Source organism: Tabrizicola sp., assembly GCF_036781545.1.
Lineage (GTDB): Bacteria > Pseudomonadota > Alphaproteobacteria > Rhodobacterales > Rhodobacteraceae > Tabrizicola.
Genome location: NZ_DAIQAT010000004.1, coordinates 1 through 82775, shown reverse-complemented (window position 1 = coordinate 82775; position 82775 = coordinate 1). Strand labels below are relative to the sequence as shown.

Here is an 82775-nt window from a genome sequence, read left to right as displayed (position 1 = left end):
CGACCCCGGCAATATCGGCGGCTTCGCGATCTGGGTCGCCATCGCCGATGTGGCGCATTACGTAACCCCCGGCTCGGCCCTGGACCGCGAGGCGCGCAAGCGCGGCAATTCCACCTATTTCCCCGACCGGGTGGTGCCGATGCTGCCCGACATCCTGTCGGGCGACCTGTGTTCCCTGCACGAGGGCGTGGACCGCGCCTGTCTGGCGGTGCGGATGGTGATCGACCGCGAGGGTCACAAGCGGAGCCACCGCTTTGTCCGGGGAATGATGCGGTCGGTGGGGTCGCTTCACTATGCGCAGGTGCAGGCGGCGGTGGACGGCAGCGCGGACGAGAAAACCGCGCCGCTGGTCGAGCCGGTCTTGAAGCCGCTTTACGCCGCTTATGCCGCCCTGAAGCGGGCGCGGGAGATGCGGCAACCCCTGGACCTGGACCTGCCGGAGCGGAAGATCGAGCTGGATGCCGAGGGCCACGTCACCTCGGTCGCGTTCAAGGAGCGGCTGGAGGCGCACAAGCTGATCGAGGAATTCATGATCCTCGCCAATGTCGCGGCCGCCGAGGAGCTGATCCGGCTGAAGCGGCCCCTGCTGTTCCGGGTGCATGAGGAGCCCTCACCCCTGAAGCTGGAAAGCCTGCGCGAGGTGGCGGAGGGCGCGGGGCTGACGCTGGCCAAGGGGCAGGTGTTGCAGACCAAGCACCTGAACCGGCTTCTGGCCCAGGCCGAGGGGACGGAGTTTGACGAGTTGATCAACCTCTCTACCCTGCGGTCGATGACCCAGGCCTATTACCACCCGGAGAATTTCGGGCATTTCGGGCTGGCCCTGCGGAACTATGCGCATTTCACCAGCCCGATCCGACGCTATTCCGACCTGATCGTCCACCGCGCGCTGATCGCGGGCCAAGGCTGGGGCAAGGATGGCCTGTCGGCCTGGGACGAGGAGAACCTGGAGGAGACGGGCAAGCTGATCTCGGAAGCCGAGCGGCGCAGCATGGCGGCGGAGCGGGACACGACGGACCGCTATCTTGCGGCCTATCTGGCGGATCGGGTGGGGGCGGAGTTCGCCGGGCGGATTTCCGGGGTGCAGCGCTTCGGGGTCTTCGTGCGGCTGGACGAAACCGGGGCGGACGGGCTGATCCCGGTGCGCGCCCTGGGGCGGGAGTATTTCAACTATGACGATGCCAGCCAGACACTGATGGGATCTGAGACCGGGCTCACCCTGGGGATCGGGCAGAAGGTCGTGGTCCGGCTGGCCGAGGCGGTGCCGGTGACGGGCGGGCTGATCCTGGAGCTTCTTTCGGTGGAAGGGGCGGTGCTGCGGCCGCCGCGGCGGAAGGGCGGGAAATACCAGCCCCGGAAACCCGCGCAGGCGGCGGCGAAGCGGCGGCTGGTGCGCAAGCGGCGATGAAATCCGGCAAGCTGCTTCAACGGATCCTTCTCGCGCCCGGCATGGGCGTGGCGCTGTGCATGGGGGTGGGTCAGGCCCAGACGATCCTGCCCGATCCGGTGGCGGGGGTGGAGGAGAAGATGGGGTCTCAGGCCGGATTGGATGCTTGGATCGCGGGCTTCCGGCCCCGGGCGCTGGAGGCGGGCATTCCGGCCCCGACCTTCGACGCGGCGATGCGCGGGGTGGCGTTCGACCCGAAGGTGGTGGAGCGCGACCGGAACCAGAACGAGTTTTCGAAGACGATCTGGGACTACCTCGACACCGCCGTGTCCGAGGATCGGGTAACGCTGGGGCTGAAGGCCATCGAGCGGAACCGGGCGCTTCTGGAGCGGATCGAGGCGGAATATGGCGTGGAGAAAGAGGTCGTCGCGGCGGTCTGGGGGCTGGAGAGCGCCTATGGCACCTACCGGGGCGACATGCCGGTGCTGGGATCGCTGGCGACGCTGGCCTATGAGGGGCGGCGCGTGGCCTTCTTCGAGGCGGAGCTGATCGCGGCCTTGAAGATCGTCGCGGGCGGGCATGTGGACCGGTTTGCGGGGAGCTGGGCGGGGGCGAGCGGGCATACCCAGTTCATGCCGTCGAGCTGGGAGAAGTTCGCGGTCGATTTCGACGGCGACGGGAAGAAGAACCTCTGGGGCGAGGATCCGGCGGATGCGCTGGCCTCGACCGCCAATTACCTGCGGTTCTGGGGCTGGACGAAGGGCCAGCCCTGGGGGGTGGAGGTGACGCTGCCGGAAGAGTTCGACTATGACCAGACCACCGAGCGGGTGGTGAAGCCGGTCGGCGACTGGCAGGCGATGGGGGTGCGAACGGTCAGCGGAGCGGACCTGCCGGACCATGGACCGGGGTCGATCCTTCTTCCCGGCGGGCACCGGGGGGCGGCGTTCCTGATCTGGCCGAACTTCCAGGTGATCGAGCACTACAACACGGCGGATGCCTATGTGGTGGCGATCGGGTCCTTGTCGGACCGGCTGGCCGGGAGACCAGCGATCCAGCACGGCTGGCCGCGCGACCTGCGGGCGCTGACGCTGGACGAGCGGCGGGAGCTGCAGGAGCTGTTGGGCCGGGCCGGGTTCGATCCGGGCGGGGTGGACGGGCGGATGGGGCCGAAGACGGTGGCCGCGGTGAAGGCCTTCCAGAAGGCGCGGGGGCAGGTCGCGGACGGCTATCCGAGCCTCGAGGTGCTGGGGTTGCTGCGGTAGCTGCCCGCGCGCGGGCAGGGTTTCCGGCCCAGCGATTTCAATGGGTTGGCTGCGGGCGTTGGGGAAGCGTTCATCTTTGGCCTGGCGCTTCGGAACATGGGCGCTGGCGCGCAAGCCTTTTGTCTCGCCTCTGCGCGCGAAGGGCGCGCAACCGGCTCGGGTCTTGGGGGTTTTCCACCCCCAAACCCCCGGAGGATACTTGGGCAAATGTGAAAGGGGTAATGCAGGCGCGCCGAACGGCTGTTGAGGATGCGGTGCAGACGGATCGGGGGCCGGGTCAGCCCGGCAGCCACAACCGGGCGAGGAAGAAGCCGTCCATGCCGCCCCTGTCCGCCCAGTAGTCCGGGCGCAGGCGGAGGGCGTTTTCCGGGGTCCACCAGGCAGGATCCACGCCGGGCAGGTCGGCGCGGTCAATGATGAGCGCCGGGTGGCGGGCAAGGGCGGCGGCGAGTTGGGATTCGCCTTCCTCGGGCAGGAGCGAGCAGGTGGAGAAGACGAGGCGCCCCCCCGGTTTCAGCCAGGTCAGCGCGCGGTCGATCAGGGCGGATTGCAGGGCGATGAGGGCGGGAAGGTCGGAGCCGTCCTTGACGAAGGGCAGGTCCGGGTGGCGGCGGATGGTGCCGGTGGCCGAACAGGGGGCGTCGAGGAGGATGGCGTCGAAAGGGGCCTCGGGCTGCCAGTGCAGCGCATCGGCGGTGACGAGGTCGGCGGTCAGCCCGGTGCGGGCGAGGTTCGCCTGAAGTCGGGCCATGCGGGGGGCCGAGATGTCCAGCGCGGTGACATTGGCGCCCACGGCGGCGAGTTGCAGGGTCTTGCCGCCGGGGGCGGCGCAGAGGTCGAGGATGCGTTCTCCCTTTTGCGGGACCAGCAGGTTCGCGGGAAGGGCGGCGGCGGCATCCTGCACCCACCAGCCGCCCTCGGCATAGCCGGGAAGGGCGGAAAGCTGGCCGGGGCTGCGCAGACGCAGGCTGCCGGTGGGGAGAAGCTCGCCCTCCGGCGCGGGGAAGCCATCGCGCAGGGTCAGGTCGAGCGGGGGTTCCTGCGCCTGGACGGCTTCGATGGCGGTGACGGCGTCGCGGCCGTAGCTGTGGACGAGGGGTTGGCGTAGCCAGCGCGGGAGTTTCTGCACCGGCAGGGCGATCGTCTCGGGCAGGGCACGCAGGACGGCGTTGACGAGGCCCGCCAGATGGGCGGTGCGCTTGCCGCCCTTGCGGGTGATCTCGACCGCCGCATTGACCACGCCATGTGCCGGGGCGCCTGCCGCGCGCTCCACCACGGCGAGGCGCAGGGTGTTGCGGACGGTCAGTGGCGGGGACTTCCGCAGGTGCTTGTCGAGGAGTTTGTCAGCAGGCTCGATATGGCGCAGGGTGGTTTCCGCCAGCCGCAGCGCGCGGGCACGGTCGGCGGGGGCGAGGCCATCGCCGGAGAAGTCGGAGAGCATCCGGCCCTCGCCGAGGACGCCGTCGAGGATTGCCACTGCAGTGGCGCGCGCCACGACGCCTTCGGCCATTGAGATTCCCTTCCTGGGCCGGGCCCTTGCCGGTTCGGGATGCGGGTTATATCAGGAAGGGGCGCCACACAAGGAAACCCCGGGATGGACGAGACCCTGCCGCCCGCTGCGAAACGTGCTTTGGGCGAGGCCGAGGCGCGCCGGAAGGTTGCCGAGGGGAAGGCCCCCCTGCCGCCGGAACTGGGCGGGCGGGACGGGCCGGAGCCAGTGCGCTATGGCGACTGGGAGAAGAAGGGACTCGCGGTGGATTTCTGAGCGGGGCCGGTGGGTGGTGCGTGCGAGCGCGGAAGGGGCCGGGACCGTCTGTCATCCCCGCGAAAGCGGGGAACCAGAGGCAAGGGTCAACCCATAGGCCCCGCTTTCGCGGGGGTGACAGGTGGAAAGCGGGATCCGGGCCGGGGCCGGAACCATGAGGGTGCGGTGCGCCCTTCGGATCACATCACCGGCACGTCCATCATGTCATCCTGTCCCGGCTCTGGCCCCGGCCCCAACCGGGTATGTAAATCGACGACCTGCCGCCGGCCGCGAAACCTGCGCTTGCCGAGGCCGAGGAGCGCCGGAGGGCTGCCGACGGACAAGCGCCTTTGCCGAAGGAACTGGGCGGGCGGGACGGGCCGGAGCCAGTGCGCTATGGCGACTGGGAGAAAAAGGGACTCGCGGTGGATTTCTGAGCGGGCCGGTGGGTGATGCGTGCGAGCGAGGAAGCGGCCGGGACTGTCTGTCATCCCCGCGGAAGCGGCGAACCAGAGGCAACAGTCAACCCATAGGCCCCCGCTTTCGCGGGGGTGACAGGTGGAAAGCTGGAGCCGGGCCGGGGCCGAACCATGAGGGTGCGGTGCGCCGTCCGGATCAGGTCCCCGGCACGTCCATCATGTCATCCTGTCCCGGCTTCTGGCCTTGTTCCAACCAAGTATGTAAATCGACGACCTGCCACCCGCCGCGAAACCTGCGCTTGCCGAGGCCGAGGAGCGCCGGAAGGCTGTCGAGGGCAAGGCCGCCCTGCCGAAGGAGCCGGGCGGGCGCGTGGGGCTGGAGCCGGTGCGCCATGGCGGCTGGGAGAAGACGGGACCGCGGTGGATTTCTGAACGGGACGCGCGCGTCGCTAGCGGCCTTCGCCGAATCGTGCCCCTAGCGGACCCGCACCTGTACCCGGTCGGACCGGCCCTTCGCGTCGATCACGCTCAGCGTCACGAAGCCCGCGCCCGGCATCGCAAGCATCGCCTCACGCGCGTCGGACGCCACCACCACCGGCACCCCGTCCGCGAGCCAGGTGAAGGGCGCGGTGCCGCCCGCGACCTTGACCTTCAGGCCGGATGCCAGCAACTCCACCTCTGCCCCGTTCGGCGGGAAGGCCACGGCGGGGGCATCCGCCGCCACCTCGAATGCCGCCGAGCGCGAGCGGAAGCGCTGCAACGGCTGCGGCAGGGCGGCATTCGCGACCAGCAGGGTCGCGGCGGGCGCCGGGGGCTGCGGGTCGAGCTTGCGCTTCAGCCGGTTGAAGGCCTGGAACAGCACCGGGGCGGCCACATCGGCGCCGAAGGCCCCCGGCACGGGCGTTCCGTCCGCCCGGCCCATCCAGACGCCGATCACATGCCTGCCATCGAAGCCGATGGCCCAGGCATCGCGGTGGCCATAGGACGTGCCGGTCTTGTAGGCCAGCCGATTGCTCGGCGCGCCCGGTGGCGGGGCGAGGCCCGCGAGGATGTCGCCCACCTCCCAGGCCGCAACCTCGGACACCACCCGCTGCCCCTCTGGCACCTCGGCGTCCTGCCGCCAGCTGAGGGGCCGCACGACGCCCCCCCGCGCGATGGCGGCGTAAAGCTGCACCATGTCGGTCAGCGTCACCCCTACCCCGCCCAAGGCGATCGCCAGCCCCGGCCTGTCACCGGGAAACACCGGCTTCATTCCGGCCTTCTCCATCGCCGAGACCAGCTTCGCGGGTCCCAGCGCCTCGGTCAGTGCCACCACGGGGATGTTGCGCGACAGCTGCAGGGCCTCGCGCATGCGGATCGTGCCCAGGTAGAGCTTGTCGAAATTCTGCGGCGCATAGGTGCCGAAGCTCATCGGCCGGTCGTCGATCATCGTCTCGGGGTGGCCCAGCCCCTCGTCGAAGGCGAGCGCATAGACCAGGGGCTTCAGCGTCGACCCGGGGGAGCGCAGTGCCCGCGTCATGTCGACGAACCCCTGCCGCAGGTCGGCCCGGTAGCCCGCCGAGCCCACGCTGGCAAGAATCTCGCCCGAGGCATGGTCGGCGACCAGGATCGCCACCTGCAACTGCTCGCCCTTCTCCGCCACCGCCTCCTGCGCCAGCGCCTCAAGCTTCTTCTGCAACGCCCCGTCGATGGTCAGCCGGTGGGACAGGGTCTGCGGCTGCTCCTCGCGCGCGCGGTCGGCGAGATGGGGCGCCAGGGCCGGGAAGGGCTTGCGCAGGCCCGGCACCGCCTCGCGCAGCGCCGCTTCGGCCTCGTCGGCGTCGATCACGCCCTCGGCCACCGCCCGCGCCAGCACCCGGTTGCGCGCCGCCTCGGCCCGGTCGGCGGCGCGGTCGGGGCGGCGGCTTTCCGGGGCCTGCGGGATCGCCACCAGAAGCGCCGCCTCGGCCGGCGTCAGCCGCAGGGGCTCCTTGCCGAAATAGCTGATCGAGGCCGCCCGCACCCCTTCCAGGTTCCCCCCGAAGGGCGCAAGGTGCAGATATAACTGCAAGATCTGGTCCTTCGACAGCCGCCGCTCCAGCGCCAAAGCGACGCGCATCTGCCGCAGCTTGCCGCCGACCTGGCCCGTCGTCCCCTCCTCCAAAAGCCGCGCGACCTGCATGGTCAGGGTCGAGCCGCCCGAGACGACGCGCCTGTTCCACAGCGCCTGCACCGCCGCCCGCAGCACCGACCGCGGATCCACGCCCGCATGGTCGCGGAACCGCTTGTCCTCATAGGCCAGCAGCATCTTGAGATAGAGCGGATCGACCTTGTCCGGCGGCAGCGCCAGCCGCCAGCGGCCATCGGCGACCGTATAGGCGCGCAGAAGGTCGCCCTTGCGGTCCAGAACCTCGACCGACATTTCCAGCGCCAGGGGCGGCAGCACGGTGGCGTCGATCCAGCGGTCGAACCGGTCGCGGCCCAGCGCGGCGAGCCAGAGGCCCACCGCCAGAACGATGATCCAGCGCGCGCGCATGATCAGAGACCCCGTCCCGGGCTTGCCCCGGGACCCCGTGCAATTCCCGGCGCAGCACCCGAATGAGAGTGAGGCCCCGGATCAGATCCGGGGCGATTCAGGCCGGATCCGGTCGCGCACCCTCCCCTCTCCACCGGGGGGAGGGGAGGCGCATATGCCCGCGCGTGGATCATGATCACTTCGTGATCGTCACCTCGCCCGTCTCGCTCCGCGCGCGGAAGTCGGGCCGGTACATGTCCTCGACCGAGGCCGCCGCATGGTGGAACGTGCCGGGCGACACCGCGCGGACCACATAGGCCAGCTTGAACGGCTGGTCAGACTGCCAGTCCACCGCGGTGATGAACCGGTCCTGCCGGAACTCGGAATGCGCCACCTCGTTCAGCGTATCCAGCCAGCCCAGTTCCGAGGTCGAGCCTGCCGACATCAGGTTCGGGTTGTCGATCTCGAACCCCGCCGGAAGCGGGTCCGAAACAATCAGCCGCGCCTCGCCATAGTCGAAGGGCTTGACCTCCAAGACCGTCACCAGCCGCGTTCCCGCCGCCACGCTGTCCAGCGCGACTTCCTCGCCGGACATCGTGTAGTAGGTCCGCGTGATGGCATAGCCGTTGCCGCCCGCCGGTTCCGGTTCCGACGGCACGCCATAGGTGGTGACGGTGACGGTCGTATCCGCCCCGTCGTTCTTCACCACCACCGGCGTCACGGCGCCTGCATCCAGCACCCGCACCAGCGGCCCCTCTGCGGGTTTGCCATCGATGGTCACGCCCTCGGCCCCCGGCCGGTCGATCAGCGCATTGGTGGCCAGCAAGGCCCAGGTCGCCTCCTGCGTCGACAGGTTGCGGCCCTGCACGGCGATCCGGTTGGTCAGCGCCTCGCGGTCCACGGCCTGGCTACCGGCCTCCACCGCCAGCGTCAGCAGGGCCGCCGCGTCGCGGTAGCGGGTGCCATAGTCCACCCGCCAGATCTGGCCCTGTTCCGGCTCCAGCGACTCCATCTTCGCCACGGCCTTGCGGAACATCGCATCCGCCCGCGCCTGGTCGCCATAGGACGCCAGGGCCGCGCCCAGCTGCGCCTGCGCGATGGGGGTGGAGAAATCGTCCCCCTTCACGTCGGCATAGTAGCGCAGGTCGCCGATCGCCGCCGCGCCCTCGCGGGCCAGCACCATCAGCGCATAGGCCAAGGCCTCGCCGCCGCCGTTGACCTGGTTCGAGAAGTCGGGCGCGTAGTTCACCTGGTTGCGCAGGTTGGCAAGCGCGTTCTTGAACGCCAGGTCCGGCACCTGATAGCCCTGCGCCTTCGCCCGGCTCAGGAAGTCGGTGACATAGGCGTCGAGCCAGAAGTCGCCCTCGCCCGGACCCCAGAGCCCGAAGCCGCCGGTCGCGGATTGGTTGGCCAGAATCTCGACCACCGCGTCGTCGATGCGCTTCTGGATGTCCTCGGCACCCTTCAGCTCCATCACCCGCGCCACCTGATCGAAGTAGAGGAGCGGCAGCGCGCGCGAGGTCATCTGCTCGGTGCAGCCATAGGGATAGCGGTCGAGCGCGGCGAGCAGCCCCGGCGCGTTCAACCGCGCCAAGGGACCAACCGCCATCGTCGCCTTGCCCGAGCCCGGCACCAGCCCGGCGAAGACATTCTCGTCGAAGGTAAAGCTCTGGCCCGTTTTCAGTTCCAGCCGCGAAACCCTTGCGACCTCGGGGTCGTTCACCTGCACCGGCACGGTCAGCGTCTTCTTCAACACCTTGCCGTCCGGCGTGGTCAGGCCGACCTCGATGGTCTGGATCCCGACCGCGCCCGCCGTCACCGGCACCTCGAAGACCGCCTTGGCCTTGTCGCCGAGGTCGAAGCCCGAGGGCACCTCGCCCAAAGTCAGGCCGTTCGCCGTCACGTCCAGCCCCATCCGGCCCGAAGGCCCGGTGGCATGGACGATCTCCAGCAGCAGCCGCGAGCTATCTCCCGGCGACAGGAAGCGCGGCACGCTGGCCGTCACCACCACCGGATCGCGCACCAGCACGTCGGCCTGCGCCTGCCCGACGCCGGTCTTGCTCCACGCCACGGCCATCACCTTCACCGTGCCGTTGAAGCTGGGCAGGTCGAAGGACGCCCGCGCATAGCCATCGGCCCCCACCGTCACCGGCCCGGTGAAATAGGCCACCAGCTCCTCTGTGGGAGGCGGCGCCTGCAGCCGAGCCTGCGCGCCCGCGTCGCCGCCGGAGCGGACCTCGCCGGTCGCCCCGTTCAGCCCGTCGATCAACCGGCCATAGATGTCGCGGATGCCCACGCCCAGCCGCCGCTGGCCGAAGTAATAGTCGCTGGGGTCCGGGGCCTTGAACCCGGTCAGGTTCAGGATGCCCACGTCAACGGCGGCGATGGTGACATAGGCGGTTTCACCCGCCGTCACGCCATCCACTTTCACCGCCACGTCCAGCGGACCGCGCGGCGCGGCTTCCGCCGCAACCTCGACCTTGGTCGCCAGGGCCCGCGCGCCCGGATCAATCGACACATGGGTCAATCCCAGGGCCCGCGCCGGATTGCGGCCCGCCGCCACGTCCATCGGCCGCAGGACCGAGGCCGTCACATAGACCCCCGCACCCCATTCGTCCGTGACCGGAAGCTGGATCAGATTCTCGCCTTCCTTAACCTCGACCGCCTGCATCGCGACCAGCCGGTTCGACAGCACCGTCACCAGCGCCGTCCCCGCCGCGCGCGGCACGATCCGCAAGGTCGCGGTGTCGCCCGGCTTGTAGGCGGGCTTGTCCAGCGACAGTTCCAGCGTGTCGGGCGTCGCCGAGGCATCGGCGGGCGCATACCAGCCCGCGTAGAACTGCGTCGACGTCGCGGCCTTGCCGCCGTCCGACCGTTCCACCAGCAGCTCATAGGTGCCCCAGTCCACGTCCGCGGCGATCTCCACCGGCGCGGTGCCGGTCGTCGCTTCGCCCTCGGCCACGATGGAGCGGCTCACCACCGGCTCCCAACTCCAGTTGCCGTAGCTCTGGTACCACTGATAATCGTAGTCCACGCGGGACACCGTCCACTTGACCGGCAGCGCGACAGCCGCATCCTGATCGACCGCGATGATCTGGAACCGCGCCTCGCCGCCCTCGGGGGCCACCCCGTCGAACAGCGGCTTCACCCCGATCATCGGATCGGCCGAGGAGACCGTCTTCGTCACCTGACGCTCGACCGGGCGACCCGAGCCTTCGGCGACCCGGATCGTCACCCGCGCTTCCAGCGGGCGATGCGGGTCCTCGATCATCGGCAGGTAGACCGGGAGGGTGGCGTTGCCCGCCTCGTCGGTCTCGGCCCCGTTCAGCGAGTCCATCTGGGCGCTGAAGGGCTGGTCATGGCGTCCGAAGACATAGCCGGGGAAAGCCTCAAGCCCCGCCGCCGCACGCAGCAGCACCTCGCCCTCGATGGCAAGCCCCGCGCCGGGGGCGCCGAACAGATAGCGCGCCGCCACCGTCAGATCGACCGCCGAGTCGCGCCCGACGAACAGCGGCTCGTCCGCCAGCGTCAGGTCGAAATCAATGCGTTCCGGCAGGAAATCCTCGACCAGGAAGGTCTTCGACGCCAGCGCCGGGGCTTCCAGATCGGCATACATCTCCAGCCGCCAGACCCCGCGCGGGGCCGATCCGGCGATGGGCAGGCTGAACACATGCCCGCCCGCGCCCTGATCCTCGACCAGTTGCCGCGAATATTCCACGCCATCGGGGCGCGACAGCACCGCCGTCAGCGGCAGGCCTTCCACCGCCGCCTGCTCGGCATCGCGGGCCAAAGCGGTGACATAGACCGTCTCGCCCGCGCGATAGGCGCCCCGGTCGGTCGTCACGAACACATCCACCGGCGGCGCGGCCTCGCGGCCTTCCACCCCCCGGTCGGACAGGTCGAACTCCGGGTCGGTCAGCGACAGGAAGGCGATGTCCGTCGTCCCGTCCTTGACCACCACCATCGCCGGGGCGCTGCCCCCGGTGCCGCGCGTCAGCCCCGCATCGAAGCGGGCATAGCCCTGCTCATCGGTCACAGCCGTCCCCAGCACCGTATTGGCGCGGTTCAGCAGTTCCACCGTCACGCCGGTCTTTGCCTCTGCCGTCCCCAGTGCGCGGACGAAGACATGCAGCCCGTCCACCCCCGACATCGTGGTGACGCCAAGGTCCGAGATCACGAACCACTGCCAGCCCGGCGGAATATTGTAGGGGTCCACCCCCGGCACTTCCGCCTTCAGCGCATAGATCCCCGCCGGAAGCCCGTCCAGCGCCTCGCCCAGAGGCAGGCGGGTGGTGACGTCCTTGTTCACCTCCTGCGCCACATTGGCATGGCCTTTCCACAGCGCCTCGCCCACCGTGTCGGCGAAATATTCCTCGGAATAGACGTTGATCGGCGCGCCGAAGTAATAGTCCTGGATCGAGCGCAGCAGGTTCCGGTCCGTCACGCGGTAGAGCGTCAGGTCCAGCTTCTCGGTGTTCACCGTCTCGACCGGCAGCGCCGGTTCGCCCGCCTTCGGCAGCACATAGCCACGCCCGGGGAACTTCACCCCCGGTGCGCGGTCGCGGATGTACTGCGTGACATCGACCGACTTGGCCATCACCTGCCCGTCCGCCGCGGGCAGCCCCTCGCGGAACGTCACGGTATAGCGCTTGCCGTGCTCCAGCCCGGTCACGCAAAGCTGCCGCCAGCCGCCGTTCTCCACCGCCATCCCGGCGTCGGGAAGCTTGACGAAGTCGGAATAATCCACGCCCGAGGCCGCCAGATCCTCGCTGAACGTCGCGCAGATGCGCGGACGCGCCAGGTCGGACTGGACCTGCGTCTCGCTGATCCGGAAGCCGTATTTCCCGATCGCATCGTCCAGCAACGCCGCCGTATCCGTCCGCGCCTGCAAGGACTGCGCCAGCCGCAGCGCGCTGACGGTATCCCGCCCGCGCCCGTTCCGCTCCAGCACGTCGCCCATCGTCAGCAGGATCGTGTGCCGCAGCGCCGGGCTTTCCGCCCGGAGGTAGGCGTTGATCGAGGACAGGAAGGCCTGGTTGAAGAAATAGCCCGACTGGTTCGAATCGGCGATCCCCGCCTGCAGCTGCCGCCGCGCGAATTCGCCCCAGGTCGCCGCGTCATCGGTCAGGTTCAGCGCTGCCCCGGTATAGGCCGCCGCCCCCGCCCAGTCGCCCCGCGACTCGGCCTCCGAGGCCGCCGCCAGATGCTCCTCCGCCGACCACGGCCCCGTGGTGTGCTGCCGCCCAAGGCCTTGCGCCTGGTCGAAGGCGGGCTGGATGTCCCAGTCCGGCAGGAAGGCAAGCTCTGCCCGCCGCGCTTTCGCCGCCTCGCGCAGCGCCTTGTCCGCCTCGATCACCTTGGCCGAGAAGGCGCCCGCGAAATATCCCCCCTCGCCGGGCGAGTTCTTCACGAAGCACGACCCGTTCCGGGTGTTGTAGACATAGGCCGTGCACCGCGCGTTGGTCGTGCAGGCGCGCTCGCAGGCCTCGATGGTGGTGTCGAAGATCGACGCGATGTCCCCGCCCGGCAGGTCCTGGTCCTGGGTCACGACGAATCGCCGCTCGGGGATCAGGTCCTGCGCCGAAGCCAGCCCCGCACCGCCCAGGAAAACCGCCGCAATCGCCGCCTTCAGAAACCACCGCATCTAAAATGCCTCCCGTTTGATTGGCGAAACTGTCGCATGCCCAGCCACAGAATGGCAAGCGCACCCCAATCCCTTCGACGTTAAGCCTTGGTTCATCTTGGCTTGCGAGGCTAGTCGCGAAAACCGGATGTTGCGGCCCGCCGCGCCCCGGACAACAGGCAGAATGTCGGCTGGGAAGCGATGGATCTTTCGGAACGTCTGTTCAGGGAACGGCGCGCGCGGCTGGCGGCCGAACGCCTTCTGGAACAGAAAAGCCGGGAGCTGTTCGCCGCCAACGAAAAGCTTGCCATCCACGCCCGGTCCCTCTCGGACCAGATCGTCGAACAGCGCCAGGTGGTGAAATCCGCGCTGTCACAGGCCGAGGTGCTAAAGGACCAGAATCTCCGCTTCGTCGAAGACCTCGACCGCGCCCATACCGCCGCCGTCATGGCCGAACGCCGGCTGTGGGACGCGCTGGAAACCATCAACGACGGATTCGCCGTCTTCGACAGCGCCAAGCGCCTCGTCAGCGCCAATGCAGCCTGGCTTGGCCCCTTCGGCCAAATCATCGCCCCCGGCTGCCCCTATGAAGACATCATCCGCCAGTCCGCCGAAACCATCATCGATCTCGGGGACGAATCCCCCGATGATTTCACCGCCCGGATGCTCGCCCGGATCGAGGGCGACCCGATCGAACCCGTCACCCTGAAACTGCGCAACGGCACCTGGGTCAAGGTCCAGGAACGCCGCGCCCGCGATGGCGATCTCGTCTGCCTCGCCATCGACATCACCGAACAGATGCGCATCTGGGCCGCCATCGACGTCCTGCCCGATGCCTTCGTTCTCTTTGACCGGGAGGAACGTCTTTTGGCCTGCAATCAACGGTATCGCGAAATGTTCCCTGACTCCGCCCCCATCATGCAGCCGGGCGTCACCTTCGAGGATCTCCTGCGCCACGGGTTGCAGAACGGCCATGTCCCCGATGCCGTCGGGCGCGAGGAGGACTGGTTGGCCGACCGGCTCGCCCATTTCCGCGCCGCCGACACCATCGCGGAAAACACGCTCGCCAATGGCAGGGTGGTGCTGGAATCGGACCATGTCACCCCGGATGGCGGCCGGGTCGGTCTGCGCACCGACATCACCACGATCCGCGAGCAGCAGGCCCAGCTGGAAGCCGCCCGCCAGGCCGCCGAGGCCGCGAACCGCGCCAAATCCGCTTTCCTTGCCAACATGAGCCACGAAATCCGCACCCCGATGAACGGCGTCGTCGGCATGGCCGAGCTTCTGTGCGACACCGCGCTTTCCGAAGAACAGCGCCTGTTTGCCGAAACCATCCGCTCCTCGGGCGAGGCGCTTCTGGTCATCATCAACGACATCCTCGACTATTCCAAGATCGAGGCGGAACGCCTGACGCTGCGCCCCGAGCCCTTCGATCTGGAACGCACGATCCATGAGGTGACGATGCTCCTGCAGCCCCGCGCGCGGGAAAAGGGCATCGACCTGATGATCGACTTCGACATGTTCCTGCCCACCCGCTTCATCGGCGATCCGGGACGCTTGCGGCAGGTGCTGACCAACCTGATCGGCAATGCGGTGAAGTTCACCGAAAAGGGCCATGTCCTGACCCGCGTGGTGGGGGTGGAGGAAGGCGAGGGCACCCAGACCCTGCATGTCACGGTGGAAGACACCGGCATCGGCATCGCGCCGGACTACCTCGACCACATCTTCGGCGAGTTCAACCAGGTCGAGGACAAGCGCAACCGCAAGTTCGAGGGCACCGGGCTGGGTCTCGCCATCACCCGCCGCCTGATCGAACATATGGGCGGCGCGGTCTGGGTCGACAGCGATGTCGGCACCGGCTCCAGCTTCGGCTTCCGCGTGACCCTGCCGGTGGCCGAGGATGCGGCCCCGGTGCAGGTGCCGGTCGCCGTGAAGCGCGTCATCGCCGTCGACGACCAGTTCATCAACCGCACCATTCTGGAACGCCAGCTCGCCCCCTGCGGGATCGAGGTCACGCTCTGCCGCTCGGGTGCCGAAGTGCTGGAGCGTCTGGCCGAAGACCCCGCCTATGACGTGGTGCTGACCGACCATGCCATGCCCGAGATGGACGGGGTCCAGCTTCTGGACCATATCCGCGTCGCGGGGCATAAGCTGCCGGTGATGCTGCTGTCGTCCAACCCCATGGGCCTTGGCAATCTCGCGCATGACTTCGCCGCGATCCTGCAAAAGCCGATCCTGCGCTCGGACCTCTATCGCCACCTCCAGGGCCTGACCGCACCGGCCCCGATCGAGCCTGCCGCCCTCCCGCCGCTCCTTTTGACCGAGCGGCGCCAGATGCGGGTGCTGGCGGCCGAGGACAACCGGACCAACCAGCTGGTGTTCCAGAAGATGGTCCGCGACATGGATCTCGACCTGCGCTTTGCCGACAACGGCCGCATCGCGGTTGAGATGTTCGGAAGCTTCCAGCCCGACCTGATCTTCATGGACATCTCGATGCCCGAGATGGATGGCAAGGAAGCCGCCCGCACCATCCGCTCGCTGGGCTCGCAGGTTCCCATCGTCGCGCTGACCGCCCATGCAATGGAAGGCGATGCCGAGGCGATCCTCGCCGCCGGGATCGACCGCTACCTGACGAAACCGCTGCGCAAGACCGCCATCGAAGGTGCGCTGGCCGAATACTGCCCGCCCGAGGCGCGCCCGCCAGTCGCGGTCGCCGAAAACGCCGCCTGAGCACGATCCTTCTGCGAAGGATCGTGCCCGAACGGGCTGCTGGCAATCCTTTCCAGATCGTTACCGCCCGCGCTCAAGTCATTGATTTCATTACATCGAAAAACCTGCCCGCGCGCGGGCAGCCCGGCCTCACCCCTCGCGCAGGACCGTCAGGAAGGCCTCCCCGAACCGCTCCACCTTGGCGTCCCCCATCCCCTGGATCGCCACCAGCTCCCCCAGGGTCGAGGGTCGCCGCTCGGCAACCGCCCGCAGGGTCGCGGGCGAGCAGGTCATATATTTCCCCGTCCCGTCCTCGCCCCGCGCCAGCGCAAGCTGAACCTCGGCCAGCCGGTCGAACAGCGCCCCCTCCGGCCGCCCGGCCAACCGCATCCGGGCCGGGTGCAGCCCCTCCGCCGCCCCGGTGATCACCTCCAGGAAGGCCGCGCCGTAGCTTTCCAGCTTCTTCGCCCCGACCCCGGTGATCCCGGCCATCTGGTCCAGCGTGGCGGGCTTTCTCTCCGCCATCTCGATCAGCGTCTTGTCGGGAAAGACCACATAGGCCGGCACATTCTGCGCCTCGGCCAGTGCCCGCCGCTTCGCCTTCAGAAGCGCGAGGAGGCCCATATCCTCCTCGGCCACCTGGGCGCGGACCACCGGCTCCCGCTCCCCCGCCGCCGCGACCGTATCGCGCCGCAGCGTCACGCTCGCCTCGCCCCGCAGCACGGGCCGCGCCGCTTCCGTCATCCGCAGCGCGCCGTGGCGGTCGGGATCGGGACGGACCAGATCGCGCCCCATCATCTGCCGGAAGACCGCGCCCCAGGCGGGTTTCGACAGCTCACGCCCCACAGCGAAGGTGGGAAGCTGGTCATGCCCCTTCTCCCGCACCTTCTGGGTCGCCGAGCCGGTCAGGATGTCGATCAGATGCCCGGCCCCGAACCACTCCCCCGTGCGCAGGATCGCCGACAGCGCCTTCCGCACAGCCTCGGTCGCGTCGAACAGCAGCGCCGGGCGGTCGCAGAGGTCGCAGTTGCCGCAGGGCTCCGCCGCCTCTCCGAAGTATCCGAGCAGCACCTGGCGGCGACAGCCCAAAGCCTCGGCCAGTCCCAGCAGCGCGTTCAGCCGGGCGTGATCGGCGGCCTTGCGGTCGGGCGGGGCGGCGCCCTCGTCGATCTGGCTCCGCCGCAGGCGGATGTCGTCGGGGCCGTAGAGGGTCATCGTCTCGGCGGGCGAGCCATCGCGGCCCGCGCGGCCGATTTCCTGGTAATAGCCCTCGATCGACTTCGGCAGGTCGGCGTGGGCCACCCAGCGGATGTCGGGCTTGTCGATACCCATGCCGAAGGCGATGGTCGCCACCACGATCAGCCCGTCCTCGCGCTGGAAGCGGGTCTCGACCCGGCGGCGTTCGTCGGCCTCCATCCCGCCATGATAAGCCACAGCCTCGTGCCGCGCCTCGCGCAGCGCCTGGGCCAGGGTTTCGGTCTTGGCCCGGGTCGCGCAATAGACGATGCCGGACTGGCCCCGACGGGCGGCGGCGAAGCGCAGGATCTGCTCGCGCGGCTTGTCCTTGACGGCGAAGGCCAGATGGATGTTCGGCCGGTCGAAGCCGCGCAGGAAGGTGACGGGAGGCTCACCGTCGAAAAGGCGGGTGACGATCTCGGCCCGCGTCTCTTCGTCCGCCGTGGCGGTGAAGGCGGCCAAGGGCACCCGCAGGCTGCGGCGCAGTTCGCCGATCCGCAGGTAGTCGGGGCGGAAGTCGTGGCCCCACTGGCTGACGCAATGCGCCTCGTCCACCGCGATGAGGCTGCACTTCGCCCGCCTGAGAAGCGCCAGCGCCCCAGCCGAGGCCAGCCGCTCCGGCGCCATGTAGAGGAGCTTGAGCCGCCCGTCGTCGATGGCGGCGAAGACCTCTTCCGTCTCTTCCCCGGTATTGCCCGAGGTCAGCGCCCCGGCCTCCACCCCCGCCGCCCGCAAGGCGCGGACCTGGTCGCGCATCAGCGCGATCAGCGGCGAGATGACGACTGTCACCCCATCCCGGCACAAGGCGGGCAGCTGGAAGCACAGCGACTTGCCGCCGCCGGTTGGCATGATGGCCAGGGTGTTGCGCCCCTCCAGCACCGATTGCACGATCTCGGCCTGGCCGGGGCGGAAGTCCGGGAAGCCGAAGACCGAATGCAGAAGCTGCGCTGCGCCGTCCACGCCGCGGCTCAGAGGAAGGCGGCGACGTTGTTCCGCAGGACGATCTGCAAGGCGTAGATCGCGATCAGCACCACCAGCGGCGCGAGGTCGAGGCCCCCCATCGGCGGCAGGATCCGGCGGACGGGGGTGTAGATCGGTTCCAGCAGCCGGTTCAAAGCATCCCAGATCTGGCGGACCAGCGGCTGGCGGATGTTCAGCACCTGGAAGTTGACCAGCCAGCTCATGATCACCTGCGCCAGGATCAGGAACTGCGCCACCTGCAGGATCAGCATCAGGATCTGGTAGAGCGAGGTCATCGGGCACTCCATCTGGATTTCGCCACAGGTAACGGCAGGACCGGCCAAGGGCAATGGCTTCCGCAGCGTTCCGCTTGACGAAGCGTCGATGCCGCGCCAGTCCGGGCGCGGAACCCGGAGGCCCAGATGTATCCTTTCCTGCGCATGTTCAAGGAACTGGCCCGCGCGAGGTCGATGCCGCCGCTCGGTCTTTTCGATACCCATGTCAGCCATCACTTGTGCTGGCCCTGGGACCTGGACCCCTGGGTCGAGTTGAATAACGGGCGCACGCTGACGATTTACGACCTGGGGCGCCTGCCGCTTGGTGCACGCACCGGCATCCACGGTATCCTGAAGGCGAAGGGCTGGGGGATGACGGTGGCGGGCTCTTCGATCCGCTACCGGAAGCGGGTGACGGTGTTCTCGAAGCTCACGACCTACAGCCGCTGCCTCGGCTGGGACGACCGCTTCCTCTACATGGAACAGTCGATGTGGAAGGGCCGAGACTGCACCTCGCAGGTGCTGATCCGGTCGGCCATCGTGTCGAAAGCCGGGATCGTGCCGCCGCCGGAACTGGCGAAGGCGGCAGGGGTTTCGACCGAAAGCCCGGACCTGCCGGGCTGGGTCAAGGCCTGGATCGCCGCGGATGCCACCCGGCCCTGGCCGCCCGAGCGCCAGGCCTGATCGGCGGTCGTCGCCACCCGGCATAGCCTTCGCTTGCGCCGCCCCGCGTTTCCGGGTTCACTTCGCTTAAAAAACAGGGGGCAGGCATGGCGAGCGCACGGCAGCGGATCTGGGGCTGGTATTTCTTCGACTGGGCCAGCCAGCCCTACAACACACTGCTTCTCACCTTCATCTTCGGCCCCTACTTCACCGAGATCGCCATCGGCTACTACCTGGGCGAGGGGCTTGACCCCGATGCCTCGGCCGCTGCGGCGCAAAGCTTCTGGGGCTGGGGCATCGCCGCGAGCTCCGTGGTGATCGCCATCCTTGCCCCGATCCTGGGGGCCATGGCCGACAGCACCGGGCGGCGGCTGATCTGGGTCTGGATCTTCTCGGCCTTCTACGTCGTGGGCGCCTGGGCGCTGTGGTGGGTCGCGCCCGGCGGTGAGCTCGACGTGCTGATCTGGGCCGTTGCGTTCTTCGGCATCGGCTTCATCGGGATGGAATTCGCGACCATCTTCACCAACGCGCTGATGCCCAGCCTGTCGGACCATGACGAGCTTGGCGCCATTTCCGGCTCGGGCTTCGCGTTCGGCTATCTCGGCGGGCTTGTCGCCCTTGTCGTCATGCTGGGCATCTTCGTGGCCAATCCAGAAACCGGGACAACCTATCTTGGCCTGCCCCCGCTGCTGGGCGAAGACGCGGAGACCCAGATCGGGACCCGGTTCGTCGGCCCGTTCACCGCGCTCTGGTACATCCTTTTCATGATCCCCTTCTTCCTTTGGGTGAAGGAACCCCGCACCGCCGCCGCGCATATCGGGCTTGGCCGCGCCATCGGACAGGTCAAGGAAATGCTGGTCTCGCTGCGCTACCGCGACAGCCTGAAGGCGTATCTTCTGTCCTCGCTTCTCTACCGCGATGCGCTGAACGCGCTTTATGCCTTTGGCGGCGTCTACGCGAAGGGCGTGCTGGGCTGGAGCATCGGGCAGATCGGAATCTTTGGCATCGTCGGGGCGGCGGCGGCGGTGATCGCCTCGTGGATCGGTGGCAAGATCGACCGGGCGCTGGGACCTAAACCTGTGATCGCCGCCTGCATCGTGGTGCTGATCCTCGTCTGCGCGGTGCTGGTCGGGATGACGCGCGAACAGGTCTGGGGCATTCCGCTTGACCCGGCGGGCAAGGCCTCGGACGACATCCTCTTCCTCTGCGGCGCGCTGATCGGCGCGGCGGGCGGCGCCTTGCAGGCGGCAAGCCGGACGATGATGGTGCGCCACACCACGCCGGATCGCGCGACCGAAGCGTTCGGTCTGTTCGCCCTGTCGGGCAAGGTCGCAAGCTTCATCGCGCCCGCGCTCATCGCGCTCGTCACCGGGATCAGCGGATCGCAGCGCATCGGCTTTTCGCCGCTGATCGTCCTGTTCCTCCTCGGACTGGTCCTGCTAGTCTGGGTCCGGCCGAAAGGAGAAATGCCCGCATGACCCTGACCCGCGTTTTCCTGCTGTCGCTGCTTCTTGCAGCGCCGGCTCAGGCCGAGAAGCTGGCCAACAAGCTGTTCGGGGCGATGCAGGCGCCCTCGGCCCAGGATGCCATGCCCATCGGCAGCTATGCCAAGGGCTGCGCCGCCGGGCTGGTGGAATTGCCCGAGACCGGGCCGACCTGGCAGGCAATGCGGCTGTCGCGACATCGCAACTTCGGCCAGCCGGTGATGGTCCAGTTCCTGATGGACCTTTCGGCCACGGCGCGCGAGATCGGCTTCGGCAAGGGGCTTTACATCGGCGATATCAGCCAGCCGCGCGGCGGGCCGATGACCTCGGGCCATGCCAGCCACCAGATCGGGCTGGACGCCGACATCTGGATGCTGCCGCCGCGCAGCCTGAGCCTGAGCGCGGCGGAACGCGAGGCGATCAGCTCGATCCCCGTCCGCTCGGCCGACCAGCGGTCGGTGACGGAGAACTGGACGAAGGTCCACCGCGAATTGCTGAAGCAGGCCGCGCTCGACCCGCGCGTCGACCGCATCTTCGTGGCGGCGGCGGTGAAGATCGAGATGTGCCGCACCGCCAAGGCCCGCGACAAGAAGTGGCTGCAGAAGATCCGGCCCATCGCCGGGCATGACACGCATTTCCATGTCCGCCTGAAATGCCCCAAGGGCGCGCGGCTGTGCGAGACGCAAAGCCCCACGGTGGCCGAGCTGTCGAAAGGCGGCGACGGCTGCGACGACACGCTGATGTGGTGGGTGACCGACTACCTGAACCCGCCGAAGGCCGATCCGAACAAGCCGAAGGACGAGGAAGCGCCCAAGAAGAAGGGGCCGCGCGAATTCACCATGGCCGACCTGCCGAAGCAGTGCAAAGCCGTGCTGGCCTCGGACTAGGTTGACTTGAGCTTTCCATCGGCATAGATCGCGCCCGCCCCCATTCCGGGGGCCAAGTCTCCGCGACCTTGTCAAAACGGAAAACCGAATGCGCATCCTTCTGCCCGGCGTCATCGCCATGGCGATCATCGTCGTCGCCTCGAACATCCTTGTGCAATATCCCCTGGGGGCCTTCCTCACCTGGGGCGCCTTCACCTACCCCTTCGCCTTCCTGGTGAACGAGATCGTGAACCGCTTCGAAGGCTCTGCCGCCGCCCGCAAGGTGGTGCTGGCGGGGTTTCTGACCGGGATCGTCTGTTCCTTCATCGGCACGCAGATCCAGGGCGAGTTCGGCCCGTTGGTCACCTTCCGCATCGCGCTTGGCTCGGGCACGGCTTTTCTTGCGGCCCAGCTTCTGGACATCACCATCTTCAACCGCTTCCGTCGGGGCCTGTGGTGGAAGGCGCCGCTGATCTCGCCGGTGATTTCCTCCACCCTCGACACCGCGATCTTCTTTACCATCGCCTTCTCGGCCACGCTGAGCCTTCTGGAACCCGGCGTCGATACCTCCTGGGCCACTCAGCCGGCACCGCTTCTGGGCTTTGGGTCCGAGGCACCGTTCTGGGTTTCGCTGGCGATGGGGGACTGGCTGGTCAAGCTTCTGCTTGCCGTGGTGGCATTGTTGCCTTTTCGATTGGCACTCGCGAAGCTTGCCACAAGGGTTGCGTGATTTGTTTTGACAAACACAAAATCTGTGTCACGCTCCCCCTATCGGCAACCATTTGAAAGGAGGTGATCCAGTGTCTAGAGTGATATTGGAGAGAGGTGTCGGGACAGTCGGAGGGCGTATTTTCTAAGGGCAGCCCCTGGAAAATAAACCACCGATTGGATTTGGATGCCTAACTGGCCCATCTCCTTGGATCTCGGAAAGGGTTGCCTGAGCAGGGCAACCCTTTCTCTATTTCTCCCGCCCCGATACACAATTCTTCTGCGAAGAATTGAGCCCGCCCTGTAACCCGATCTGACCCATGCTGCATGTCACCGAAACCCTTGCCATCGCCGAATGGGAACTCAGCGAAAGCTTCATGCGGGCCTCCGGCCCCGGCGGGCAGAACGTCAACAAGGTCTCGACCGCCGTCGAACTGCGCTTCGAGGCGGAAAGGTCGCCACATCTGGCGCCCGGCGTGAAGGCGCGGCTGAAGAAGCTGGCCGGACGGCGCTGGACCACCGAAGGCGCGATCGTGCTTCAGGTCGACGAAACCCGCAGCCAGGCCCGCAACCGCGACATCGCGCGGGAAAGGCTGGTCGAGATGATCCGCGCCGCGCTGGTCGCGCCGAAACGGCGGATCGCCACCAAACCGACGCTGGGCAGCCAGCGCCGCCGGATCGCGGCGAAGACCCAGCGGGGCGAGGTCAAGGCGCTGCGCGGCAAGGTGGGTGACGAAGAATGACTCCGCTCGAATCCGCCGCCCAGGCCTGGGGCGCCCGCGTCATCCGCACCCTGCGTGACCGCGAGAACCACGTCTGCGAATGCATCCTGCCCTCGGGAGACCGCGCCGCGCTGCGTCTGCATCGGGCGGGCTACCAGTCGTCCGCCGCGATCCGGTCCGAATTGTGGTGGTGCGCCGAACTGGCCCGCGCGGGCCTGCCAGTCCCCGCCGCCCTGCCCGCGCTGGACGGGCGGCTGCTGGTGCCGCTGGCCGATGGCCGCCACGCCTCGGTCATCGCCTGGATGGACGGCGAGGCTTTGGGCGAGGCGGCGAAGCCCTTCACCCACCCGCTGCCCGAGGTTCTGGACGCCTACCACTCCCTCGGCCAGCTTCTGGCCCGCGTTCACCGGACGACCGACCGGCTGGCCCTGCCCGACGGCTTCACCCGCCCGCGCTGGGATCTCGATGGCCTGGTCGGTGAGCAGCCGCACTGGGGCCGCTTCTGGGAGCATCCCACCGCCGCCCCAGACCAGCGCGCCGCCCTGATCCGCGCCCGCGATGCCCTGCGCGAACGCCTGTCCGGCGAACTCGGTCTGATCCACGCCGACGTCCTGCGCGAAAACGTGCTGGTGAACGGCCATTCGGTATCGCTGATCGACTTCGACGATTCAGGCTTCGGCTTCCGGCTTCATGACCTCGGCACCGCTCTGGTGCAGACGGTCTACCTCCCGGAGCAGCCGCAGCTTCGTGCCGCGCTGATGGCGGGCTATGGCACCACCGACGAAGCGATGGTCCAGGCCTTCACCCTGGCCCGCACGCTGGCCTCGGTCGGCTGGACCATGCCCAGGCTGCAAGCCGATGACCCGATTCACAAAAGCCACCTGGCCCGGGCCGTCATGGTCGCCAAACAGGTTCTCTGACCCGCGTGACACTCATGTAACAGATTGCGGAAACTTTTGTGAACGGCTAGTCGAAGCGCCGAACGCAAGTCCACGCCCGGAGAGTCGCCATGTTCAAGCTGATCAAGGCCATCATGCCGCGGTCGGACAATTTCTTCGACCTGTTCGAGGCGCAGGCCAGGAAGGCGCAGGAGGCGGCGCAGACCCTGCGGGCGATCCTCGACGGCGGTCCTGACACGGCAGACAAATGCGCGCGGCTGTCGACACAAGAGGAAGAGGCCGACCAGATCAGCTATGAGGTGATGCAGTCGATCCGCCGCAGCTTCATCACCCCCTTCGACCGGTCGGACATCAAGGCCCTGTCTTCGGCGATCGACGATGCCATCGACCAGATGAACAAGACCGGCAAGACCGTGGGTCTGTATGACGTAGCTAGCTTTCAGCCGAACATGCGGGCGATGGGCGACCGGATCATCATTCTGGCGAACATCGTCGCCGAGGCCCTGCCCCTGATGCGCGACATCGGCAAGAACTCCGGTCGCCTGCACCAGATGGTCGGCGAGATCGGCCGGATCGAGGAACAGTCGGACCAGATGTATGACACCGGGCTGAAGGACCTGTTCAAGTCGACGCCGAAGGACCAGGCGCTGGACTTCGTGATCGGGGCGGAACTGTTCGACCGGCTGGAAAAGGTCTGCGACCGTTTCGAGGACGTGGCCCATGTGATGGGCGACATCGTCATCGAGCATGTGTAGGGCATCGCGATGGATGCCGGAGCGATAACCTTCCTGCTGGTCTTCCTGATCGGCATCGCCTTCCTGTTCGACCTGCTGAACGGCATGCATGACGCCGCGAACTCCATCGCGACCATCGTGTCGACCCGGGTGCTGTCGCCCTTCGTCGCCGTGCTCTGGGCCGCCTTCTTCAACTTTTCCGCCTATTTCATCGGCCACCATTTCGGCTTTGAGGCAAAGGTGGCCTCGACCATCGGCACGGGCCTGATCGACCCCGACATGGTGACGAACGCGGTGATCTTCGGCGCGCTGATGGGGGCCATCGTCTGGAACGTGATCACCTGGCGGCTGGGCATCCCCTCGTCGTCCTCGCATGCGCTGGTCGGCGGGATCATCGGCGCGGGCGTGGCCAAGGCGGGCTTCCCGGCGATTGTCTGGGGCGGCTTGTCCAAGACGCTGGTTGCCATCGTCCTGTCGCCGGTCACCGGCTTTGTTCTTGGCATCCTTCTGGTCGTGCTGGTCAGCTGGCTGTTCCTGCGGGCGAACCCGGCCCGGACCGACGGGCTGTTTCGCAGGCTTCAGCTGATCAGCTCTGCGCTCTACTCGATCGGCCACGGGTCGAACGATGCGCAGAAGACCGCCGGGATCATCGCGGTCCTTCTGTACGCCAACGGCTATTACAAGGAATTCACCGTGCCCGCCTGGGTGGTGCTGTCCTGCTTCACCATCATGGGTATCGGCACCATGCTGGGCGGCTGGCGCATCGTGCATACGATGGGGTCGAAGATCACCCGCCTGACCCCGATGCAGGGCGCCTGCGCCGAAAGCGCCGGCGCGCTGACCCTGTTCGCGGCGACCTATCTGGGCGTTCCGGTCTCGACCACCCACACGATCACCTCCTCCATCGTCGGCGTCGGGTCCGCCCGCAGGGTGCATGCCGTGCGCTGGGGGCTGGCGAGCCGGATCGTCTGGGCCTGGGTCATCACCATCCCGGCGGCGGCGATCATGGGCGCGCTGTTCTACCGGATCGGCGAGCTGTTCATCGGCACCTGAGGGCAGTCAGACCAGAACCTCCTGCACCTCCTGCTGGCCTACCCCAAAGACCCGCTTGTAACGCTCGATCTCATCCTTCGGGCCCATCGCCTTGGCCGGGTTGTCGGACAGCTTCACCGTCGGCCGCCCGTTCGCCGACAACGCCTTGCAGACCAGGCTGAACGGCGCCAGCGCATCCCCGGCGACCAGCCCGCGGAAGTCGTTCGTCAGCATGGTGCCCCAGCCGAAAGACACCTTCACCCGCCCGTTGAACTGGGCATAGAGCTGTTCGATGGTGTCGACGTCGAGGCCGTCGGAGAAGATCACCAGTTTCTCGCGGGGGTCCTCGCCGCGGTCCTGCCACCAGCGGATCGCGATCTCCGCCCCCTTGGCCGGATCGCCCGAGTCGATGCGGATGCCGGTCCAGCCCGCCAGCCAGTCCGGCGCATTCTTCAGGAAGCCCTCGGTGCCGTAGGTGTCCGGCAGGATGATCCGCAGGTTGCCCTCGTGCTCCTCGTGCCAGTCGGCCAGCACGCGGTAGGGGGCCTGGCGCAGTTCCTCGTCCGAATTGGCCAGGGCACTGTAGACCATCGGCAATTCATGCGCATTGGTGCCGATGGCCTCGATGTCGCGGCGCATGGCGATGCGGCAGTTGGAGGTGCCGGTGAACTTGGCCCCCAGCCCCTCCTGCATCGCCTGGACGCACCAGTCCTGCCACAGGAAGCCGTGCCGACGGCGGGTGCCGAAATCGGCGATCTTCAGCCCGTCGATCCTGCGCAACCGCTCGATCTTCTCCCAGAGCCGGGTCATAGCGCGGGCGTAGAGGACCTGCAACTCGAACTTGCCCATGTCGTTCAGGACGGCGCGGGAGCGCAGCTCCATCAGCACCGCGAGCGCGGGGATTTCCCACAGCATGACCTCGGGCCAGGCGCCCTCGAAAGTCAGCTCGAACTGGCCGTCGCGCTTTTCCAGGTGATAGGCGGGCAGGCGCAGGCCCTCGAACCATTCCATGAAATCTGGGCGGAACATCTGCCGCTTGCCGTAGAAGGTGTTGCCGCGCAGCCAGGTGCTTTCCCCCCGCGTCAGCGAGACGGTGCGGACATGGTCCAGCTGCTCGCGCAGCTCGCCCTCGTCGATCAGGTCGGCGAGGCGGACCTTGGTGGAGCGGTTGATCAGCGAAAAGACAACATTGGTGTCCGGCTTGTTGCGGAAAATCGACTGGCACATCAAGAGCTTGTAGAAGTCCGTGTCGATCAGCGACCGCACGATGGGGTCGATCTTCCACTTGTGGTCCCAGACCCGCGTCGCGATATCCACCATTTACGCCTCCAGCGCGACGCCGGCCGCGCGCATCTTGTCCCGTGCCTCGGCGAGGGAGCCGTTCAGGTCGATGGCCCGCGCGGCGCCTTCCAGCACCGTGGCCTTGAAGCCCAGCCGCGCCGCATCCAGCGCGGAATAGGCGACGCAGTAGTCGGTGGCGAGACCGACCAGCGTCACCGCCGTTACCCCCCGGCTGCGGAGGTAGCCCTCCAGCCCGGTGGGGGTGCGGTGGTCGTTCTCGAAGAAGGCGGAATAGCTGTCGATCTGGGGGCGAAAGCCTTTGCGGACAATCAGTTGCGCGGGATCGGTGCGCAGGTCGGGGTGGAACTCCGCCCCCTTCGTGCCTTGGACGCAATGGGTCGGCCACAGGACCTGCGGGCCATAGGGCATCCGGGTCAGGCTGAACGGCTCGGCCCCCGGATGGTTCGCCGCGAAGGAGGCGTGGTTCGCCGGATGCCAGTCCTGCGTCAGGACGACGGTCGCGAAATCCCCCATCAACCCGTTGATCCGGCTGATGATTTCATCCCCCCCCGCCACGGCCAGAGCGCCGCCGGGGCAGAAGTCGTTCTGCACGTCGATCACGATCAGCGCATCGCTTGCAGGTCTCATAGCGGCCTCCCCCGGGGTCATCCCCCTTGGTTAGGTCCGGGGGCGGGGTGCGTCAAGCGAAGCGCTTGAAATTCCGCGATCTTGGGCGCAAAGGAGGCCATGCTGACCGTTGCCGCTTTGTATCACTTCACCCGCTTCCCCGACCCCGCCGCGCTGAAGCCGGGGCTTCTGGAGGTCTGCGTGGCGCTTGGCGTGAAGGGCTCGCTGCTGCTCGCGCCCGAGGGGATCAACGGCACCATCGCCGGGACGCGCGAAGGTGTGGATGCGGCGCTGGCAGCGGTGCGGGCCTTGCCGGGATGCGACGGGCTGGAGTGGAAGGAAAGCTTCGCGGATTCAATGCCTTTCGGGCGGATGAAGGTGAAGCTGAAGCGCGAGATCGTGACCATGGGGCAGCCGGATGTGGACCCCTTGGCGCGGGTGGGGAACTATGTTTCGGCTGCGGACTGGAATGCGCTGATCAGCGATCCCGAGACCGTGCTGATCGACACCCGCAACGATTACGAGGTCGCCATCGGCACCTTCCGCGGCGCGGTGGACCCCGGCACACGGGCCTTCGGCGAGTTTCCCGACTGGTGGCAGGCGAACCGCGAGCGCTTTGCGGGCAAGCGGGTGGCGATGTTCTGCACCGGCGGCATCCGCTGCGAGAAGTCGACGAATTATCTTCTGGGACAAGGGGTTGACCAGGTCTACCACCTGAAGGGCGGCGTCCTGAAATACCTGGAAGAGGTGCCGGAGGCGGAAAGCCTGTGGCAGGGGCAGTGCTTCGTCTTCGACGACCGGGTGTCGGTCGGACATGGGCTCAAGCCGGGGGGCCTCAAGGTCTGCGGAGCGTGCCGGAGGCCGGTGGTGGCGGAGGATCAGACCTCTCCGGTCTACGAGGAAGGGGTCTGTTGCCCGGCCTGTGCGGGGGAATATTCCGAAGCGGACCGGGCACGGTTTCGGGAGCGGCATCGCCAGATGTTGTTGGCTGCGAAGAGAGGCACGCTACATCTTGGGGCGTAGGATGGTCAATATTGCCCATCCTACGGGAGTTCGCGCACCATCGGGATGACCTTCTCGCCGTAAAGGCGGATGCAGTCCATCAGGTCGGAATGCGGCACCGGGCCGGTGGAGTATTTCATGTCAAACCGCTGGATCCCGAGGGTTTTCACCGTCTTCGCGATCTTCCGCGCCACCGTCTCGGGGCTGCCCACGTAAAGCGCGCCATGGTGGACTTCGGCGAGGTAGCGGTCCTTCGTCACCGGCGGCCAGCCACGCTCGGCCCCGATGCGGCCGAACATCTCGGCATAATGCGGCCAGAGCTTCTCCTGCGCCGCTTCGTCGGTTTCCGCCACGAAGCCGGGGGAATGGACGCCGATGGGCCGCACCGGTTTGCCCAACTGGGCGCAGGCGCGGTGGTAGAGGTCGACGTAAGGCGCGAAGCGGCTGGCGTCGCCGCCGATGATGGCGAGCATCAGTTGCAGGTCCTGCCGCACCACCCGCACCACGCTTTCGGGTGAGCCGCCGACGCCGACCCAGACCGTCATCGGCTGGCCGAGCGGCGGGAAAACCTGCTGGTTTTCCAATGCGCTGCGCGTCTGGCCGGACCAGGTGACACGCGGCTCGCGCAGGAGTTTGGCGAAGAGGTCCAGGCGTTCCTCGAAAAGCTGGTCGTAGTCGTGCAGATCCTGGCCGAAGAGCGGATAGCTTTCGGTAAACGACCCGCGCCCGAGGATCGGCTCGGCGCGGCCGTTCGACAGCGCGTTGAGCGTGGAGAAGCGCTGGAAGACGCGCACCGGATCATCGGTCGACAGCACCGTGACGGCGGTGCCGAGCTTGATGCGATGCGTGCGCCCGGCGATGGCCGCCAGCACGATCTCGGGCGCGGAGATTGCGAAATCGGGGCGGTGATGTTCGCCCAGGCCGATGAAATCAATGCCGATTTCGTCGGCGAGCGTGGCCTGGTCCAGCACCTCGCGCAGAACGCGGTCCATGCTTTGCGGCTGGCCGTCGGGGCCGACCGAGACATCGCCGAACGTATCGAGGCCAAGGGAAATGGGGGTCATGGGAAGCTCCTTTCCGGCCAAGGTAGGGAGAGAGCCGCGACAATTGAATGCGGATTTCGAGAGAGGGGCGGTTCGGCGGCGCACGGGGCGGGCCAAGTGCCTGCGGACGCGGGATTAATTGGCCGGAGCAGGGATAGTTCCGGCATCGGGAGCCGGTATGGAATGCATATGGCTTCCATACATACGCGCGCATGTCCCGGAACCGATTCACCATGGCGGCGAATCGGCAGGCCGGGGCAGGATGGCGGGGAAGGAGACCGACATGACATCACCCGAGAAACTGGCCCTGCAGATGGGCCTCGACATCCCCGACTTCGACCGCGACGGCTATTACGGCGCGGATTACGGCACGATGAAGCCCTTTCACCGGGTGGGGAGCCTTCTGTTCCTGTCGGGCCATGTGGCGCAGAGGGGCGTGGAGATCACCCACAAGGGCCGCCTCGGCCGGGATGTGACGGTGGACGAAGGCTATCAGGCGGCGCGGCGCACGGGGTTGAACGTGCTGGGCGGCATCCGGCAGGCGCTGGGGTCGCTGGACCGGGTGAAGGGGATCGTGCGCAGCCTGAACTTCGTGGTCTGCACACCGGAATTCGAGGAGGTGCATAAGGTGTCCTCGGGCCTGTCGGACCTGTTCGTCGAGGTCTTCGGGCGCGAGCGTGGACTGGGGGGCCGCGCGACGATCGGGGTGATGGCGCTGGCGAACGGCGTCTGCTTCGAGACCTGGGTCACGGTCGAGGTGGAATAGGCGCCTTCTCCCGGATGGGGGAACGACTTCGGCCTCTCCTCGCAGATGGCACCTGTGAGGAGTGACGACGTCGCGGGCGAACAATCAGGGGCAAGTGGCTTGCGGCTTGCCGTGAGGCGACGCGGGCTTGCGGAGCAGGGCCATGGCGCGGGCCAGGACTGCCTGCCACTTCGCGCGTCGCCCGGCGCGAAGGTCGTCCAGATGCGCGGCCCGATGATGCGCGTGGATGTCCCTGGACCGACCGTCGGGATGATGCGGGCCAAGGTGGAGAAGATCGAGGTTCACGCCGTGCATCGCTTTCGTCCCGTAGCAGAATGGCACTATGGTAATGCCACGAAAGCTGCGATGATCCGACTCAGGAATTTCCTTCGGACGAAAGGTGATCTTACGTGTCGCGCTGGCGTGATCTGCCCTCGCTTTCGGCCCTGCGGGCCTTCGACGCCACCGCGCGGCACGGCAGCTTTGCGGAAGCCGGCCGGGTGCTGAACGTCACCCATGCGGCGGTGACGCAGGCGGTGCGCGGGCTGGAGGGCGAGCTGGGCGTGGCGCTGGTGCGGCGGGCGGGGCGGACGGTCAGCCTGACGGAGGCGGGGGCGCAGCTGGCAAAGGCGCTTGACGAAGGGTTCGGCACCCTGTCGAACGGCATCGCGGCGTTGCGGCAGGCCGAGACGCGGCGCGTGTTGCGGGTCGCGACGACCACCTTCATCGCCGAGACCCGGGTGATGCCACACCTGCCGGAGTTCTGGGCGCGCCACCCCGAGGTGGAGGTGGCGATGTCGCCCAGCCCGACCTCGGTCGATCTTCTGCACGACGGCTATGACATGGCGATCCGGGTGCTGGACGACGACGGGACCGCGCCGCCCGGCCTGGAGGTCCGGCCTTTGATCAGCACGCCCATCCTCGCGGTCTGCGCGCCGGCGCTGGCGGGGATGGACCCGGCCGAGATTCCCTGGCTCGACGGGCCCGGCAGCGCCTGGGACAAGGAACAGCTGCGCCGGGCGGGGCTGGATCCTGACCGGCTGAAGCGGGTGCAGCTGGGCAGTCCGCACCTGGAGATGTCGGCGGCACGGCAGGGGCTGGGGGCGATGCTGGCGACCGAGATCGTCTGCGAGGCCGACCTGAAGGCCGGACGGCTGGCGGTGCTGCCCATCCACGGCCTGCCCTCTGTCACCTATGCCGTGGTCCTGCCGAAGGTCCCCCGCCGCCCGGCGGTGGACCAGTTCGCGGACTGGCTGGCGACGATCTTCTGACTAGGCCTTGTCGCGAACCATCAGGTGGTTGCCCTCGCCCTTCTGCACGTCGAAGCGTCCGGTGCGTTTCAGCAGGTCGGAAAGCTTTGCGCTGCCGTAGCTGCGGCTGTCAAAATCGGGGTAGAGCTGCACAAGGACATTGCCGAGCTGGCCGAGGGAATAGCTGTCCTCCTCGATGCCGATCTTCTTCATCGCCGCGAGGATCAGGGGAATGGCCTTCGAGGGCGCGTCTTTCTCGGCCCTGATGGGCTTTGCCGGGGTCGGCGCATCGGCTGCCGTTTCCGGGGCCGCGGTCAGATTTTCCAGGAAGATGAACCGGTTGCAGACGTTGCGCAGGCTTTCCGGCGTCTTCTTCTCGCCCACGCCGATGACCTGCAGCCCGTCCTCTCGGATGCGGCTGGCGAGGCGGGTGAAATCGCTGTCGGAGGAGACGAGCACGAAGCCATCGACCTTGCCCGCGTGCAATATGTCCATCGCGTCGATGACGAGGCCGATGTCGGAGGCGTTCTTGCCCTTGGTGTTGGCCGACTGCTGGTGCATGACCAGGCCCAGGCTGCGGGCCTTTTCCTTCCATTGCGCCAGCGCGGAGGAGGACCAGTCGCCATAGACGCGGCGGACCGAGGGTTCGCCCAGGCCTGCGATCTCGTCCAGCACCGCCTCGATATGGCGGGCGGGGATGTTGTCGGCGTCGATCAGGACGGCAAGGCGAGAAGAGCGGGGATCGGGCATCTTGGCCTCCGGTTTCCGCCCCTTTGTGGCCGAGGTGCAGCCGCAAGGAAAGCGCAATCGCTTGGTTGACTTGGGAAGAGCGGGGCGGACAACATTGCCGGGGCAGGCAGGGACGGTGCGGATGATCGGTGGGTTGCAGATGCTGCGCGGCGTGGCCGCGACCCTGGTCGTCCTGTTCCATCTGCAGGCTGCATCGGTCGCCGAGGGGCACGATCCCGGCCTTCTGCGCTGGTTCCAAGGCGGCGAGGTCGGAGTGGACGTGTTCTTCGTCCTGAGCGGCTTCGTGATCTTCCATGCGGTGGAGGGACGCCGCCACCTGGGGCCGGGCTGGTTTCTGCGCCAGAGGTTCTGGCGGATCGTGCCGCCCTATTGGGCGGTGCTGGCGCTGACGCTGCTGGCGCTGGCCGGACATGGCCTGATGCAGGGCGACTGGTCGGAATGGCCGGGTTCCTGGCGGATCCTGCTGTCGGTCTTGCTCCTTCCGCTGCCGGACCAGGTGATGGCGGTGGCCTGGACGCTGACGGTCGAGGGGCTGTTCTATCTGCTTTTCGCCGCGACCTATTTCCGCTTCGGGGCGCGCGGGGCGGTTGTCGCGCTGGCGCTGTGGTCGCTGGTCACGTTCGGCCTGACGCACCTGCAGCTGAGGTTGCATCCGGCCTTGGGCGTGGTGCTGTATTCCGGCGTGATCGAGTTCCTGTTCGGTGGGCTGATCGCGCTGGCCATCTCGGCAGGCTGGCGGGCGGGGGCGGTCCCCGCGCTGGCGCTGGGGACGCTGGGCTTGGCGGCGGTCGTGTCAGGCGTCAGCCTCGACTGGGGTCGCGCCTGGGTGGCGGGGCTTCCGGCGGCGGCTCTGGTCTATGGGCTGGCGGCGGGGCGCTGGCGCGTGCCGGACTGGGCGATGATCTGGGGTGAGGCGTCTTATCTGCTGTACCTCTTGCACCTGCTGGTCTTTTCCATCGCCGGAACGCTGTTGCGGAAGGCCGGGGTGGAGCCCTATGGCTCGCTTGCCGCGACGCTGGGGCTGGGTGTGCTGTCGATTGCGGTCTCGGTCGCCGCGACGCTGTGGCTGGAACGCCCCTACCGGCGCTGGACGAAGGGGCGCTGAGGGTCAGCGGCGGGCGCGCCGGAGGCCGTCGCCCGCAGCAGAGAGGCTTCCGTTTTCGTCATCAAAGACATCTGTGAGCGGGGCCGGTCAGGAGAATGACAAGCCCCGCCCGGCGCCTCAGTACACCACCACGGCGCGGATCGACTTGCCCTCGTGCATCAGGTCGAAGCCCTTATTGATGTCCTCGAGCTTCAGGATGTGGGTGATCATGCTGTCGATCTCGATCTTGCCGTCCATGTACCAGTCGACGATCTTCGGCACGTCGGTCCGGCCGCGGGCGCCGCCGAAGGCGGTGCCTTTCCAGACCCGGCCCGTGACCAGCTGGAAAGGCCGCGTCTCGATCGTGGCCCCGGCGGGCGCAACGCCGATCACGATCGACTGGCCCCAGCCGCGGTGGGTGCATTCCAGCGCGGCCCGCATCACCTTGACGTTGCCGGTGCAGTCGAAGGAATAGTCCACCCCGCCGATCTTGTCGAAAGGCGTCCTGGTCATCCCGACGATATGGGCCACCACGTCGCCGCCCTCGATCTTGGTCGGGTTGACGAAATGGGTCATGCCGAATTTGCGGCCCCATTCCTCTTTGTCGTCGTTCAGGTCGACGCCGATGATCTTGTCGGCCCCGGCCAGTTTCAGGCCCTGGATGACGTTCAGCCCGATGCCGCCCAGACCGAAGACGGCGGCGGTTGCGCCCTGTTCCACCTTGGCGGTGTTCAGCACAGCGCCGACCCCGGTGGTCACGCCGCAGCCGATGTAGCAGATCTTGTCGAAGGGCGCGTCATCGCGCACCTTGGCCAAGGCGATTTCCGGCAGGACCGTGTGGTTGGCGAAGGTCGAGCAGCCCATGTAGTGATGGATCGGCGTGCCATCCAGCATCGAGAAGCGCGTGGTCCCGTCCGGCATCAGCCCCTTGCCCTGCGTATCGCGGATCGCGGTGCAGAGGTTGGTCTTGCGGGACAGGCAGGAGGGGCATTCGCGGCATTCCGGCGTATAGAGCGGAATGACGTGATCGCCGGGATTCAGCGTCTTCACGCCGGGGCCGCATTTCACCACCACGCCTGCGCCCTCGTGCCCGAGGATCGAGGGGAAGATCCCTTCGGGGTCTGCGCCAGACAGCGTGAACTCGTCGGTGTGGCAGATGCCGGTGGCCTTGATCTCGACCAGAACCTCGCCCTCTTTCGGGTCTTCGAGGTTCACTTCCATGATCTGGAGCGGTTGTCCGGCGGCGACGGCGACGGCTGCACGAGTGCGCATCTGGTTTTCCTCCCTTAAAGATTTTCCGGAACCTGTGCCAAACTCGGGCGTAAAGCAATGATGGATTCGATGTCCAAGGCACGAAGGATGGACGCAATGAAACATGCCTTTCCCCTGCTCGTCTGCGCCCCGCTGCTGCTGGCGGCCTGCGTGGAGACGGTGCCGATGACGCCCCCCGACCCGATGGCGAGCTGCGGTGCGGACCGGTTGCAGTATCTGGTCGGACGACCGGGCGTGGTGCTGGACGGGATGCGCTTCAGCCAGGACGTGCGGGTGATTCCGCATGGTTCGGCGGTGACGATGGACTATAGCCCGAACCGGCTGAACATCTGGCTCGACCGCCGCGACGTGATCGAGCGCGTGACCTGCGGCTGAGCACCCACATGAGACGGCCCCGGCCTTGCGACCGGGGCCCTAGCATCCTGCCGGGGCAGGTCAGTTCTTCATGACGCGATAGCTGGTGTGGCAGTCCTTGCAGGCCCCGCCGAGCGCGCCCATCCCCGCCTTCAGCGTCTCGGCCGAGGCGACGTCCAGCGCGCCGGCGGCATCGCTTGCAGCATGGGCCTTCTTCAGGAAGTCATCCCAGTTCGCCCAGATTTCCGGCTTGGCCTCCGAGGCGGGGTCGGCGGCGCCTTCGTCCCTGAAGGTGGCCTCGATCTTGCCGGTCGCCTCGACCAGCGCGGCCTTGGCGGCTTCGGCGGCGGTGGCATCGAAGGCGGCCTTGCCACCCGCCATGTCACCGATGATGCCGATGTTCTTGCCGATGGTTTCCATCAGCTCTGCCCGCGCGATGGCGTTGGGATCGGTGCGTTCCTCCTCGGCGAAGGCGGCCCCTGCGGACAGGACCGCACCGATGATCAAGGCTTTGGCAAACTTCATGTACTGGCTCCCTGGCTGGCTATGACGCAGCCACTATAGGCATGGCATTCCATCGCGACAGCCGCGGCAGTTGTGCTCTCACGCACTTGTCATCTGCGGCGCTGCGGCAGCCATCGGTCCGACACCCCGGCCCTTGCGGCAAGGCGCGGTCCGTGGAAACCATTCGGACATGAAATCCAGAACCCGCATCTCGGTGCACCAGACCCAGCGCATGGCGCTGACCACCGGGCTTGCGACCTCGATCCGCATCCTGCGTGCCGATGCGGCTGGCTTGAGCCGCTATCTGGAAGAACAGGCGGCGGAGAATCCGCAGATCATCCTGACCCGTCCGCAGGTGCAGGAATGGCTGCCGCGCTGGAAATCGGCCTTCGGGTCCGATGCCGAGCGGCCCGAGCAGGAAGCGGCGGGGCCAAGCCTCGTCAGCCATGTCCTGGGCATGATCGAGGCGCTGCGGCTCGACCCCGCAGAGGCCCGGATCGCGATGGCGCTGGCCGAGGCGCTGGAGCCCGCCGGCTGGATCGGCCAGACGCTTCCGGCGATTGCCGGGCAGCTGGGCGTGGCCGTGCCTGCGGTGGAAAGCGTGCTGCGCCGCTTGCAGGAGCGGGCCGAGCCGACCGGGCTTTTCGCCCGCAACCTGGCCGAATGCCTGCGGCTGCAGGCCGAGGAGGCGGGGGAACTCGACGCGCCCATGGCGGCGCTCCTGTCCCGGCTGGACCTGCTGGCCAAGGGCGAGATCGAGCGCATCGCCCGCGAGGCAGGGCTGGAACTGGCGGACCTGCGCCAGGCCTTCGCGCGGCTGCGCAGCTATGACCCGAAGCCGGGCGCGGGGTTCGAGGTCAATACCGCCCCGGTCCGCGAGCCCGACCTGATCGCCGAGAAGGGCACGGCGGGGTGGATCGTGTCGCTGAACCGCTCGGCCCTGCCCTCGGTCTCGGTCGCCGAGGGTCGCGGCAAGGGCCGGGCCGAGGCGCGGGCGCTGATCCGGATGATCGAGGGGCGGAACGCCACGCTTCTGTCGGTGGGGCAGGACATCCTGACCCGGCAGACCGCCGCGCTGGAACACGGTCTTGGGGCGCTGGTGCCGATGACGATGGCCGAAGTGGCCGAGGCGCTTGGCCTGCATGAGGGCACGATCAGCCGGGTGGTCGCAGGCACGGCGGTCGACACGCCGCGCGGCACATGGTGGCTGCGGGCTCTGTTCACCCAGGCCGCGCGCGAAGGGGGGCCGGCGGCAGGCGCGCTGCGCGACCGGCTGGCGAAGCTGGTGGCCGAGGAGGACCCGGATCACCCCCTCTCGGACGATGCCCTTGCCACGGCTCTGGCCGAGGGCGGCGCGCCCATCGCCCGGCGCACTGTCGCGAAATACCGCACGATGCTGAACCTGCCCCCGGCCCATCGGCGCAGGCGGCGGCACTGATGTCGCTTCCGGGGCTGACAGCGGCGTGAAGCTGCACTAGCTGGCAGGAAGCGGAGCGGGTCAGGGGCGAATATGGCGATCTTTCTGGGTGTCGATACCGGGGGCACCTATACCGATGCGGTGATCCTGGACGAGGCGGCGAATACCGTGCTCGGCAAGGCCAAGGCGCTGACCTCGCGGCACGATCTGGCGGTGGGGATCGGCGAGGCGGTCGATGCGGCCATCGCGGCGGCAGGGGTCAGGGCGGCGGAGGTGGCGCTGGTGTCGCTGTCGACCACTTTGGCGACGAATGCACTGGTCGAGGGCCAGGGCGCCCGGGTGGCGCTGGTCTTCATCGGCTTCGACGACGCCGACCTTGGCCGCAGCGGCCTGACCGAGGCCTTAAAGGGCGACCCCGTCGTGAAGCTGCCCGGCGGCCATACCCATGCCGGGACCGAGGTCACGGCGCTGGACCTCGGCCTGCTGGAGCTGATGGTGCGCGAACTGGGCGACGAGGTCTCGGGCTTCGCCGTCGCCGCGCAATTCGCCACCCGCAATCCCGCGCACGAGATCGCCGTGCGCGACCTGATCCGCCGGGTGACGGGGCGGCCCGTGACCTGCTCGCATGAACTGTCGGCCAACCTGAACGGCCCGAAGCGCGCGCTGACCGCCGTGCTGAACGCCCGGCTGATCGGGATGATCGACCGGCTGGTCGCGGCCTGCGAGCGGCATCTGGTGCAGATCGGCATCGACGCGCCCTTGATGGTGGTGCGCGGCGACGGGGCGCTGATTTCCGCCGCCATGGTGCGGGAACGGCCGATCGAGACCATCCTCTCCGGCCCCGCCGCCAGCATCGTGGGCGCGCGCTGGCTGACCGGCGCCTCGGACGCGCTGGTCAGCGACATCGGCGGGACGACGACCGACGTGGCGCTGCTTCGCGACGGGCTGCCCGAGATCGACCCGCAGGGCGCGCGGGTGGGCGGCTTCCGCACGATGGTGGAAGCGGTGGCGATGCGCACCACCGGCCTTGGCGGCGACAGCGAAGTGCATCTGGTGACGGAAGGCCTGAAGGGCGGCCTGCGGCTTGGCCCCCGGCGGCTGATGCCGGTCTCGCTTCTGGCGGTCGAGCATGCCGGGATGGTCCATGCGGCCCTGGACCGCTGGCTCTCCAGCGAGGCGGTGGGCGAGATGGACGGCCGGTTCGTCGTGCCGATGTCCGGCCAGCGCGGCGGGCTTAACGCGCGCGAACTGGCGGTGCTGGACCGGATCACCCAGCCGATGACCATGGCCGCTGCGCTGACGTCGCGGCTGGAGGTCGCGGCGCTGGAACGGCTGGTCGCGCGCGGGCTGGTGATGATCTCGGGCGTGACGCCCTCGGATGCGGCGCATGTGCTGGGGCGGCTGGACAGCTGGGATGGCGCGGCGGCGGAAAAGGCGCTGCGGCTGATCGCCAAGCGCCGCACCGGGGCGGGCGAGCGGTTCGCCACAGGCCCGGAGATCCTGGCGCAGGCCGTGGTGGACCAGCTGACGCAGCAGACGGTGGACTGCCTTCTGGAAGCCGCCTTCGGCGAGGATGCGGGCTTCGCAGGCGAGGCGCCGGAACCCCTCGCCCGCCACGCGCTGACCAAGGCGGGGCTTGCCCGGCACAGGGGCGTGCTGGAGGTCGATGTGAAGCTGGGCGTCCCGGTGATCGGCCTCGGCGCCTCGGCCCCCTCCTACTATGGCGCGGTGGGGGAGCGGCTGCATTGCCGGACGATCCTGCCGGAACACGCCGGGGTGGCGAACGCCATCGGCGCGGTGGCGGGGCAGGTCAGCCAGCGCTCGACGGGCACCGTGTCATCGCCCGCCGAGGGCCGCTATGTCGCGCATTTGGCGGACGGGTTGCAGAGCTTCTCCACCCCCGAGGCCGCGCTTGCCGCGCTGGAAGCCGCGCTGGTGGCCGACGCCTCCGCGCGCGCGCGGGAGGCCGGGGCCGTGGACCTGCGCGTCACCGTGGACCGCGAGGTGAAGGAGGTCGAGATCGAGGGCCGGACGATGTTCATCGAGGCGCGGGTGACGGCGACCGCCTCGGGCAGGCCAAGGGTGGCGCGTTAGGAAATCCGCTCGTCGTCTCCTTCGTCGCTTGTCTTATGCTGATTGTGGGCATCTGAGGTAGTTTCTGAGCCGCAGCCCGCCGGTGCGCTCTGGCGGGCCGTGGCGGCGGCTGGGTCCATCTTCACTGGGTCGTTTCGGAACCGTCGAGGAGCAGGACCAGCCGCCGTCTTTCCCTGGAGGCCGGAACGGATACTCCTCGCTCACCACGCACCCGACGAGAAGACGCAGTCGCACGAGGAGGACCGGCCCGCCGCCGCCGATTCACCCTTGACCTCTCCCCGCCGCGCCCTTAATCCGCCCGCCAGTGGCTAGGTAGCTCAGCTGGTTAGAGCGTGCGACTCATAATCGCAAGGTCGAGGGTTCGAGTCCCTCCCTCGCCACCACCTCCTCTTCCGGACAGCATCCGCGAACACCCTGCGTGGCAAGGAGGTTGCGAACCCGGTCCGCGGCTCAGACGATCCGTCGACGGCAGCCGCCGGGGCAGGCCTTTGGCACCGCCCGCCCCGACAGTCAGGCGGCTCAGTCCGCGTCGCCCGCGACCTGGCTCAGCACAGCCCCGCGCCCGCGCAGGCGCATCAGCATCGGCACCACAAGGAACACTGCCGACACCCCCAGAAGCACCGCCGAGACCGGGGTGGAGGCCAGCGTCCACCAGTCGCCCTGCGCAATCGCCAGTGCCCGGCGCAGCTGCTGTTCGGCCATCGGGCCAAGGATCAGCCCCACCACCACCGGCGCGACCGGATAGCCGTAAAGCCGCATCCCGTAGCCCATCACCCCGAACAGGATCAGCATCCCCAGCTCGACCGGCGAAGGGTTCACCCCGATGGTCCCGAGCGTGGCGAAGAGAAGGATACCGCCGTAAAGCCAGGGCCGGGGGATAGACAGCAGTCTGATCCAGAGCCCGATCAGCGGCAGGTTCAGGACCACCAGCATGACGTTGGCGATCAGGAGCGAGGCGATCAGCCCCCAGACCAGCTCGGCGTTCATCACGAACAGCAGCGGCCCCGGCTGCAGGCCGAACTGCTGGAACCCCGCCAGCATGATCGCCGCCGTGGCCGTCGTCGGCAGGCCGAGGGTCAGAAGCGGCACCAGCGTCCCCGCCGCCGCCGCGTTGTTCGCGGCCTCGGGCCCCGCGACACCCTCGATGGCCCCATGGCCGAATTCCTCGGGGTGTTTCGCCAGCTTCCGCTCCGCCGCATAGGACAGGAAGGAGGCCACATCCGCGCCGCCTGCGGGCATCGAGCCGATGGGAAAGCCGATGAAGGTTCCGCGCAGCCAGGCTTTCCACGACCGCCGCCAGTCCTCCCGCGTCATCCGCACGCTGCCCTTCACCCGGTGCATCCCGTCCGGCGGGTCCATCAGCGCCGCCACCGCCAGCGCCTCGCCGATGGCGAAAAGGGCGACGGCCAGCGTCGTCGTCTCGATCCCGTCCATCAGCTGCGGCACGCCATAGGTCAGCCGCGCCGCGCCGGTCAGCCCGTCGATGCCGACGCAGGCCAGCGCCAGCCCGATGAACAGCGAGGTCAGCCCCCGCAGCGCGCTGTCCCCGAAGGTCGCTGAGACCGTGACGAAGGCCAGCACCATCAGCGCGAAATATTCCCGCGGGCCAAGGGTCAGCGCCAGCTTCACCACCTGCGGCGCCAGGAAGGCCAGCAGAAGGGTCGCGATCAGCCCGGCCACGAAACTCCCGATTGCCGCCGTCGCCAGCGCCGGCCCGCCACGCCCCTTGCGGGCCATCTGGTTGCCCTCGATCGCGGTGACGATCGACGCGCTTTCGCCGGGGGTGTTCAGCAGGATCGAGGTCGTCGACCCGCCATACATCCCGCCATAATAGATCCCCGCGAACATGATCAGCGACCCGGCAGGGTCGAGGCCATAGGTCACGGGCAGGAGAAGCGCCACGGTCAAGGCCGGCCCGATCCCCGGAAGCACCCCCACGGCAGTGCCCAAGGTCACCCCGATGAGGGCGTAGAGCATGATCATCGGGTCCAGCGCCGTCGAGACGCCCTGCATCAGCAGCGAAAAGCTTTCCATCGCCCTACCCCCGGAAGATCAGCAGTTCCAGCGGCCCGCCCGGCAGGTTCAGCCGCAAGAGCCGGTCGAAGACCCCGTAGATCACCAGCGCCAGCACGAAGCCCACCGCCACCGCCTTCCACAAGGGCCGCTGCCCGAAGCCCCGCGCGGTCATGCCGAACAAGAGCGCGCCCGAGATCACAAAGCCCGCCACATGCAGAAGCGCCAGCTGGCCGATCAGGCCGCCCATGATCCACAGCACCGGAGCCGGGGCCTGGCGCGGCGGGCGCGGCAGGTCGCCCTTCAGCCCCGCAACCACCGTCATCACCGCCAGCAGCAGCAGACCATAGGCGATCAGCCGGGGCACGTCCGCCGGGCCCACGCCCGCATAGCCGCCATCCTGCTTCAGCCCCGCCGCATCGACCAGGATCATCGCGGCAAGCCCGGCCAGGCCCGCCGCGATGACGAACGCCGCCCAGCGGGGGCGGCGTTCCGGGGGAAACCCCTCGCTCACTTCACCAGACCGATGTCGCGCAGCACGCCTTCGGTCGCCGCGATGTCGGCGTCCAGCTGCGCGGCGAAGGCATCACCGGCCAGATAGGTGTTGGTCCAGCCCTTCGCCTCGAGCATCTTGGCCCAGCCCGCGCTTGCGTTCAGCTTCTCGATATCGGCGCTGATCTTGGCCTTCTGCTCGTCGCTGAGGCCCGGCGCCGCCGCGACCATGCGCCAGTTCTCGACCACCACGTCGAAGCCCGCCTCCTTGATGGTCGGCGCATCGAGTCCGGGCAGCCGCTCTGCCGAGGACACCGCCAGAAGCCGCATCGTCCCCGCCTTCACCTGTTCCTGAAATTCGCCGACCGAGGAGACCCCCGCCGTCACCTGGTTGCCCAGGATCGCCGCCATCGCCTCGCCACCGCCCGAGAAGGCGATGTAGTTGATCTTCGTCGGGTCGACCCCTGCCGCCTTGGCCAGCAGGCCCACGAGGATATGGTCCGTCCCACCCGCCGAGCCGCCTGCCCAGCTGACCGAACCGGGATCGGCCTTCAGCTTCTCGACCAGATCGCCCAGCGTCTGGATGTCCGACGCCGCCGGCACCACGATGGCCTCGGTATCGCCCGTCAGCCGCGCGATGGGGGTCACGTCCTTCAGCGTCACGGGCGAGGCATTGGTCAGGATCGCCCCGACCATCACATAACCGCCGACGATCAGCTTCGAGGGATCGCCCGCGCTGCCGGCCACGAATTGCGCCAGGCCGACGGTGCCGCCCGCGCCGGGGACGTTGATCACCTCGACCGAAGGGGCGATGCCTTCGGCCTGCAGGACTTCCTGCATCGCCCGCGCCGTGCCGTCCCAGCCGCCGCCGGGGTTGGCCGGGGCCATGATCGTGTAATCCTGCGCGAAAGCGGGGATCGCCAGCGCAGCCGCGAAGGCCACGCCAAGCATTGCGTGTTTCATCTGTTTTCCTCCCATGGGGCAACCGGGGTCGCCGAATCCGCCGGGGCTCCTCTCCCCGGAACGGATCCAGCAGAACACGCCAACCTGTCATCAACCTGACATGGGCAGCGCCCCTACTCGCCACCCTCCAGCGCGGCATTCCATTGGGCCAGGACCCGCGCCCGGCTGGCCGCGTCCAGATAGGCGAGCAGTCCCGGCGACACCGGCACCGGGCGCAGCTTCGCCCCCAGCGCCTCCTGCATCGCCGCCGCGCTGTCCTTGCCCGCCACCTCCAGGCTGATCGCGGGCAGGCGCAGCCGCTCGGCCAGCACGGTCTGCCCCTCGCGCGACAAGAGGAAATCCAGGAACGCCTCGCCCAGGTCGGGCGAGCGCGCCGCTTTCGGGACCAGCGCCACCCGGCTGACCACCACCACATAATCGCGCGGCAGCACCAGCCCCAGATCCGGCAACCGCGACGCCTGATCCGCCGCGTAAGATCCCAGCACGTTGTAGCCCAGCTTCAAGGTCCCCGCGTTCACCCGGTCGATCACGTCCTGCGAGGTCGGGAAGACCTGCACCCCGGCCCGCCCCATCGCCCGCACCAGCGTCCAGATATCGGCGAAATGCTCCTCGTCCCGCATCAGGAACAGGTATCCCACCGCCGAGCGGGCGATGTCATAGGTGCCGATCGACCCTTTCGGCGCCGTCTCCAGCCACTGGATCAGCGCCGCCCTCGTGTCCGGCGGACCATCGGGAAACGAGGGCTTGTGGTAGACGATCACCGCAGGCTCGAAGGTCAGCGCGAAGACCATGTCGCGCCAGACCGCCCACTCTGGCCAGTCCAGCACCCCCGCCACCCCGGCCTCGCTTGCATAGCCGTCATTGGCCAGCTTCACCGTCACATCCATCGCCGAGGAAAACACCAGGTCCGCCGTCGGCTTGCCCGCATCGGTCTCCTGCATCACCCGCGCGGCGATCTCGCCGGTCAGCAGGTCCTCGTAGCGCACGGCGACCTCGGGATGGTCAGCCTGGAATGCCTCGACCAATGGCCGGGCCAGCGGGGAATCGAGCGAGGAATAGATGATCAGTTCTTGCTCTTTCGCGCTGGGCGCAGGGAAGACCACCACATCCGCCCGGACAGGCAGGGCAAGGCACAGAAGCAGGGCGCGGAAAAACCACATCGGCAAAGCCTAGCCCGACCGCTGCCCGCCCGACAATCGCTCCCTCTCGAACGGCACCCCGACCCGCCTTTCCTCTTTGCCCAAATATCCCCGCCGGAGGCATCCGTCCGTCGCCACAAGCGCAAGGCAGGGCATGACGAAGTCATCGACGAAGAAACCTCACCTGCCCTAGGCTTGCCCCATGCGAATCCTGCTTGTCGAGGACGACCTGCCTCTGGCCGAAGCGCTGACCACGCTCCTCCTTGGCGCGGGCTATGCGCTGGATGTCACCCATGACGGTCTTTCGGCCGAAGCCCTTGTCGGGGCCGAGCAGTTCGACCTCGTCATCCTCGACCTCAACCTGCCGGACAAGGACGGGCTTGCCGTGTTGCGCTCGCTTCGCGCGCGGAAGAATCTGGTGCCGATCCTGATCCTGACCGCAAGGGGCGAACCCGTCGAAAGGGTGACGGGCCTCGACCTCGGCGCGGATGACTACATGGTCAAGCCTTTCGATGTGGGCGAATTCGAAGCCCGCGTCCGCTCGATTCTGCGCCGCCAGGCGGGCCTCCATGCCTCGGACGTGCAGATCGGTCCGGTCCGCTTCGACATGGCCGCGCGGCGCTTTCTGGTCGGCGACGACCCGCTCGACCTGCCCGCCCGCGAGCTGGCGCTCCTGGAGCTGTTCTTCCTGCGCGCGGGCCGCGTGGTGGGGAAAGAGGCCATCGTCCAGTCGCTCACCTCGCTGGACGACAGCCTCTCGGACAATGCCATCGAGCAATATGTCAGCCGCCTGCGCCGCCGCCTGCACCCACACGGGCTGGTGCTGCGCACCGCGCGCGGGCTCGGCTACCTTCTGGAAAGGCCCTGAGCGGTGGAACGTCCCGCCTCGCTTCGCCGCTCCATTCTGGTCTGGCTCCTTCTGGCCACCGCCGCCATCGGCGTGCTCGCGCTGGTCGATACCCGGATCGAGGCGCTCCGCACCGCGCGCGAGGTCTCAGACCGTGTTCTTACCGGGTCGGCCATGGCCATCGCCGAGGCGGTCAGCGTCGATGCGACCGGCAGCCTGGCCGTCACCATCCCCTATTCCTCGCTCGACATGCTGTCCTCCACCGCGCAGGACCAGGTCTTCTACCGCGTGGACGGGCCACAGGGCCTGCTGACCGGTTACGATGATCTGCCCCAAGCCGGGAACACCGGCGAGATCGCCCTCGCCGACGGCAGCTACCGCGACAGGCCCGTGCGCATCGCGACCATCCTTCGCGAACTGACCACCGGCGAGGGCACGCTTCCCTTCACCGTCACCGTCGCCGAAACCACCCGCGCCCGCGACGCGCTCGCCCGGTCGATCCTCACCCGCTCGGCCCTGCGGATCGCCGGGCTGATCCTCGGCGCGGCCATCGTCGCCTGGACCGCCGCGACCTATGCCCTGCGTCCCCTCGACCGCCTGTCGCGCAGCCTGGTCGGCCGCAGCGCGCATGACCTGACGCCCATCGAGACCCCCGCCCCCGCCGAGTTGCGCCCCGTCCTCGATGCCCTGAACGGCTTCCTTGCCCGCCTGTCGCAAGCCATGGCCGCCCTGCAGAACTTCGCCAGCAACGCCAACCACCAGATCCGCACGCCGCTCACCGTGGCCCGTACCCAGGTCGCCATGGCCGGAAAGCCCACGGGCCCGACCGGCCCGCTCGACAAGGCCGATCAGGCGCTGGTCCGGATCGAGCGCGTGCTGGAGCAGATCCTCATCCTCGCGCGGATCGAGGCGACCGGCGCCGCGCCCGTCCTGCGTCCGGTCGATGTCGCCGCCCTTGCCCGCAGCGTCACCGCCGACCTTCTGCCCAAGGCCGTCAGCCTGCGCCGCGACCTTGGCTACGATGGCCCGGACCGCGCGGTCGCCCTGTCGGAAGAGGTCCTTCTGGGCGAGCTTCTGCGCAACCTCGTCGACAATGCGATCACCCACTGTCCCGCCGATACCATGGTTACCGTGCAGGTCTCGCTTGCCCCCGGCGAAGTGTGGCTGACCGTCACCGACACCGGCCCGCGCCTGCCCGATCCCGCCTTCGGCCAACTCCGCGACCGCATCGCCCCGGACAGGACCCGGGGCGAGGTCCGCACCCGGACCCGCGGCCTGGGCCTTCACATCGTGGCCGAGATCGCCCACGCCCTGCAGGCCGAAATCGCGCTCGACCGGGGCGAGACAGGCCGCGGCCTTGTCTGGACCGTCCGCCTGGCCGCCGCGTCCTGAGGCGTCAGCCCCTCGCCCAGGGCCCGTGCGGCTGGTCGATACCGTCGAGCCGCTGGAACCCGTGCAGCCCGAAGAAATCGCGCTGGCCCTGGATCATGTTCGCCGTCCCGCGGCCCGTGCGCATCAGGTCGAACCAGGCCAGACCCGCCGACAGCGCAGGCAGCCCCAGCCCGTGCAGCGCCCCTGCCGCCACCACCCGGCGCAGCGCCGGAAGCGAGCGGCGCAGATGGTCGACGAAGAAGGGCGCCAGCATCAGGTTGCGACCGGGGTCTTCCGCCAGCGCCTCGGCCATGTCGTTCAGCATCGCCGAGCGGATGATGCAGCCCGCCCGCCAGACCCGCGCCACCCGCGGCATGTCCAGCGCCCAGCCGAACTCGCCCGCCGCCGCCGTCATCATCGCGAAGCCCTGCGCATAGCACAGGATCTTGCCCGCGATCAGCGCCTGCTCCAGATCGTCCAGCGCGACCTGAACCCGCTCCGGCCCCGGGCCATACAAAGCCTCGCCTGCCGCCCGCTCGCCACGCCGGGACGAGACGTTCCGCGCCATCACCGCCGCCTCGATCACCGGGATCGGCGTGCCGAGATTCTGCGCCTCGATCGCCGTCCAGCGCCCGGTGCCCTTCTGCCCCGCCGCATCGACGATCATGTCCAGCAGCGGACCGCCCGCGACCGGGTCCGCCGCCGCGGCCACCGCCGCCGAAATCTCGATCAGGTAGGACCGCAGCGCCCCCTCGTTCCAGCGGGCGAAGACCGGGGCGATCTCTGCCGCCGACATCCCCAGCCCGTCGCGCATCACGCCGTAGACCTCGGCGATCATCTGCATGTCGGCATATTCGATGCCGTTGTGCACCGCCTTGACAAAATGCCCCGCCCCCGCCTCGCCCATGTGGTCGGCGCAAGGGGTGCCGTCCTCGGCCTGCGCCGCGATCGCCGTCAGCACGGGGGCAACCCGTTCCCAATCCTCCGCCGTGCCCCCGGCCATGATTGCCGGCCCATGCCGCGCGCCTTCCTCACCGCCCGAGACCCCGATCCCCATGAAGTGGAACGGCAGGCCCACCGCCGCGCGCCGGTTGGTGTCGTGGAAATTCGCATTGCCCGCGTCGATCACCAGATCCTCCGGCTGAAGGAACGGGGACAGCGCCGCCAGCATGTCGTCCACCGGCTTGCCCGCCGGGACCATCAGGATGATCGACCGGGGGCTGGCCATTGCCGCCACCAGCCCTTCCAGCGTCTGCGCCGGCACGATCCGCCCGGCCAGGTCGCCCGCCCCGGCGACGAAGGCCTCCGTCACCGATCCCGTCCGGTTCCAGACCGCGATCGGAAAGCCCTTCTCGGCGATGTTCAGCGCCAGCGCCGCGCCCATGGTGCCAAGGCCGATCAGCCCGATACCCGGTTTCTGCATCGCGATTCCCCCAATTGCCCGCCGGATGGCGGTGTTTGCGCAAACAGACGCCTCGCGTCCCGCGCGGTCAAGCCCAAAGCCCGCGGTCCCGCCCGCATCGTCGCCAGCGCCCTGAATGGCCGCGCCTCGCGACGCCGCAGGCGCCGCCGACTGGTTGCCTTTTCCCGCCTCATCGGCTTTGTCGGGCGGATGATGCCCGATCTTGTCCACTTCACCCCCGGTGGCGACAGCCGCCGCGTCCGGGTCGCCCCCAACCCCGGCGGCGGCCTGCTCTGCCCCGGGCAGATGGCAGGCAGGATATGAAACGCATCATGATCCAGGGCGCCGGGTCCAATGTCGGCAAGTCGCTGCTGGTCGCGGGCCTCTGCCGCCATTTCACCAGAACGGGCCTGACCGTCCGCCCCTTCAAGCCGCAGAACATGTCGAACAACGCCGCCGTGGCCGAGGGGGGCGAGATCGGCCGCGCCCAGGCCCTTCAGGCCCGCGCCTGCGGGGTTGCCCCGCATGTCGACATGAACCCCGTCCTCCTGAAACCGGAATCCGAGACCGGCGCGCAGGTCATCGTGCAGGGCCAGCGGCTGACCACGGTGAAGGCCCGCGACTATGCCGCGCTGAAGCCGCAACTGATGGCCCCGGTCCTCGACAGCTTCCGCCGCCTCCAGTCACAAGCCGACCTCGTCATCGTCGAGGGCGCGGGCAGCCCGGCCGAGGTCAACCTGCGCGCGGGCGACATCGCCAACATGGGCTTCGCCCGCGAGGCCCGCGTGCCGGTGATCCTGACCGGAGACATCGACCGCGGCGGCGTCATCGCCCAGCTCGTCGGCACGCAAGCGGTGCTCGACCCCGAGGATGCCGCGATGATCAGGGGCTTCCTGATCAACAAGTTCCGCGGCGACGCCCGGCTCTTCGACGAGGGCTATCGCCTGATCCAGGACCGCACCGGCTGGCAGGGCCTCGGCGTGATCCCCTGGTTCCCCCAGGCCCACCGCCTTCCTGCCGAAGACGCCGCCGACCTCGGGGGCACGAGGGGCAGCGGCAGCTTCCTCATCGCCGTCCCCCACCTGAGCCGCATCGCCAATTTCGACGACCTCGACCCGCTGGCGCAGGAACCGGGCGTCACGCTGAAGATCGTCAAGCCCGGCCAGCCCCTGCCGGTCGAGGCGGACCTGATCATCCTGCCGGGAAGCAAGGCCACCATCGCCGACCTCGCCGATTTCCGCGCCCAGGGCTGGGACATCGACCTCGCCGCCGCCCTGCGCCGGGGCGCGAAAGTCCTCGGCCTCTGCGGCGGCTACCAGATGCTGGGCCGCGAGATCGCCGACCCCGAGGGCATCGAAGGCAGGCCCGGCTCTGTCCCCGGCCTCGGCCTCCTCGACCTCACCACCACGATGACCCCCGACAAGCGCGTGACGGAAACCGAAGGGGTCCATCCCGCCTCGAACACTCGCGTCAGGGGCTATGAAATCCACCTCGGCCGCACGGAAGGCCCCGACCGCACCCGCCCGATGTTCACCGTGAGCGGCCAGCCCGAAGGCGCCATCCGCGCCGATTGCCGGGTGATGGGCAGCTACCTGCACGGCATGTTCGGCGAAGACCTCTTCCGCCGCGCCTTCCTCGCCAGCCTCGGCGCCACCCCCGGCCAGATCAGCTATGACCAGACGGTCGAGGAAACCCTCGACGCCCTCGCCGACCATCTCGCCACTTATGTCGACTGCGAGGCGTTGTTGAAGCTGGCATAGGTCCAGACCCGCCCCGCTCTCCTTTCCCGCTTCCTCCAGACCCTGCCGTCAGAGGCTCGACGCGCCAAGCTCAGCGCTCCTCGACGGGCGCCCGGCCTTTCATCTTTGCCCAAATATCCCCGCCGGAGGCAGCCCAGTCACCGCACACTCAACCCGGCCTTTCATACTGGCGCAAATATCCCCGCCGGAGGCAGCCAGGCTAAATCCCGGCACAACCGCTCCCTTCCGCGCGCCGTCAGTGCCAAGCGCCTCCCCTCCCCCTCCGTGGAGAGGAGCCGGGGTTGGGGGGCCTGCGCCCGGCGCTCGGCAAACGCCCCCGGTGGGCATCACCCGCCCGCACAATCCGCAATCGTCTGCGCCAGCCCGGTCAGCAGCGCCGCATAGGCCCCCGGCCCCGGCTCTAGCGAGGATCCCACCGGATCCAGCGCGCCGCCGATCTTCGCCCCCGTCCCCTCGACCAGCTGCTCGACAAGGGCCGGATCATGCTGGATCTCGGGGAAGAGGCAGACCACATGCCCCGCGACGATCTCGGCGCGCAGCTTGGCCAGCCGCGCAGCGCCCGGTGTGGAGGCATCCCCCAGCGAGACGCTGCCCGCGAAATCCAGCCCGAAATGCGCGCCGAAATAGCCGTAGGCGTCGTGGAAGGTGACGAGCGGCTTGCCCTTCGCAGGGGCGAGGAGCGCCTCCAGCTCCACGTCCAGCGCGGCGATCCCTTCCGCCGCCGCGGCCGCATTCGCCTGGTAGGTACCCGCATTCTCCGAGTCCAGCCGCGACAGTTCCGCCGCGATCAGGCCCAGCCAGGCTTGCGCATTGCCGGGGTCGAGCCAGGCGTGGGGGTCTTCGGAACCATGGTCGTGACCCGCTTCCTCGTGGTCGTGGTCCGCTTCCTCATGATCCTGGCCCCCCTCCCCCTCGGCATAGCTGCGCAGCTTCGTGCCCTTGGCATCCAGCAGCGCCAGCGAGGCCGCCCCCTCGGGCCGGGTTCCCATTGCGCTTTCCAGCCAGGGGGTCAGCTCCGGCCCGATCCAGACCACCAGCCCGGCCTTGGCCACCGCCCCGGCCTGACTGGGGCGCAGCTGGAAGTCATGCTCATCCGCCCCCTTGGCCAGCAGCTGCTGCGGCTGCCCCAGATCGCCCATCACCTGCGCGACCAGCGCCTGCACCGGGGGGATGTCGGTCACGACCGCAGGCACCTCGGCAAGGGCGGGGGTGGCGGTCATGAGGAGAGTAATGATATAACGCATCAGCTAGGCCTTTCCGTTGTAGGCCGATCTATGTATGTAATATCATAACACGTCAACCCCCGTGATAGCGCCCATGCCCGACCTCAGCCCCGCTGCCCCCGATCTGGCCTTCGCCGCCCATGACCATGCCCATTGCGCCCACGACGCGCTGGAGCGGGCCGAGGCGCTGACGAAGGCCAGCGGCGCGCGCATGACGCCGGTGCGCCGCCGGGTGCTGGAAATCCTGCTCGAGGAACACAAGGCGCTCGGGGCCTATGACGTGCTGGCCCGGCTGGCGACCGAGGGGTTCGGCAACCAGCCCCCCGTCGCCTATCGCGCGCTGGAATTCCTGGTGGAGCAAGGCCTTGCCCACCGCATCCAGCGCCTGAACGCCTTTACCGCCTGCGTCCATCCCGGCCAGGATCACGCCCCCGCCTTCCTGATCTGCCGCCTCTGCCACATGGTCGCCGAGGCCGAAGCCAGTGCCGCCCGCACCGCGCTCGACGCCGAGGCCGCCCGCGCCGGGTTCCAGGTCGAACGCTCGACCATCGAGGCGCTCGGTCTCTGCCCGAACTGCCGGGGGGCGGCATGAGCCTGATCGCCGCCGACCACATCTGCGTCCGCTTCGGCGCCGAGGAAGTGCTGCACGACATCAGCCTGACCGTCCAGCCGGGCGAGATCGTCACCATCCTGGGTCCCAACGGTTCGGGCAAGTCCACCCTGCTGCGCGCGCTTCTGGGCATCATCCCGACGGCCGAGGGGCGGATCACCCGACAGCCCGGCCTGCGCATCGGCTATGTGCCGCAGAAGCTCACCATCGACCGGACCATGCCGATCACCGTGCGCCGCTTCCTGTCGCTGCCGACCCGCGTCAGCGATGCCCAGGCCGAAGAGGCGCTGGCCCGCACCGGCATGGCGGGCCAGGGGACCGAGCAGATGACCACGCTCTCGGGCGGCCAGTTGCAGCGGGTGCTCTTGGCCCGCGCGCTTCTCGGGCAGCCGCAGCTTCTGATGCTGGACGAGCCGACCTCTGGCCTCGACCAGCCCGGCGAGGCCGCCTTCTACCGGCTGATCGAGGAGGTGAGGGCCGAAACCGGCGCGGCGGTGCTGATGATCAGCCACGATCTGCACGTGGTGATGGCCGCCAGCGACCGGGTGATCTGCCTCAACGGCCATATCTGCTGCGAAGGCACCCCCCGCGTGGTGTCGACCGCGCCGGAATACCGCGCGCTCTTCGGCCTTGGCACCCAGGGCGCGCTGGCGCTTTACCGCCACGAACACGACCACGCGCATGAGGACGGCCCGCACCACCATCACCACGACCATGGCCACGATCACGACCACGACCATTCCCATGCTTGACGATTTCCTGGTCCGCGCAGCCCTTGCCGCCGTCGGCCTCTCTCTCGCCACCGGCCCGCTCGGCGCCTTCGTCGTCTGGCGGCGGATGGCCTATTTCGGCGATGCCACCGCCCATGCCGCCGTGCTGGGTGTGGCGCTGGCGCTGGCCACCGACCTGCCCATCGGCCTCGGCACCCTGGCCGTCGCGCTGGCCATGGCCGTCACCGTCGCGGGCCTGTCCGCACGGGGCTGGGCGATGGACACCACGCTCGGCGTCCTTGCCCATTCCGCCCTCGCCTTCGGCCTTGTCGCCGTCAGCTTCTTTCCCGCCGTCCGCACCGACCTGTCGAGCTATCTCTTCGGCGACATCCTTGCCGTCAGCCGGGGCGAGCTGGCGCTGGTCTGGCTCGGCGCGCTGGCCGTCCTGGCCCTCCTCGCCTGGCGCTGGCAGCGGCTCCTGACTGCGACCGTCAGCGAAGACCTCGCCCATGCCGCCGGCATCCGCCCCGACCGCGAACGCCTTGTCCTGGTCATCGCCCTCGCTCTCGTCGTCGCCGTGGCGCTGAAGATCGTCGGCGCGCTTCTCATCGCCGCCATGCTGATCATCCCCGCCGCCACCGCCCGCAGCTTCGCCCGCACCCCCGAGACGATGGCCGCGCTCGCCATCCTCCTCGGCGCGGGTTCGGGACTCGGCGGCCTCGGCCTCTCGCTCTGGCAGGACACGCCGACCGGACCCTCGATCATCGTAACCGCCGCCGCGCTCTTCGCGCTGGCCTCTTTCCGGCGACAAAGTTGAGCAGAAACCCGTATCTTGCCCGAAGCTTGCCCAAATTCACCGCTATCACCGGCCCCAGACCAGCCAGGGCCAAAGATGCCAAGGCCAAAGTTACCAAGGACTGACCCGTGTTCCGCTTGATCGGTTTTCTCGTGATCTTCGCCCTCACCGCCGGGGGCTTCGTCTTCGTCGACTACAAGATGTCCGCCCGCTGGGCCGGGCGCGAGGATGCCGGCGGACTGACCTTCCGCGAATATCTCGGCGGGCTCTCCGGGCGTATCTCGGGCCTCGGCGGGGGCGGCGCACAGGGGATGCCGACAAAGCTGGCCGACATGCTGCCGAAACCTCCCGAAGGCTGGAAGGCCCGCCCGGTCGAAGCGGGGGACACCGAGGGGTTCCTGCCAAAGAGCGACAAGAAGGCCGACAAGAAGGGCATCGCCGCCGTTACCGCGATGGCCGGGGGCGAGGCCGGATCGGGCGTCGAGGTGGCCGCGCTGACCTATGAAAAGGGCGACCGCAAGCTGATCGTCAAGGCGGTGCGCTACCCGAACCTGATCTTCACCAGCATGGCGGCGATGCCCCAGCGGCTGGAACTGCAGATGCAGACCGCCGAATTCCGCGGCACCGAATTCGCCACCGTCCGCGGTCTCGACGTGACCGAAGACCTTCTGCCCGACGGCTTCCGGGGCCGGATGTTCCTTGCCGATGTCGGCGGGCAGATCCACCTGCGGGTGCTTGCGCCGAAACGGATGAAGGATGAGGAACTGGTGCCCTTCCTGCAAACCCTGCATGTCAAGGCGATGAACGCGGATGTGGTCGACAAGGTCGAGGGGCTGGGCGAGGTTCCGGTGATCGTCCTCGCCTCGGCGCTGGAGGGGGCCGAGCGGGATGCCTACCTGGCCGACGTCGCCGCGCGTGGGGCAGCAAAGGCGGCGCACGTGGACGCCGAAAGCGCCGAGGCCGCAGCGGCGCAGACGACCGAAACCCCGGTCGAGGACAGCGCGGGTGGCGGGTTCCTGAGCACGCTTTTCGGCGGCGGTGAGGACCCTGCGCCGGAGGCCGAGGCCGCGGCACCGGCGAAATCCGGCAAGGTCGGCTGCACCACCGGCAAGGATGGCGTCAAGCGTTGCACCGTCGCGACCGCGGCCCCAGGCGGCTGACCCGAAATCGGGACCTGCACACCAAGTCCAGGAATTCTTTTGAAAATTCATGGGCTTAAGGCAGGAACACAGCCTCCTAGAAGCTCAATCCCGAAAACCGCGACGGGTTCTGCGGCACGCCCGGCAGGACGCAGAGCATCTCATACAGGAAATTCGCCCCGATCAGCGCGGTGTTCCCCGTCGGGTCATAGGGTGGCGAGACCTCAACCAGATCGCAGCCGACGAGGTTCAGTCCCGCACAGCCCCGGATGATCTCCAGCCCCTGCCAGGTGGTCAGCCCGCCCGGCTCCACCGTCCCGGTGCCGGGGGCAAAGGCTGAATCCAGACTGTCGATGTCATAGCTGAGGTAAACCGGCGCATCACCGATCTTCTCGCGGACAATCCGCATCAGCGGGGTCAGCGACTTGTGCCAGCATTCCTCGGCCTGCACCACCGTCCAGCCCTGCCTGCGGCCCCAGTCGAAATCATCCGCCGCATAGCCGGTGGCGCGCAGCCCGATCTGGAACACCTTGTCGTTCAGCAGGCAGCCATCCTCCCACGCCCGGCGGAAGGGGCAGCCATGCGCCACCGTCTCGCCGAACATCGTGTCGTTGATGTCGGCATGGGCGTCGATGTGGATCAGCGCGACCGGCCCATGACGCTCCTTGATCGCCCGCAGGATCGGCCAGGTCAGGGTATGGTCGCCGCCGAGGGTCAGCGGGATCACCCCATGCGACAGCACCTCGCGGTAATGCGCGGTGATGATGTCGACCGTCTTCTTCAGGTCGAAGGTGTTGATCGGCACATCGCCCAGGTCGGCCACCTGCAGATGATCGAAGGGCGCGGCCCCGGTGGCCATGTTGTAGGGCCGGATCATCCGGGACTCATCCCGGATCTGCCGGGGGCCAAGCCGCGTGCCGGGGCGGTTCGAGGTGCCATGGTCCATCGGGATGCCGATGAAGGCCGCATCCAGCCCCTTGGCAGAGGTCGCCGCAGGCAGCCGCATCATCGTCGCCGGTCCGCCGAAGCGCGGCATGTCGTTGCCGCCGAGGGGTTGGTTGAAGCCGCTCATTTCATCCGCCTTCCCGTGCTGGTCCGCGCCAAGCTTGCCCAGATTTCAAGCGGCGGCAAGCCGCGGCGCCTCCTCGCGCGACGTCTTTTAGTCGGCAGGGCGCAACCAAGGCGAGGAGTGCCAAAAGCCTCGACGAGCGGCCCCGTCAGCGCGCGGCCAGCAGCCGGTCCAGCACCGCGCCCACCTCGGTGCCCTCGCTGATCTGCGGCAGGCTCTGCGTCAGCCCGTCGGCGGCTTCCTTCCGCGCCACATCCTCCGCCGCCAGCGGAAACGCCCTGCGCGGGTCCCGCTCGGCCCGCAGCCCAAGGTCGAAGAACGACTGGCCGAACTCGGTCCACTCCGCCCCGTCGCGGCAGCCGAACGAGGTCCGGTCCCCCCGCGCCGCCGTGATGATCAGCCGGTCCGGAGCGGCAATGTCGTCGATGAACGAGCCCGAATGGCAGGCCGAGACGACGATGACCGCCGGGCCGATCCCGCTGTCCTCCAGCATCCTGCGAAACTCTTCCGCGGTCAGGTTGGTGGTCCCGGCTTCGGGGAAGCTCAGCGAAAAGACGTCCTCGCCGCCATGCGAGGCAAGGAACAGGAAGGCCACGTCCTCCGGCCCCTGCCGCCGCCCGATCTCGGCCAGCGCGCGGGCCAGGTTGGCGCGGTTCGCCAGCGGATAGCGCGTCGGATGGTCGTGGCTGTTCGCCAGCCGCAGCGTCCGCCCGCCCGAGCCGTATTGCGCATCAAGGATGGCAAAGACGCTTTCCACCTCGGTCAGGAACACCGACTGGTCCGCCGTGCCCCCCAGCGCCAGGGCAAAGACCTCCGGCACCCCCGGCACCTGCGGCGCAAGCGCGCCGACCTGTTCCCCCATCAGCCGATCTTGCGCCGCATACAGCGCCTCGACATCGACCGGGGTATAGGCCTCGTCCCAACCGGCATCGGGAAAGACATACAGCGCATCCACCGGGAACCAGCGCAGCACCACCTCCTGCGTCGCCAGGAACACCACCGCCATCACCAGCCCCGCCCGCAGCCAGCGCCGTCCCGGCGCCCGCAACAGCCAGACCAGAAGCGCCACCCCGATCAGATGCGTCAGGCCCCGCAGCGCCGCAACCCGCGCCTCGGTCGCGAACAGGCCGGGCGCCTCGCGATACAGCGTCCAGATCGCCAGGTTCAGCACCGCCCCCAGCAGGAACAGCAGCGTCACGGCGCGGGCCAGCAGGTCCACCCGCCCGACCAGCGCCAGTCCCGCGACCAGCCCCGCCACCACCATCGCGCTTTGCGCCACCGCCGTCTGCACGCCCCAGAGCGACAGCTCGCCCCCCGGTCCGAAGCTGGCCCTCTGGGCTGCGATCTCGGCCAGCCAGAAGACCAGGATCGCCCCCAGCGCCACCAGCGCGGGCCGGGCAGAAAGACGCGCGGGACTGTCCGTCATAACCATGCTCGATTCCCTTTTCCGCCCTTCAACCGCAGAATCCCGGCAAGACTGCGGCGGCATGTCGCGAATGTCGTTTTCTGACGCCAAAGGTCGGGTGGACTTGCCCGCCTTCCCGCGCCTCTGTCAGATAGGGGCAAACCATTGCCCGGAGGCGCGCAAGATGAAGACCCATGTGAAAGCCCTTGTCGTCGGCGGCGGCGCGGTCGGCACCGGGATCGCCTATCACCTCGCCAAGGCCGGCTGGGACACCATGCTGGTCGAACGCGACGAGCTGACCGCAGGCTCCACCTGGCACGCCGCGGGCCTGCTGCCGCTGTTCAACATGGGCTACGCCACCACCCATATCCACAAGTATTCGGTCGATTTCTACAAGGGCCTGCAAGCCGAAACCGGCCTCGACGCGGGCTTCTATGTCGTCGGCAACCTGCGGATGGCGCAACATCAGCAGCGGATGGACGAGTACATGCTCTACTCCTCCGTCGCCGAGACCGCAGGGGTCTACCACGAATTCCTGACGCCCAAGGAAATCAAGGACCGCTGGCCGCTGGTCCGCACCGAAGACCTGATCGGCGCGCTCTACCACCCGCAGGACGGCTACATCAACCCGGCCGACGTGACCCAGGCCATGGCCAAGGGCGCCCGCCAGCACGGCGCCACCATCGAGCGCAAGGTCCAGGTCGACGGCTACCGCTGGACCGGCAGCGAATGGATCGTCTCCTGCACAAGGCTGGAGGAAAAGGGCGGGATGCTGGTCGCCACCGACGACAAGTTCGACATCACCGCCGAACATGTCGTGACCGCCACCGGCAACCACGCCCAGCGCACGGCGAAGCTTCTGGGCATCAAGACCCCCGCCGTCGTGGTCGAACACCAGTATATCGTGACCGAGCCCGACCCCGCCCTCGTCGAATGGCGCAAGACCAACCCGCAGCACCCGGTCCTGCGCGATGCCGATGCCAAATGGTATGTGCGTGAGGAACGCGGCGGCTGGATCCTCGGCCCCTACGAAAAGGGCGCCCCCGCCCGCTTCCAGTATGGCGTCCCCGACAGCTTCCGCGCCGACCTCTTCCCGCTGGATCTTGAGCGGATCGAGCAGGAATACATGTCCTTCATCCACCGCATCCCCTCGTCTGAAACCGTGGGCCTCAAGGACGATTACAACGGCCCGATCTGCTATACCCCCGACGGCAACCCGCTGGTCGGCCCCGCGCCCGGCCTGCGCAACATGTGGCTGGCGGAAGGCTTCTCCTTCGGCATCACGGCGGCAGGCGGCACCGGCCATTACCTCGCCCAGCTGATGACCGAGGGCGAGGCCGAAATCGACATGGCCTCGCTCGACCCCAAGCGGTTCGGCGGCTGGATGACCACCGAATACGCCTCCCGCAAGAACGAGGAGTGCTACGACCACGTCTTCATCCTGCACCACCCCGACGAAGAGCGCGAAACTTGCCGCCCGTTGCGCACCGCCCCCGCCTATGACCGGCAGAAAGAGATGGGCGCGCAGTTCGGCCAGGTGAACGGCTGGGAACGCCCGAACTACTACGGGCCCAAAGACGCCCCCGCCGATTTCGATCACAACTCGCGCAGCTTCCGGCGCGGCGCCTGGTGGCAATATGCCAAGGCCGAGGCCGAGGCCGTCCGCAACACCGTCGGCATCATCGACGCCTCGGCCTTCACCAAGCATCTGCTGCGCGGGCCCGGCGCGACCGCCTTCCTCGACCATTTCACCTGCAACAAGCTGCCGAACGTGGGCCGGATCAACCTGACCTATGCCCTCACAGAACACGGCACCACGCGGACCGAATACACCATCGTCCGCCTGAAGCAGGACGAATACTACCTGATCTCCGCCGGGGCCTGGACGGCCTATGACTACGACTTCCTGCAGAAAGCGGCGGACGACTGGATGGCGCAAGGCGGCGGCCATATCGACATCCACGACATCACCACCCAATGGGGCGTCTACGCGCTGGCCGGCCCCAACGCCCGCGCGCTGCTGAAGGACATCGTCAAGGACGCCGATCCCGACACCGTTCTGTCGAACAAGCGCTTCCCCTGGCTGTCCTACCGCGACATCGAACTGGGCATGTGCCCCGTCCGTGCCGTCCGCGTGGCCTATACCGGCGAGCTTGGCTGGGAACTGCACTATCCCATCGAATTCGGCCGCTATCTCTGGGACCTGATCTGGTCGGTCGGTGAAAAGCACGGCCTGAAAGGCGTCGGCGCCCGCGCCCAGAACTGGCTGCGGCAGGAGAAGAGCTACCGCGCCTTCGGCAACGAACTGGGCCGCGACGCAACCCCGCTGGAAGCCGCGCTCGACCGCTTCGTCGACCTGACCAAGGACTTCCGCGGCAAAGAGAAGATGCTGGAGACCGGCATCCGGTCGAAATGCGTGACCCTGCTGATCGACGGCCCGGCGGACACCGATCCCTGGGGCAAGGAGGCGCTGATCCATGACGGCGTGAAGGTCGGCCGCCTGACCTCCGGCGGCTACTCGGTCGCCTTCGGCAAGCAGATCGGCATGGGCTACGTCCCCGCCGCCCTGGCGGAACCCGGCCAGAAGCTGAAGGTCAAGATGCTGCTTCAGGAATGGGATGCCGTCGTGACCGAGGACAGCCCCTTCGACCCGACGAACGCCCGCATCCGCGTAGACGGCTGACCGGTTTCTTCGAAGAAATCGTATCGGAGCCTTCAAAGGCTCCGGTCCGAAATCTTCGAAGAGTTCGGCGGCTCACGCTGGGACAGCCCCCGATCGGCACTGACAAGGACGATGCGGTCGCGCAGCCCGCCGGTCTGGAGCGCGCTTGACTATATCCCTCAGGGGACGGCGCAACGCACCCTAGACCCGCCCCGTCACCTTCTTCCACCACCAGCGCGTGCCCACCAGCAGGAAGCGCCAGTCCTTGAAGAACTCGGGCGGCTTGCCCTCGATGGCGTGGCCGATGAACTGCAACACCCAGCCCGCCACGAACAGCCCCAAAGCCCAGGACCAGAGACCAGGCAGGACCAGACCCAGCATCCCCAGCGCAATCGCCACCACGATCATCGGGATCCCGACCGTATGCGTCAGCCGGTTCCAGGGGTTGCGGTGGCTTTCGGCATAGTCGGCGATCCAGTCGTCCCAGCTGCGTCCCTTCAACATCGCCTGATCCTCCCTTTCCCCGAAAAGGATAGGCCCGCCGCGCTTGTTGGCGCAATGCGCAGGCGCCGTCTTTCCGCCGGGTCATCGCCCGCCGCCTTGAAGCAAGCCCCCGACGCCGCCATCTAGGAACATCGGATGGAGAGATGATGAGCGACCGAGAGCGCAGATTCCAGCGGCAGTTCGACGTCATCGGGCGTCTGGTTCCGGTGCTGCAAGGACCGATGTCGACGCTGCGCGGCGACAGCTGGTTTGCGGTCCGCCTTCCTGTCGCGCTTCTTCTGATTCTGGGCGGCCTGTTTTCCTTCCTGCCCGTGCTGGGCGTCTGGATGCTGCCGCTTGGTCTGCTGCTGCTCGCGGTCGACCTGCATATCCTGCGCGCCCCGATTTCGGCGGCCATCATCCGGGCGCGGCATGGCGGGCGGCGCTGGATGCGGCGCTGGCGGGCCCGGCGCCAATAAGACGCGCGAAGCCTCGGAAGTCTCCCTGTCGTGGTCCTGTTTCACTGGCCCGGCATACCGGGGCAGGAAAGCGGGGTCGCCATGACACGCCACGAGCGCAGGTTTCACCGCCAGTTTCAGGCGCTGGAGCGCATGATCCCCCCGCTGCGCGGACCGATGTCGCATCTGCGCCGGGACAGCTGGTTTCCCATCCGCTTTCCGCTGGCGGTGATGCTGACGATCGGGGGGCTCTTCTGGTTTCTGCCGGTGCTGGGCCTGTGGATGCTGCCCGCGGGTCTTCTGCTGCTGGCCATCGACCTGCCCACTCTGCGCGGTCCGGTCTCGGTACTGGTGATCCGGGGCCGCCGCCTGGCACAGCGCTGGCTCCGGCGCTGGCGCGGGGGACGCCGCTAGTCTTCCTCGGACAGTTCCTGCTCCAGGAACCGCTCGAAAGCGTCGAGGTCCAGCGGATCGACCTGCCCGAAGGCCCGCATCCAGACCAGCGCCCCGCGCATCGCCTCGGGTTCCAGCTTGCACCAGATCACCCGGCCGCGTTTCTCCCGGCTGATCAGCCCCGCCTCGGACAGCACGGCAAGGTGCTTGGAAATGGCGGCAAGGCTCATGGCGAAGGGCTCGGCCACATCCGTCACCGCCATGTCGTCCTCCAGCAGCATGGCCAAGATCGCCCGCCGGGTCGGGTCGGCCAGGGCGGCGAAGACGGCATCCAAGGGGTCGGTCATCCGGCGACTATCCCTGCGCACCCGGCAATCGTCAACCGCGGGGTTGAATATGGAAAGGCGCGCGGATGCGGCCACCTAGCTTGCCCGCGGCAAGCAAAGCATAGCCATTTCAAAAGCTTGTACCTTTCTCTGCGTGCTTGACTCCTGCCCCCCCTCTCCGTAGAACCGCGACGACCGACAAGGGGCCAAACCTCATGGCGACCGAGCCCGATCCCGACCGTCTCCGCGCGCTGGAAGCGCGGCTCGATCAGGCGAAGGGCAAGCCTGAGGTGAAGCAGACCGAAACGGCCAAGGGTTTCTCGCAGGGCGAGGTGGCCTGGAGGATGGTGATCGAGCTGGCGACCGGCATCATGCTGGGAACCGCCATCGGTTACGGGATCGACGCGCTGTTCGGCACGCTCCCGGTCTTCCTGGTGATCTTCTCGCTTCTGGGCTTCGCGGCGGGCGTCAAGACGATGCTCGGCACCGCGAAGGAACTGGGACGGAAGGCCGAAAAGGCCGGGAAGAAAGGGGACTGACGATGGCGACCGAAGAACACGGCAGCGGGCTTGCGATCCACCCGATGGACCAGTTCATGGTCAAGCCGCTGTTCGGCAACGGCCCCATCGAATGGTACACCCCCACCAACGTCACCCTCTGGATGGGCATCGCCATCCTCGCGATGGTCGCGCTTCTTGTCCTGTCCACCCGCCGCCGCGCCATCGTCCCCTCGCGCGGGCAGTCGGTGGCCGAGATGTTCTACGGCTTCATCCACAAGATGGTGGAGGACGTCGCCGGCCATGAAGGCCTGAAGTTCTTCCCCTATGTCATGACCCTCTTCATGTTCGTCTTCCTGTCGAACATGCTGGGCCTGATCCCGATGTCCTTCACCACCACCTCGCACATCGCCGTCACCGCGGTGCTCGCGCTTCTGGTGTTCCTGACCGTCACCCTCGTCGGCCTCTACCGCAAGGGCATCGGCTTCCTGGCGATGTTCTGGGTCTCCTCGGCGCCGCTGATCCTGCGCCCGATCCTCGCGGTGATCGAGCTGATCTCCTACTTCGTCCGCCCGCTCAGCCATTCCGTCCGTCTCGGCGGCAACATGATGGCCGGCCATGCCGTGATCAAGGTCTTCGCGGGCTTTGCCGGCGCGATGGGCGTCGCCTCGGTCGTCCCGATTGCCGCCATCACCGCGGTCTACGGGCTGGAAACCCTCGTCGCGGCCGTCCAGGCCTATGTCTTCACCATTCTGACCTGCGTGTACCTGCGCGACGCCGTCGGCGACGCCCACCACTAAGGTCCGGACAACCAACCCCCAGCATTCCAAAGGAGAATATCATGGAAGGCGAACTCGCGCTCCTCGGCAAATACATCGGTGCCGGCCTTGCAACCATCGGTCTGGGCGGCGCCGGCATCGGCGTGGGCCACATCGCCGGCAACTTCCTGTCGGGCGCCCTGCGCAACCCGTCGGCAGCCCCCGGCCAGATGGCCAACCTCTTCGTCGGCATCGCCTTCGCGGAAGCCCTCGGGATCTTCTCGTTCCTGATCGCCCTTCTGCTGATGTTCGCCGTCTGATCCTTCCTGACTGACGTCCGGGCCGGACAGCTGTCCGGCCCTGGTTCCAAAGTTCAGGAGAGACGACATGGCAACCGAGAACACAGCGACCCAAGTCGCGAGCCAGTGCGTCAGCGAGCATGGCGGGGCCATCGGCATGCCGCAGCTTTGCGGCGACTGGATTCCCAACCAGATCTTCTGGCTTCTGGTCACGCTGGTCGTGATGTATTTCGTGCTGTCGAAGATCGCCCTGCCGCGCATCGGCGCGGTCCTGGCCGACCGGAAAAGCACGATCACCAACGACCTTGCCGCAGCCGAAGAGCTGAAGCAGAAGGCGGTTTCCGCCGAAAAGGCCTATAACGACGCGCTGGCCAATGCCCGTACCGAAGCGGCGAAAATCGTCGCCCAGGCCCGGGCCGAGATCCAGAAGGACCTCGACGCCGCCACCGCGAAGGCCGATGCCGAGATCGCCGCCAAGGCCGCGGAATCGGAAAAGACCATCGCCGGCATCCGCGACGGCGCTGCCGCTGCGGTGGCCGAAGTCGCCCGCGACGTGGCCGCCGAACTGGTGTCCGCTCTCGGGCGCGGGGCGGATGCGAACACGGTCACGGCGGCCGTCACGGCTCGGCTGAAAGGGTAAGGCGATGAAGAAGCTCTCCATCCTCCTCGCCCTTGCGGCTTCGCCCGCGATGGCGGCCTCAGGCCCGTTCTTCTCGCTGCAGAACACCAACTTCGTGGTTCTGATCGCCTTCCTCATCTTCATCAGCATCCTCGTCTACATGAAGGTGCCCGCGAAGCTGGCCGGAATGCTCGACGCCCGCGCGGCGGCGATCAAGGCCGACCTCGACGAGGCGCGCGCGCTTCGGGAAGAGGCCAAGTCGATCCTCGCCAGCTATGAGCGTCGGCAGAAGGAAGTGCAGGAGCAGGCCGACCGCATCGTCAGCTCCGCCAGGGAAGAGGCGCTCGCCGCCGCCGCCCAGGCCAAGGCAGACCTCAAGACCTCGATCGCCCGCCGTCTGGCTTCGGCGACCGACCAGATCGCCTCGGCGGAAGCCGCCGCGATCCGGCAGGTCCGCGAACAGGCCGTCTCGGTGGCCGTGGCCGCGGCAGGCGACGTGCTGTCGAAGCAGATGACGGCAGAGGCCGCGTCCTCCTCCATCGACGAGGCGATTGCCCAGGTCGAAGCCCGGTTGCACTAAGTCCGATTGCAGAAATCGAAACCGGCGGTCCGCAGGGGCCGCCGGTTTTGCTTTGGCGGGGCCAGGAAGAGATGCCGCTGGAAGGGGAGCGAAAGTGCGACGGGATCAGGACTTGAAACACCTGTCATCCCCGCGCAAGCGGGGAACCAGTGCTCTTGGGCCCCCGCTTGCGCGGGGGTGACAGGAAATTCACCGACGCAGCGCCCCAGCGCGGGGAGGGGAGGGGACTGGGCTCGCGTCAGGAGGTCCTCAATCCCCAACCAGCGCAGCCCGGCCACCACGACGACCCCCAGCAATGCTGCCGCCACATCGCTGCGCAAGACCAGCATCAGCCCCACGACCGACGCCGGTTTTGCTTTGGCGGGGTCGCTCGTCGAGCACTTTTCGTGCACTCCTCGCTGGCGCACCGCTCTCACGACGAGTGCATGAAATGCATCGAGGAGTGACGCTCTGCCGCGCGACGCGTGCACGAAGTGCTCAAGGAGCAGCCTCCTAAAGCCCCATCCAGCGCAGACCGGCCACCACGACGACACCCAGCAACGCCGCCGCCACATCGCTGCGCAAGACCAGCGTCAGCCCCACGACCGATGCCAGCGCCAGCCCCTCGGCCAGCCCGCCCGCCTGCACCGCCAGCGCGGTGATCCCGGCCATCACCGCCAGTGGCGTCGCCCGCAGCGCGGCTTCCACGCGGGGCGAAACCGGCACGAAGCGCATCAGCGTGAAACCCGCCATCCGGCACAGGAAGGCCGCCGCCGCCATCACCGCCAGAAGCATCGGAAAGCTCTCGGTCATGACGGCTCCCGCCAGACCAGCGCGGCCACCGCGCCTCCGGCCAGCCCCGCCCCGATGATCGCGGGCGCCGGGCCAAGCAGGTGGAAGATCGCCAGAGCGGCCGCCGCGCCCACCACCACCGGCAAGAGGTCGACCCTGGTCTTGATCATCGCCGTCACCATCCCGGCGGCAAAGCAGGGCAGCATCAGGTCAAAGCCCAGAGCCTGCGGCGCCGGCAGGACGGAAACCGCCGCCGCCCCCAGCGCGGTGCCCGAAAGCCACCCGACCGCGATCGGTGCCCCGGTCCCCGCCAGATAGGCGCGGTCCTCCTCGCCCGTGCGGATCGCCCGCATGGTCATCAGCCAGTTGGCATCGCCCAGAAGCAGCAGGCTGCCATAGGCTTTCAACGGACCCGCCGACCAGAGCCAGGGCTGCAGGGTCGCCCCGAACAGCAGGTAGCGGGCATTGATCACCAGGATCGTGGCAAACAGCGCCCAGGCCGTCGCCTGCCCGGTCTGCAACAGGTTCACCGCCGCCAGCTGCGCCGAGCCGGAATAGATCGCCGCGCTGGTCGCCACGGCCTTTCCCACCCCGAACCCCGCCTGCGCCGCCACCAGCCCGAACCCCAGCCCATAAGCGAAGATGCTGACTGCCAGTGGCACCCCATCCCGCGCCCCGCGCCGGAACCCGTCAAGGGTAAACGGCGCCCTCATCGCAGGTCAGGGCCTGTCCCGACGTTGCGCTGACCTGTCATTCCCGTGCAGGCAGGGACCCGGACTCGCGGTCGTTTCACCATCCGACTTTGGGTTCCCGCTTGCGCGGGAATGACAGGTCGCGGGGGGTTGAACCAGGTCGGCAATCCACCCCTCATCACCCCCGCCCCGCCTGCCGCAACACCCGGTCCAGGACGTCCAGGAACCGGCTCCGGTCGGCCTTCGAGAACATCTTCCCGCCTCCCTGCCGGAACGGATCGGCCGACCGCAGATCCTGCATAAGGTCCCGCGTGGCCAGCGCCATGCCGACATTCGCCGCCGTCAACTCCTCGCCGTTGTGCTTGACCACCCGCGCCCCCGCCGCCACGCATTTCGCGGCAAGCGGGATATCCCCGGTGACGACCACATCCCCCGGCCCGCAGGCTTCGGCGATCCATTTGTCGGCCTCGTCCGGCCCACTGGACACGAACACGCTCTCGACCAGCGGGTTCTGCGAGGGCCGTATGCCCCCGTTCGACACCACCACCATCCGCACCTTGTGGCGGGTGGCCACCGTCTCCGCCTCGCCCTTCACCGGGCAGGCGTCGGCGTCGATATAGAGCGTCATGCGGCCCCCAGAGGGCTGCGGGGACAGGTTAAGATTTCCCTAAGACCCACAACCAACCCCTTGATTCCAAAGGGCGGAAGAAAGTGCCCGCGCGTGGGCACCTCAGATCGCCGCCTTCCGCATCTCGTCCAGGTAGATCTCCCGCAGCCGGGTGGCCACCGGCCCCGGCTTGCCGGTCCCGACCGGCTTCCCGTCGACCTCGACCACCGGCATCACGAAAAGCGAGGCCGCGGTCGAGAAGGCCTCGTCCGCCCCGTGCGCCTCCTCCGGCGTGAAGGCCCGCTCCTCCACCTCGAACTGAGCCTCCCTCGCGAAGCGAAGCACCGCCGCCCGGGTGATCCCGTGCAGGATATCGTTGCCCAGCGCCCGGGTGATGATCCGGTTGCCCTTCACGATCCAGGCGTTGTTCGAGGTCCCCTCCGTCACCGCCCCGGCTTCATCCGTGAACCAGCTGTCGTCCACCCCCGCCTTCTTCGCGGCCATCTTGCCCATCGAGGGGTAGAGAAGCTGCACCGTCTTGATATCCACGCGGGACCAGCGCAGGTCGGGGATGGTGATCACCTTCAACCCGGTCTTCGCCGCCGGGGCATCGGCCATGTTCGGGATGTCCTGGGTGAAGGCCACGATGGTCCCCGGCAGGTCCGCCGCCGGGAACAGGAACGACCGGTCCCCCGGATTGCCCCGCGTGACCTGCAGGTAGATCATCCCCTGCTCGATCCCGTTCCGGGCGACCAGCTCCCGATGCATCGCCAGCAGATCCGCCTCGCCGACCGGGCAGGTCATCTCCAGCTCGGCAAGCGACCGCCACAGCCGCTTCACATGCCCGTCGAAGTCGATCAGCTTACCATCCAGCACCGAGGTCACCTCATAGACCCCGTCGGCCATCAGGAAGCCCCGGTCGAAGATCGACACCTTCGCCTCGCCCTCGGGCAGGTAGTCTCCATTCACGTAGACGGTGCGAGTCATTCTCTATCCCCAAAGCTGCGGCAGGGCCGGGTGGATGTGGCGGTCGTCGTAGACAACCGGATGGTCGCGGTCCTGCGCCATGTCGGCGGGGCCGTCAAGGTCGGACCAGTCGGCCCCCTGCGCCACCAGGATCGCCGGGGCCATCGAGAGCGAAGTCGCGATCATGCAGCCGACCATCACCCGAAGGCCCAGCCGCCGCGCCTCGTCCCGTGCCCGCATGGCCTCGGTCAACCCGCCGGTCTTGTCGAGTTTCAGGTTCACCACGTCGTACTTGCCCAGAAGCCCCGGCAGCGAGGCCGCATCATGGGCGGATTCGTCGGCGCAGACCGGCAGCGGGCGGGCGATCTCGGCCAGCATGTCATCGGCCCCCTGCGGCAGGGGTTGTTCCACCATCTCCACCCCCAGCCGGATCAGGTGGGGGGCGAGGTCGGTGTAGACCTCGGGCGTCCAGCCCTCGTTCGCATCGACGATCAGGCGGACCTTGGGGGCGCCCTGCCGCACCGCCTCGATCCTCGGCATGTCGGCGGGGGTGCCGAGCTTCACCTTCAGCACCGCCCGATGCGCGTTCCGGGCGGCGGCGGCGCGCATCGCCTCGGGCGTGTCGAGCGAGAGGGTGAAGGCGATCTCCACCGGCTTCGGCCGGGTCAGGCCCACAAGGTGCCAGACCGGATTGCCCGTGGTCTTGGCCTCGAGGTCCCAGAGCGCGCAGTCGACCGCATTCCGCGCCGCGCCGGGCTTCATCGCCTGTTGCAGGGCAGCCCGGGTGATGCCCTCGGGCAGCGCATGAATCGCCGCAATGGTGTCTTCCACCGTCTCGCCATAGCGCGGATAGGGCAGGCCCTCGCCCCAGCCGCGATACCCGCCGCGCGTGACGGTGGCCGTGACTACCCGCGCCTCGGTCTTGGACCCGCGCGAGATTGTGAAGGGGTTGCGGAGAGGGAAGGTTTCGGCCCGGGCGGTGATCATGGCGGGACTTTAGGGGGCGATGCCGGGTTTGGGAAGGTGGCCTGGTTTCTGCAATCGCAAAAGGAATGTTGCACCGCAGCGCGCAAGAATATAGCCATCGGAAAGCGACTTGCGTAATATCCTTGCCCCATAGGTTTCCCCATGAGCTTCCGCCTGCAACCCCCCGCCCCGGCCCGCCCGAACCGTTGCCAGCTGTTTGGTCCGGGCTCGCGGCCCGAACTGTTCGCCAAGATGGCGGCCTCGGCAGCGGATGTGATCAACCTTGATCTTGAGGACTCCGTCGCACCCGCCGACAAGCCGCAGGCACGGGCCAATATCATCACGGCGATCAGCGCGGTAGACTGGGGCCGCAAGACCCTGTCGGTGCGGATCAACGGGCTCGACACGCCCTTCTGGTACCGCGATGTGGTGGACCTGCTGGAACAGGCGGGCGAGCGGCTGGACCAGATCATGATCCCCAAGGTCGGCTGCGCGGCGGATGTCTATGCGGTGGATGCGCTGGTCACTGCCTGCGAGGCGGCGGCGGGGCGCAGGAAGCGGATCGGGCTGGAAGTGATCATCGAGACGGCGGCGGGGATCGCGCATGTCGAGGAGATCGCGGCCTCGTCCCCTCGCCTGCAGGCGATGAGCCTTGGCGCGGCGGATTTTGCGGCCAGCATGGGGATGCAGACCACCGGGATCGGTGGCACGCAGGAGAACTACTACATGCACCGCCAGGGACAGAAATATTGGTCCGACCCCTGGCACTGGGCGCAAGCGGCCATCGTGGCGGCCTGCCGGACGCATGGCGTCTTGCCGGTGGACGGACCGTTCGGGGATTTCTCGGACGAAGAGGGCTTTCGGGCCCAGGCGCGGCGGTCGGCGGTGCTGGGGATGGTGGGGAAATGGGCGATCCACCCGAAGCAGGTGGCGCTGGCCAACGAGGTATTCACCCCATCCGAGGCAGCAGTGACCGAAGCGCGCGAGATTCTTGCGGCGATGGAGGCCGCCAAGACGGCGGGCCAGGGCGCGGCGGTCTACAAGGGGCGTCTGATCGACATCGCCAGCATGCGGCAGGCCGAGGTGATCGTGCGGCAGGCGGAGTTGATCGGGGTTTAGGCAAGGTGGGGTAGAACCCCACCCTACCGTTTCAACGCGAATATCCCGGAGCCAACCACCAGCGCAGCGCCGATCCAGGTGGCGAGGTCGGGGCGTTCGCCGAAGAGCGCCATCGCCAGCACCATGGCGAAGATCAGCCGGGTATAGCGGAAGGGCGTGACGGCCGAGACCTCTCCCGTCCGCATGGCATAGGTCAGGGCATGATAGCCCGCCACCGCGAAGACGGTTCCGCCCGCGAGATATAGAAGGGCTGGCCCGGTCGGGAGGGTCGCGCCGCCGGTGACGGCAAGAAGGATCGCCCCGGCACTGGCGAGCATGGCGAAGCCCAAGGCGCCAAGCTGGCGGTTCGAGAGACCCTTCGGCGCGGCGCGGGTGGCAAGGTCGCGGCCCGCGAAGCCGAGGAGGCCGACGACGGCGAGGAGGGAGAGGGCCGAGAAGTCCGACCCCGGCCGCAGGATCACCAGCACGCCGACGAACCCGACCAGCACGGCCAGCCAGCGCTGCGGCGTGACCCGCTCACCGAAGACCAGCGCAGCCCCGGCGACGACGACGAGCGGTGTCGCCTGCAGGATCGCCGAGGTGGTGGAGAGGGCCGTGAGCGTGATGGCCAGGCCATAGAAGAGACGGCCCGTAACCTCGAACCCGCAGCGGACCAGCATGGGACGGGAAAGGAAGGCGGGGGGCAGGAGCGCCTCACCCCGGCGGGCGGCCATCGCGCTGAAAACGAGCACCCCGGCAAGGCCGATGGTCAGGAGGACCTGGCCGAGGGGAAGGCCGCGGGCGGCGGCCTTGACGAAGACATCCTCGACCGCGAAGCCCGCCATCGAGGCGGTCATGTAAAGCGCGCCGCGCTGGTTGTCGGTCATCGCTGCGTGATCCTCCCCGAGCACTTCGTGCACTCGTCGGAGTTGCCCTGCGAGGAGTGCACGAAGTGCTCGAGGAGCCTGCGCGAAAGCGTCACCGCGCACCCCAGGTGTCGCTTAGCCGGTAGCCTTCCGGCCAGGGATCGGCGGGGTCGAGCATGTGCTGGTGCGTGCCGGTGATCCAGGCCCGGCCAGAGATTTCCGGCAGGATCGCGGACAACTCGCCGACGCGGGTGGTGCCGACGATCCGCCCCTCGAACTGGCCGCCGATCAGCGAGCGGGCGCGCAGCACCTCGCCCGGTCCGATCTGGCCACGCGCCGCCAGGATCGCCAGCCGGGCGGAGACGGCGGTGCCGGTGGGGGAGCGATCGATCTTGCCGGGGCGGATCGAGACGGCGTGCTGCGTCTCCCAGCCATCGGCAGCGCGGGTCAGGGGACCGGCGAAGAGACAGAAGGAGAAATGCCGCCAGTCGGGGTTTTCGGGATGGGAGAAGCCCAGCTGTTCGTCGGCGGCGGTGGTGATCTGGACGCCCAGTTTCGCCATCGCATGGGCGTCCCCCGGCGCATGGGTGAAACCCAGCGCCTGCGCGTCGACCACGACGAAACTGTCGGCGCCATAGGCGGTGTCCACCATCAGGGTGCCGAGGCCCGGCACCTCCAGCGGCACGCCCAGCCGGTCGGCGAAAGAGGGCAGATTACGGACATGGATGCGCTCGGCCTTGCCGTCCTTGCAGTCGGCCCGCACCGTGACCAGCCCGCCGGGCGCTTCCAGGGTCAGTTCGGTGACGGGCTCGGTCATCGGCAGGATGCCGCTGTCGAGAAGCATCGTCGCGACGCAGATCGAGTTCGAGCCGGACATCGGCGGGTTGTCCTCGGGCTCCATGATGATGAAGCCCATTTGCGCGCGCGGATCCTTGGGCGGGACCAAGAGGTTGACATGCCGGAAGACACCGCCGCGCGGTTCGTTCAGGACGAAGTTGCGCAGGGTCTGGTCGCGCCAGAGCGCCTCGCGCATCTCCCACAATGTGGCACCAGGGGGCGGGGCGACACCGCCGACGATGACATCGCCGACCTCACCCTCGGCATGGGCGGAGATGACATGGATGGTCTTCGAGCTGCGCATGGGGCCTCCTTGCGGCGGGCAAGGTGCGCGGGCGGGGCGGAAATGGCAAGCGCCCCGCCGGGCGGGCGGGGCGCTATTTTTTCGGCGGAGGGGAAAGCCTCAGATCAGCCCGGCGTGTTTCATCGCGGCCTTGATCTTTGCCTTGGTGCCGTCGGTCAGGCCCACCAGCGGCAGGCGGACCTCTTCCGAGCAAAGGCCCAGCACCGACAGCGCGTATTTGGCGCCAACGAGGCCCGGCTCGATGAAGATCGCCTCATGCAGCGGCATCAGCTTGTCCTGATACTCCAGCGCCTTGGCGTAGTCACCGCGGAGCGTCGCCTCCTGGAACTCGGCACAAAGGCGCGGGGCGACGTTGGCCGTCACCGAGATGCAGCCGACCCCACCATGGGCGTTGAAGCCCAGGGCCGTCGCATCCTCGCCAGAAACCTGGATGAAATCGGTCCCGCAGGCGGCACGCTGCTGGCTGACACGCTCGATCTTGCCGGTGGCGTCCTTGACCCCGATGATCCGGGGAAGTTTGGCCAGCGTCCCCATCGTTTCGGGCGACATGTCGACGACCGAGCGGCCGGGGATGTTGTAGATCACGATCGGCAGGGCGCAGCAGTCGTGCAGCGCGGTGAAATGGGCGATCAGGCCCGCCTGCGTCGGCTTATTGTAGTAGGGGGTCACGACCAGCGCGGCTGTGGCGCCGACCTTTTCGGCATGACGCATCAGGGAAATGCCCTCGACCGTGTTGTTCGACCCGGCCCCTGCGACCACCGGAATGCGGCCCGCGACGGCGGCGACGACCTCTTCGATGACCTTCTGGTGCTCGGCGTGCGAGAGCGTCGGGCTTTCGCCCGTGGTGCCCACCGGCACCAGCCCGTGCGAACCTTCGGCGATATGCCAGTCGACCAGCTTCTTCAGCGTCACCAGATCCAGCTCGCCGTTCTTGAACGGCGTCACCAGGGCAGGAAGGGACCCTCTGATCATGACGCTTCTCCTCGTGATGGGCGGGATTGCCCTGAAAGCGCGCCCCTCATAGCCGCAGACCGGCTTAAAGCCAAGTCTCGCCGCTAACGCAGTCGTGGCTTGTGAAGTGCAGGGAGGTCAGGCAGATTCCTGCCATGACAGGCAGGAAAAAGACGATCCGGGCGCTGGGTCTGGCCTTGGCCATCCTGGTGCAACCGGCCGCAGCAGATACGACACAGGCGATGCGGACAGCGCTGGAGCTGGCCGCGAAGGCGGATTGGGCGGGCGCGCTGGCGGTCGCCCCTTCGGGCGTCGGGCGCGACGTCATCGAATGGCAGCGCCTGCGGGCGGGCGACGGGCGGCTGGGCGAGTATGAGGACTTCCTCCGCCGCCGCCCGGACTGGCCCGGCCTGCCGCTGCTGCGCGAAAAGGGCGAGGAGGCGGTGTCCCGGTCGACCGATCCGGCCCGGGTGATCGCCTGGTTCGACGCCGGACCGCCGGAAACGGGCAAGGGCGCCATCGCCTATGTCCGCGCGCTTTTGGCGGTGGGCCGGGCGGCAGATGCCGAAACCGAGGCGATGCGGGCCTGGTCCACCCTGCCCTTCGCGGCAGACCAGGAGCAGGCGCTGATCGATCTTGCCCCCGAGGCGGTCGGTTTCGTGCACGAGCTGCGGCTGGACAACCTCTTGTGGCAGGGCCGGGCGAACGAAGCCGAGCGGATGCTGAAGCGGGTGCCCGAGGACGTAAGGGCGCTGGCCCGGGCGCGGCTGGCCCTGCAGGCGCAAAGCAAGGGCGTCACCGGGCTGATCGAAGCGGTGCCGAAGGCGCGGGCGGGGGATGCGGGCCTTGCCTATGACCGCTTCATCTGGCGGATGAGAAAGGACCTCTACGACGAGGCGACCGAGCTGATCCTGGAACGCTCGAAATCCGCCGAAAGCCTGGGCCGCCCCGAGGCCTGGGCCGAACGCCGCGCGGTGCTGGCGCGCTACCTGATGCGCAACGGCCGGGCGAAAGAGGCCTATCGAGTGGCCGCGAACCATCATCTGCCGACCGACAGCGGCGCCTCGACCTATGCCGATCTGGAGTTCCTGTCGGGTTTCATCGCGCTGCGGCGGCTGAACGACCCGGAGACGGCGCTGAAGCATTTCAAGCATCTCCTCGCCGGGGTCAGGACCCCGATCAGCCTGGCGCGGGCGCATTACTGGATCGGCCGCGCGCAAGAGGCCGCGGGCCAGGACGGCAGTGCCAGCTACAAGGCGGCGGCGGTGCACCAGACCGCGTTCTACGGGCTTTTGGCCGCCGAACGGCTGGGCCTGTCGCTGGACAAGGGGCTTCTGGCCAAGCCGGGCACGCCGGACTGGCGGGGCGCGGGTTACGCGCAATCTTCGGTACTTGCGGCGGCGCAGGTGCTGCTCAAGGCGGGCAACCGGACGCTTGCCAAGCGTTTCCTGCTGCATCTCGCCGAAAGCCAGGACCAGACGGGCCTGGCGCAGATGGCCGACATGACGCTGGACTGGGGCGAGCCGCATCTTGCCGTGTTGATCGCAAAGCAGGCCGCCGAACGCGGGCTGATCCTGCCGCACGCCTATTACCCCGTGCCGGATTTCGTGCCGGATGGCTTGCAAGTCAGCCGCGCGCTGGCGCTGTCGATCTCGCGCCGGGAGAGCGAGTTCGACCCGGCCGCCCGGTCTTCCGCCGACGCCCGCGGACTGATGCAGGTCCTGCCCGGCACCGCGAAGCACATGGCGGAAAAGCTGGGCAAGCCGTTCGATGCGGCGAAACTGATCTCGGACCCCGCCTACAACGTCACCATGGGCGCGGCCTATCTGGCCGAGATGGTCGAGAAATTCGGCCCCTCCATCGCGCTTGTCGCCTCGGGCTACAACGCGGGCCCCCGCCGCCCCGAACGCTGGATGACCGAATTCGGCGACCCGCGCCGTCCGGATGTGGACGTGGTCGACTGGATCGAGACCATCCCCTTCGCCGAGACGCGGACCTATGTCATGCGCGTGGCCGAGGGGGTGGTAATCTACCGGGCCAAGCTGAAGGGCGCGGTCGGGCCGGTCAGGATCACCCAGGAGCTGAAGGGGTAGGTCAGGCTGCCGGTTGCCGCATCCGGCCGCAGCGCCTGTAGCGTCTGGACTAAGCCCCGGCCAGACCTTATCTGAACCGGATCATGGTGGCCAAGTCCGATCCCAACTCCAAACTCATCGCCGAGAACCGGCGGGCGCGTTTCGATTACCATATCGAAAGCGACCTCGAGGCCGGGATCATGCTTCTGGGCTCCGAGGTGAAGAGCCTGCGCCAGGGCGGGTCGAACATCGCCGAAAGCTATGCCAGCGTCGAGGGCGGCGAGCTGTGGCTGATCAACGGCTATATTGCCCCCTACCTGCAGGCCAAGACCTTCGGGCACGAGGAGCGCCGCCGTCGCAAGCTTCTGGTGTCGAAGAAGGAACTGTCGCGCCTATGGTCCGCCGTGGGGCGCGAGGGCATGACCATCGTGCCGATGAAAATGTATTTCAACGAGCGCGGCATCGTGAAGCTGAAGCTTGGCATCGCCAAGGGCAAGAAGCTGGCCGACAAGCGGGAAACCAGCGCCAAGCGCGACTGGGACCGGCAGAAGGCACGGCTGATGAAGCAGAACAGCCGCGACTGACCTGCACAAATCGAACATTTCTTGCCGGATTCCTCTGCTTCTGGCATTGTGACCGCTACCGGACAGCACGTTCGGGGGAAAAGCCGGGGCATCACGGGTGCGAAACCGGCAAAGTGGGAAAGGTATCTTCATGGGTATGGAACTGATCATCCAGATCATCGCGGGGCTTCTCGGCGGGAACGCTGCGGGGGCGGGGCTGAAGAACCTCAGCCTCGGCACTGCGGGCAACTCCGTCGCGGGTGCCGTGGGCGGTGGTCTGGGCGGCGTGTTGATGGGTATGCTCGGCGGTGACGCCGGGGCCGCGGCGGCCAACCTCGACATCGGCACCATCATCCAGTCGATCATCGGCGGCGGTGCCGGTGGCGCCGTGCTGACGGCGATCCTCGGGATGCTGAAGAAGGCCCTGGTGAAGTAACGCTCTGGCGCGGGGACCCTCAGGCCCCCGCGCCGCTTGCGCCTGCCCGGCGCGCGTGGATATATCCCGGTAACTCCGGGAGGCCGCACATGACCCCATCGCCGCAGGACGACCCCAAGACGCTGGTCTCGACCGACTGGCTGGCGAAACATCTGCGCGACCCCGACCTTCGCGTGCTGGACGCCAGCTGGTATCTGCCCGCGCAGAACCGCGACGCAAAGGCGGAGTATGAGGCGGGCCATATCCCCGGCGCGCGGTTCTTCGACATCGACGAGATTTCCGACCAGCGGTCCAGCCTGCCCCATATGGCCCCCCCGCCCGAGAAGTTCATCTCGCGCCTGCGGGCGATGGGCGTGGGCGACGGGCATCAGGTGGTGGTCTACGACGGCACCGGGCTGTTCAGCGCGGCCCGGGTCTGGTGGACCTTCCGGCTGATGGGCAAGACCGATGTGGCGGTGCTGGATGGCGGCTTTCCGAAGTGGAAGGCCGAGGGCCGCGAGATCGAGGACATGCCCCCGGTCATCCGCGACCGGCACATAACCACCAGCCGCCAGAACCATCTGGTGAAGGACGTGACCCAGGTCGCCCATGCCGCCAAGCTGGGCGAGGCCGAGATCCTGGACGCCCGCGCCGCCGCCCGTTTCCGTGGCGAGGCGCCGGAACCCCGCGCGGGGCTGCGGTCGGGACATATCCCGGGGTCGAAGAACATTCCCTTCGCCGAGGTGCTGAACCCGGATGGCACGATGAAATCACCCGCCGCGCTGCGCGAGGTGTTCGAGGCGGCCGGGGTGGACCTGAGGAAACCCGCGATCACCTCTTGCGGCTCGGGCGTGACGGCGGCGATCCTGTCGCTGGCGCTGGAGCGGGTCGGGCACCGGAACCATGCGCTCTATGACGGGTCCTGGGCGGAATGGGGCATGTATGACGATCTGAAGGTCGCGACGGGCGCCTGAGCGCGCTTGCCGCTGCATGCGCATTGTGGCACTGGGCTGGCGTCCAAACTCCCGGGAAATCCCATGCTTGAAACCCTGAATCCCCAGCCGCAGGACAAGATCCTGGCCCTTATCGCGATGTTCCGGGACGACCCCCGGACCACGAAGATCGACCTTGGCGTCGGCGTCTACAAGGACGCGACCGGCCTGACCCCGGTGATGCGCGCGGTGAAGGCGGCCGAGAAGAAGCTGTGGGAGGTGGAGACCACCAAGACCTACACCGGCCTTGCGGGCGAACCGGCCTACAATGCCGCGCTGGTGGACATGATCCTCGGGCCGGGCTTCGCCGACCGCGCGGCCTCGGTCGCCACACCCGGCGGGACCGGGGCGATCCGGCAGGCGCTGGAACTGATCAGGATGGCCAACCCGAAGGCACGGGTCTGGATGTCCGCGCCGACCTGGCCGAACCATCCCTCGATCGTGAAATACCTCGGCATGACGGGCGTCGAGTATCGCTACTTCGACACCGCCACCTCGGGCATCGACTTCACGGGACTGATGGAAGATCTGGAAGGCGTGGCGGCGGGCGATGCGGTGCTGCTGCACGGCTGCTGCCACAACCCGACCGGGGCAAACCTGTCCCCCGACCAGTGGGACCAGGTGATCGCGCTGCTGCAACGGAAGGGGGCGGTTCCTTTCGTCGACCTCGCCTACCAGGGCTTCGGCGACGGGCTGGAGGAAGACGCCGCCGCCACCCGCAAGATCGCCACCGCTTTCCCCGAGGTGCTTATCGCCGCCTCGTGCAGCAAGAACTTCGGCATCTACCGCGAACGCACCGGCATCCTGATCGCCCTCACCTCGCCCGACCGCAAGGCCGTGGTGCAGGGCAACCTGAGCTTCCTCAACCGGCAGAACTACAGCTTCCCGCCCGACCATGGCGCACGGCTGGTGACGATGATCCTGGAAGACGCCGCCCTTACCGCCGAGTGGAAGGCGGAACTGGAGGAGGTCCGCCAGAACATGCTTTCCCTGCGGAAGGCCCTGGCCGACGAGTTGCGCCGCGCCACCAATACCGACCGTTTCGACTTCGTCGCCCATCATCGCGGCATGTTCAGCCGCCTGGGCCTGACCGAAGCGCAGGTGAACCGGCTGCGGGAAGAGCATGGCATCTACATGGTGGGTGACAGCCGGATCAACATCGCCGGGCTGAACGCGAAGACCGTGCCGGTGCTGGCCGCAGCTATCGCGCAGGTGATCTGACGCATCATGCTGGCCGTCCTGCTCTCGATTGCGGCGGCGGCCTGTTTCGCGCTGGGGTCGATGCAGGTCGACAGCGTCTCGCGGCAGGTCAGCGCCTTGCAACTGGTCTTCTGGCAGATGCTGTTCGCCTGCCTGATGACCGCCACCGTCGGGCTGGCCGTGGGCGGCTGGACCACGCTGGGCGCGCAGGAGCTTGGCTGGCTGACGGCTTCTTCGGCGGCGGCGGTGATGGTCGGCGGGCTGACCTATATCGCCGCGATCAAGATGATGGGACCAAGGCTCTTCGCGCTGTTCTTCACGCTTTCGGCGCCCTTCGCGCTGGCCCTGGGCTACCTGTTCCGGGGCGAGACTGTGACCTGGCTGCAAGCGGGCGGCGTGGTGCTGATCCTTGCAGGCATCGTGCTGGCGATCCTCGGCCCGCGCAGCGATGACGGCAAGGCCCGGACGCGGGCGCTGGGGCTGGGCACGGCGCTTGGCCTCGTCACCGCCCTGTCGCAGGCCCTGGGCAATCTCTTCGCCCGTCCCGCCATGCTGGCCGGGACCGAACCATTCACCGCGATTGCCGTGCGGTCGGGACTGGGGGCGCTGTTCTTCCTTTTGCTTCTTACCCTGCCCCGCTGGCGCCCCACCACGCCGCTTGGGGGTGCCGACGCGCGCAAGATCGGACTGTCGGCGCTGAGCGGGATGTTCCTTGGCATGTCGCTCCTGATGGCGGCGCTGGCCCGTGGCGATGTCGGCATCGTCAGCACCCTGTCTTCGACCACGCCGATCCTGATCCTGCCCATGGTCTGGGTGGTGACAAGGCGGCTGCCCGGTCCTGCCGCCTGGATCGGGGCTGTGTTGGCGGTGGCGGGGACCGGACTGATCAGCGCGACCAGCTGAAGCTTGGCAGGCCCCCGGGCTCCGTGCTTGACTGTGCGGCAAACCGGGGGGACGTAATGGGCAAGGCGGCGAAGCGGATCACGGCTGAAGAAGCGGCAGCACTGGTCCGGCCCGGCATGTGGCTGGACTACGGCGCGATCCTCGGCCAGCCCGACGCCTTCGACGCGGCGCTGGCCGCGCGGCTTGGTCCCCTGACTGACATCCGCTTCCGCTCCGTCCTCACCGCCCGCCCCCGCGCGGTGCTGGAGGCGGACCCGGACGGGAAGCATGTCCACTGGTTCTCCACCCATTTCTCGGGCTACGACAGGCGCAAGCATGATGCGGGCATGGCGCATTACCTGCCGGTCAACCTGGGCGAGGTGCCGGACTATTACCGCCGTTTCATCGAGCCGCCGGATATCGTGGTCTTCAAGACCACGCCGATGGACGAGCGGGGGTTCTTCAACTTTGGCCCGAATGTCCTGTGGATGCGGGCGCTGGTGGAGCGGGGAAAAGTGGTGATCGTCGAGGAGACGCCGACCCTTCCCTATGTCATGGGCGAAGGGACCGGGCTGCATGTGTCAGAGGCCGACTACATCATCCCCGGCCATGACACGCCGATGGCCGAGCTGCCGAAGGCCGCCGCGACCGAGGTCGACAAGGCGGTCGCCCGGCTGATCGCGGCGGAGGTGGAGGACGGCTCCTGCCTCCAGATCGGAATCGGGGGAATGCCGAATGCGGTCTGCTCGCTTCTGGCCGAGAGCCCGGTTTCGGATCTTGGCATCCACACCGAGATGATGACCGACGGGATCGTCGACCTGTATAGGGCCGGGCGGATCACGGGGGCGAAGAAGCAGCTGAACCCGGGAAAGATGGTCTGTACCTTCGCCCTCGGCGCGCAGTATCTGTATGACTTCATCGACCGGAACCCGGAGGTGGAGTTCCACCCGGTCGACTACACCAACCTGCCGCACATCATCATGCAGAACGACCGTGTGGTGTCGATCAACAACACGACGCAGGTCGACCTTCAGGGGCAGGCGGCGTCGGAGACGGACGGGTTCCGGCATATCTCGGGCACCGGGGGGCAGCTTCAGTTCGTGCGGGGCGCCTATGGCAGCCGGGGCGGGAAAAGCTTCATGTGCCTTGCCTCGACCTACGACAAGAAGGGCGAGCGGCGGAGCCGGATCGTGACGGCGCTGACGCGGGGCAACGTGGTGACCACGCCCCGGACGGACATCATGTATGTGGTGACGGAGTACGGAATGGCGAACCTGAAGGGACGGTCGATCGCCGAACGGGCCCGGGCCTTGATTTCCATCGCCCACCCGGATTTCCGCGAGGGGCTGGAGCGGGACGCCTACGAGCACCGGCTGATCCCGCGGGGGTTCTTCTGATGCCACGGGGCTGCTAGCGGCTGGCCCGCCACGCCGCCAGCAGCCCGGCGGCGGCGATCAGGGCCATGCCTGCGAAGGCCAACGCGTCGGGGAGCTGGTGGAATACCAGCCAGCCGAGGAGCGTCGCGAAGGCGATATGCATGTAGTTGACCGGCGCGAGGGTAGAGGCCGGCGCCTCGCGGTAGGCGGAGGTCAGGAGCAGGTGGCCGAGGGTCGCGCAGGTGGCGTAGACCAGCACCAGCCCGGCATCGGGAGCATCCGGCCAGAGCGGGACGCCGAGGGCGAGGGTCATGCCGATGGACAGAATCGATCCGACCAGCGCGGTGTGGAAGAGAAGCGCCATTGTCGTCTCGGTCCGGGTCAGGATGCGGGTCAACAGGTGGTATCCACTGCCGAGGACGGCGTTCAGCAGGCAGAGCGCCACGCCCCAGGGGTCGAGCCCGCTGCCGGGGCGGGCGATGAGAAGGACCCCGGCGAAGCCCAGTGCCGCGCAGACCCAGCCCAGGGCGCTGACCCTCTCGCCCAGGATCGGGCCGGAGGCGAGCATCAGGAGGACCGGGGTGATGTAGATGATCGCCACCGACTCGGCCACCGGCATCACCTTGAGCGCAAGGAGCATGGTGATGGTGGCGAAGGCCAGGAAAAGCCCGCGCAACAGGACGAGGCCTGTGCGCCGGGTCCGCCAGACGGCGCTGCGGTGGCGGGGCCACATCGTGATCAGGACGAGAACCAGGTTGATCAGGTAACGCGCCGAGAGGATCAGGGTGGCGGCGTAGAGCATCGAGAGATGCTTCCCGAGCGTGTCACCCGCCGCGAAAAGCAGCGTCGCGGCCACGACCAGCGCCACGCCTTTCAACGGATTGCCTTCGGGATGCATCGGGTCTCCTCGCGGGGCGGAGCCTAGACCGGGGCGACAGCGAGGGGAAGGGCGGGCGGCGCCGAGGCCGCCACGCGTGGCGCGGGAAGACCCGCCAAGAATTCCAGTGGGTTGGCTGTGCGCATTCATCAACGGTTAACCGGCAATCACCGCGCATGTGGCGGCGGGAGGGCAGCGGTCGGCCAGATAAAACGGCCCGCTGAGGGAAATCCCGCGGGCCGTTGGTTTTGGTGGCAGGCCGGGAGGAGGTGGCCTGCCGCCCTGTCGAACCTCAGCTGTGGTAGGCCTGTTCGCCGTGGCTGGTGAGGTCCAGCCCTTCGCGCTCGGCGTCGACCGGAACCCGCAGGCCCAGGACCATATCCACCACCTTGTAGAGCACCGCTGAAACCACGCCGCACCAGATCACGGTGATCGCCACGGCAAGGATCTGGGTGCCGACCTGCGCGCCCATGGTCACGCCCTCGGCATAGCCCTGCCCGCCGAAGCCAGAGGCCGCCAGGACGCCGGTGCCGATGGCGCCGATGATCCCCGCGACGCCGTGGATGCCGAACACGTCGAGGCTGTCGTCATAGCCGGCTTTCACCTTGACCACGGCGACGAAGTAGTAGGCCACCAGCGAGGCAATGGCCCCAAGGACGATGGCCCCGACCGGCCCGACCGCACCCGCTGCCGGGGTTACTGCCACGAGGCCCGCGATGATGCCCGAGGCCGCACCCAGCGCCGAGGATTTGCCGCGGATCAGCTTCTCGGCCAGGAGCCAGGCGACCGTCGCGCCCGCCGTCGCAGTGAAGGTGTTGATCACCGCCAGCGTCGCCAGCGTACCTGCCCCCAGCGCCGAGCCCGCGTTGAAGCCGAACCAGCCGACCCAGAGCATCCCCGCACCGGCCATGGCGAGCGGCAGCGAATGCGGCGCCATGTTGTCCTTGCCGTAGCCGGTGCGCTTGCCCAGCATGAGCGCGCCGACCAGCCCCGCGATCCCGGCGTTGATGTGCACCACCGTGCCGCCCGCGAAGTCCAGAACCCCCCAGCCGAAGAAGAGGCCGTTTGCGTCCCAGGCCATGTGGGCGATGGGGAAGTAGACGAATGTCACCCAGAGCACCGAGAAGAGCACCGCCGCGCCGAACTTGATCCGTTCGGCGAAGGCGCCGACGATCAGCGCCGGGGTGATGGCCGCAAAGGTCATCTGGAAGGCGATGAACAGGTATTCCGGGATCGTCCCCGCCTCGGACGAGGCGTCGACGCCCTTCAGGAACAGCTTGCCGAAGCCGCCGAAATAGGCGCTTTCCGAGCCGCCGAAGGCAAAGGAATAGCCGTAGACCACCCAGACGATCATGATCGTGGTGGCGATGCCGGTGACCTGCACCAGCACCGACAGCATGTTCTTGGCGCGCACGAGCCCGCCGTAGAACAGCGCCAAGCCCGGCAGGATCATGAACATGACCAGCACGGTCGCCACGATCATCCAGGCGGTGTCGCCGGTATCCAGCCCCGAGACCGGGGTCACCACTTCGGCCACTTCGGCCACGGCCTCGGTGGTCTCCTGCGCCCAGGCGGGCAGGCTGGCGAGAAGCGCGGCAGAGAGCGCGCCGAGGCCAGCGAGTTTCGCATTCATCTTCATGTCAGGTGTTCCCCTCTTCCCCGCCGGTCACAGCGCGTCGTCATCGGTTTCGCCGGTGCGGACCCGCACGGCGTGCTCTACGTCGAGGACGAAAATCTTTCCGTCGCCGATCTTGTCGGTCTTGGCAGCCTTCTGGATGGTCGTGACCACCTGGTCGGCCAGGGCGTCGGCCACGACGATCTCGAGCCGGACCTTCGGCACGAAGTTCACGGCATACTCCGCGCCACGATAAATCTCGGTGTGGCCAGACTGGCTGCCGAACCCCTTGATCTCGGTCACCATCATGCCCCTCACCCCGATTGCGGTCAGCGCCTCGCGGACCTCGTCGAGCTTGAACGGCTTGATTGCTGCAATGATGAGCTTCACCTTCTGTCCCCTCGTTCCGTTGCATCAGGGCGCACCCTTCGAAGGGAATGAGGCGGTCGAATGCTGCACCTGCACAAGAAACGGACAGGGGCGGAGGCGGCAGAAGCGCCGCGAAGTGCACAATTTCTGCACTTCGCAGGACTGATGCCCAATTCTTGAGCGGCAAAGCGATGCGAATCGTGGTCTGCCCGACTTCGCTTTTCAGGAAATCCGGGCTATGGTCGCCGCCAAACGGGCCCAAAGCAGGCCCAGCTCACGAGTGGCAGAGCAGGCATGGCAGCGAAAGACCGGGGGCGCGGCCCCCTTGTAGCGGACAGACGGTATACTTCCTCGCGCGGGGCGGGCCAGGGCGGCTCGGGCGGCGGGCCGAGGAAACCTGCGCCGCCGAAAAGCACGAAGGCCCCCCGCAAGCGCAGCCGGACACCCCGGCCCCGGCGGCAGCACGGGCTGGTGATCGGGCTGATCCTGACGGTCTGGCGGGTGCTCTGGGGCATCGCCTGGCGGGCGACGGCAATCGGTGCGCTGCTCTATGGCGGGGTGGTCTGGTATTTCTACGCGCAGCTTCCCGAGGTCGCCGATCTGATCGACGGGCGGGCGCGGGGATCGGTCACGATGCTGGACCGCGACGGCGAGGTCTTCGCCTGGCGGGGTGAGACCTTCGGGGGCATGGTGACGGCGGACAGCGTCTCGCCCTGGCTGCATGACGCGGTGGTGGCGACCGAGGACAAGCGATTCTACTGGCATTTCGGCATCTCGCCGCGCGGCATCGCCAGCGCGATCCGCATCAACCTGGCCGAGGGACGGGGTGCTTTCGAGGGCAACGGCGGGTCGACCATCACCCAGCAGACGGCCAAGCTTCTGTGCCTGGGGGTGAAGTGGGATCCGAAGCAGTGGAAGTCGGAGGCGGAATACGAGAAGGACTGCCGCAAGGGCGGCATGTGGCGGAAGATCAAGGAAGTGCCTTTCGCGATGGCAATGGAGGCGAAGTATTCCAAGAAAGACATCCTGACGATCTACTTCAACCGGGCCTATCTGGGCGCGGGCGCGCGCGGCTTTGAGGCTGCGGCACAGCGCTATTTCGGCAAATCGGCGAAGGATGTCAGCGTGGCGGAAGCGGCGATGCTGGCGGGCTTGCTGAAGGCACCCTCGACCTACGCGCCGACCGCAAGCATGGAGCGCGCGCGGACCCGGGCCGCGGTGGTCATCGGGCTGATGGAGGAGCAGGGCTACCTGACCAAGGCCCAGGCTGACGACGCACGGGCCAATCCGGCGGTGCTGTCGAAGGCGGCGAAGCAGAAGGCGGGCGGCTATTTCGCCGACTGGGTGATGGAGACGACGCCGGACTATCTGGCGCGCGACACCACCGAGGACGTGGTGATCGAGACGACGCTGGACCAGGACCTGCAGAAGAAGGCCGAAGAGGCTTTGGCCTGGGTCTTCGAGAACAAGGTCAAGGATGGGTCCAAGGCGCAGGCCGCCATCGTGGTGATGAGCGCGGACGGCGCGGTCAGGGCGATGGTGGGCGGGCGGAACCTGCCCAATGCGGGCGACTTCAACCGGGCGACGCAGGCGCTGAGGCAGACGGGGTCGACCTTCAAGCCCTTCATCTACGCCGTGGCGATGGACCTAGGCTACAGCCCGATGGACTATGTCGAGGACACGCCGATGTGCATCTACACGGCGG

General features: G+C 68.0%; 77 protein-coding genes, 1 tRNA gene and 1 pseudogene. 46 read left to right on the top strand and 33 right to left on the bottom strand.

All coding sequences use genetic code 11. The features are described 5' to 3' along the window. The coding region (locus V7Q39_RS02040; protein WP_333814598.1) for a ribonuclease R family protein at positions 1-1405 on the top strand (1405 nt) is incomplete at its 5' end. Further along, positions 1402-2646, top strand: a complete 1245-nt coding sequence (locus V7Q39_RS02035) for a lytic murein transglycosylase (protein ID WP_333814597.1) — start codon at positions 1402-1404, stop codon at positions 2644-2646. The genes V7Q39_RS02040 and V7Q39_RS02035, both read left to right, overlap by 4 nt. A 277-nt stretch (positions 2647-2923) precedes the next feature. Here the strand turns inward: V7Q39_RS02035 and V7Q39_RS02030 are convergent, their stop codons facing one another. After that, entirely contained in the window at positions 2924-4156 is a 1233-nt protein-coding gene (locus V7Q39_RS02030) for an RsmB/NOP family class I SAM-dependent RNA methyltransferase (protein WP_333814596.1), read from the bottom strand. Positions 4157-4240: 84 nt separating this feature from the next. Here V7Q39_RS02030 and V7Q39_RS02025 point away from each other — a divergent pair, with 84 nt between their 5' ends. After that, positions 4241-4411: a DUF1674 domain-containing protein gene (locus tag V7Q39_RS02025; RefSeq protein WP_333814595.1), complete on the top strand. Its 171-nt coding sequence runs from the start codon at positions 4241-4243 to the stop codon at positions 4409-4411. 179 nt (positions 4412-4590) lie between these two features. Here V7Q39_RS02025 and V7Q39_RS02020 read toward each other — a convergent pair whose 3' ends face one another. Further along, complete coding sequence (locus tag V7Q39_RS02020) at positions 4591-4734, bottom strand: hypothetical protein (protein ID WP_333814594.1); 144 nt, start codon at positions 4732-4734, stop codon at positions 4591-4593. On the opposite strand from V7Q39_RS02020, the gene V7Q39_RS02015 reads away from it, so the two are divergent. Both V7Q39_RS02015 and V7Q39_RS20595 read left to right on the top strand, forming a co-directional pair. After that, positions 4669-4827, top strand: a complete 159-nt coding sequence (locus V7Q39_RS02015; protein WP_333814602.1) for a DUF1674 domain-containing protein — start codon at positions 4669-4671, stop codon at positions 4825-4827. The two genes, V7Q39_RS02020 and V7Q39_RS02015, sit on opposite strands and share 66 nt — an antisense overlap. Positions 4828-5074: 247 nt before the next feature. After that, a pseudogene (locus tag V7Q39_RS20595) lies at positions 5075-5173 on the top strand (DUF1674 domain-containing protein); the annotation flags it as partial. A 111-nt stretch (positions 5174-5284) separates the two neighbouring features. Here V7Q39_RS20595 and pbpC read toward each other — a convergent pair. Both pbpC and V7Q39_RS02000 read right to left on the bottom strand, forming a co-directional pair. After that, entirely contained in the window at positions 5285-7327 is a 2043-nt protein-coding gene (pbpC, locus tag V7Q39_RS02005; RefSeq protein ID WP_333814601.1) for a penicillin-binding protein 1C, read from the bottom strand. A 172-nt stretch (positions 7328-7499) separates the two neighbouring features. Further along, the gene (locus tag V7Q39_RS02000; RefSeq protein WP_333814593.1) at positions 7500-12947 is read right to left on the bottom strand and encodes an alpha-2-macroglobulin family protein; all 5448 of its coding nucleotides are present in this window, start codon (positions 12945-12947) and stop codon (positions 7500-7502) included. Positions 12948-13127: 180 nt separating this feature from the next. Here V7Q39_RS02000 and V7Q39_RS01995 point away from each other — a divergent pair, with 180 nt between their 5' ends. Then, positions 13128-15656 carry a hybrid sensor histidine kinase/response regulator gene (locus V7Q39_RS01995; RefSeq protein ID WP_333814592.1) on the top strand — a complete coding sequence of 843 codons (2529 nt, stop codon included), beginning with the start codon at positions 13128-13130 and terminating at the stop codon, positions 15654-15656. A gap of 129 nt (positions 15657-15785) precedes the next feature. Here the strand turns inward: V7Q39_RS01995 and recQ are convergent, their stop codons facing one another. Both recQ and V7Q39_RS01985 read right to left on the bottom strand, forming a co-directional pair. Next, the gene (gene recQ / locus V7Q39_RS01990) at positions 15786-17831 is read right to left on the bottom strand and encodes a DNA helicase RecQ (RefSeq protein WP_333814591.1); all 2046 of its coding nucleotides are present in this window, start codon (positions 17829-17831) and stop codon (positions 15786-15788) included. Positions 17832-17839: 8 nt separating this feature from the next. Further along, a complete protein-coding gene (locus tag V7Q39_RS01985) occupies positions 17840-18127 on the bottom strand; it encodes a YggT family protein (RefSeq protein WP_333814590.1) in 288 nt (95 codons plus the stop codon). Between the two features lie 126 nt (positions 18128-18253). On the opposite strand from V7Q39_RS01985, the gene V7Q39_RS01980 reads away from it, so the two are divergent. The 8 genes from V7Q39_RS01980 (at position 18254) to V7Q39_RS01945 (ending at position 25235) form a co-directional block, all read left to right on the top strand. Continuing rightward, entirely contained in the window at positions 18254-18790 is a 537-nt protein-coding gene (locus tag V7Q39_RS01980; RefSeq protein WP_333814589.1) for an acyl-CoA thioesterase, read from the top strand. Positions 18791-18876: 86 nt separating this feature from the next. After that, positions 18877-20247, top strand: a complete 1371-nt coding sequence (locus V7Q39_RS01975; protein WP_333814588.1) for an MFS transporter — start codon at positions 18877-18879, stop codon at positions 20245-20247. Then, the gene (mepA, locus tag V7Q39_RS01970) at positions 20244-21140 is read left to right on the top strand and encodes a penicillin-insensitive murein endopeptidase (RefSeq protein ID WP_333814587.1); all 897 of its coding nucleotides are present in this window, start codon (positions 20244-20246) and stop codon (positions 21138-21140) included. Before V7Q39_RS01975 ends, mepA begins: the two co-directional genes overlap by 4 nt. Before the next feature lie 88 nt (positions 21141-21228). Then, the gene (locus tag V7Q39_RS01965; protein WP_333814586.1) at positions 21229-21849 is read left to right on the top strand and encodes a queuosine precursor transporter; all 621 of its coding nucleotides are present in this window, start codon (positions 21229-21231) and stop codon (positions 21847-21849) included. 298 nt (positions 21850-22147) lie between these two features. Beyond that, on the top strand, positions 22148-22570 hold the full coding sequence (gene arfB, locus V7Q39_RS01960) for an alternative ribosome rescue aminoacyl-tRNA hydrolase ArfB (RefSeq protein WP_333814584.1): 423 nt from the start codon (positions 22148-22150) through the stop codon (positions 22568-22570). Then, on the top strand, positions 22567-23469 hold the full coding sequence (locus V7Q39_RS01955; protein WP_333814583.1) for a phosphotransferase enzyme family protein: 903 nt from the start codon (positions 22567-22569) through the stop codon (positions 23467-23469). Before arfB ends, V7Q39_RS01955 begins: the two co-directional genes overlap by 4 nt. Positions 23470-23558: 89 nt before the next feature. After that, entirely contained in the window at positions 23559-24203 is a 645-nt protein-coding gene (locus V7Q39_RS01950) for a DUF47 domain-containing protein (RefSeq protein WP_333814581.1), read from the top strand. Positions 24204-24212: 9 nt separating this feature from the next. Next, positions 24213-25235 (top strand): inorganic phosphate transporter, encoded by a 1023-nt coding sequence (locus V7Q39_RS01945; protein WP_333814579.1) that lies wholly within the window; start codon positions 24213-24215, stop codon positions 25233-25235. A 6-nt stretch (positions 25236-25241) separates the two neighbouring features. On the opposite strand, the gene pncB is transcribed toward V7Q39_RS01945, so the two are convergent. Continuing rightward, complete coding sequence (gene pncB / locus V7Q39_RS01940) at positions 25242-26534, bottom strand: nicotinate phosphoribosyltransferase (protein ID WP_333814577.1); 1293 nt, start codon at positions 26532-26534, stop codon at positions 25242-25244. After that, positions 26535-27143, bottom strand: coding sequence for a bifunctional nicotinamidase/pyrazinamidase (gene pncA, locus V7Q39_RS01935; protein ID WP_333814575.1), 609 nt, complete (start codon positions 27141-27143; stop codon positions 26535-26537). A gap of 99 nt (positions 27144-27242) precedes the next feature. Between pncA and trhO the strand changes: the two genes are divergently transcribed. Then, positions 27243-28145 carry an oxygen-dependent tRNA uridine(34) hydroxylase TrhO gene (trhO, locus tag V7Q39_RS01930; RefSeq protein WP_333814574.1) on the top strand — a complete coding sequence of 301 codons (903 nt, stop codon included), beginning with the start codon at positions 27243-27245 and terminating at the stop codon, positions 28143-28145. Between the two features lie 20 nt (positions 28146-28165). Here the strand turns inward: trhO and V7Q39_RS01925 are convergent, their stop codons facing one another. Further along, positions 28166-29188: an LLM class flavin-dependent oxidoreductase gene (locus V7Q39_RS01925; RefSeq protein WP_333814573.1), complete on the bottom strand. Its 1023-nt coding sequence runs from the start codon at positions 29186-29188 to the stop codon at positions 28166-28168. 262 nt (positions 29189-29450) lie between these two features. Here V7Q39_RS01925 and V7Q39_RS01920 point away from each other — a divergent pair, with 262 nt between their 5' ends. Then, positions 29451-29933: a RidA family protein gene (locus V7Q39_RS01920; RefSeq protein ID WP_333814572.1), complete on the top strand. Its 483-nt coding sequence runs from the start codon at positions 29451-29453 to the stop codon at positions 29931-29933. 389 nt (positions 29934-30322) lie between these two features. After that, the gene (locus tag V7Q39_RS01915; protein WP_333814570.1) at positions 30323-31183 is read left to right on the top strand and encodes a LysR family transcriptional regulator; all 861 of its coding nucleotides are present in this window, start codon (positions 30323-30325) and stop codon (positions 31181-31183) included. On the opposite strand, the gene V7Q39_RS01910 is transcribed toward V7Q39_RS01915, so the two are convergent. Then, a complete protein-coding gene (locus V7Q39_RS01910; protein ID WP_333814569.1) occupies positions 31184-31912 on the bottom strand; it encodes an NYN domain-containing protein in 729 nt (242 codons plus the stop codon). Between the two features lie 121 nt (positions 31913-32033). Here V7Q39_RS01910 and V7Q39_RS01905 point away from each other — a divergent pair, with 121 nt between their 5' ends. After that, on the top strand, positions 32034-33017 hold the full coding sequence (locus tag V7Q39_RS01905; RefSeq protein ID WP_333814600.1) for an acyltransferase family protein: 984 nt from the start codon (positions 32034-32036) through the stop codon (positions 33015-33017). A gap of 117 nt (positions 33018-33134) precedes the next feature. Here the strand turns inward: V7Q39_RS01905 and V7Q39_RS01900 are convergent, their stop codons facing one another. After that, positions 33135-34268 (bottom strand): S-(hydroxymethyl)glutathione dehydrogenase/class III alcohol dehydrogenase, encoded by a 1134-nt coding sequence (locus V7Q39_RS01900; RefSeq protein ID WP_333814567.1) that lies wholly within the window; start codon positions 34266-34268, stop codon positions 33135-33137. Between the two features lie 96 nt (positions 34269-34364). Here V7Q39_RS01900 and V7Q39_RS01895 point away from each other — a divergent pair, with 96 nt between their 5' ends. Beyond that, positions 34365-34643, top strand: a complete 279-nt coding sequence (locus V7Q39_RS01895) for an I78 family peptidase inhibitor (protein WP_333814565.1) — start codon at positions 34365-34367, stop codon at positions 34641-34643. Positions 34644-34703: 60 nt separating this feature from the next. On the opposite strand, the gene V7Q39_RS01890 is transcribed toward V7Q39_RS01895, so the two are convergent. Continuing rightward, positions 34704-35147 (bottom strand): c-type cytochrome, encoded by a 444-nt coding sequence (locus V7Q39_RS01890; protein ID WP_333814564.1) that lies wholly within the window; start codon positions 35145-35147, stop codon positions 34704-34706. Between the two features lie 169 nt (positions 35148-35316). Here V7Q39_RS01890 and rpoN point away from each other — a divergent pair, with 169 nt between their 5' ends. The 3 genes from rpoN to V7Q39_RS01875 all read left to right on the top strand — a co-directional run bounded on the left by rpoN (position 35317) and on the right by V7Q39_RS01875 (position 39020). Further along, positions 35317-36564 carry an RNA polymerase factor sigma-54 gene (gene rpoN, locus V7Q39_RS01885; RefSeq protein ID WP_333814563.1) on the top strand — a complete coding sequence of 416 codons (1248 nt, stop codon included), beginning with the start codon at positions 35317-35319 and terminating at the stop codon, positions 36562-36564. Between the two features lie 72 nt (positions 36565-36636). After that, positions 36637-38637 carry a hydantoinase/oxoprolinase family protein gene (locus V7Q39_RS01880; RefSeq protein ID WP_333814562.1) on the top strand — a complete coding sequence of 667 codons (2001 nt, stop codon included), beginning with the start codon at positions 36637-36639 and terminating at the stop codon, positions 38635-38637. A 306-nt stretch (positions 38638-38943) separates the two neighbouring features. Next, a tRNA-Met gene (locus V7Q39_RS01875) sits at positions 38944-39020 on the top strand. A 136-nt stretch (positions 39021-39156) separates the two neighbouring features. Here V7Q39_RS01875 and V7Q39_RS01870 read toward each other — a convergent pair. The 4 genes from V7Q39_RS01870 to V7Q39_RS01855 form a co-directional block, all read right to left on the bottom strand. Continuing rightward, complete coding sequence (locus V7Q39_RS01870) at positions 39157-40671, bottom strand: tripartite tricarboxylate transporter permease (RefSeq protein ID WP_333814561.1); 1515 nt, start codon at positions 40669-40671, stop codon at positions 39157-39159. Positions 40672-40675: 4 nt separating this feature from the next. Continuing rightward, complete coding sequence (locus V7Q39_RS01865; protein WP_333814560.1) at positions 40676-41164, bottom strand: tripartite tricarboxylate transporter TctB family protein; 489 nt, start codon at positions 41162-41164, stop codon at positions 40676-40678. Next, positions 41161-42105, bottom strand: a complete 945-nt coding sequence (locus V7Q39_RS01860; protein WP_333814559.1) for a tripartite tricarboxylate transporter substrate binding protein — start codon at positions 42103-42105, stop codon at positions 41161-41163. The genes V7Q39_RS01865 and V7Q39_RS01860 overlap by 4 nt, the downstream gene beginning before the upstream one ends. A 113-nt stretch (positions 42106-42218) precedes the next feature. After that, positions 42219-43265, bottom strand: coding sequence for an ABC transporter substrate-binding protein (locus tag V7Q39_RS01855; RefSeq protein ID WP_333814558.1), 1047 nt, complete (start codon positions 43263-43265; stop codon positions 42219-42221). A gap of 181 nt (positions 43266-43446) precedes the next feature. On the opposite strand from V7Q39_RS01855, the gene V7Q39_RS01850 reads away from it, so the two are divergent. Both V7Q39_RS01850 and V7Q39_RS01845 read left to right on the top strand, forming a co-directional pair. Next, on the top strand, positions 43447-44112 hold the full coding sequence (locus V7Q39_RS01850; RefSeq protein ID WP_333814557.1) for a response regulator transcription factor: 666 nt from the start codon (positions 43447-43449) through the stop codon (positions 44110-44112). Positions 44113-44115: 3 nt separating this feature from the next. Next, positions 44116-45483 carry a sensor histidine kinase gene (locus tag V7Q39_RS01845; protein WP_333814556.1) on the top strand — a complete coding sequence of 456 codons (1368 nt, stop codon included), beginning with the start codon at positions 44116-44118 and terminating at the stop codon, positions 45481-45483. 4 nt (positions 45484-45487) lie between these two features. Here V7Q39_RS01845 and gndA read toward each other — a convergent pair whose 3' ends face one another. Continuing rightward, positions 45488-46885, bottom strand: coding sequence for an NADP-dependent phosphogluconate dehydrogenase (gndA, locus tag V7Q39_RS01840; RefSeq protein WP_333814555.1), 1398 nt, complete (start codon positions 46883-46885; stop codon positions 45488-45490). A 299-nt stretch (positions 46886-47184) separates the two neighbouring features. Here gndA and V7Q39_RS01835 point away from each other — a divergent pair, with 299 nt between their 5' ends. Continuing rightward, positions 47185-48624 carry a cobyric acid synthase gene (locus V7Q39_RS01835; RefSeq protein WP_333814553.1) on the top strand — a complete coding sequence of 480 codons (1440 nt, stop codon included), beginning with the start codon at positions 47185-47187 and terminating at the stop codon, positions 48622-48624. A gap of 326 nt (positions 48625-48950) precedes the next feature. Here V7Q39_RS01835 and V7Q39_RS01830 read toward each other — a convergent pair whose 3' ends face one another. Beyond that, positions 48951-49868: a zinc ABC transporter substrate-binding protein gene (locus V7Q39_RS01830; protein ID WP_333814552.1), complete on the bottom strand. Its 918-nt coding sequence runs from the start codon at positions 49866-49868 to the stop codon at positions 48951-48953. A 73-nt stretch (positions 49869-49941) separates the two neighbouring features. Here V7Q39_RS01830 and V7Q39_RS01825 point away from each other — a divergent pair, with 73 nt between their 5' ends. From V7Q39_RS01825 to V7Q39_RS01810, 4 genes are all read left to right on the top strand, one after another. Further along, positions 49942-50439, top strand: a complete 498-nt coding sequence (locus V7Q39_RS01825) for a Fur family transcriptional regulator (RefSeq protein WP_333814551.1) — start codon at positions 49942-49944, stop codon at positions 50437-50439. Next, positions 50436-51209, top strand: a complete 774-nt coding sequence (locus V7Q39_RS01820; RefSeq protein WP_333814549.1) for a metal ABC transporter ATP-binding protein — start codon at positions 50436-50438, stop codon at positions 51207-51209. Before V7Q39_RS01825 ends, V7Q39_RS01820 begins: the two co-directional genes overlap by 4 nt. Continuing rightward, entirely contained in the window at positions 51202-51984 is a 783-nt protein-coding gene (locus V7Q39_RS01815) for a metal ABC transporter permease (protein WP_333814599.1), read from the top strand. Before V7Q39_RS01820 ends, V7Q39_RS01815 begins: the two co-directional genes overlap by 8 nt. 107 nt (positions 51985-52091) lie before the next feature. Continuing rightward, complete coding sequence (locus tag V7Q39_RS01810) at positions 52092-53123, top strand: hypothetical protein (protein ID WP_333814548.1); 1032 nt, start codon at positions 52092-52094, stop codon at positions 53121-53123. Between the two features lie 76 nt (positions 53124-53199). On the opposite strand, the gene speB is transcribed toward V7Q39_RS01810, so the two are convergent. Both speB and V7Q39_RS01800 read right to left on the bottom strand, forming a co-directional pair. After that, positions 53200-54174 (bottom strand): agmatinase, encoded by a 975-nt coding sequence (speB, locus tag V7Q39_RS01805; protein WP_333814547.1) that lies wholly within the window; start codon positions 54172-54174, stop codon positions 53200-53202. A 145-nt stretch (positions 54175-54319) separates the two neighbouring features. Beyond that, positions 54320-55603, bottom strand: coding sequence for a C13 family peptidase (locus V7Q39_RS01800; RefSeq protein ID WP_333814545.1), 1284 nt, complete (start codon positions 55601-55603; stop codon positions 54320-54322). A 157-nt stretch (positions 55604-55760) separates the two neighbouring features. On the opposite strand from V7Q39_RS01800, the gene V7Q39_RS01795 reads away from it, so the two are divergent. Beyond that, a complete protein-coding gene (locus tag V7Q39_RS01795) occupies positions 55761-58259 on the top strand; it encodes a GcvT family protein (protein WP_333814543.1) in 2499 nt (832 codons plus the stop codon). Positions 58260-58439: 180 nt separating this feature from the next. Here the strand turns inward: V7Q39_RS01795 and V7Q39_RS01790 are convergent, their stop codons facing one another. Further along, positions 58440-58742: a DUF962 domain-containing protein gene (locus tag V7Q39_RS01790; protein ID WP_333814541.1), complete on the bottom strand. Its 303-nt coding sequence runs from the start codon at positions 58740-58742 to the stop codon at positions 58440-58442. Between the two features lie 146 nt (positions 58743-58888). Between V7Q39_RS01790 and V7Q39_RS01785 the strand changes: the two genes are divergently transcribed. Together V7Q39_RS01785 and V7Q39_RS01780 are read left to right on the top strand one after the other, a co-directional pair. Next, positions 58889-59200, top strand: a complete 312-nt coding sequence (locus V7Q39_RS01785; protein WP_333814540.1) for a hypothetical protein — start codon at positions 58889-58891, stop codon at positions 59198-59200. A gap of 81 nt (positions 59201-59281) precedes the next feature. Next, on the top strand, positions 59282-59593 hold the full coding sequence (locus tag V7Q39_RS01780; protein WP_333814538.1) for a hypothetical protein: 312 nt from the start codon (positions 59282-59284) through the stop codon (positions 59591-59593). On the opposite strand, the gene V7Q39_RS01775 is transcribed toward V7Q39_RS01780, so the two are convergent. Next, on the bottom strand, positions 59590-59919 hold the full coding sequence (locus V7Q39_RS01775) for an ArsR/SmtB family transcription factor (protein ID WP_333814537.1): 330 nt from the start codon (positions 59917-59919) through the stop codon (positions 59590-59592). The two genes, V7Q39_RS01780 and V7Q39_RS01775, sit on opposite strands and share 4 nt — an antisense overlap. A 194-nt stretch (positions 59920-60113) precedes the next feature. On the opposite strand from V7Q39_RS01775, the gene V7Q39_RS01770 reads away from it, so the two are divergent. The 5 genes from V7Q39_RS01770 (at position 60114) to V7Q39_RS01750 (ending at position 62651) form a co-directional block, all read left to right on the top strand. After that, positions 60114-60437: an AtpZ/AtpI family protein gene (locus V7Q39_RS01770; RefSeq protein WP_333814536.1), complete on the top strand. Its 324-nt coding sequence runs from the start codon at positions 60114-60116 to the stop codon at positions 60435-60437. Positions 60438-60439: 2 nt separating this feature from the next. Continuing rightward, the gene (locus tag V7Q39_RS01765; protein WP_333814533.1) at positions 60440-61195 is read left to right on the top strand and encodes a F0F1 ATP synthase subunit A; all 756 of its coding nucleotides are present in this window, start codon (positions 60440-60442) and stop codon (positions 61193-61195) included. Between the two features lie 41 nt (positions 61196-61236). Continuing rightward, positions 61237-61473, top strand: coding sequence for a F0F1 ATP synthase subunit C (locus tag V7Q39_RS01760; RefSeq protein ID WP_294974368.1), 237 nt, complete (start codon positions 61237-61239; stop codon positions 61471-61473). 67 nt (positions 61474-61540) lie between these two features. Further along, the gene (locus V7Q39_RS01755) at positions 61541-62092 is read left to right on the top strand and encodes a F0F1 ATP synthase subunit B' (RefSeq protein ID WP_333814531.1); all 552 of its coding nucleotides are present in this window, start codon (positions 61541-61543) and stop codon (positions 62090-62092) included. Positions 62093-62096: 4 nt separating this feature from the next. Beyond that, complete coding sequence (locus tag V7Q39_RS01750; protein WP_333814528.1) at positions 62097-62651, top strand: F0F1 ATP synthase subunit B; 555 nt, start codon at positions 62097-62099, stop codon at positions 62649-62651. A gap of 492 nt (positions 62652-63143) precedes the next feature. On the opposite strand, the gene V7Q39_RS01745 is transcribed toward V7Q39_RS01750, so the two are convergent. The 5 genes from V7Q39_RS01745 to dgcA all read right to left on the bottom strand — a co-directional run bounded on the left by V7Q39_RS01745 (position 63144) and on the right by dgcA (position 66674). Next, entirely contained in the window at positions 63144-63443 is a 300-nt protein-coding gene (locus V7Q39_RS01745) for an AzlD family protein (protein WP_333814526.1), read from the bottom strand. Further along, positions 63440-64135 (bottom strand): AzlC family ABC transporter permease, encoded by a 696-nt coding sequence (locus V7Q39_RS01740; RefSeq protein ID WP_333814524.1) that lies wholly within the window; start codon positions 64133-64135, stop codon positions 63440-63442. Before V7Q39_RS01740 ends, V7Q39_RS01745 begins: the two co-directional genes overlap by 4 nt. Before the next feature lie 157 nt (positions 64136-64292). Continuing rightward, a complete protein-coding gene (locus V7Q39_RS01735) occupies positions 64293-64742 on the bottom strand; it encodes a YaiI/YqxD family protein (protein WP_333814522.1) in 450 nt (149 codons plus the stop codon). A 102-nt stretch (positions 64743-64844) separates the two neighbouring features. Continuing rightward, positions 64845-65708, bottom strand: a complete 864-nt coding sequence (locus tag V7Q39_RS01730; protein ID WP_333814520.1) for a D-amino-acid transaminase — start codon at positions 65706-65708, stop codon at positions 64845-64847. 3 nt (positions 65709-65711) lie between these two features. Next, positions 65712-66674, bottom strand: a complete 963-nt coding sequence (gene dgcA / locus V7Q39_RS01725; RefSeq protein ID WP_333814519.1) for an N-acetyl-D-Glu racemase DgcA — start codon at positions 66672-66674, stop codon at positions 65712-65714. 141 nt (positions 66675-66815) lie between these two features. On the opposite strand from dgcA, the gene V7Q39_RS01720 reads away from it, so the two are divergent. Then, positions 66816-67772 (top strand): L-malyl-CoA/beta-methylmalyl-CoA lyase, encoded by a 957-nt coding sequence (locus V7Q39_RS01720; protein WP_333814518.1) that lies wholly within the window; start codon positions 66816-66818, stop codon positions 67770-67772. 23 nt (positions 67773-67795) lie between these two features. Here V7Q39_RS01720 and V7Q39_RS01715 read toward each other — a convergent pair whose 3' ends face one another. The 3 genes from V7Q39_RS01715 to dapA form a co-directional block, all read right to left on the bottom strand. Next, positions 67796-68638 carry a DMT family transporter gene (locus V7Q39_RS01715; RefSeq protein ID WP_333814517.1) on the bottom strand — a complete coding sequence of 281 codons (843 nt, stop codon included), beginning with the start codon at positions 68636-68638 and terminating at the stop codon, positions 67796-67798. A gap of 91 nt (positions 68639-68729) precedes the next feature. Next, positions 68730-69758, bottom strand: coding sequence for a trans-3-hydroxy-L-proline dehydratase (locus V7Q39_RS01710; protein ID WP_333814516.1), 1029 nt, complete (start codon positions 69756-69758; stop codon positions 68730-68732). A gap of 99 nt (positions 69759-69857) precedes the next feature. Beyond that, positions 69858-70730 (bottom strand): 4-hydroxy-tetrahydrodipicolinate synthase, encoded by an 873-nt coding sequence (gene dapA, locus V7Q39_RS01705; RefSeq protein ID WP_333814515.1) that lies wholly within the window; start codon positions 70728-70730, stop codon positions 69858-69860. 134 nt (positions 70731-70864) lie between these two features. Here dapA and V7Q39_RS01700 point away from each other — a divergent pair, with 134 nt between their 5' ends. The 7 genes from V7Q39_RS01700 (at position 70865) to V7Q39_RS01670 (ending at position 78230) form a co-directional block, all read left to right on the top strand. After that, positions 70865-72802 (top strand): lytic transglycosylase domain-containing protein, encoded by a 1938-nt coding sequence (locus V7Q39_RS01700; RefSeq protein ID WP_333814514.1) that lies wholly within the window; start codon positions 70865-70867, stop codon positions 72800-72802. An 83-nt stretch (positions 72803-72885) separates the two neighbouring features. Further along, entirely contained in the window at positions 72886-73365 is a 480-nt protein-coding gene (smpB, locus tag V7Q39_RS01695; protein WP_333814513.1) for an SsrA-binding protein SmpB, read from the top strand. Between the two features lie 130 nt (positions 73366-73495). Continuing rightward, positions 73496-73780, top strand: a complete 285-nt coding sequence (locus V7Q39_RS01690) for a hypothetical protein (protein ID WP_333814512.1) — start codon at positions 73496-73498, stop codon at positions 73778-73780. 89 nt (positions 73781-73869) lie between these two features. Further along, positions 73870-74733: a 3-mercaptopyruvate sulfurtransferase gene (gene sseA / locus V7Q39_RS01685; RefSeq protein ID WP_333814511.1), complete on the top strand. Its 864-nt coding sequence runs from the start codon at positions 73870-73872 to the stop codon at positions 74731-74733. Between the two features lie 63 nt (positions 74734-74796). Continuing rightward, entirely contained in the window at positions 74797-75972 is a 1176-nt protein-coding gene (locus tag V7Q39_RS01680; RefSeq protein ID WP_333814510.1) for an amino acid aminotransferase, read from the top strand. Between the two features lie 6 nt (positions 75973-75978). Further along, positions 75979-76854, top strand: coding sequence for a DMT family transporter (locus tag V7Q39_RS01675; RefSeq protein WP_333814509.1), 876 nt, complete (start codon positions 75979-75981; stop codon positions 76852-76854). Between the two features lie 56 nt (positions 76855-76910). Beyond that, positions 76911-78230, top strand: a complete 1320-nt coding sequence (locus V7Q39_RS01670) for an acetyl-CoA hydrolase/transferase family protein (RefSeq protein WP_333814508.1) — start codon at positions 76911-76913, stop codon at positions 78228-78230. 13 nt (positions 78231-78243) lie between these two features. Here the strand turns inward: V7Q39_RS01670 and V7Q39_RS01665 are convergent, their stop codons facing one another. From V7Q39_RS01665 to V7Q39_RS01655, 3 genes are all read right to left on the bottom strand, one after another. Next, complete coding sequence (locus V7Q39_RS01665) at positions 78244-79107, bottom strand: DMT family transporter (RefSeq protein ID WP_333814507.1); 864 nt, start codon at positions 79105-79107, stop codon at positions 78244-78246. 271 nt (positions 79108-79378) lie between these two features. Beyond that, a complete protein-coding gene (locus tag V7Q39_RS01660; RefSeq protein ID WP_333814506.1) occupies positions 79379-80725 on the bottom strand; it encodes an ammonium transporter in 1347 nt (448 codons plus the stop codon). A 27-nt stretch (positions 80726-80752) separates the two neighbouring features. After that, positions 80753-81091, bottom strand: coding sequence for a P-II family nitrogen regulator (locus V7Q39_RS01655; RefSeq protein WP_333814505.1), 339 nt, complete (start codon positions 81089-81091; stop codon positions 80753-80755). Between the two features lie 273 nt (positions 81092-81364). Between V7Q39_RS01655 and V7Q39_RS01650 the strand changes: the two genes are divergently transcribed. Beyond that, positions 81365-82775 (top strand): transglycosylase domain-containing protein (locus V7Q39_RS01650; RefSeq protein WP_333814504.1); only part of this gene is annotated, 1411 nt, incomplete at its 3' end.

Bases quoted from the DNA above. Each gene is read 5' to 3' on its own strand.
- V7Q39_RS02035 (WP_333814597.1), top strand. From the start codon at position 1,402: ATGAAATCCGGCAAGCTGCTTCAACGGATCCTTCTCGCGCCCGGCATG.
- V7Q39_RS02030 (WP_333814596.1), bottom strand. From the start codon at position 4,156: ATGGCCGAAGGCGTCGTGGCGCGCGCCACTGCAGTGGCAATCCTCGAC.
- V7Q39_RS02025 (WP_333814595.1), top strand. From the start codon at position 4,241: ATGGACGAGACCCTGCCGCCCGCTGCGAAACGTGCTTTGGGCGAGGCC.
- V7Q39_RS02000 (WP_333814593.1), bottom strand. From the start codon at position 12,947: ATGCGGTGGTTTCTGAAGGCGGCGATTGCGGCGGTTTTCCTGGGCGGT.
- V7Q39_RS01995 (WP_333814592.1), top strand. From the start codon at position 13,128: ATGGATCTTTCGGAACGTCTGTTCAGGGAACGGCGCGCGCGGCTGGCG.
- V7Q39_RS01985 (WP_333814590.1), bottom strand. From the start codon at position 18,127: ATGACCTCGCTCTACCAGATCCTGATGCTGATCCTGCAGGTGGCGCAG.
- V7Q39_RS01980 (WP_333814589.1), top strand. From the start codon at position 18,254: ATGTATCCTTTCCTGCGCATGTTCAAGGAACTGGCCCGCGCGAGGTCG.
- V7Q39_RS01975 (WP_333814588.1), top strand. From the start codon at position 18,877: ATGGCGAGCGCACGGCAGCGGATCTGGGGCTGGTATTTCTTCGACTGG.
- mepA (WP_333814587.1), top strand. From the start codon at position 20,244: ATGACCCTGACCCGCGTTTTCCTGCTGTCGCTGCTTCTTGCAGCGCCG.
- V7Q39_RS01965 (WP_333814586.1), top strand. From the start codon at position 21,229: ATGCGCATCCTTCTGCCCGGCGTCATCGCCATGGCGATCATCGTCGTC.
- arfB (WP_333814584.1), top strand. From the start codon at position 22,148: ATGCTGCATGTCACCGAAACCCTTGCCATCGCCGAATGGGAACTCAGC.
- V7Q39_RS01955 (WP_333814583.1), top strand. From the start codon at position 22,567: ATGACTCCGCTCGAATCCGCCGCCCAGGCCTGGGGCGCCCGCGTCATC.
- V7Q39_RS01950 (WP_333814581.1), top strand. From the start codon at position 23,559: ATGTTCAAGCTGATCAAGGCCATCATGCCGCGGTCGGACAATTTCTTC.
- V7Q39_RS01945 (WP_333814579.1), top strand. From the start codon at position 24,213: ATGGATGCCGGAGCGATAACCTTCCTGCTGGTCTTCCTGATCGGCATC.
- pncB (WP_333814577.1), bottom strand. From the start codon at position 26,534: ATGGTGGATATCGCGACGCGGGTCTGGGACCACAAGTGGAAGATCGAC.
- pncA (WP_333814575.1), bottom strand. From the start codon at position 27,143: ATGAGACCTGCAAGCGATGCGCTGATCGTGATCGACGTGCAGAACGAC.
- trhO (WP_333814574.1), top strand. From the start codon at position 27,243: ATGCTGACCGTTGCCGCTTTGTATCACTTCACCCGCTTCCCCGACCCC.
- V7Q39_RS01925 (WP_333814573.1), bottom strand. From the start codon at position 29,188: ATGACCCCCATTTCCCTTGGCCTCGATACGTTCGGCGATGTCTCGGTC.
- V7Q39_RS01920 (WP_333814572.1), top strand. From the start codon at position 29,451: ATGACATCACCCGAGAAACTGGCCCTGCAGATGGGCCTCGACATCCCC.
- V7Q39_RS01910 (WP_333814569.1), bottom strand. From the start codon at position 31,912: ATGCCCGATCCCCGCTCTTCTCGCCTTGCCGTCCTGATCGACGCCGAC.
- V7Q39_RS01905 (WP_333814600.1), top strand. From the start codon at position 32,034: ATGATCGGTGGGTTGCAGATGCTGCGCGGCGTGGCCGCGACCCTGGTC.
- V7Q39_RS01900 (WP_333814567.1), bottom strand. From the start codon at position 34,268: ATGCGCACTCGTGCAGCCGTCGCCGTCGCCGCCGGACAACCGCTCCAG.
- V7Q39_RS01895 (WP_333814565.1), top strand. From the start codon at position 34,365: ATGAAACATGCCTTTCCCCTGCTCGTCTGCGCCCCGCTGCTGCTGGCG.
- V7Q39_RS01890 (WP_333814564.1), bottom strand. From the start codon at position 35,147: ATGAAGTTTGCCAAAGCCTTGATCATCGGTGCGGTCCTGTCCGCAGGG.
- rpoN (WP_333814563.1), top strand. From the start codon at position 35,317: ATGAAATCCAGAACCCGCATCTCGGTGCACCAGACCCAGCGCATGGCG.
- V7Q39_RS01880 (WP_333814562.1), top strand. From the start codon at position 36,637: ATGGCGATCTTTCTGGGTGTCGATACCGGGGGCACCTATACCGATGCG.
- V7Q39_RS01870 (WP_333814561.1), bottom strand. From the start codon at position 40,671: ATGGAAAGCTTTTCGCTGCTGATGCAGGGCGTCTCGACGGCGCTGGAC.
- V7Q39_RS01860 (WP_333814559.1), bottom strand. From the start codon at position 42,105: ATGAAACACGCAATGCTTGGCGTGGCCTTCGCGGCTGCGCTGGCGATC.
- V7Q39_RS01855 (WP_333814558.1), bottom strand. From the start codon at position 43,265: ATGTGGTTTTTCCGCGCCCTGCTTCTGTGCCTTGCCCTGCCTGTCCGG.
- V7Q39_RS01850 (WP_333814557.1), top strand. From the start codon at position 43,447: ATGCGAATCCTGCTTGTCGAGGACGACCTGCCTCTGGCCGAAGCGCTG.
- gndA (WP_333814555.1), bottom strand. From the start codon at position 46,885: ATGCAGAAACCGGGTATCGGGCTGATCGGCCTTGGCACCATGGGCGCG.
- V7Q39_RS01835 (WP_333814553.1), top strand. From the start codon at position 47,185: ATGAAACGCATCATGATCCAGGGCGCCGGGTCCAATGTCGGCAAGTCG.
- V7Q39_RS01830 (WP_333814552.1), bottom strand. From the start codon at position 49,868: ATGCGTTATATCATTACTCTCCTCATGACCGCCACCCCCGCCCTTGCC.
- V7Q39_RS01825 (WP_333814551.1), top strand. From the start codon at position 49,942: ATGCCCGACCTCAGCCCCGCTGCCCCCGATCTGGCCTTCGCCGCCCAT.
- V7Q39_RS01820 (WP_333814549.1), top strand. From the start codon at position 50,436: ATGAGCCTGATCGCCGCCGACCACATCTGCGTCCGCTTCGGCGCCGAG.
- V7Q39_RS01815 (WP_333814599.1), top strand. From the start codon at position 51,202: ATGCTTGACGATTTCCTGGTCCGCGCAGCCCTTGCCGCCGTCGGCCTC.
- speB (WP_333814547.1), bottom strand. From the start codon at position 54,174: ATGAGCGGCTTCAACCAACCCCTCGGCGGCAACGACATGCCGCGCTTC.
- V7Q39_RS01800 (WP_333814545.1), bottom strand. From the start codon at position 55,603: ATGGTTATGACGGACAGTCCCGCGCGTCTTTCTGCCCGGCCCGCGCTG.
- V7Q39_RS01795 (WP_333814543.1), top strand. From the start codon at position 55,761: ATGAAGACCCATGTGAAAGCCCTTGTCGTCGGCGGCGGCGCGGTCGGC.
- V7Q39_RS01790 (WP_333814541.1), bottom strand. From the start codon at position 58,742: ATGTTGAAGGGACGCAGCTGGGACGACTGGATCGCCGACTATGCCGAA.
- V7Q39_RS01785 (WP_333814540.1), top strand. From the start codon at position 58,889: ATGAGCGACCGAGAGCGCAGATTCCAGCGGCAGTTCGACGTCATCGGG.
- V7Q39_RS01780 (WP_333814538.1), top strand. From the start codon at position 59,282: ATGACACGCCACGAGCGCAGGTTTCACCGCCAGTTTCAGGCGCTGGAG.
- V7Q39_RS01775 (WP_333814537.1), bottom strand. From the start codon at position 59,919: ATGACCGACCCCTTGGATGCCGTCTTCGCCGCCCTGGCCGACCCGACC.
- V7Q39_RS01770 (WP_333814536.1), top strand. From the start codon at position 60,114: ATGGCGACCGAGCCCGATCCCGACCGTCTCCGCGCGCTGGAAGCGCGG.
- V7Q39_RS01765 (WP_333814533.1), top strand. From the start codon at position 60,440: ATGGCGACCGAAGAACACGGCAGCGGGCTTGCGATCCACCCGATGGAC.
- V7Q39_RS01760 (WP_294974368.1), top strand. From the start codon at position 61,237: ATGGAAGGCGAACTCGCGCTCCTCGGCAAATACATCGGTGCCGGCCTT.
- V7Q39_RS01755 (WP_333814531.1), top strand. From the start codon at position 61,541: ATGGCAACCGAGAACACAGCGACCCAAGTCGCGAGCCAGTGCGTCAGC.
- V7Q39_RS01750 (WP_333814528.1), top strand. From the start codon at position 62,097: ATGAAGAAGCTCTCCATCCTCCTCGCCCTTGCGGCTTCGCCCGCGATG.
- V7Q39_RS01745 (WP_333814526.1), bottom strand. From the start codon at position 63,443: ATGACCGAGAGCTTTCCGATGCTTCTGGCGGTGATGGCGGCGGCGGCC.
- V7Q39_RS01740 (WP_333814524.1), bottom strand. From the start codon at position 64,135: ATGAGGGCGCCGTTTACCCTTGACGGGTTCCGGCGCGGGGCGCGGGAT.
- V7Q39_RS01735 (WP_333814522.1), bottom strand. From the start codon at position 64,742: ATGACGCTCTATATCGACGCCGACGCCTGCCCGGTGAAGGGCGAGGCG.
- V7Q39_RS01730 (WP_333814520.1), bottom strand. From the start codon at position 65,708: ATGACTCGCACCGTCTACGTGAATGGAGACTACCTGCCCGAGGGCGAG.
- dgcA (WP_333814519.1), bottom strand. From the start codon at position 66,674: ATGATCACCGCCCGGGCCGAAACCTTCCCTCTCCGCAACCCCTTCACA.
- V7Q39_RS01720 (WP_333814518.1), top strand. From the start codon at position 66,816: ATGAGCTTCCGCCTGCAACCCCCCGCCCCGGCCCGCCCGAACCGTTGC.
- V7Q39_RS01715 (WP_333814517.1), bottom strand. From the start codon at position 68,638: ATGACCGACAACCAGCGCGGCGCGCTTTACATGACCGCCTCGATGGCG.
- V7Q39_RS01710 (WP_333814516.1), bottom strand. From the start codon at position 69,758: ATGCGCAGCTCGAAGACCATCCATGTCATCTCCGCCCATGCCGAGGGT.
- dapA (WP_333814515.1), bottom strand. From the start codon at position 70,730: ATGATCAGAGGGTCCCTTCCTGCCCTGGTGACGCCGTTCAAGAACGGC.
- V7Q39_RS01700 (WP_333814514.1), top strand. From the start codon at position 70,865: ATGACAGGCAGGAAAAAGACGATCCGGGCGCTGGGTCTGGCCTTGGCC.
- smpB (WP_333814513.1), top strand. From the start codon at position 72,886: ATGGTGGCCAAGTCCGATCCCAACTCCAAACTCATCGCCGAGAACCGG.
- V7Q39_RS01690 (WP_333814512.1), top strand. From the start codon at position 73,496: ATGGGTATGGAACTGATCATCCAGATCATCGCGGGGCTTCTCGGCGGG.
- sseA (WP_333814511.1), top strand. From the start codon at position 73,870: ATGACCCCATCGCCGCAGGACGACCCCAAGACGCTGGTCTCGACCGAC.
- V7Q39_RS01680 (WP_333814510.1), top strand. From the start codon at position 74,797: ATGCTTGAAACCCTGAATCCCCAGCCGCAGGACAAGATCCTGGCCCTT.
- V7Q39_RS01675 (WP_333814509.1), top strand. From the start codon at position 75,979: ATGCTGGCCGTCCTGCTCTCGATTGCGGCGGCGGCCTGTTTCGCGCTG.
- V7Q39_RS01670 (WP_333814508.1), top strand. From the start codon at position 76,911: ATGGGCAAGGCGGCGAAGCGGATCACGGCTGAAGAAGCGGCAGCACTG.
- V7Q39_RS01665 (WP_333814507.1), bottom strand. From the start codon at position 79,107: ATGCATCCCGAAGGCAATCCGTTGAAAGGCGTGGCGCTGGTCGTGGCC.
- V7Q39_RS01660 (WP_333814506.1), bottom strand. From the start codon at position 80,725: ATGAAGATGAATGCGAAACTCGCTGGCCTCGGCGCGCTCTCTGCCGCG.